Here is a 115,343-nt window from a genome sequence, read left to right as displayed (position 1 = left end):
CGTCGGCTGAGACGGGGAACGTCACGACGTCGACCCCGCCGACGGCCGTGCCCAGCGCGCCGTAGGTCGTGCCGACGACGAGCACCGCGTCGTCGGCGCCGAGCACGCCCGTCACGCCGCGGTCGTCGGTCGACGTCCCGACCTGCGTCGTCCACAGGACCTCTCCCGCGGTGTCGAGGGCGCGCACGACGACGTCGTTGTCCCCGAGGTTGCCGCCGTCACCGAGCGCCCCGCGCGTGTGCCCGACGGCGACGACCGACCCGTCCGAGCGCGCCACGAGGCCGTTGACCTGGTCGTTCTCGCTCGTCGCGACGGCGCGCAGCCACTCCTGCTCACCGTCCGCGCCGTAGCGCGCGACCCAGCCGTCGTTCGCGCCCGCGCGCTCGGCCCCGGGCATCCCGCCGCCCGACACCCCGCCCACGTACACCGCGCCGTCGGGCGAGGCCGCGACCGCGAGCGCCTTGTCCTCGCCGGGCCCGCCCACCTGCCGCAGCCACAGCAGCTCGCCCGCCGCGGAGACCCGGCCGACCAGCGCGTCCTTGTCCCCGGCGCTCGGCGCGTCGCCCACAGCACCGCTCGTGTACCCGGCGACGTAGGCGCCGCCCGCGCCGTCGGGCGCGACGGCGTAGAAGCGGTCGGCCGCGGCGGGGTCGCCGGTCTGCAGCGTCCAGGCGCGCTCGCCGTCGGCGGTGACGGCCGCGACGAACCCGTCGTCGCGCGTCGTGCCCGCGTGGGCGCCGTCGAGGTCGCCCTTGGTGTACCCGGCGACGAGCACGCCGCCGTCGGCGCCCGGCACGACGCCGTACGCGCGGTCGTCCGCGGCCGTCGCAACCGGGTGCCGCCAGACCTCGGCACCGTCGGCGTCGCGCCGCACGACGACCGTGTCGAGCGCGCCCGCGGGCTCGTACCCGTCCCACGCGCCGGCGAGGTTGAGCGCGACGGCGGTCCCGCCGTCGGGCAGGGCCGCGACCCCGCCCGCGCGGTCGTCGCCCGCGGAGCCGAGGAGCTCGGCGTCCCACGGCGCGGCGGGCGTGGTGCGCAGGCGCGCCGAGACGTCGACGACCCCCTCGCGGAACGCGGGCCGCCAGACGTCCCAGTCGTGGCCGCCGTCGAGCACGCGCAGCTCGGCCGTCACGCCCGGGACGCGGCGCGCCTGGTTGTAGAGGCGCGCGGACTCGAAGTCGATGTCGTGCGTGGCCTCGGCGGGGTCGGGGTTGGCCCACTCGTCGTCGCCGACGGCGACGAACAGGTGCACCGGGAGCGCCGGGTCGAGCGCCGCGAGCGCCGTCGGGTAGGACAGCTCCGTGTACCGGTCGGCGTCGAACGGCGCGGTCCCGACGCCGTAGCCGCCGTGGTCGCGGGCCGACGAGTCGGCCGGCGGCTGCGGCACGTAGACGGCGGGGCTCAGCACGATGCCCGCGGAGAACGTGTCCTGGTGGGCGAGCGTGAACCGCAGCGCGCCCGCGCCCCCCATGGAGTAGCCGCCGACGGCGCGCGCCTCGCGGTCCTCGACCGTGCGGTACGTCGCGTCGACGTGCTCGACGAGGTCACGCGTGAACGCCGTCTCGACGGCCGTGCCGGCGCCGGCGCCCGTCGCGTCCCCGGTGTACAGCGAGTCCGTGTACCAGGAGCCGCGGTCGTTCCACGGCGCGTCGGGCATGACGACGACCATCGGCTGGATCTCGCCCGCCCCGATGAGCTCGTCGAGGTCGCCCGTGACCTGCTGCCACGCGGCCTGCGTGTCGCCGCGGCCGTGCAGCAGGTAGAGCGTCGGGTACTCCTGCGCGGCGTCGTCGTAGCCGGGCGGCAGGTAGACCGTGTAGTCGATCGGTCCGGCCGCGGAGTCCGCGACCCGCCCCGTCTCGACCGTGCCCTGCTCCGCGGCGGTCGCGGGCAGCGCGAGCGCCGACCCGCCGATCGTCGCGCTCACCGCCAGCGCGGCGAGCGCCGCCATCCTCCCGGGCCGCCGGTGCGGCCGTCGTGCTGCGTCCATGGTCTCTCCTCGTCGAGATCCGGTGATGACTGCCCCCCTACCCCCCTACCCCCCACCCGCCGACCACGGGGTTGGCGACCGTCCTCGGGGGAATCCGGTCGCAGATCCCGTGCTCGGCGGTCGTCAGTGGCGTGGGCGGCGGTCCGCCAGCGCGAGGACCGTGCGCGCGCGCTCGACCATCGCGACGTCGAGGAACGTGCCGTCGGCGAGCGCCACGACGCCCGTGCCCGACGCTGCGGCGTCGCCGACGCGCTCGACGACCTCGCGCGCGCGGTCCACCTCGTCCGGGGTCGGGAGGAACGCGTCGCGGATGGTGTCGAGCTGCGCGGGGTGGATCGCGGTGCGGCCGCAGAAGCCGAGCGCCCGCCCGGCGCGGCACGACGCCGCGAGCCCGTCGAGGTCGCGCACGTGCGTGAACGCGGACATCGCGGGCGACGGCAGCCCCGCCGCCCGGGCCGCGACGACGACCCGGCTGCGCGCCCACGCGAGCCCGGCCTCGTCGTCGACCCGCAGGTCGGAGCGGAGGTCGGCCTCGCCGAGCCCGAGGGACGCGACCTGCGGCGACGCCGTCGCGAGCTCGAACGCGCGCTCGACGCCGAGGGCCGACTCGACCAGCAGGTGCAGCGCCCGCCCGGGGAGCGCCGCCGCGAGCGCGCGCACCTCGTCGGCGGACTCGACCTTCGGCGCGCGCGCCCCGACGGCGAGCGGCATGCCCGCGAGGGCCGCGACGTCGGCGGCGTGCCACGGCGTCGCGGGGTGGTTGACCCGCACCTGGACGCCGCGCGCGGCGGCCGTGTCGTCGAGCAGCGCGACGGCGTGCGCCCGCGCCTCGTCCTTGCGCGCCGGCGCGACGGCGTCCTCGAGGTCGACGAGCACGACGTCGGCCGCAGACCCCAGCGCCTTGGCCACCCGGTCGGGCCGGTCCGCGGGCACGTACAGCAGCGTCAGCGGCGGCGCGGCGCCCGGCCGGTCGCCCCGGCCCGTCACACCGCCCCCTCGGCCCGGAGCTCGGCGACGCGCTCGGGCGAGAAGCCCAGCTCGCCCAGCACGGCGTCGGTGTCGGCGCCGTGCGCGCGGCCGGTGAAGCGGATGACGCCGTCGTTCTCGGACATCCGGAACAGCGGGCCCTGCATGAGCATCGGCCCGAGCTCGGGGTCCTCGATCTCGTGGATCGTGCCGAGCGCGCGGAACTGCGGGTCGTCGACGATGTCCTGGGCGTCGTAGATCGGCGCGACGGCGGCCTGCGCCTCCTCGAACGCGGCGACGACCTCGTCGCGCGTGCGCTGCGCGATCCAGCCGCCGACGGCCTCGTCGAGCAGGTCGGCGTGCTGCGCGCGCTCGACGCCGCTCGCGAACCACGGCTCGTCGACGATCTCGGGGCGACCCACGAGGCGCATGACGCGCTCGGCGATGGACTGCGCCGACGTCGACACCGCGACCCACTGCCCGTCGCGCGTGCGATAGGTGTTGCGCGGCGCGTTGTTCGCGGACCGGTTGCCGGTGCGCGGCTGCACGGTGCGAAGCTGGTCCCAGCGCGTGATCTGCGGCCCGAGCATCGCGAGGATGGGCTCGATGATCGCCGTGTCGACGACCTGCCCGTGCCCGGTGCGCTCGCGCGTGGACAGCGCGACCATGACGGCGAACGCGGTCGCGAGCGACGCGACGCCGTCGGCGAGCCCGAACGGCGGGAGGGTCGGCGGGCCGTCGGGCTCGCCGGTCATCGCGGCGAACCCGCTCATCGCCTCGGCGAGCGTGCCGAACCCGGGGCGGGTGCGGTACGGCCCGACCTGCCCGAACCCGCTCACGCGCGCGAGCACGAGGCGCGGGTTGCGCGCGGACAGCTCGTCGTAGCCGAGGCCCCAGCGCTCGAGCGTGCCGGGCCGGAAGTTCTCGACGACGACGTCCGCCTCGGCGACGAGCGCGAGGAACACCTCGCGGCCGCCGTCGCTCCCCAGGTTCGCGGTGACGGTGCGCTTGTTGCGCCCGAGCGTCTTCCACCACAGGTTCACGCCGTCCTTCGCGGCGCCGTGCGTGCGCGACGGGTCGGGCTTCGTGGGGTGCTCGACCTTGACGACGTCGGCGCCCAGGTCGCCGAGGTGCATCGCCGCCATGGGCCCGGCGAACAGCGTCGACGCGTCGACGACGCGCAGGCCCGCGAGCGCGCCCGCGGCCGGGTCGCGCGAGACGCGCGGTGCGTCCGTCATGCCGTCACCCCCGTCGCGTCGTCGGCGAGGTCCCACGCGCAGCGGAACCCGACGGTCGCGCCGCGCGCGAGCCCCAGGCCGGGGACGAGGAGCTTGACCGCGTAGTCCGCCGCGTGGCGCCCGCCCTCGACGTACCAGTCGGAGCCCTCGGCGCGGTGGTCGCTGCCGCCCTTGAGCATGACGAACCGCGTGCGGCCGTCGGAGTGCTCCGAGCCCGTCCAGCTCCACACGGCGGGCTCGCCGCGCGTCCAGCCGGGCTGCTCGGCCGCGAGCTGCCACTCGTCCTCGGTGGGCAGGCGCCCGCCGCGCCACGCGCAGAACGCGCGCGCGTCGTCGAGGTCGACGAAGGTCACGGGCTCGTCCTCCGTGCCGGGCGCGGGACGGCCGTCGACCCAGTGCGCGAGGAAGCGGTGCGCGACGGCGGGCACGTAGCCCGTGGCCGCGAGGAACTCCGCGAACTCCGCGTTCGTCACGTCGCGGCCCACCGCCACCGGGGCGGCGAGCTCGCCGTCGCGCTGGAGGGTCCGCGCGTCGTGCAGGCGCGGCGGGAGCGGCTTCCACTCGTCCACGTACGGCGCGCCCTGGTACATCCCGGTCTCGCGCGCGCGGTACCGGACGGTCAGCACGTACGGTCCCGCGGGCACGACGACGGCGCCCGCCCCGGGCGCGCCCGTCGCCCGGGCGGCGTCCTGCCCGACGACGGCCACCGGCCCGGCCGGGTCCGTCCCCCCGGTCGGAGCGGACGTGGGGACAGAGGCGTCGAGGCGCCGCGCGAGCCGGTGCGGGAACCGCGCGTCGGGGTCGTGCGGCGCGGTCTCGTCGAGCGAGGCGACCACGTCGCGCAGGTGCGGCAGCCACGCGGGCTCGGCGGCGCCGTCGGCCACGTGCAGCACCGCGGCGATGCCGCGGCCGGGCACGCGCCCGGGCGTGCCGTCCGGGAGCAGCGGGCCGTCGTGGTCCGTCTCGCCGCGGTTGACGAGCGTCCACAGGGTCACGCCGTCGAGCTCCCAGCGCGACGCGTACACCCCGGCGGCCTCGGCCTCGGGCGCGAGCTCGGCCAGCGGCGTCCACTCGCCGTCGAGCAGCAGCGGACGCGCGGCGCGCTGGACCGTGACCAGGCGCGTCACGGTCGCGGCGTCGCGCCGCGACCAGCCGACCCACACGCCGAACACGACCTCCCACACCATGACGCCCACGCCGTTGAGCCACGCGGACTGGAGCTCCTCGGAGTGGTCGCGGTGCCAGCGGCGCACGTGGTGCTGCATGTGCCGGCGCTCGTACCAGTGCGCGCGCAGCACGCCGGGCACGGGCGAGTCTGCGAAGAACTGCGCCCACGAGGACGAGTGGTCCTCGATGCGCTCGACCGGGAGCTTGGACTCGCCCTCCAGGACGATGCCCGGGCGCGCGGCCTCGAGCCGCGCGACGAGCTCCGGCTCGGCCTTCTTCAGCGTGTCGAGGAAGACGCCGTCGGCGCCGAGGTCGCGCACGACGGCGGCGAGCTCGGTGAGGTCGTCGTCGCCGCGGCGCGTGCCGACGTCCCACGGGTTGTAGTCGACGAACACGTGCAGGCCCGCGTCGTGGAAGGTCCGCACGAGGTCGACGATCCCCGGGACGTCGCGGTAGAAGTCCCACTGGTTGCGGTCGTCGATCCCGATGACGGGGTACGCGTGCCACAGGACGACGGCGTCGAGGCCGCCGAACCGCTCGCGCGCGTCGGCGAGGAACCGCTCGGGCGTGAACCGGTGCTCCTCGAACGAGTACAGCAGCTCGTCCCAGAGCCACACCTGCGCGACCGTCGAGCACCCCGCGGCCCACGCCGCGGCCGGGCGGTCGTACGCCGCGCCCGTGTACCCGTGGCGGCGGCGCGCGTCGTCGCGCCACGCGGCGAGGCGCTCGCGCCAGGCCGGGCGGTCGGCGGGGTCGGCCGGGCCGACGAAGATCTTCGCCTCGTCGAGCGCGAGGGACTGCTCGGGCGTGAGCGGCCCGTCGAGCGCGACCTCGGTCGGCAGGTCGATCGGGCGCGGGACCAGCGGGTCGAACGTGTAGGTCATGGTGCCTTTCCCTCGGCGGGCCGGGCCCGCGCTCGGACGTGCTGCGGACGGGCTCAGGTCGGTCGGTCGGGGTTCGCGGCGCGCTCGGCGAGCGCGACGACGTCCGCCGCGTCGGGCACGGCGTCCTGCGCGCCGGGCCGGGTCACGGCGAGCGCGCCCGCGGCGGCGGCGAGCCGCGCGGCGTCGGGCAGGTCCGCGCCGCGCGCGAGCGCCGCGGCGAGGACGCCGCAGAACGTGTCGCCCGCGCCGGTGGTGTCGACCGCCTCGACGGCGATCGCGGGGACGGTCGTGAGCAGGGGCCCGGCCGGGCGGCGCTCCGCGACGAGGCTGCCCTCTCCGCCCAGCGTCACGACGACGGCCGGCACGCGCTCCAGCAGCAGCCCCGCGAGCGCGCTCGGGTCGGCGTCGCCGGAGGCGCCCGCCAGGTCCGCCGCCTCGTGCTCGTTGACGACGAGCACGTCGAGCGCGGCCCACACGTCGTCGGGCAGGTCGCGCGACGGCGCCGCGTTGAGGACCAGCAGCGCGCCCGGTCGGCGCGCCGCGGCGGCGGCACGGACGACGTCGAGCGGGATCTCGAGCTGCGCGAGCACGACGTCCGCGGCGGCGATCCGCTCGGCCTGCGCCGCGCCGACCGTCACGTGCGAGTTCGCGCCGGGCGCCACGACGATCGCGTTCTCGCCGTCGGGCGAGACGGTGATGAGCGCGGTGCCCGTCGCGGCGTCCACGCGCTCGACGAGGTCGGTCCGCACCCCGCCGCGGTCGAGCGACGCGAGCAGCAGGTCGGCCGCGTCGTCGTGCCCGAGCGCGCCGACGAACGTCGTGCCGGCACCGCCCGCTCGCGCCGCGCCGACCGCCTGGTTCGCGCCCTTGCCGCCGGGGTTGCGCCGCAGCTCGCCGCCGAGGATGGTCTCGCCGCCGCCGGGGTGCCGCGGCACGTCGACGACGAGGTCGACGTTCGCCGACCCGACCACCACGACCCGTCCCGACCCGCCCGGGACCGTGGCGCCCTGCTCCCCGTCCGCCGTCGTGCTCATGCCTGTGCCTCCTCCGTGGGACCCTGCACGGCTCCCCCGGCCACCACGACCGGGACCGTCGCGAGCGCGACCGTCCGCGCCGCGAGGTCCACGATCCTCTGCTCGCCGCCGGGCAGCGAGGTCGCGATGTGGCCGTCGAGCGGGCGCGTCCACCGCTGGCCGATGCCCTCGACGCCCTGCAGCGCACCCACCACGCCGCCGACCGTCGCCCCCGCGGAGTCGGTGTCCCAGCCCGCGGTGACCGCGATCGCGACGCTCGCGCCGAAGTCGCCGCGGCCGTCCGCGCCGCGCCCCGCGGTGAGCGCGTAGGCGATCACCGCGGCGTTGTTGAGCACGTGCACCCAGTGCAGGTCGCCGTACGCCGCGTGGATCGTGTCGAGCCCGGCGCGCACGCCCGCCTCGGACGCGTCGCCGTCGCGGCCCGCGTCCCGCCCGAGCCGGATCGCCGCGGCCAGGCGGCTGCCCGGCGGCACGACGGCGTCCGCCGCGTCGAGCACCTCGTCCACCGTCTCGCAGACCATCGCCGCCGACGCGAGCGCGGCCGCCCACATCGCGCCGTACACGCCGTTGCGCGTGTGGCTCAGGCGCGCGTCCGTCCACGCGAGGCGCGCGGCCTCGCGCACGTCGCCGGGCGAGACCCAGCCGAGCACGTCCGTGCGGATGAGCGCGCCGATCCACTCCCGGAACGGGTTGTGGTGCGTCGCCGTCTCCGGCACCGGCCGCGCGTCGAGGATGTTGCGGTACGCGGCGCGCTCGGCCGTGAACACCCGGCCCGCGGGCAGCGCGTCGAGCCAGAGCTGCGCGACGTCGTCCGTCGTGAAGCCGCGCCCGTGCCGCTCCAGCAGGGCGAGCGCGAGGATCGGGTAGTTGAGGTCGTCGTCCTCGGGCATCCCGTCGATGTTCTCCTCGAGCGACGTCGGGGCGCTGCGCCGGTTCCACGGCCAGCGCGCGGCGACGTCGTCGGGCAGCCCGACGGCGGTGAACCAGCGGTCCAGCGGCCACCGGCCCGTGGCGCGCAGGATCTCCTCGATCCCGGCGCGCGGGATCTTCTCCACGGGCTTGCCGAGCAGGCAGCCCGCCGCGCGCCCGGTCCACGCGCCGAGCACGCGGTCCGCGTACGCGGCGTCGGCGGCGCCGGTCCCCGTGCCGACGGAGGACCCGACGGCGCCCGGGCGGGTGGGCAGGCCGGGCGCCGCCGGGAGCGTGGTGAGGATCGCGTCCCAGTCGTCGGGCTCGTGCGGCGCGGGCGCCGCGGGCAGCGCGTCGAGCTCCACGAGCAGGTCGCGCGCGAGCGCGCGCAGCTCCGGGGTCGCGGGGACGGGACCGGCCCCGCTCACCGCGGGGACGGGGTCCCCGCCCGCGGCGGCCCAGCGCTCGCGCACGTCCGCGAGCGCCGCGGGGTCCTTGCCCTCCGCCGCGGCCTGGACGAGCTCGTGCGCGAGCAGGTCCTCGGGCTGGGCCCAGGTCAGTCTCACGCCGGGTCACCCGCCCGCGCGGCGAGGGCCGCGCCGTCGACGGGCGCGTTGCCGAGCTCGGCGAGCGCGCGCAGGCGGGCGGTCGCGCGCTCGCGGTCGGCCCGCAGGATGTCCTGCGCGGCGGACGCCATGAGCCGCCCGGTCTCCCGGACGTCCATGCGGCTCGCCTCCTCGATCGCGTCGAGCCACTCGTCCGGCACGACGGCGGTCCCGCCGAGGCCCGCGCACACCGCGCCGGCCATGACGGCGATCGAGTCGGCGTCGCGCCCGTAGTTCACGGCGCCGAGGACCGCGCCGCGGAAGTCGCCACGGTGCCCGAGCACGAAGCCGAGCGCCGCGGGCAGCTCCTCGATGGACTTGGTGCGCGACGGGCGCCGCGCGTCCATCGACATCTGCCGGTACGCGGGCCCGACGGAGTCGAACGGCGCGACCGTCTCGCGGACCAGCCGCGCGAGGGCGCGCTCCTCCTCGTCCGTGGTGGGCGCCGTCGTCCAGCCGTCGAACGCCTCGACGACGGCCTGGAGCGCGGCGGCCGTGCCGTCGTGCGCGACGTCGAGCGCGGCGTGCACGACGTCGTCGACCGTGGCCCCCGGCGCGACGGACGCGGCGACCATGGCCGCGAACACGCCCGCGGCCTCGCGGCCGTAGCTCGACTGGTGCGCGCCGGTGAGGTCGATCGCCTCGGCGTACGCGCCGCGCGGGTCGCCCGCGTTCGCGAGGCCGACGGGCGCGACGTACATGGCGGCGCCGCAGTTGACGACGTTCCCCACCCCGGCCTCGCGCGGGTCGACGTGCCCGTAGTGCAGGCGCGCGACGATCCACTTCTCCGCGAGGAACACGCGCTGGAGCAGCAGGGCCGTGGACTCGAGCTCGGGGATCCAGCGCGGCTCGCCGATCATGAGGGGCACGAGGTCCTCGGCCATCGCGTACGCGTCGAGGTGCTCGCGGCGCTTCGCGTACACCTCCACGAGCGCGCGCGTCATGAGGGTGTCGTCCGTGATGTGCCCGTCACCCTTGTGGTAGGGCGCGATCGGACGCGCGTCCTGCCAGTTCGGGTACCAGGGCTCCACGATCCCCGTCACGCGGCCGCCGTGGCGCTCCTCGATCTGCTCGGGCGTCCAGCCCTCCGTGGCGCCTCCCAGCGCGTCCCCCACCGCCGCTCCGGTGATCACTGCCACCGCTCGGTCGTCCAGCCAGGTCACGATCCACTCCCTGTCGATCCGTCTCGGCGCCTCGCGCCGGTGCGACCCGTGCGGGTCGCGGTTCCCGGCCGGGCGGTCGCGTGCGCGGCCGCCCGGCCGCTGCTGCTCGGTGCTCGCCGCGACCCGTGACGCGGTGCCGCGGCGAGCGACCGAGAGTGCTACTTGGTGATCTCTGCCCAGCCCGACTCGAGCTCGGTCGCGAGCTGGTCGGCGTCGATCTCCTGGGCGAGGAACTTCTGGTACGCGGGCGTCGCGACGGTGTCCTTCCACTGCGCGTACGCGTCGACGAACAGGTACGGCGCCGAGGTGAGGTACTGGCCGGAGGAGAGGATCGTCGACCAGCCGTTCTCGTCGCCGAGCGACTCCGCCATGGCCTCCTGGGCCGACGTCGTCGCGGGGATGAGCGCGTCCGCCTCGTTGAGCGCGGCGAGGTTCTCCGTCTGCGTGAAGAACTCGATGAACTCCGCGGACTCCTCGACGTGCTCGGAGTCGATGTTCACCGAGAGCGTCTGCGGGTTCGCGGCCTGCTCGGCGCCGTCGGGGCCCTCGAGCGGGGGCAGCACGACCCAGTCGAAGCCCTCGGGCGCGTCGTTCGCGATGTTCGCGGCCTGGAACGAGCCCTGGATCGTCATCGCGACCTGCCCCGCGTAGAACGACGCGAGCGTCTCCGACCCGGACTGCGTGAGGGTCACCGGCAGCACCGTGCCGTCGGTGTGCGCCATCGTGTCCACGAGCTCCGGCAGGGCCATCTCGCCCTCGCCGATGGTGATGCTCGCGTCCGCGCCGGTGCCCTCGAAGTACTCGCCGCCGAAGCCGGGGGCCATCGCCATGAACGCGGCCGTCGGGCTCGCGAGCCCCCACCCGAGCCCGTACGCGCCGTCCTTCGTCGTGGCCTGCGCGATCTGCCGCAGCTCGTCCCAGGTCATCGTCTCGCCCGTGGGGATCTCGACGCCGGCCGCGTCGAGCATCGTCTTGTTGGCGAAGACCATGTAGGACTGCAGCTCGGTCGGGTACGCGATGACCTGGTCGTCGACCGTCACGGCGTCGAGGATGCCCTCGGGGATGTCGTCCCGGCGCTCGTCGGACATGTACTCCGAGAGGTCCGCGAGGTACCCGTCGACCGCGAACGGCACGATGCTCGCGGCCTCGTAGTGGATGATGTCCGGCGCGGCGCCGCCGTTGAACTGGGTGATGAGCTTGTCGTAGATGCCGTCCCAGCCGGCGGGCACGATCTCGACCTGGACGTCGGGGTTCGCCTCGTTCCAGTCGGCGACGATCTTCTCGGTCGCCTCGATCGCGGCGGGCTGGTCGGACAGCGACTGGAACTTCAGCGTCACCGTGCCGCCGTCGGCGCCGTCGTCCCCGCTGCCGCCCCCGCTGGAGCAGGACGCGACGAGCAGGGTCGTGATCGTGAGGCATGCGGCGATGGACGCACCACGAGTCTTCATGGTTCTACCTTTCGGGTGGGGGTGGGGTCGGGAGAGCCTGGGGGCGGGACCGGGCGCGGAGGGGTCACGGTCAGCCCTTCACCGCGCCCGAGAGCAGGCCGCCGGTGAGCTTCTTCTGCATGATCGAGAAGAAGACGATGCTGGGGATGGCCGCGAGCACGGAGCCTGCGGCGAGGGGGCCGAGCGCCACCTTGCCCTCGCCGCCGATGAACATCTTCAGCGTGATGGGCAGCGTGTAGTTCTCGGGCGACTGGAGCAGCACGAGCGCGAAGAAGAACTCGTTCCACGAGGACACGAAGCTGAACATCGCGGTCGCGACGATCCCGGGCATGAGCAGCGGGAAGACGATGGTGCGCAGGACCGTGAGCCGGCTCGCGCCGTCCATGGAGCCCGCCTCCTCCAGGTCCACGGGGATCGCGCTGACGTAGCCCTGCATCATCCACAGCGCGAACGGCAGCGTGTACGTGGTGTGGACGAGCGTGAGGCCGACGAGCGAGTCCGTGAGCCCGATGGTCCGCAGGATGAGGAACAGCGGCAGGATGATGAGGATCACCGGGAACACCTGGCTCACGAGGATCCAGCCGACGCCCGCCGCGCGGATCTTGCCCCGCAGCCGGGCGAGCACGTACGACGCCGGCAGCGCGATGACGATGACGAGCAGCGTGGACACGACCGCGACGATCGCGCTGTTCCAGGCCGAGCGGACGAGGCCCTGCCGGGCCAGTGCCTGGGAGTAGTTCTCCCAGTGCCAGTCCTGCGGGATGAGGCTCACGGTGAGCGAGTTGAGCTCGCCCGAGGACTTGAGCGAGGCCGAGATCAGCCAGAGCAGCGGGAAGCCGAGGAACAGGATGTAGAACCCCAGGGCCGCGTACTGGGCGGGGCGGACGAGTGCGCGCACGGGTCAGCTCTCCTTCTCGGAGCGGAACTGCGACCGCAGGTAGATCGCGAGCAGGAGGACGACCACGACGACGAGCACGACGCCCATCGCGGCGGCGTAGCCGATGTTGCGGTTCTTGAACGCCTCGAGGTACGTGAAGAGCATCGGGAGCATGGTCCGGCCGCCCGGCCCGCCCTCGGTGAGCACGTAGACCAACGAGAACGAGTTGAAGTTCCAGATGAAGTTCAGCGAGGTGATCGAGGTGATGATCGGGCGCAGGCTCGGGAGCGTCACCGCGGTGAAGCGGCGCCACGCGCCCGCGCCGTCCATGGCCGCGGCCTCGTGGAGCTCGTCCGGGATCTGCTGGAGCCCGGCGAGCAGCGTCACGGTGGTCTGCGGCATGCCGACCCACACCCCGACGACGATCACCGCGGGCAGGGCGGTCGAGAAGTCCGCGAGCCAGTTGATGTCGTCCGGCAGGCCCAGGGCGCCGAGGAACGCGTTGAGCGGCCCCGCGTTGGGCGAGTAGATCATCTGCCACATGATCGCCACGACGACCGGCGGCATGGCCCACGGGATGAGTGCGAGCACGCGCGTCAGGCCCTGGAGCCGGAGGCCCGAGTTGAGCAGGAGCGCGAGGCCCATCGCCGCGACGAGCTGGAGCAGGGTCACCGAGACGGCCCAGATCATGCCGATGCGGAACGAGTCCCAGAAGAACGAGTTGTCCGCGAGGCGCACGAAGTTGTCGACGCCGACGAACTGGTAGTCCGGCTGGCGCACGAGCCGCGCGTCGGTGAACGCGAGCGCGACGCCCATGACGAGCGGCGCGACGCTGAGCACGAGGATCGGCAGGAGCGACGGCATGACGAGCGCGATCGCCTCGCGCCGCTTGGCGCGGGCCATGCCGCCGGTCCGGCGCACCGGGCCGCGGTCGGGGCGCAGGGCGGCGCGACGGGGGTCGCCCGCGAGGGTCGGTGCGCTCACCGGGAACCACCCCCGGGGGCGGTCGACTCGCGCACGACGAGCCGCGGCCCGACGGCGGTGTGCCGACCGGGCTCCGCGTCGCCGTCGACGAGGTCCACGACGAGCTGCGCGGCGACGCGTCCACGCTCCGTCGAGCCGAGCGAGACGCTCGTCAGGGAGGGCTGGAACACGCGGCCGATCTCCGTGTCGTCCATGCCGGTCACCGCGACGTCCTCGGGGACCGAGAGCCCCCGCTCGCGCACGGCCCGGATGGCGCCGATGGCGAGGAGGTCGTTGGCCGCGACGATCGCGTCCGGGCGGGCGTCGTCGTCCGTGGCGTCGAGCAGCGCGCGCGTCGTCGCGAGGCCCGCGGCGACGGTGAAGTCGAGGGCGGGCGCGACCTCGACCCGCTCGGCGTCGAAGTCGGCGGCGCGCGTCGCGGCGTCGAAGCCTCGCTGGCGCGCCTCACCGGGCGTCGTGTCGAGGGGACCGTTGAGGAACGCGATCCGGCGGCGGCCGAGGCCGAGCAGGTGCCGCACCGCCTCGCCGATCCCACCCGCCGAGTCCGTGGACACCGAGTCGATGCCGCGGTCCGCGAGCGTGCGGCCGATGACGACGACGGGCACCGGCGCCTCGCGGATCTCCTCGACGAGCTCGTCGTCGGTGCGCAGCGGGCTGAGGATCATGGCGTCGACGAAGCCGCTCGACAGGCTGCGCACGAGCTCGACGGTGGACCGCGTGGTGTCCCCCGTCGTCATGACGACGACGCGGTAGCCGTGCGGCGCGAGCACCTCGTGGATCGCCGTCATCATCTCGACGTAGACGGGGTTGCCGATGTCCGCGACGGCGAACGCCACCTGGAACGTCTTCTTGAGGCGCAGCGAGCGCCCGATGGCGTCCGGGCTGTACCCCAGCTCGGTGGCCGCGGCGCGCACGCGCTCGACCATCGCGGGGCTCGCGCCCGTCCCGTGCAGCGCACGGGAGGTCGAGGCCAGGGAGACCCCGGCCCGCTGTGCCACCTGGATCAGCGTGGCGCGTGATGACGTCACTGTCGTCCACCTCGTCGTCGAAGGACCGTCGTTCTGGAAACGTTTCCAGACTGACGACCTCGACAGCCCTGGAAACGTTTCCGGGTTGGCGGACACTCTTGCACCCGCCCCGCCCGGACGTCAACCCCGCCGCCCTCGGGACGCTCGTCCCCCACCGCGAGGTAGAGCTCTGGTCCCGCGAGGTAGAGCCCCGGTCCGCCGAGGTAGAGCCGTGGTCCCGACCTCGGCTCTACCTCGGCAGACCAGGGCTCTACCTCGGGCTCCCACGGGTACGGGGTTCCGCGTAGGGGGGTTGTCCACGACGCGGGGCCCCGGTCAGGCTCGAAGCGACCCGACCACCGACGAAAGGTGCACCGATGCACACGCGAGCCCCGGCGTCGTCCTCCCCCGCGGCGCCCACGACGGCCGCCGCCCGGCCGATCTCCCGCCCCCTCGCCCTGCTCCTCAGCCTCGTCCTCGCGCTCGCGGGAGCGCTCTCGTGGTCCGTCGCGGGCCCGGCGCAGCAGGCGCACGCCGCGACGTGCGCGGCCCCCTGGAGCGCGAGCGCCGTGTACACGGGCGGCGCCGTCGTCTCCCACGGCGGCCAGAACTGGAAGGCCGGCTGGTGGACCCAGGGCGACACGCCCGGCACCACCGGCGAGTGGGGCGTCTGGCGCAGCCAGGGCGCCTGCGGCGGCAGCACGAACCCCGGCAACCCGGGGAACCCTGGCAACCCGACCGGGTTCGTCGTCTCCGAGGCGCAGTTCAACCAGATGTTCCCCAACCGGAACCCGTTCTACACGTACCAGGGCCTCGTCGACGCGCTGTCCGCCTACCCGGGCTTCGCGACGACGGGCGGCACCGAGGTCGCCAAGCGCGAGGCCGCGGCGTTCCTCGCCAACGTCAACCACGAGACCGGCGGCCTCGTGTACGTCAAGGAGATCAACACCGCGAACTACCCGCACTACTGCGACGCCTCGAAGCCGTACGGCTGCCCGGCGGGCCAGTCCGCCTACTACGGCAAGGGCCCGATCCAGCTGAGCTGGAACTACAACTACAAGGCCGCGGGCGACGCGCTCGGCATCGACCTGCTCAACAACCCGTACCTCGTCGAGCAGAACTCCGCGGTCGCGTGGAAGACCGGCCTGTGGTTCTGGAACACGCAGTCGGGCGCGGGCTCGATGTCCGGGCACCAGGCGATCGTGTCGGGCGCCGGCTTCGGCGAGTCCATCCGCTCGATCAACGGCACGATGGAGTGCAACGGCGGGAACCCTGCGCAGGTGCAGTCGCGCATCGCCGCGTTCCAGCGGTTCGCCCAGATCCTCGGCACGACGACGGGCAACAACCTCTCCTGCTGACCCGACCCGTCCCGCACGCACGACGGCGGCCCGCCCCACCCCGGGGTGGGCCGCCGTCGTGCGTGGTGCCCCGTGCCGGGACGGACGGGTCAGAGCTGCGCGAGGAGGTCCCGCATGCGGTCGATCTCGCCGCCCTGGCCGGCCGCCGTCTCGGCGGCCATCTCGTTCGCGAAGAGGTCCTCCCCCTCGACGAGCACGACGTCGACCATCGCGAGCGCGCCCTCGTGGTGCTGGATCATTCCCTCGAGGAAGAGGCGGTCGAACTCCGGGCCGCTCGCGGCCTCGAGCGCCGCGAGCTGCTCGTCGGAGAGCATCCCGGCGGCCCCGGCGCCGTGGTCGTGCCCCGCGCCGTCGGGCGCGCGCGGGCCCGTCCCGCCCGCGTCCTGCGCGCCCTCGGGCACGGCGAGGTCGCGCGCCTGGAGCCACGACGCGAGCGCGTGCACCTCGGGCCCCTGCGCGGCGGTGACGCGCTCCGCGAACGACCGGACGGCGTCGGACCCGGCGCGGTCGGGCGCGAGCGCGGCGATCTCGAGGGCCTGGAGGTGGTGCTCGATCATGCCGGTGACGAACGCGGCGTCGGCCTGGTTCCACGAGCCCTCGTCGGGCGCGCCCGCGTAGTCGTCGGGGGCGACGGTCGTCGCACCCTCCCCCGGTCGCCCGGGCTGCACGACGACGCTCGACGGCGTCGACGTCGGCTGCGGGTCGGGCGTGCACGCGGCCAGGCCGAGCGCGGCACCGAGCGCCAGGCCGGTCGCGGTGACGCCGCAGGTCAGGGCACGCGCGGCGGTGCGCCGCGCTGTGTTACGGCTGGGAAAAATCTGCACCCGCGCTGTTCCCTCCGTGTAAAAGATCGTCGCGAACCGCCCGGTTTGAGTGGTTCAGATCACATTTGCCCGCCAGAATTTGCAGCACCCTACCAAGGAGGTGTTTCCCTCGTGCATCGAAGAACGCACCGGCAGACGCACCGGCACCGGAGCCGGGTCCTGCTCGCCTCGTCCCTGGCGGCGACCCTCGCCGTCTCGACCCTCGCGGTCGCCACGACCGCCGCCGCGGAGCCGTCCGACGGCTCCCCCGAGGCGGTGGCGGCGCTCACCGACCAGGCCGCCGCCTCGCTCGCAGACCTCCCCGCACAGCGCCTCGCCCCCCTCGCCCAGGCCACCGACGTCCTGGCGCCCGGGGAGACGGCGGGCAGCCCCAACCTCACGCACGTCGCCAACATCCCGAAGAACGGCGGCTTCGCGCCCGAGGGGCAGTACAGCACCGACCTCGCGTTCCAGGGCCGGTACGCGTTCGCCGGGAACTACGGCGGCTTCACCGTGTACGACGTCGCGAACCCGACCGCCCCGCAGCAGGTCGCCCAGGTCGTCTGCCCCGGGTCCCAGAACGACATCTCCGTCTACGGCGACCTGCTCGTCCTCAGCACCGACTCCTCGCGCAGCAACGACTCGTGCGAGAACGTCGCCCAGAGCGCCGCGATCAAGGACTCGTGGGAGGGCATCAAGGTCTTCGACATCTCCGAGCCGACGGCGCCCGAGTACGTGGCGTCCGTCGAGACGCAGTGCGGCTCCCACACGCACTCCCTCGCGCCGTCGCAGGACGGCGAGGAGCTGTTCGTCTACGTCTCGTCGTACAGCCCGAACGCGGCGTTCCCCGACTGCCAGCCGCCGCACGACCTCATCTCGGTCGTGCAGATCCCGCTCGACGACCCCGCCGCGGCGGAGCTCGTCTCGACGCCCGTCCTCTTCCCCGACGGCGGCAACCCGGGCGGCAACGGCTCGAGCACGACGTCGGGCTGCCACGACATCACGACCTACCCGTCGAAGGACCTCGCGGCGGGCGCGTGCATGGGCGACGGCATCCTCCTCGACATCTCCGACCGCGCGCACCCGGTGGTGACCGAGGTGGTCCGGGACACGACGAACTTCGCGTTCTGGCACTCGGCGACGTTCAACAACGCCGGCACCAAGGTCGTCTTCACGGACGAGCTGGGCGGCGGCGGGGCGCCGACGTGCAACCCGACCGTCGGGCCGGAGAAGGGCGCGGACGCCATCTACGACATCGTGGGCGGCGAGCTCGTGTTCAAGAGCTACTACAAGATCGAGCGCGAGCAGGCCGCGACGGAGAACTGCGTCGCGCACAACGGCTCGCTCATCCCCGTGCCGGGCCGCGACATCATGGTCCAGGCCTGGTACCAGGGCGGCATCTCGGTGTGGGACTTCACGGACTCGGCGAACCCCGTCGAGATCGCGTGGTTCGACCGCGGCCCGCTGTCCGCGGAGCGGCTGATCCTCGGCGGCTCGTGGTCGGCGTACTGGTACAACGGCGCGATCATCTCGAACGACATCCAGCAGGGCCTCGACGTCCTGCTGCTCGACGACCCGGTGACGAACGCCGCGAAGTCGGTCGTGACGGACGAGTTCAACCCGCAGGCCCAGCCGACGTACACCGAGCCGCCGGCCTGGTCGAAGGGCACCGCCTACGCGGGCGGCACCACGGTCACCTACGGGGGCGCCGTGTGGCGCGCGCAGTGGTGGACGAAGGGCCAGGTGCCCGGTGCCGACGCGTGGGGCCCGTGGGAGGAGATCGCGGGGGTCGACTCCGCCGGGGTCGGCGCGTGGAAGCCGAGCCGCGTCTACGTCAAGGGCGACAGCGTGACGTACGAGGGCACGACGTACACGGCGAAGTGGTGGACGCGGAACCAGGCGCCCGGCGACCGCTGGGGCCCCTGGGACCCGCAGGACTGACGCGCCCCGCCCGGTCGCCGCGCCCGAGCGTGGCGCCCGGGCGGCGCACCGCCCGACGACGCCCGTCCACCCCGGTGGGCGGGCGCCGTCGTGCGGGGGCCGTGCCCGCACGTGCCCACCCGTAGGATGCGGCCGCATGACCGGGAACCCGCTCGACGACGGCGCACGCTGCCCCTGCCTCTCCGGCGACACCTACGGGTCGTGCTGCGGCCGGTACCACGCGGGGCTGCGCCCAGGACCGGACGGCACCGCCCCGGGCCCGCACGCACCGACCGCCGAGGCGCTCATGCGCTCGCGCTACAGCGCGTTCGCCGTCGGCGACGCCGACTACCTGCTGGCGACCTGGCACCCCTCGACCCGGCCCGCCGACCTCGACCTCGACGACGACGTCGAGTGGCGCCGCCTCGACGTGGTGCGGACGGAGGCGGGCGGCCCGTTCGACACGACCGGGGTCGTGGAGTTCGTCGCGCACCACCGCTCGCGCACCGACCCGGCGGACCGCGGCCGGCTCCACGAGGTGAGCCGGTTCGTCCGGGAGGGCGACCGCTGGTCCTACGTCGACGGCGCGGTGCAGGGCTAGGACCCGCCGCGTCGGCCCACCGTCGCCCGGTGGGCTCGGGCGTCGCGTGACTCCGACGACGTAGTCGCTCAGGCGACGCGGTGGCGCAGCGTGCCGACGCCGCCGACCTCGACGGGCACGGCGGACCGGTGCGCGCCCGTGAGCACGACGTCGCCCGGGCCGAGCTCGAGGTGGCGCGCGAGGAACACGAGCTGGTCGACGACGTCGTACGAGAGCCCCGCGGTGGTCGACCGCGCCCGCTCCACCCCGTCCACCGCGACGACGAGCGCGGCGTCGTCGAGCGTGGCGGCGGTGTCGATCCACGGGCCGAGCGGCGTGAACCCGGTGCCGTTCTTCGCGCGCGTCATCATCGCGTCGAGCGGCACCTGGTCGTCGGCCGTGAGGTCGTCGGCGACGGTGCAGCCGAGGATCGCGCCGGGGACGTCGTCGGGCCGCAGGTCGCGGCACGGCCGCCCCACGACGACCGCCGCCTCCGCCTCCGCCACCAGGCGCCCCAGCGCGCGGTCGTGCCGGACGACGGCCCCCGGCCCGACGACCGTGCGCGCCGACTTGAGGAACGCCTGCGGGGGCAGCGCCCGACCCTCGGGCCCGCTGTTGTGGGCCATGCCGACCACCACGCGCGGACGGCACGGCGCGAGCAGGGCGCCGTCGAGGCCGGGGTCGTCGGCGCGGACCCGCACGCCGCTCGACGCGGGCAGGGCCGGGCGCCCGTCGCGACCCGTCGCGGGCTCGGGAAGGTCCGCGACGAGCACGTCCCAGGCGTCGCCGTCGAGCACGGCGGCCCGCGGGCCGTGCGCGGTGCGGATCCGCGCGATCCTCACGACGACCCGGTCCGGTCGGTCGCGCCGGTGACCGCGTCTGCGACCGGCCGGTCCACGAGCCGCAGCGGCACGCGCGCGAGGACGATGCCCCGGCGCTGCCAGGTGTAGGCGACGAGCAGCGTCACGCCGTCGGTCGTCGCCGACGGGTAGGAGTACTCGCCGCGTCCGTCCGTGACGATCCCCGTGTCGCCGGCGGCGAACCCGCTGGGCGGGCCGGCCTCCCGCAGCGCGGGCACGGGGACGCCCGGGAGCGTGGCGGGCGCCCGGGTCCCGTCCTCGAGGTCCAGCACCCGGTGCCAGGTCAGCCCGTCGTCGTCCGAGACCGAGACGCTCAGCGGGCACCGCGCGCCCCACTCCTCGCCGACCGGGTTGTGCACGAGGGCGACGCGCCCGCTCGGCAGGCGGACGGCCGTGAGACCCGAGTTGTTGTTGGGCAGCCGCGTGGGTGCGGCGGCCGTCCACGTGCGGCCGTCGTCGGCGGACGTCGTCCGGTAGACGAGGCCCTCGCTCGACCGGCAGACGGCGACGAGACCCGACCGCCCCGACCAGAGCGCCGGCTGGATGATCCCCGCCCCGCGCAGCCGCGAACGGTCGAGCGGGACGTCCGCGAGCGCCCAGCTCGCCCCGGCGTCCTCCGAGCGGTCGAAGCGCGCGCCCCAGACGGGGGCCGCTCCCCCGCTCTCGACCGAGGACGGGGCGAGCCACGCGCCGTGCGGCGTGACGACGGGCGGGTTCTTCACCGGGCCCCGACCGCCGCTCGCGTCCCCGGGCACGAGCTCGCGCGGCGCCGTCCAGGTGCGGCCGTGGTCCGTGGACGTGCGGTACCAGGTCACCCAGCGCGAGATCCGCTCGCCCCGGTGGGCGAAGAGCCAGAGCCGGCCGTCGGGCGCGACGGCGAGCACGGGGTTCCACCACGCGACGCCGTCGTCCTCGCCGAGCACGACCTGGGGCTCCCCCCAGAGGCCGTCCTCCTCGGCGACGAGCCAGATCGCGTTGTCCGGCGTGCCCTCCCGGGTGCCGGCGAACCATGCCACGAGCGTGCGCCCGCCCGTGCGGGCGACGGTGGACGCGTGGCACTGGGCCCACGCCTCGCCGTCGCCCGACACGAGCAGGCGCTCCACGGGCGTCGTCACCGGACGGTCTCGCCGACGACGTTGAGGTCGCGCCGGAAGGTCTCCGGCGTCTTCCACACGGTGAGCATCGTGATGAGCGCGCCGACCATGACGTACAGCGCGACGAGCTGCCAGCGCGACCCGTCCTCGCCCGCGAGAGCCGTCGCGATGAACGGCGTGAGGCCGCCCGCGACGATCGACGCGATCTCGCGCCCGGTGGCCGCGCCGGAGTAGCGGCGGTCCGCCGGGAAGAGCTCGGCGAAGAACGCCGGCTGGATCGAGTTGATGGCGTTGTGCCCGAGGTTCAGCATGAGCACGTACCCGAGCACGATGAGCACGAAGCTGCCCGTGTTGAGCAGCCCGAAGAACGGGAAGGCCATGACGAACACGACGAGGGCCCCGAAGAAGTAGACCGGCCGGCGACCGATCTTGTCGGAGATCCAGGAGAAGATCCCGTGGGCCGGGAACGCGAGGACCGCCATGATGAGGATCGCGGTGTTGAGGCTCTCCTTCTCGATGCCGAGGTGCTGCGGGCCGTAGCTGAGCACGAAGACCGTGAGCAGGAAGTACGGCAGGGCCTCGGCGAAGCGCAGCCCGACGATGCGCAGCAGGTTGCGCCAGTCCTCGAGGAAGACGCTCGCGAGCGGCCCGCGGGTGGGCGTCTGCGGAGCGGGCTCGGCGGCCGCGGCGACCTCGCGCTCCTGGCGCTCGCGGATGGCGGCCTGGCTGGCCTCGAGGTTCTCGACGGTGAGCGAGCGGTTGCGGCCCTCCTTCTCGAGGCCGGCGACGGCGTCGGTGAAGACCGGCGTCTCCTCGAGCGAGCGGCGCATCCACAGGCCGACGACGAGCACGACGGCGGAGAGCCAGAACGGCACGCGCCAGCCCCACGACTGGAGCTGCGCGTCGTCGAGCGTGTACACCCAGGCGAACACGAGGGTGATGAGGATCTGCGCGGAGAAGCCGCCGGTGTTCGGCCACGACGTGTAGAAGCCGCGGTGCCGCGGGTTCGTGGACTCGAGCACGATGATCATCGACCCGCCCCACTCGCCGCCGACGGCGAAGCCCTGGACGAGCCGGAGCACGACGAGCAGGGCCGGCGCGAGGATACCGATCGAGTCGTAGGACGGGAGGAAGCCGATGAGCAGGGTCCCGGTCCCCATGATCGCGAGCGTGAGGACGAGCGTGGACTTGCGCCCCTGCTTGTCGCCGCGGCGGCCGAAGAACATGCCGCCCAGCGGGCGGGCCAGGAACCCGACGGCGAACGTGCCGAGGGACGACAGCGTGGCGACGAACGAGCTCTCGGACGGGAAGAAGACGGCGGGGAAGACGATCGCGGCGGCGGTGCCGTAGACGAGGAAGTCGTAGTACTCGAGCGTGTTGCCGACGAAGCTCGAGAGCGTGACCTTCCAGGCGTACCGCCTGCTCGTGAGCGGGGCCGCGGGTGCGGTGACGGACATCGTTGTTCCTTCGGTGCGGGGTTCCGCTGATCTCAGTGTGGGGGCTCCGGGTCTCAGCGGCGAGGGCCCGGACCCCTCCCGCGGCACCCGTCCGGGGTGCCGCGGGTGGAGCGGTTCGGAGCGGGGGTCAGGCGGCCGCGAGGTCGTGCCCGGCGGCGGCGAGGGCCGCGCGGATCTCCGCCTTCACGGCGTCGGACGGCGGGTCGACCGGCATGCGCGTCGTCCCGCCGGGCAGCCCCTGGACGTCGAGGCCGTACTTGAGGCGGGCGATGCTGGGCCCGAGCGCGGCGACGAGCCGCTGGACGACCGCCTGCGCCCGCACGACGGCGGCCGCGTCGTCCGCGGCGAGCGCCGCCCGCAGGTCCGCGAACGCGCGCGGCGCGACCCCGGAGACGCCGGACACGGTCCCGCGCCCACCGGCCGCGACGACGTGCGGGAGGTCGGCGTCGTTCCCCGACCAGAGCGCGAGCCGCGGGGCCGCGGACCGGTACGCGTCGACCCGGGCCGAGGCGGAGCCCGACGTCTTGACGCCGTCGAGACCGAGCTCGGCGAGCACGGCGAGCAGCTCGGGCGAGACGTCGGAGCACGCGACGTCCGGGAAGACGTAGGCGTAGAGCTCGCCGTCCGTCGCGGCCCGCAGGCTGGCGTAGTAGCGCACGACGCCCTCGTCGCTCGCCGTGAGGTAGTAGGGCGTGATGGCGGCGAAGCGCCGGACGCCGGCGTCCTCGGCCGCGCGCAGGTGGTCGAGCGCCTCGTGCACGGAGGCGGCACCGACGTGCGCGATCGTCCGGTCCGGGCCGAACACGTCGGCCGCGGTCCGCACGAGCGCGGCGCGCTCGGCGGCGTCGAGGGCCGGGAACTCGCCCGTCGTGCCCACGGCGAACACCCCGTCGACCTCCGGCTCCACGTGGGCGAGCAGCACGCGCAGCGCCCCGAGGTCGAGCGCGCCCGACGCGTCGTAGGTGGTGACGGGCGGGGTGATGATCTCCGGTGCCGTGGTCATGGCACGTCTCCTTCGGTCTCTCGCGTCGCTGCGCGGGCGCTGCTTCGCGCCGCCGTCAGGATGGCACCGTTTACTGTTAACAGTCAACCGTCAACGGGAAGACGTTCCTGCGCCACGACGACGCCCCGGCCTGCCGAGGCAGACCGGGGCGTGCGGGAGGGGGCTCAGCGGCGCGGCTGCTGCAGCGCGTCCTTCATGCGACGCCGTGAGCCGGCGAGGTGCTCGTCGAGGTAGGCCAGCGCCTCGTCGAGGCGCGGCGTCCGGATCGCGTCGAGCAGCCGCTCGTGGTCCGCGCACGACGGGTGCAGGTCGACGTCCTGCTTGTTCGTCTCCTGGAGCATGACCGCGAACGTGGGCTCGATCTGCTCCCACAGCGTGCGCAGGCGGCGGTTCGGCACGGCGGCGTACAGCGTGGAGTGGAACGCGAGGTCGTGGGCGGCGTACGTGTACCAGTCGCCGGCGTCCGCCGCCTCCCGCATGCCGGCGAGAGCCGCCTCGCTCGCGGACCAGTCGACCTCGTCGGCGTGCTCCGCCGCCGCGCGCACGGCGACCGCCTCCAGGGCGCTGCGCACGTCGTACAGCTCGTCGACGTCGGCGGCGCCCACGCCGCGCACGACGTACCCGCGGCGCTCGGACTCGACGAGGTGCTCGGCCGCGAGGACCCGCAGCGCGTCGCGGACGGGCCCGCGCGACACGTCGTACTGCCGCGCCACGCCCTCCTCGACGAGCCGCTCCCCCGGCGCCAGCTCCCCGCGGACGATCGCGACCCTCAGGACGTGGGCGAGACGATCCCCCAGCGACCCCGCACGCACCGTGTCGACCGACACCCTCGCCCCTTCGTCCCCACGCCCGACGGGGCCGGCCACCGGCCCCATGACCGGACCATTGTGCCGCAGGCGCGCGGGTGGGACCCGGGCGCCCGGCTACGCTCGCGGGCATGACCCGCATCGTCGACGTCGCCCGGCACGCCGGCGTGTCCACGGCCACCGTCTCCCGGGTCCTCAACGGCAAGACCGTCCGGCCGGAGCTCGCAGCCGCCGTCCGCGCGGCGGTCGAGGACCTCGGCTACGCCCCGGACCGCACGGCACGGTCCCTGCGCCGCCGGTCGAGCGACGTCGTCGCGCTCGTCCTGCCCGACGTCGAGAACCCCTTCTTCACGGCGGTCGCGCGCGGCGTCGAGGACGTCGCGCAGCAGGCGGGGTACTCCGTCGTCCTGTGCAACACCGACGACGACCCTGCGAAGGAGGAGCGCTACCTCGCCGTCGCCGAGCGCGAGAACATGGCGGGGGTCGTCCTGGCCCCGGCCACCGACGCGCCCGAGACCGCCGCCCTGCGCGCCCGCCGTCGGGCCGTCGTCGTGATCGACCGCCGGGTGCGCCAGGACGTGGACCAGGTCGTGTTCGACAACGTCGCGCTCGGGCGCCGCGCCGCCGCGGAGCTCGTCGAGCGCGGGTTCCGCCGGGTCGCGTGCATCACCGGGCCGCGCGGCACGAGCACGGCGGTCGAGCGCGCGGACGGGTGGCGCGAGGCGCTCGCCGAGGCCGGGCTCTCCCCCGCCGGGCTGCTCGTGCACGCGAACTTCCGCGTCGACGGCGGCCACGGGGCGGCCGTCGACCTGCTCGCCCGGCCCGACCCGCCCGACGCGATCCTCGCCACCAACAACCTGGTCGGCGTCGGCGTGCTCCGGGCGCTCGCCGAGGCGCACGGCCGACCCGCGGCGTCGGCCGCGGACGCACGGGCCCGCGGCGCCGACGAGGGGCCGGCCGTCGGGGTCGGCATCGTGGGCGACCTGCCCTTCGCGACGTCGCGCACGTCCGACGTCGCGCTCGTCCCGCTCGACCCCCGGGCGCTCGGCACGACGGCCGCGCGGATCCTGCTCGACCGGCTGGCCGGCGCCGACGACCCGGCGCGCCGCGTCGTCCAGGGGACGCCGGCCGGGCCGTGAGCCGGCCTCAGCCCGCCGCCGGGGTGCCCGCGGCGGCGGGCAGCACGTCGGACGCGCGGCCGGCCTGGCCGAACAGCACCATGCGCTCCTCGACGAGCCGCTGCGCCCACTCCCGGCCGAGCGCGAGGTAGCCCGCGGGGTCCACGTCGCCGGGCGACGCGGCGAGCGCGACGCGGACGCCCGCCGTGAACGCCATGTAGTGGTCCATGCCCTGGTTGATCTTGCGCACGCCGAGGCTCGCCGCCCGGGCCTTCTCGGCGTCGGGGACGCCCCACGACTCCGGCAGGTCGCCGCCGTGCGCGTTGATCGTCGCCCGGAGGTCGGCCGGGAGCCCCGACGAGCCGTGCATGACGAGGTGCGTCCCCGGCACGCGCCGCGCGATGCGCTCGACGAGGTCCATGTGGAGCACGGAGCCGTCCGGCGGGCTCGTGAACTTGTAGGCGCCGTGCGAGGTCCCGATCGCCACGGCGAGCGCGTCCACCCCGGTGCGGCGCACGAACTCCTCGGCCTGCTCCGGGTCCGCGAGGACGATCTCCGCGTGGCTGCGCCCGTCCTTCGAGCCGCCGATCGTCCCCAGCTCGCCCTCCACGGACACGCCGTGCGCGTGCGCGTGCTCGACGACGCGCCGCGTCACCGCGACGTTGTCCTCGAACGCGGCGGGGCGGCCGTCGGGCCCGAGGGAGCCGTCGATCATGACGCTCGTGAACCCCGCCGCGACGGCGCGCGCGCACGTCGCCTCGTCGGGGCCGTGGTCGAGGTGCAGCGCGACCGGGACGTCGGGGTACGCCGCGATCGCCGTGCGCAGGACGGACCACCACAGCGCGTCCGAGGCGTACGGGTGGGACCCGGCCAGCGTCTCGACGATGACGGGGCTCTCCGTGGCGCGCGCGGCGTCGAGCACCGCCGTCGCCATCGCGAGGTCCGCGACGTTGAAGGCGCCGACGCCGTAGCCACCCCGGGCGGCGGCGTCGAGCAGGGTACGGTTCGTGACGAGGGTCATGGCTGACCTTCCTGTCGTGTCGTCGGGAGCGTGCCGCCCGGGCGGACGGCGGCGGGTGCGGGCGAGCGACGGGCGGAGGCGACGTGACGCAGGACGACGACCGGACCGCGGGTGCGGGTGGCCGGTCCGTGCGGCTCGCCGACATCGCGGCGCGCGCGGGGGTGTCCATCAAGACGGTGTCGCGCGTCGTCAACGACGAGCCGCACGTCGCGGCCGCGACACGGCGTCTCGTGGAGGACGCGATCGCCGAGCTCGGGCTGGAGGGCGAGTCGCGCCCGCGCGGCCGCAAGCGGCGCACGGGCGTGGTCGGGCTGGTCTTCCCGGACGTGCGCAACGACTACTTCGCGGCCGTCAGCCGCGCGCTCCAGGAGCGGCTCGCCAACGTGAGCCCCACGCTGCTGTCGGCGGACTCGGACGACGACCTGCACACCGAGGAGGCGATCCTCACCGCGTTCCGTCGGCTCGACGTCGACGGCATGGTCATCTTCCCGACCGGCGCCCCGGGCCTCGTGGAGTTCGCGCAGTCGGTGCCGACCGTCGTCGTCGACCGCACGGTGCCGTCCGTGCGCGGCCTCGTCGACCACGTGCTGCCGGACGCGCGGCACGCGGCCGAGCAGCTCACGCTGCACATGATCGAGCAGCACCGCGTGCAGCGCGTGTGCCTGGTCGCGGGCGACCTCGCGGTCTCGACGCTGCGCAACCGGCACACCGCGTTCCAGCGCGTCGTCAGCCGGACGGGGACGGAGAACCACGTCCTCGCCGGCCTCACGACGTCGGAGGAGGCGGCGACCGCGGCGTACTCGCTCTTCCGGACGCTCGAGCCGCCGTTCGGCGTGCTGGCGACCAACAGCCTCATGTTCTGGGGCGTGCTCACCGCGGCGCAGCGCCTCGGCCTCAAGGTGCCGTCCGACGTCGTGCTGACGACGTTCGACAACGTGCCCGGCGTCGGGACGACGGGCCTCGTGCCCACGAACGCCGTCGCGCCGGCCGCGACGCTCGCCGCCCGGACGGTCCAGCTCCTCACGGAGCGCATGAACAACCCGTCGCTGCCGCCGCGCCTGCTCGACATGGACTACGACATCGCCTACGGCACGACCTGCGGGTGCGTGCCGATCGACCCGGCGCGCAACGTCCTCGGCTAGGTGGTCCGGCCGGGCGGTGCGACCGACCGGACCGGGTCGCTGCGCGCCGGGCCCGGTCACAGCGTGTGCGTGATGCCCAGCGACGCGTAGTCGAGGACGATCGGGTCGTCCGTCACGGCGCGCGCCGCGGAGAGCACCTTCGCCGCACTCTCGACCGCGACGCTCGTCTTGAACGCGTCGCGCAGGTTCGGCCCGACCGTGAGCAGGCCGTGGTTGGCCCAGACGACGGCGTTGCGGTCCTCGAGGTACCGCGCCATGTCCCGGCCGAACTCGGTCGAGTTGCTCAGCGCGAACGGCATGACCGGCACGTCGCCCTTGGTGTAGATCACCATGTTGACGAGCGCGCCGCGGATCGGCTCGCCCAGCACGCCGAACACGTTCGCGTACGTGGGCTCGGTGTGGACGATCGCCTGGACGTCGGGGCGCGCGGCGTAGACGGCGAGGTGCACCGTCACCTCCGACGACGGCTGGAGCCGCCCCTCGACGACGTTCGCGTCCTCGTCCACGACCACGAGGTCGTCCGGCGTCATGCGGTCGTACTCGAGGTCGGTCGGGGTGATGAGGAACGTCGACGTGCCCGGGATGCGGAGGCTGATGTTGCCCTGCGTGTTGAAGTTGAGCCCGAGCTTCACGGACTCCAGGCAGTACGCGAGGACGTCCTCGCGCGCGGCCTGCAGGTCGAACGTGTCCAGCGTGGTCATGCGATCTCCTTGAGTGCGGTGCCGTCGACGGTCTCGACGGCGAGGGACGTGCTGACGGGGGTGAGGAGCTGGTGCAGCGAGTCGAACGTCGCGCGCTGCCGCGCGTACCACGCGGCGTGCCGCGGGTCGGGGCTCGCCTCGTGCACGACGGCGGGCGCGGGCAGGTCGAGGACGCTCGCGAAGGTGCCGGCACCGAGCGCGGCGAGGAGCGCGGCGCCGCGCCCCGCCGCCTCGCGCACGACGGCGCGCAGCGGGACCCCGGCCGCGTCGGACCGGGCCTGGAGGGCGCCGAGGTTGGCCGAGCCGCCGCCGACGGCGTGCACGTCCACCGGCTCCACCCCGCGCTCCGCGAGCGCCGCCCGGATCTTCGCGAGCTCGAACCCCGAGGCCTCGACGAACGCGCGCGCGATCTGCGCCGTCGTCGTCTCGAGCGTCAGGCCGAGGAGCGCGCCCCGCGCGGCGGGGTCGTTGTCGAGCGTGCCCGACCCGGCGAGGTAGGGCGCGACCAGGAGCGGGGGCGGGTCGACGGCGCCGACCTCGTAGAGCGACGCCCACGGGTCGATCCGGTCGTGGTGGACGATCGACGAGAACCAGTCGAGCGCGAAGCCGCCCGCCGCCGTGCCCGCGAGGGTGACCCACAGGTCCGCCCCCACGGGGTAGGTCGCGAGCCCGGTCCCGCCGAGCCGCTCCGGCCGGGCGCGCGTGCCCACGGTGAGGCAGTCGCTCGACCCGAACGAGAACACGGCGCGCAGGCCGGGGCGTCCGCCCCCGCCGAGGAAGGCCGCGGCCTGGTCGTGCACGCCCGCGACGACCGGCGTCCCGGCACGCAGACCCGTCCGGGCGGCGGCGTCCGCCGAGACCGCGCCGATCACGTCGCCCGCGGCGACCACCGGGGACAGGAGCGCGCCGGGCAGGTCGAGCGCGTCGAGCACCGCGTCGGACCAGGCGCGGGTCCGGACGTCGAACGCTCCCGTGCGGGACGCCATCGTCAGGTCCACGGCCGGCGCCGCGCCGAGCCGCGTCGCGACGAAGTCGTCCAGGGTCCGCACCGCGGCGGGCAGCGCGCCGTCGGGCAGGAGCCCGCGCACCTTGTGCACGGAGAACATCGGGTGCAGCGGCTGGCCCGTGATCTCCTGGACGGTCTCGCCGCCGAGCAGCTCGCGGAGCCGGTCCGCCGAGCCCGCGCCGCGCCCGTCCATGCTCAGGGGGGCGGGACCGAGCGCGCGGCCCGCGCGGTCGACGGGCACGACGGCCTCGCCGAGCGTCGAGAAGGACAGGGCCTCCACCGGGTCCGCGGCCACCGCGGGCTCGGCGACGACGTCGCGCACGAGCGCCTCGACGCCGTCGAGCACGGCCTCCGCGTCGACGTGCGCGCGCCCCGGCGCGGGGCGCACGACCGTCGTGCGGCGCGAGCGCGCCACGAGCTCGTTGCCCCCCTCGTCGTACACGCCGACGCGCGTCCCCGTGGTCCCGAGGTCGATGCCGAGGTAGCTCACTTGACCGACCCCGCGAGACCGTTCACCAGGTACCGCTGGATGAACAGGTAGACGACGACGATGGGCACGGAGATGAGCACGAGCACCGCGAACAGCGCGCCGGGCTGGCTCAGGTAGATCCCGCGGTACGCGAGGGGGACGAGCGTCAGGGGCTTGAGGTCGTTGTCGCTGATCGCGACGAGCGGCAGGAGGAAGTCGTTCCACGTCATCATGAGCTGCCAGATCACGACGACCGCCGCGGCCGCCTTGCCGAGCGGGAAGTAGATGCGCCAGAAGATCGTCCACGCGGACGCCCCGTCGACGAGCGCGGCCTCGTACGTCTCGTCGGGGATCGCGAGGTACGTGGTGCGGATCATGATCACGGCGAACGGCAGGCCGAGCGCCGTGTAGGCGAGGACGAGCCCCAGCAGCGAGTCGTAGAGGCCGATCGCCTGGAGGATCTTGAAGACCGCCACGACGATGCTCGCCATGGGCAGCACGAGCGCGAGCAGCAGCCCGACGAACACGACGCCCCGGAACGGCACGCGCAGGCGGGCGAGGGCGAACGCCGTCATGGAGCCGAGGAGGACGACGAGGAGGATCGACGGGACCGACACGAGCAGGCTGTTGAGCAGGTGCTGCAGGATCGGGTTGGTCTCGAAGATCGTCACGTAGTTGCGCAGCGTCGGCTCCTCGGGGAGCAGGCCGAGCGCCGTCGTCGAGGGGTTCGACGTGGGCAGCAGCGAGATGCCGACCACCATCACCACGGGCACCATCCACAGCGCCGCGAGCGGTCCGAGCACCCAGTGCGACCACCGCGGCGGGGCCTCGACGTCCTTGCTGCGGCCGTGGCCGCGTCGCCGGGGGACGGGGGCGGCGGGCGGTGTGGTGGTGCCGTCGGCCGCGCGCCGCGCGCGGTCGGTGCCGGAGCTGAGCGCCGTCATGACTTCTCCCCCGTGATGAACCCGGCCCCGAACGTGCGCAGCATCGCGACGGACGAGCCGATCGCGAGGACGAGCAGGACGACGGAGATCGTCGCGCCGTAGCCGAACGACTGGAGCTGGAAGGCTTCCTTGAACATGTACGTGGGCATGAGCTCCGACGCGTGGTTGGGCCCGCCCTCGGTGAGGACCCACACGAGCTCGAAGGTCTTGAGCGAGCCGATGATCCCGAGCAGGACGAGCGAGAGGTGGGTCGGCTTGAGGAGCGGCAGGACGATGCGCCGCACGAGCGCCCACCCGCTCGCCCCGTCGATGCGCGCCGCCTCGAGGACGGAGTGGTCGAGGAGCTGGAGGCCGGCGAGGTAGAACAGCATCGAGAAGCCCGACCACATCCACACGTTGACGACGATCACCGTGACGATCGCCGTCGACGGGTCGGACAGGTAGGGGCGCGTGAGGACCTCGAGACCGGTCGCCCGCCCGAGCTGCGCGAGCACGCCGTTGAACGGGTCGAGCAGGCGCTGCCAGACGATGCCCACGACGACGGGCGACAGGACGGCCGGCAGGAAGAAGATCGCGCGGTACACCGTGCGTCCCCGCAGCCGGGTGTTGAGCAGCCAGGCGAGCGTGAAGCCGATGACCGCCTGCGGGACGATCGTCAGGAGGATCCACAGCAGCGAGTTGCGCAGCGTGATGTGGAAGACCGGGTCCTGGGCGAGGTCCGCGTAGTTCTGGACGCCGACCGGCGTCCCGGCGTTGACGCCGTCCCAGTCGAGCGTGCTCGCCTGGACGTTGAACACGATCGGGTACACGACGAACACCGCGAAGAGCAGGAGCGCGGGCGCGATGAAGCCGAGCGCGACGAGCTGCTGGCGGCGACGCGTGCCGCGTCCCGTCGACGTCGTCGCGCGCGGCCCGGCGACCCGCGGCGTCGCCGCCGCGGGTCGCCCGGAGACGAGGGCTGCCATCGTCAGCCCAGCCCGTCCTGGACCGCCTGGACCTTCGCCGCGGCCTCCTCGGGGGTCGACTGCCCGGCGGCGACCGCGGACAGCGCGTCCGCGACGGCCGTGTCGATGTCCGGCGACTCGAAGTAGCGCGAGTACTGCACCTCGGGCATCCAGTCCTCGGTGAACGTCGTCCACATCTCGCGCTGCTTGTCGCTCGTGAACTCCTCGGGGTCGAGGCCCTGCACGGCGGGCAGGTCGTTGAACGTGTTGATGAGCACCTGGGCGCCGTCCCCGGCGATCCAGTCGGTGAGGACCTGGCACGCCAGCTCGGGGTTCTTCGCGTCCTTCGAGATGCCGAGCGCGACGTCGATGCCGCCGACGAGCTGCGGCTCGGGCGCGCCGCCCGGGATCGTCGGGAACAGGAACGGCTCGTAGCCCTCCATGCCCTGCGAGAGCGGCGGGATGTCGGCGCGCGAGGGGTCGGACTGCTGGATCCACCAGGCCCCGAGGGGGATCATCGCGGCGTTGCCCGCCTCGAACTGGTTGACGCCGTTCGGGTAGGCGTCCAGCGCGAGGGCGCCCTGCTGGGCGATCCCGTCGGTGAAGAGCTTCTGCCAGTACGTGAACGCCTCGACGATCCCGGGGTCGGTCCACGACGCCTCGCCCGACTCCGCCTGCTGGACGAGGCCCGGCTCGACGTTGTTGGCGATCTGGAGGAAGACGACGTTGCGCAGCCACGAGTCCTTCGCGGGCAGCAGGAACGGCGCGGCCGAGCCGCCGCCGAGCGCGTCGACGGCGCTCTCGAGCTCGGCCCACGTGGCCGGGGGCTCGACGCCCGCCTCGTCGAGGAGGTCGGAGTTGGCCCAGAGGTTCACGGTCTGCACGAGGAGCGGCAGCGCGTAGTAGCTGTCGTCCCCCTCGGGGTTGCCCATCCGCGCCTGCTCGAGGCCGATCGGGAAGAACTTCGACTCCCAGTCGTCACCCCACGTGTCGGCCGCGCACTCCTCGAGCGGCATGAGGTTCTCCCGGTACTGCTGGGTCAGCGCGCCGGGCTGCAGGCCGACGATGTCGGGCATGGTGCCCGAGCTCGCGCGGGTCTGCAGGTCCACGACGTACTCGGGGTAGTTGAAGATCGTCGAGTCGATCGTGACGTCGGGGTTCGCGGTGGTGAACGCGTCGATCATCTGGCGCGTGGTCTGCTCGATCGGGCTCCAGGAGCGGAACGTCACCGTCGTCCCGCCCTCGCCCCCCTGGCCCGACTGCTCGGGGTCGGCGCTGCCGGCGCACGCCGCGAGCGACGTGACGATCGTGAGCGCGACGCCGGCCTGGATGCCGCGCCGCGCAGTTCGGGGAAGCTTCATCGCGTCCGTCCTCTCTCCGTCGTTGGATGCGAGGGCCTCATCGAACGTCTCCCCGCGGGGGCCGTCAACGGGTCGCGCCGGGGTGCGGGGGCCCGCGGCGCGCCGTGTCGTCCGTGTCCTGTCCGGTCGCCGCGACCCGGTCCGGCGGACGCCGACAGCGCGCCACGGCGTCGAGCCGACAGCGGGATGTCCGTTGTCCGACACGGGTCCTGGGCCCGGCCCCGCGGTCCCGCGGCTGGGGGCCGCGCCGCGGACCGGTGGCCCCGCGCTGACAACGGGCCACGGGCCGGTTGTCCGGGACGCGGGCGCGCCGCCGAGCCGCTCCGCGCCGCCCGGCCAGGCCCGAGGTCACAGTTCCGTGACGCCCAGATTCGTCTCACCTGTTGAGACCTCCGAGGGCAACGTCGCAGGTCGTGACACCCGTTGTGTCTGTAATCGATTTCTGCCATGCTGGTCGGCATGCCCTCCCCCACGACCCCCGGCCTCGTCGGCGTCGACGTCGGGACGTCGAGCACCAAGGGCGTGCTCGTCGGTCCGGACGGCGCGATCCTGCGCTCGACCACGCGCGCGCACGTCGTCGACCGGCCGCAGCCCGGCCACGTCGAGATGGACGCCCAGGTCTGGTGGGACGAGCTCGTCGACGTCGTCACCGAGCTCACGGCCGACCTCGCCCCCGGTGCCGTCCGCGGCCCCGACGTCCCGGCCGACCTCGAGGTCGCCGCCGTCGGGCTCTCCGGCATGGGCCCGTGCGTGCTGCTGGCCGACGAGCAGGGGACCCCGGTCCGCCCGGCGATCCTCTACGGCGTCGACACCCGGGCGACGGAGCAGATCGCCGAGCTCGACGAGGCCCTCGGGCGCGCGACGGTCCTCGACCGGTGCGGCTCGGCGCTGTCGTCGCAGGCCGCCGGGCCCAAGATCGCCTGGGTGCGGAGGCACGAGCCCGGGGCCTGGGCGCGCGCCCGCCGCCTGTTCATGCCGGCGTCGTACCTCGCCTTCCGCCTCACCGGCGCGTACGTGCTCGACCACCACTCGGCGTCGCAGTCGACGCCCCTGTACGACCCGCGGGACCACGACTGGATCGGCGAGTGGGCCGCGCTCGTCGCGCCCGGCCTCGAGCTGCCCGCTCTGCGGTGGCCCGGCGAGGCGGCGGGGGTCACCCGCGAGCGCCTCGCCGGGGTGGCCGCCGGCACGCCCGTCGTCACCGGCACCATCGACGCCTGGTCGGAGGCCGTGAGCGTCGACGCGACGCACGTCGGCGACCTCATGCTCATGTACGGCACGACGATGTTCCTCGTCGCCACGGTCGCCGAGCCGCTGCGCAGCGAGACGATGTGGGGCACCGTCGGCGCCTACCCCGGGACCCACAGCCTCGCCGGCGGCATGGCGACGTCGGGCGCCGTCACGTCGTGGCTGAAGGACCTGACCGGCGCGGACTACCCCGAGCTGCTCGCCGAGGCCGCGGCCAGCGGGCCCGGCGCCCGCGGGCTCCTCCTGCTCCCCTACCTCGCGGGCGAGCGCACCCCCGTCCAGGACCCCGACGCACGCGGCGTCGTCGCCGGCCTCACGCTCTCGCACACGCGCGGCGACCTCTACCGCGCGGCGCTCGAGGCGACCGCGTTCGGCGTGCGGCACAACGTCGAGACCCTGCGCGCGGCGGGCGCCGACGTCTCCCGCGTGGTCGCCGTGGGCGGCGGCACCCAGGGCGACCTCTGGACGCAGGTCGTCTCCGACGTGACCGGGCTGCCCCAGGTCGTCCCCACGAGCACCATCGGCGCGAGCTACGGCGCCGCGATGCTCGCCGCCGGGCTCGTGCACGAGCAGGGGCGCCTCCTGGACGTCGCGGCGTGGAACCCGCCCGCGCGGGTCGTGCGACCGGACCCCGCGGTGCGCGGCGTCTACGACGAGCTCTACGGCCTGTACCGCGACCTCTACCCGGCGACGCGCGACGTCGTGCACGCGCTCGCCCGCCGGGCCGCGCCCCCCGCCCCCGACCGCACCGCCCTCGAAGGAGCACCCGCATGACCAGCAGCACCTACGCCGTCCCCACGCTCGCGCCGGAGCCCCAGGCCCCCGAGCGCACGGTCTACCTCGTCGCGTCGGGCGACCTGCGCGAGTCCGCGAACGTCGCGGGCTGGCCCACGCAGGTGGAGCTCGAGCGCGTCCTCACCGACGCGTTCGCCGCGAACGGCTGGAAGGTCGTGCGGGCCAACGACGTGGACCCCGAGACCGGGCACGGGTTCATCAGCTCCCAGCGCATGGGGCTCGAGGTGTTCGCGACGATCCCGCCCGACGCGCCGCTCGTCGTCGCGGAGGCGGTGTGGCAGTACAGCCACCACGTGCTGGCCGGGCTGCGCACGCACCGCGGCCCGGTGCTCACCGCCGCCAACTTCGCGGGCGACTGGCCGGGGCTCGTCGGGCTGCTCGGCCTCAACGCGGGCCTGACGAAGATGGGCCGCCCCTACTCGACCGTGTGGACGGTCGACGGGAGCGACGCCTGGTTCCAGGACGCGATCCGGTCGTGGGTCACGACCGGCACGATCGAGCACGACGACTCGCACGTCCACGCGCTCCCGGAGCTCCCGGACAGCGCCGAGAAGCAGCTCGGCGAGGCGCTCGCCGCCCAGCTCCTGCGCGAGAAGGCGATCATCGGCGTCTTCGACGAGGGCTGCATGGGCATGTACAACGCGATCTTCGACGACGAGCTGCTCAACGGCCTGGGCATCTACAAGGAGCGGCTGTCGCAGTCGGCGCTCTGGGCCGAGATGCAGCGGGTCGGCGACGACGAGGCGGACGCGGTCCAGCGCTGGCTCGAGGACGCGGGCATGACGTTCCGGCTCGGCACCGACGAGGCGACGGAGCTCACCCCCGCCCAGCTGCGCTGGCAGCACAAGATGTACATCGCCGCGCTGCGGATCGCCGACGACTTCGGGCTCGACGCCGTCGGCATCCAGTACCAGCAGGGACTCAAGGACATCTGCCCGGCGTCCGACCTCGCGGAGGGCCTGCTCAACAACGTCCAGCGGCCGCCGGTCCGCTCGCGCGACGGCCGTCGGGTGCTGTGGGACGGCCAGGCGTTCCCGCACTTCAACGAGGCGGACGAGGGCGTCGCCGTCGACGCGCTCGTGACGAACCGCGTGTGGACCGCGATGGGCCTCGACCCGGCGACGACCCTGCACGACGTGCGCTGGGGCGAGGAGCACGACGGCCGCTTCGTGTGGGTCTTCGAGATCTCGGGCTCCGTGCCCGCCTCGCACCTGGAGGGCGGGTACGCGGGTGCCGAGGGCTGGCGCCAGGACCCGGTGTTCTTCCCGGCCGGCGGGTCGACGATCAACGGCGTGTCCAAGGCGGGCGAGATCGTCTGGTCGCGCGTCTACATCGCCGACGGCGTGCTGCAGGTCGACCTCGGCAGGGCCTCGGCCGTCTCCCTGCCCGCGGAGGAGACCCGCCGCCGCAAGGAGGCGACGAATCCCGAGTGGCCGATCATGCACGCCGTGCTGCACGGCGTGAGCCGCGACCAGTTCATGGCCCGCCACAAGGCGAACCACCTCAACGTCGCGTACGCGCCCGACGCCGCGACGGCCGACCGCGCGCTCGAGGCGAAGGCGGCGTTCTTCGCCGCGCTCGGCATGCCCGTCCACCTGTGCGGGGACACGGCGCTCACGCGCTGACCCCCGCTCCCGCGACCCCGGGCGGGTCGCTCCGCCGCGCTCGTCCCCCGGCCGCGGCGGGGCGGCCCGCCCGGTCTCTTGCCCGGTCTCTTGCCCGGTCTCGTGCCCGGTCCCGTGCCGTCAGCGGGCCGGCCTCGGGGCACGGGCGGGCCGCCGGCGCGCGAGCCCGCCCACGACGAGGGCGACGAGCACGGCGCCCAGGAGCGCGCCGGCCGTGTTGAGGACGACGTCCTGGACCGTCGGGACGCGGCCGGGCAGGAGGTTCTGGGTGAGCTCGATCGCGACCGAGAGGGCGCAGCCCGCGAGCGTCACGAGCCCGACGGCGCGCCACGCCCCCGGGACGGCACGGCCCCGACGGGCCGCCGCGCCCCGCAGGAGGGGCACGCCGAGCACGCCGAACGGCCCGAACATCACGACGTTGGCGAGAGCCTCGAGCACCGGCAGCGTGATCGGGATCCCGAGGCCCTGGAGGAAGCCGAGCGTGGACGTCGCCCAGCCGGGCGCGTCGGTGGACTGCGGCGACGGCCAGAGCGTCACGACCAGGACGGCGGCGAGATAGACGGCGAACGTCCAGGTCAGCAGGCGCATCCCGTCAGCGTACGGGCGCGCGTCCCGGGCGCGCCGGGCCCCGCGGCGCGGCCACGGAGCCTCCACCGTTCCCCCTCCTCGCCGCGCGTGGGACGGCGAGGGTCGGTTCACTGGGCGCCATGGTCACCGTCGGCTTCCACGCCTCCCACGAGCAGATCCCGCCCGGCCCCCTCCTCGCTGCGGCCCGCCGCGCCGAGCAGGTCGGCTTCGACGCCGCCATGTGCTCCGACCACCTGGCCCCCTGGAGCGAGCGCCAGGGCGAGTCCGGGTTCGCGTGGTCGTGGCTCGGCGCCGCGCTCGCGACGACCGCGCTGCCGTTCGGCGTCGTCACCGCCCCCGGCCAGCGCTACCACCCGGCGATCGTCGCGCAGGCGATCGCGACGCTCGGCGCGATGTTCCCGGGCCGCTTCTGGGCCGCGCTCGGCTCGGGCGAGGCGATGAACGAGCACGTCACGGGCGACCGCTGGCCTACGAAGGCCGAGCGCGACGCCCGCCTGCGCGAGTGCGTCGACGTCATCCGGGCCCTCCTCGCGGGCGAGGAGGTCACGCACCACGGGCACGTCACGGTGGACCGGGCGCGCGTGTGGTCGCTGCCCGACGTCGCGCCGCGGCTCGTCGGGCCGGCCGTCACCCCCGCCACGGCGCGCCGCCACGCCGACTGGGCCGACGGCCTCGTCACCGTGAACCAGCCCGTCGAGTCGCTGCGCCAGGTCGTCGGCGAGTACCGCGACGCGGGGGGCCGCGGGCCGCTCGCGCTCCAGGTCCACGTCGCGTGGGGCACGGACGACGAGGCCGCGTTCGCCGTCGCGCACGACCAGTGGCGCTCGAACCTCCTGCCTCCGAGCGTCAACTGGCACCTCGAGACCCCGGAGCAGTACGACGCGGTGGCGGAGCTCGTGCGCCCGGAGGAGGTGCGCGGCACGGTGCTCGTCGAGCACGACCCCCGGCGCCTGGCGGACCGCGTCGCCGAGCTGGTCGCGTGCGGGTTCGACGAGGTGTACCTGCACCACGTGGGGCAGCAGCAGGACGCGTTCCTCGACGCGGCGGGCGAGGCCCTCCTGCCCCGGCTGCGCGAGGCGTGCGCCGCCTCCACCGACGGGGGTGCGGCGTGAGGATCCGTGACACCGGGGACCTGTGGTGGAAGAACGCGGTCGTCTACTGCCTCGACGTCGAGACCTTCATGGACTGGGACGACGACGGGATCGGCGACTTCCCCGGCCTGGTCCAGCGGATCGACCACCTGGCCGACCTCGGGGTGACGTGCCTGTGGCTCATGCCGTTCTACCCGACGGCCGACCGCGACGACGGCTACGACATCACCGACTTCCTCGGCGTCGACCCGCGCCTGGGCGACCTGGGCGACGTCGTCGAGCTCGTGCGGACCGCGCGCGACCGGGGCATCCGCGTGATCGTCGACCTCGTCGTCAACCACACGTCCGACCGCCACCCGTGGTTCCGCTCGGCGCGGCGGTCGACGTCGTCCCCGTTCCGGGACTACTACGTGTGGCGGTCCGACGAGCCGCCGTCGACCAAGGACCAGGTCGTGTTCCCCGACCAGGAGGAGGGCATCTGGACCCTCGACGAGGCGTCGGGCGAGTGGTACCGGCACCGGTTCTACCGGCACCAGCCCGACCTCAACACCGCGAACCCGCAGGTGCGGGACGCGATCGCGAAGACGATCGGCTTCTGGCTGGAGCTCGGCATCTCCGGCTTCCGGGTCGACGCCGTCCCCTACGCGCTGACCGACGCGGCCGCGAACCCGGGCGACGAGATCGACGACCCCCACGACCTGCTGCGCGTGCTGCGCGCGTTCGTCGGGCGGCGGTCGGGCGACGCGATCCTCATGGGCGAGGTCAACCTGCCGTACGAGGAGCAGGCGCGCTACTTCGGGGACGGCGACCCCACCGACGGCGACCCGGGCGGGGTGACGAGCAACGAGCTGACGCTCCAGTTCGACTTCAACGCGATGCAGGCGCTGTACCTGGCGCTCGCGAGGCACGACGCGACCCCGCTCGCCGGGTCGCTCGCCGCGCGTCCGCCCATCCCCCGCGACACCCAGTGGGCGACGTTCGTGCGCAACCACGACGAGCTCACGCTCGACAAGCTCACGGACGACGAGCGCGCCGAGGTCTTCGCCGCGTTCGGGCCCGAGGAGGACATGCAGCTCTACGGGCGAGGGCTGCGACGGCGGCTGCCCCCGATGCTGGGCGGCGACCCGCGCCGGCTGCGGATGGTGTACTCGCTGCTCTTCTCGCTGCCGGGCACGCCCGTGCTGTTCTACGGCGAGGAGATCGGCATGGGCGAGAACCTGGACGTGCCGGGGCGCCTCGCCGTGCGGACGCCCATGCAGTGGAAGTCGGGGCCGAACGGCGGGTTCTCCCGCGCCCCCGCGCGCCGGCTCGCGGCGCCGCTGCCGGGCGACGGGTACGCGCCCGAGCACGTCAACGTCGCCGACCAGCGCCGCGACCCGGAGTCGCTGCTCACGTTCGTGCGGATGCTCGCGCACCGCTACCGCGAGTGCCCCGAGCTGGGCTGGGGCGACGCGCAGGTGCTCGACTCGCCCGAGCCGTCCGTGCTGGCGCTGCGCACCACCTGGCAGGACGCCTCGATGGTGACGCTGCACAACCTGTCGCCGGACCCGGTCGTCGTGCGGGTGCCCCTGGGCGACCTGCCGGAGGACGCGCGGCTCGTCGACGTCCTCGACGCGGACGACGTCGAGCCCGTGCCCGACGGGACCGCCGAGGTGCGGCTCGACGGCTACGGGTTCCGCTGGCTGCGCGTCACACCGCCCGGGTCGCGCCGGCTCCTCTGAGCCGGCGCGGCCGGGGCGTGCGCGGGGTCGGTCGGCCGGGTCCCGACCGGTCAACTAGGGCGTGAGCCCGGGGCGTCAGCCGTGCGTCGGCTCGTCGGGGCCGACGGGCCGGCCCGGCGACGACGGCCGGTCGGGGACGTCGGGCGACGGGTCGGCCGGCCCGCCGGGGACCGGGTCGGCGTGGCTCGGGTCGTGCGGCGGCGTGGACGGGTCCGGGGGCGGCCCCGGGGACTTCGGCGGCTCCACCGTCGGCTCCGCCGGGGAGCCCGGGCCCGTACCGGGCTGGTCGGGGTTCGTGGTCATGGCTGCACCTCCGTGCTTCACGCGCTGCGCGCGGTCCACGGGACGCGCACCGCGTCCCTCCTCGACGCTAGGCGCGCCCCGGCCCGCTCGCGCGCGGCCGGGCCGCCCCGCCGACCTACGCTGGGCACGTGACCTCGTTCGCCTCGGACAACTACTCCCCCGCCCACCCCGACGTCCTCGCCGCGCTCGCCGCCGCGAGCGCCGGGCACGAGATCTCGTACGGCGAGGACCCGTGGACCGCGCGCCTCCAGGACGCCGTGCGCGCGCGGTTCGGGCCCGGCGCCACCGCGTACCCGGTGCTCACCGGCACGGGCGCGAACGTCGTCGCGCTCATGGCGACGCTCCCCCGCTGGGGCGCCGTCGTGGCGTCCGAGCACGCGCACCTCAACACGGACGAGAACGGCGCCCCCGAGCGGGTGGGCGGCGTCAAGGTGCTCACGGTCCCGGCGCCCGACGGGAAGCTCACGCCCGACGCCGTCGAGCGCTTCGCGGGCGACCTCGGCGACCCGCACCGCGCGCAGCCGCTCGTCGTGTCGCTCACGCAGTCCACCGAGCTCGGCACCCTCTACACGGCCGACGAGATCCGGGCGGTGGCCGACGCCGCGCACGCCCGCGGCATGCGGGTGCACCTCGACGGGTCGCGCCTCGCGAACGCCGCCGCGGCGCTCGGCGTCCCGCTGCGCGACCTGACGACCGACGCGGGCGTGGACGTGCTGTCGTTCGGCGGCACCAAGAACGGGCTCGCGCTCGGCGAGGCGGTCGTCGTGCTCGACCCGTCCGCGGTCGACGGCGTCGAGTTCGTGCGCAAGTCGACGATGCAGCTCGCGTCCAAGATGCGCTACGTGTCCGCGCAGCTCCTCGCGCTCTTCGAGCCGGTCGGCGACGTCGTCGCCGAGGTGGACGAGGGCGCCGACGCCGACGAGCTCTGGCTCCGCAACGCCCGCCACGCGAACGCGATGGCCGCGCGGCTGCGCGCGGGGCTCGCGGACGTCGTCGTGCCGGCCGCCGTCGGGCCCGACGACGCCGCCCCGTGCCCGGCAACGGGCCTCGCCTTCACCCAGCCCACGCTCGTCAACGCGGTCTTCGCGACGCTCCCGCGCACGGCGGTCGCGCGCCTGCGCGAGCGGCACCGGTTCTACGACTGGGGACCGGGCGAGACGCCCGACCGCGTCGAGGTGCGGTGGATGTGCGCGTGGGACACGACCCCGGGGGACGTGGACGGGTTCGTCGCGGACGTGCGGGCCGCCCTCGCGGTCGCGTCGTGAGCGGGCGAGGATGACGCCATGAGCGACCAGAGCCTGCCCCTGCCGACCGCCGACGACCTCGTGCACCTGCGCCGCTGCGTCGAGCTGGCGCGCGAGGCGCTCGACGACGGCGACGAGCCGTTCGGCTCCCTCCTCGTCGACCGCGACGGGGTCGTGCGGTTCGAGGACCGCAACCGCGTCAAGGACGGTGACGCGACCCGGCACCCCGAGCTCGAGATCGCCCGCTGGGCCGCCGCGCACCTGACGCCCGAGGAGCGGCGCGACGCGACCGTCTACACGTCCGGCGAGCACTGCGCGATGTGCAGCGCGGCGCACGCGTGGGTCGGCCTGGGCCCGGTCGTCTACGCCGCGAGCACGACGCAGCTCGTCGGGTGGCTGGAGGAGTGGGGCGTCGCGCCGGGACCGGTGCGCCCGCTCGCGATCGGCGACGTCGCGCCCGGCGTCGCCGTGCGTGGCCCCGCGTACGAGCTCGAGGTGGAGGTCCGCGCGCTGCACGCGCGTCTGCACGGCGTCTCCTGACCGGGGCCCGCTCGCCCGTCGTCGTGCACCCGGACCGCGCGCCCGCGGGACGACGTTCTCAGGCGTCGAGCGCGTCCGCGACGGTGCGCGCGACCTCCGGGACGGCGAGGTAGCCGGCGGGCCGGGCGCCGTCGAGCACGACGGCCGCCGCGTGGTGGCCCGGCGCGGCGTTCGCGACGACGAGCTCCTCGATCCCCGGCGACGCCGGGTCGAGCGGGAACGCCGCCGGCCCGAGGCCGTGCAGCGCGAGCGCGTCCCGGGGGTCGCGCGCCGCGACCCACCGCCGCACGGGGGCCGGCACGCGCAGCGGGGCGCGCGCGGCCAGGACGTCCCGGATCGCGCGGACGGCGAGCGGGGACCCGAGCGTGAGCAGGAGGGGCACGTCCCAGCGCGCGGCGTCGGGGTGCTCGCGCAGCACGGCGTAGGCGACGACCGACCCGAGCGAGTGCGCGACGACGACGACAGACCCGTCCGTGGGGATCGCGGCGGCGAGCGCGTCGTCGATCGTCGTGCGGACGGCGTCGTCGTGCAGGTACGCCCAGACGTCGCGCGCGAGCAGCGCGACGACGGCGCCGCTCAGGCCCGGCACGGACCGGTCGAGCGCGGACAGCAGCAGGTTGAGCCACGCGCCGACGTCTCCCTCCACGCCACCGGGCCCGGAACCCTCCGGGCGCACCGGCACCGTCGCGCCCGCGGCGCGCAGCACCTCCTCGGCGACGGCCGCCACGAAGGCGGCCTCCTCCGCCGCCTCGGCCGTGGACCACGCGGCGTCCCCGTCGCGCGCCGCGCCGACCGCGTGCACGGTGACCGGCGGCGGCGTCGTGGCGCCCCCGACGAGCGCGGCGAGCGTGTCGCCGTAGTAGACGAACGCCGTGTCCGCGTCGCGCACGACGACGCCGGAGCCGGCCGCAGCGAGACCCGCGTCCAGGACCTCAGTCCACGTGCGGTCGAGCTGCTCGGCGTCGAGCCCCTGGTTGTCGCGGCCGTGGACGAGCACGAGTCGGGTCACGCGCCGAACCTACCGGCTGCCGGTGCCGCCGGGAGGGTCTACCGTCGGGCCCAGGAGCCAGCCCCCACCCCCCGGAGTCCCCCGTGAACGACCGCACCCTGACCGAGCACAGCACGACCGTCGAGACCCATGTCGCCCGCCCCCCGCAGGTCGTCTGGGCCGAGCTCATGCACCCGAGCGCCCGCTGGATGCTGGGCATGAACATCGAGACCGACTTCCGCCCCGGGAGCCCCGTGACGTTCGAGGGCCACTACATGGGCCGCGAGTTCGCCGACTGGGGCACCGTCGTGGCCGTCGAGCGCCCGCGCCTGCTGCACTTCACGCACTTCTCGCCCACCATGGGCCTGCCCGACGTGCCGGAGAGCTACCACGACATCGCGATCACGCTCGAGCCCGACGACTCCGGGACGCTCGTGCGCGTCGTCGAGCGCAACATCGAGACGGCGGAGCGCGCCGAGCGCGCGCACGCCCTGTGGACGAAGGCGCTCGCGACGCTCGCGGGCCACGACTGACGCGTCCCGCCCCGCACGACGACGGGCCGGTCACCCCGCGAGGAGGTGACCGGCCCGTCGGCCGTCAGGCACCGGCCCGACGACGCCCCGCGCGTCAGGCGGTGCGGCGGCGGCGCGCGCGGACCACGAGGAGCGCGGCGCCCGTCCCGACGAGCAGCAGCGCGAGCGTCGTCACGACGACGGCGTCCGCACCCGTGATCGCGAGGCCGCCGGCCGACGACGCGGTGTTCGTCACCGTCACGACGACCGGCGCGCCCGCGCCGACCGTCACCCCGGTCACCCGCTCGTCACCGACGGTGAGCACCGGCGTGCCCCAGTCGACGCCGCGGACCGTCGGCAGGTCGGTCTCGGTGAGGCGCACGACGGTCCCCACGGGAAGGTCCTGCGGCCCGTCGACGACCTGCCCGTCGGCCCGCACCGTGAGCGTGCCGGTGACGGGCTCGCCGTCGCGGTCGAACGCGTAGCGGACGGTGAACTCGGTGCTCGCCGGCACGGAGCCCGCCGCGGCCCCCACGACCTCCTTCACGACGGAGAACCCGCCCACGGCCTGGTCGGCCGTGTTCGTCACCGTGACCAGCGCGTCCGTCCCGTCGCCGACGACGAGCGTCGGCGGGCTGAACACGGGCGTGCCCCACACGACGCCGTCGACCGCGGGCAGGTCCGTCTCGCCGAACGTCACGACCGTCCCGGCCGGGAGGTTCTGCGGCCCGGCGACGACCGTGCCGTCGGCCGGGACCTCGACGGAACCGCCCACGGGCGTGCCCTCGAGCTCGTATGCGTACGTGACCGTGAACGTCGTTCCCGCGGGGACGAGGTCCGCGCGGTCGCCCACGACCTCCTTCGCGACGGAGAACCCGCCGACCGCGGCCACGTCCTGGGTCGTGTTGGTCAGCGTGACGAGCGTGTCCTCGCCGTCACCGACCGTGACGGACGCGGGCGAGAACACCGGCGCGCCCCAGACGACGTCGCCCACCTCGGGCAGGTCGGTCTCCGTGAGCGTCACGACCGTCCCGACCGGGAGGTCCTGCGGGCCGTCGACGGCCGTGCCGTCGGCGCGCACCGTGAGCGTCCCGGCGACCGGGCCGTCGTGGGTGAACCCGGCGGGCAGCGCCGCGGACCACGCGACCGAGAACTCCGTGCCCGGGGGCACGCTCCCGGCGAGGTCGCCCGTGACGGTCTTCGCGACGGAGAAGCCCCCGACGAGCGCGTCGGCCTGGTTGGTCAGCGCGACGCCCGCGACGGCGTCGCCGTCGCCGATGGTCACCGTCGCGGGCGAGAACACCGGCTCGCCCCACGCGACCCCGGGGACCGTCGGCAGCGGCTGCCGCTCGGCGAAGCGCACGACGGTGCCCGCCGGGAGGTCCTGCGGCCCCGCGTCGACCGTGCCGTCGGCGCGGACGGTGAGCGTGCCCTGCGTGTCCCCCGCGTACTCGGCGCCCTCGGGGAGCTCCGCCGTCCAGTCGACGAGGAACTCCGTGCCGCCGGGGACGGCGCCGGCCGCGCCGCCCGCGACGGTCTTCTGGACGGCGAACCCGCCGACCTCCTGCACCGCCTCCGCGGCGTTCGTCAGCGTGACCTCGACGGCCGCACCCTCGGTCACCGTCACCGACGGCCCCGGGTCGAACGACGGGACGCCCCACACGACGCCCTCGATCGCGGGCAGCGGCTGCTGCTCCGCGAGCGTCACGACCGTGCCGACCGGCAGGTCCGCGGGGCCGCTCGCGAGCGTGCCGTCGGCGCGCACGGTGAGCGTGCCGGAGGTCGGGCCGTCGTAGGCGACGCCCGCGGGGACCGTCGCGCGCCAGTCGACGAGGAACGCGGTGCTCGCCGGGACGTCGCCCGCGGCGGAGCCCGCGACGGCCTTGCGGACCGTGAACCCGCCGACGACGGGGTCCGCGACGTTGGTGACCGTCACCGCGACGCCCGTCGCGCCCTCGACGACCGTCACCGGCCCGGCCGGGCTCACGACCGGGTCGCCCCACGCGACGCCGTCGACCACCGGGAGCGGCAGCCGCTCGGTGAACGTCACCGTCGTGCCGACCGGCAGGTCGGCGGGCCCGGCCACCACGGCGCCGTCCGCGAGCACGGTCAGGGTGCCGGTGAGCGCGCCGTCGTACGTCGCGCCCTGCGGCAGCGTGGCCGCCCAGTCGACGAGGAACGCGGTGTCCGCCGGGACGAGGCCGAGGGCGTCCCCGGCGAGGACCTTCGCGACCGTGAAGCCGCCCACGGCGGTGGTCCCGCCGCCGGCGTTCGCGGTGTTCACCACGGTGACCGTGACCGTGCGGCCCGCGGCGACGGTGAACTGCGCCGGGTCACCGAGCGGCTCGTCGTCCACGCGGACCACCGGCGCGCCCCACTCGACGCCCGCCACCGACGGCAGGTTCGTCTCGCGGACCGTGACGACCGTGCCCTCCGGCAGGGTCGGCCCGTTCACCAGGGCCCCGCTGATCGGGACCGTGAGCATGTCGCCGCCGGTGACGCCGTCGGGCTGCTCGTAGGTGTACTCGACCTGGAACGTCGTGCCCGCGGGCACGTCCGCCGCCGCCTCGCCCGTCACGGTCTTCTGCACGGCGAAGCTCGCGCCCCCGGTGCAGTCGAACGGACCGGGCCCGATCCAGGGGTAGCTGTGCATCTCGAGCCCGCCGGTGACGCTCGGGTCGCCGAACGTGAGGTTCCCTCCGACGAGGACGCGGCCGTTCGTGCTCGTCGTGATCGTCGCGTCCGCGACCGGCGCGACGATCGTGCCGAGGAACTGGTCGGCCCGGCCGAGCGCGAGGTCCGGCGTGGACGCGAAGTTCCACAGGATGCGCGCGGCCCAGCTGCCGAAGCCCGGGTTGGAGTTGAAGTCGTTGATGAACGGCGAGCCGTTCCCCTCCCAGTAGTTGGGGCTCATGCTCACCGGCGCGTCCCCGGTCACGTTGATCGCGATCGCGACGTCGTCCGGCACGTTCGCGAACACGACCTCGCGGACGCCCGCGAGCTGCGCGGAGTCGACGGTGAACACCTGCGGGTCGGCGGTGCCGGAGCCGGTGAAGGTGACCCGGGTCCCCGACACGACGCCCGCCGCGGTCGCGGGCCACCCGGCGATCGTCGCCGACGCGTCGGCGACGACGGCGCCGTACCCGGCCCACTCGCCGAGGGCCGCCGCCCCCATGCCCTGCGTGACCGGGGCGTCCGCGCCCGGCGTCGTCCCGGCGGTCGAGAGCGACCCGCCGCCCGTGACCGCGGCACCGACGTTCACGGCGCCGCCGGTCGGCAGCGTCGAGCCGACGGTGACGCTCGTCCCCGTCCCGATCTCCAGACCGCCCCCGACGGCGAGCATCACCGCGCCGTCGGGCGGCGTGATCTGCGAGCCCGCGCCGACCGCGCCGATGCTGAAGTTCCCGGGCCCGTCGATCGTCGTCCCCCCCGCGACGACGAGCAGTCCCTCCGACTCCGCGGCGCTCGCCGTGGCGTGGTAGTCGCCCCCGGTCCACACCGTGACGTTCGTGTCCGTGAACAGCGGGGGCGTCTGGCCGACGCTCGGCATGTCCCCCGGCGCGGGGCAGAAACCGACCGCGGCGGACGCCGGGCGCGCCTGCGGCCCCGAGACGAGGACGACGGCACCGGCCAGGGCGAGCACGGCGGCGACGAGCGCCGCGACCGCTCTGCGCAGGCGTCCGGGGGCGACGCGGAGGGAGGGTGGACGAGGGGTCATGCCGGGCTCCAGGTTCGGGGGGGAGGGCGCTGCGCGACCGCGAGGCCAGGACGCCATGTCACCCAGGAGACGCGCCGGGACGCGTCTCATGACGTGAGACCGGCGGTGACGTCGGTCATACCGCCGCCGGGCGGCGTCGGAGCGCCCGGGACGACGCCCCCTCCGCGGCCGTCGGGCTACCGTGGCGTCGGAGGTGTCGCCTGTGACCGCTCGAGCCCGGACCACCTGGATCGTCGTCGCCGTCGTGACCGCGCTCGCCGCCGTGGCCGCCGTCGCCTGGTACCTCACACGGCCCGCCCCCGCGCCGCAGACCGCGCCGTCGGGCACGCCGTCCGCCCCGGCCGACCCGACGCCGTCGGGCACGTCGCCGACGCCGTCCACCCCGCCCGCGGACCCTCTCGCCGGGTGGACGCTCGAGCAGAAGGTGGGGCAGCTCTTCATGGTCGGGGTCGACGTGCGGGACCCGCAGCAGGTGAGCTACGACGCCGTCTCGCGCCTTCACGTGGGCAACGTGTTCCTCGCGGGCCGCTCGCAGGCCGGGACCGGCCCGACGGCGGACCTCGTCGCGGGCTTCACGGCGCTCGTCTCCCCGGAGACGACGAACGGCACCCCGCTGTTCGTCGCGACCGACCAGGAGGGCGGGAAGGTCCAGGTGCTGCGCGGGCCCGGGTTCTCGCAGATCCCGACGGCGACCGACCAGGCCCGGCTCGACCCGGCGACGCTCCAGGCCGACGCGACCACGTGGGGCGCCGAGCTCGCCGCGGCGGGCGTGAACCTCAACCTCGCGCCCGTGATGGACCTCGTGCCCGAGGGGACGTCCGCGCAGAACCCGCCGATCGGGGCCTTCCAACGCAGCTACGGGTTCACCCCGGACTCGGTCACGTCGCACGCGAACGCGTTCAGCGCGGGCATGGAGGCGTCGGGCGTGGACGTGACGATCAAGCACTTCCCCGGGCTCGGCCGCGTCACCGAGAACACCGACACCGACACGGGCGTCACCGACGACGTGACGACGCGCGACGACCCGTCGGTCGCCGTCTTCGCGTCGGGCATCGAGGCCGGCGCGGCGTTCGTCATGACCTCCACGGCCGTCTACCCGCAGATCGACGGGACGCTCCCCGCGGCCTTCTCGCCCGTCGTCGTGGACGGGATGCTGCGGGGCGACCTGGGGTTCGACGGCGTCGTCCTCACCGACGACGTGTCCGCCGCGCAGCAGGTGCAGGCCTGGTCGCCCGCGGACCGTGCCGTCCTGACGATCGCCGCGGGCGGCGACATGGTGCTGGCGTCCGCGGACCCGAGCGTGGTCGAGCCCATGGTGGCGGCCGTCGTCGAGCGGGCGTCGAGCGACGACGCGTTCGCCGCGCAGGTCGACGCGGCCGTGCTGCGCGTGCTCGCGGCGAAGGAGCGGCTGCGCTGAGCGCGCGGCCCGGCGGTATAACTGACCGCATGGCTGCCCGTCGCCCCGCTCCCCGCCCGACGCTCGAGGCCGTCGCGGCCGTCGCGGGCGTCTCCCGCGCCACGGTGTCCCGCGTGATCAACGGCGTGCCGACGGTGGACCCGGCGATCGTGGCGGTCGTCGAGCAGGCGATCGACGAGACGGGCTACGTCCCCAACCTCGCCGCCCGGACGCTCGTCACCCGGCGCACGGGGTCGGTCGCGCTCGTCGTGTCCGAGCCGTCGGAGCAGCGCTCCCCGAGCCCGTTCCTCGAGCGGCTGTTCACCGACCCGTACATCGGGCGCGTGACGGCGGGCGCGCAGCAGGTGCTGCGCCCGCGCGACATCCACCTCGCGATCCTGCCCGCGGACCCGCCCGCGCACGACCAGGTCGTGCGCTACGTGCGGCAGGGGCACGTCGACGGCGTCCTGCTCGTCACGTCGAGCGCGAGCGACCCGCTGTCGGCGCGGATCGCGGCGCTCACGGTCCCGGTCGTGCTGTCGACGCACCTCGACGGGGTGGACGAGGCGGCCGGGGTGAGCTGGGTGGACCTCGACCAGGCCGCCGGCGGCCGGATCGCGGCCGAGCGTCTGGTCGCGGACGGCCGCACGCGGCTCGCGACCGTCGCCGGCCCGTCGGACGTGCCGTTCGCGCGGGGACGCCGCGACGGCTTCCTCGCGGCGGTGCGGGCCGCCGGGCTCGCGGAGCCCGTCGTCGTGGAGGGCGACTTCACGCGCGCGGGCGGGGAGGCCGCGGCGCGCGCGCTGCTCGCCGCGCGACCGGACGTCGACGGTGTGTTCGGCGCGAGCGACCTCATGGCCGACGGCGCGTCGCTCGTCCTGCAGGAGGCGGGCCGCCGCGTCCCGCAGGACGTGGCGGTCGTCGGGTTCGACGACTCGACGGTCGCGCGCCAGGCGCACCCGCCGCTCACGACGGTCCGGCAGCCGGTCGAGGAGATGGCGGCCGAGATGGCGCGCCTCCTGCTCGCCGCGATCGACGACCCGGACGCCGACGCGCGCTCGGTCCTGTTCGAGCCGCACCTCGTGGTCCGCGACTCCGCCTGACCCCCACCCGCTGAGTGCATGAAAAAGTCGCGGTCGGGACGTCCGACCGCGACTCTTTCCTGCACTCAGCGGGAGCGTGCCGTCCCGGGTCAGTGGCCCCCGCCCGCGACGAACGCGATGCCGGCCGCGATCGCGACGACCACGACGGCGAAGCACACGATCGCGCCGACCTGACGGGGGCGGGTCGCGCGCTCGACGCGCACGGTGCGGCCGTCGGACGTGAAGCGGCCGTCCGGGGTGCCGACCTCGACCGGCACGGCGCGCCCGGCGGCGAGCCGGACCCCCAGGGCGAAGAGGGCGGGCAGGCCCGCGCCGACCACGAGGCCTGCGACGACGACCTTGAGCAGCGAGTCGATCTCGACGAACACGGTTCTCTCCTCCGGGCTGCCGGTCAGACGCCCGCGCGCTGGCGCGAGGCGGGCGTGGTCGGGGTGGTCGGCGCCGGGGCGGGCGCGGCGTCGGTGAACGGGTCGGCGACGTCGAGGCGACGCTCGAGCGCGGCCTCGCGCGCCTCGACGACCTCGGACTCGAGCCCGGCGTCCACCGCGCCCTCCTCCCAGGCGTCGTTGACGTTCGTGTGGTCGACGGGCTTGCGGCGCGAGGCGATCCAGATGGCCAGCGAGGAGCCGACGAGGATCGCGAACACGACGACCGTCCCGGCGGCGCCCCCGATGCCGTGCTGGATGCCGTAGCAGGCCGCGCCGACGAGGCCGGCGGCCGGGAGCGTGAGGCCCCACGCGGCGAGCATGCGGCCCGCGACGCCCCAGCGGACCTTCGCGCCGGGCATCCCGACGCCCGAGCCGAGGATCGAGCCGGTCGCGACGTGCGTCGTCGAGAGCGAGTAGCCGAACAGGCCCGACATGAGGATGACCGCGGCGGACGACGTCTCGGCCGCCATGCCCTGGCGGGTGTCGATCTCGACGAGGCCCTTGCCGAGCGTGCGGATGATCCGCCAGCCGCCCAGGTAGGTGCCGAGGGCCATGAAGAACGCGCAGGACAGGATGACCCAGAACGGCACGCTCGAGTCGGCCGGGACGGCGCCCGCCGCGATGAGCGCGAGCAGGATGATGCCCATCGACTTCTGCGCGTCGTTGGTGCCGTGCGCGAGCGAGACGAGCGACGCGGAGCCGACCTGGCCCCAGCGGAACGCCCGCGTGGAGACGTCCTCGGGGACGTCGCGCGTGAGGCGGGCCACGGCCCACGTGCCGACGCTCGCGACGCCGACCGCGATGAGCGGGGCGAGCAGCGCGGGGATGAGCACCTTGGCGGCGACGCCGCTCCAGATGACGCCCTGCGTGCCGACGGCCGCGAGCACGGAGCCCACGACGCCGCCGATGAGGGCGTGCGACGAGCTCGACGGGATGCCGAGCAACCAGGTCAGGAGGTTCCAGGTGATGCCGCCCACGAGTCCCGCGAGGACGACCTCGAGGGTGATGACGTCGGCGTCGACCAGACCCTTCGCGATGGTCGCCGCGACGGCCAGGGAGAGGAACGCCCCGACCATGTTGAGGACGGCGGAGAGGGCGACGGCGGTCTTGGGCTTGAGGGCCTTGGTGGCGATGGACGTGGCCATCGCGTTGCCCGTGTCGTGGAAGCCGTTGGTGAAGTCGAAGGCCAGTGCGGTCACGACGACGAGCACCAGCAGGAGCGTCTCGGTCACGTCGTCCATGGTGCGGTCACGACCGCCGCGCGCTCGACCATCCTGTGGATTCTTCCGCCACTGTTCACCGACAGTTCATCCGGCGTTCGAAGCCCTCGTTCGAACGCCGGAGAGGCCCGTCGGCGTCCGGGGCGGACAGCCCGGGAGCGGGGGCGGACGGCCCCTGGCGCGGCCGCGTCGGACGTGCCCGGCGCGACCGTCCGCCCGCGTCAGGCCGGGGTGCGGGCGGCGAGCTCGGCGAGGGTGTCGTCGAGGTCGGCGACGACGGTCGCGACGGTCTCGCGCTGGGTCCGCGCGCGCTCCGCCGACGCGGCCACGGCGGTGCGCGCCTCGGCGAGGTCGGCCTCGAACCGGTCCGCGCGGGCCTGCGCGTCGGCGCGCTGGTCGCGTGCCCGCCGCTCCCCCGCGAACCACTGCCACGCGGCGAGGCCGGCCGCGACGACGGCCACCGTGAACCACGCCGGCGAGGCGGCGAGGCCGAGCACGACGCCGAGCAGCGCGACCGCGCCGGTCCCGCCGACGGCGCCCCACGACACGCCGTCCACCGGCTGCGCGAGGAGCTCCGCGCGGGCGGTCGCGGCCGGTGCGGCGCCGTCCTCGGTCGGCGTGACCGTCACGGTGCGGCGCCCGAGGCGCAGCTCGCGCGACGGCGCGGGCGCCCCCGCGAGCTCCGCCGCCCGCGCGTGGGTCGCGGCCCGCAGCTCCTCGGCGACGAGCGGGCCCGCGAGCGCCGCACGCCCGGGGTCGGTCCCGCGGGCGTCCTCGACGAGCAGGTCGACGAGCGTCCCCGCGGGGGCGTCCCACCCGGGCCCGTCCTCGCGGGGTGCTCGCCCGACGCGCTCGTCGAGCAGCGCCGCCCGGTCCAGGAGCCCGCGCTCCACGGGCGCCCCCTCGTCCACGAGCGACGCGACGACGCGGAGCAGCGCCGCGCCGGGCGCCTCGGGGGTCCCGGCCGGGTCGTCGGCGCCCCCGGCGGCCTGCGAGTCCGCCGCACCGGCGGCGGACGCACCGGCGGCGACGGCGGCGGGTGCGACGGCGGGCGTCGGCGCGCCGGTCGGGAGGGGTCCGGGGGCCGGCGCGAGCACCGCGACCTCCCCCGCCACGAGCGCGCGCGACCACGCCGTCCACGACCGCAGGAGCGGGAGCGCGTCGGGGGCGGCGGCCCGACGACGCGCCCCGGCCGCGTCCCCCGCGGCCTCGGGGCTGCCCCAGGCCGCGCCGTCGGCGGGCGCCGCGGGCAGCGACGGTGCTGCCTCCAGGAGCCGGGCCCGCCAGCGGGCGCGCGCGTCGTCGTCGAGCAGCGCGACCCGCTCCGCGAGCGCGCGGCGCACGACCTCCACCCCGTCGCCGCCGAGGTGACCGGCCGCGGCCGCGACCCACAGCGCGCGCTCGGCCCCGGTCACGCCCACCTCGTCCGGCCCCTCGCCCGCGCCCGGCGACGGCTCGGGGGCGCCGTCGGCGCTGCCCCAGCCCGCGGCGGGCAGGACCGGCGCGTCGAGCACCCCCGGCACCCACTCGCGCGCGAGGCCGGGCTGCCCGACGAGCGCGCACACCGCGACGAGGTACGTCGCGGCACGACGGCGGTCGCGCAGCAGGGCCTCCTCGGCCGCCTCCCGGTCGAGCCGCCCGGCGGGGAGCTCGGCGACCGCGAGCGCGGCGGGCACGAGCCAGTAGCCGGGCACGTCCACGAGGTCCGGGGAGCGCCGCAGGTGCGACACGTCGCCCTCCCCCGTGACGACGGCGCTCGTGAGGGCGCGCGCCGCGTCGCGGGCGCGGCGCGCGGGCGTGAAGAGCGCGAGCTCCTCCCGGACCTCGCCGAGCTCGATGAGCGCGTTGACGAGGCGGGTCAGCACCTCGACGCGGCTCGACAGGTCGCCCTCGAGCGACCGCAGGCGGCGGTGGAGCGACGCCTCGCGGGACCGCGCCATCGCGGCCTGGGCGGCGAGCTCGTCGGACAGGGCCCGCATGTTGCCCTGGTCGCTGCGCCAGGAGCTGTACGTCGACATGCGCGCGAGCGTACTCAGCCGGGCGGCGCTGTCGAGGGGGAGAACTCCCCCGGCGTGGGCCGTCGGCGCGGGACACCGATGCCGGGCCCGGCCGCGCGGTCAGCGGCGCGGGCGCATGAGGGGCGGGTCGAGCACCGCGGGCACGCTCGCCGGGGCGTCGTCGGGGTCGGGCGCGGCGGCGTCGGTCGTGGCGGTGTCGGCCGCGGCAGTGTCGGCCACGGCGGCGTCGGGACCGGGGCCCGGCTGCGGGCCCGGCGCCGGGCGCGCGGCCCGGTAGAGCGCCGCCGGCCGCCCGGTCCCGCCCGACGTCGTGCGGCCCGTGTCCTCGAGGAAGCCCGCGGTCGTCGTGGCCTTGCGGGAGAAGTTCCGCGGGTCCAGCCGCACGCCCCAGACGGCCTCGTAGACGCGCCGCAGGTCGGCGACGGTGAACTCGGGCGGGCAGAACGCCGTCGCGAGCGCGGAGTACTCGAGCTTGGCGCGGGCCCGCTCGACGCCGTCGGCGAGGATCCGCGCGTGGTCGAAGGCGAGGCCGGGCCCCGGGCCGTCCCCGAGCAGGGGCTCGACGGGGTGCCAGGCCGCTCCCCCGGCGTCGGACCCGGCGTGCACGACGCCGAACTCGGGCGCGAGCAGGAGGTACGCGACCGAGAGGACCGGGCCGCGCGGGTCGCGGTCGAGCGGGCCGTAGGTGCGGAGCTGCTCCAGGTGCCCGGGCGGACGGACGCCCGTCTCCTCGGCGAGCTCGCGGCGCGCCGCCTGGGCGAGCCGCTCGCCCGGCAGCACGAACCCGCCCGGGAGCGCGAGCGCGCCACGGTACGGCTCGACGCCGCGCTCGACGAGGAGCACGTGCAGCGCGTCGTCGCGCACGGTGAGCGCGACGACGTCGACCGTGACGGGCAGCAGGGCCGCGCCGTGCGGGACGTCGGGGGCCGGTGCGGCGGGTGCGGTCATGAGCTCATCGTCGCATATTCGCGTCAGGTTGACGAGAACTGGCGCACCGGCCTACGCTCTTTATCGTCAGGTTGACGAAAACAGATCGGAGACGACCATGGCCACCATCCGCACCTACCCGTGGACGCGGCACTTCCTCGGGAGCCCCACCGGGCACGTCGTGCACCTGCGCCGCGGGCGCGTCGCCCACGAGGGCGTCGGTCAGGCGTTCTGGTTCCGGCCCACGACGTCGGTCCTCTCCGAGGTCCCCGTCGACGACCAGGAGCTCCCCGTCTTCTTCCACGCCGTGACGGCCGACCACCAGGACGTCACCGTGCAGGCCGGCGTGACGTATCGGTTCGCCGACCCGGTGACCGTCTCGCAGCGCCTCGACTTCGCGGTCGACCCGGGCAGCGGCGAGACGAGCACCGCGGGGCGCGACCAGGTGACGAGCATCGTCGGGCGCCTCGCGCAGAGCCGGGCCACCGACGCGCTCGCCGCGATGCCCCTCGCCGACGCCCTGACGACCGGCGTGCCGCGCGTGCGCGACGTCCTCACCGAGGCGCTGACCACCGACCCGCGCCTCACCACGACGGGCATCGTCGTCATCGGCGTCCAGGTGCTCGCCGTCCGGCCGGAGAAGGACGTCGAGCGCGCGCTCCAGACGCCCGCGCGCGAGCACGTGCAGGCCGAGGCCGACCGCGCGACCTACGAGCGCCGGGCTCTCGCCGTCGAGCGCGAGCGGGCCATCGCGGAGAACGAGCTCGCGAGCCGGATCGAGCTCGCGACCCGGCGCGAGCGCCTCGTCGCCCAGGAGGGCGCGAACGCGCGGCGCGAGGCCGAGGAGAAGGCGGCCGCCGCCCTCGTCGACGCCCGCGCGACCGCCGAGCGCGCCCAGCTCGCGACCGACGCGAAGGCGGAGCAGGTGCGCGTCGTCGGCGCGGCCGAGGCCGCCGCCGAGCAGGCCCGCATGGACGTGTACGCGAGCGCCGGGCAGGGCACGCTCCTCGCGCTCGCGCTGCGCGAGGCCGCCGGGTCGCTGCCGGACGTGCAGAACCTCACCATCACGCCCGACCTGCTCACCGGGGTGCTGTCGACCCTGGCGCGCGGGCTCGGCCCCGACGGCGGGTCGCCCGCCACGGCGACCGGGAAGGCGGCCTGACGATGCTCCGGCGACGCGCCGTCGTCGTGCACCGGCGGACCGAGCTCGACGACCTGCTGGACCGGCACGGGACGCGCGGCCAGGCGGAGTTCTTCCTCCGGTCGCGGGGCCGGTCGCTGGCCGAGGTACAGGCGCGGCACGACGCCCTCGCGGCCGCGCGCGACGCCGTCGTGGCCGCCCTGCCCCCGGGCTGGGCGCGCGCCGACGTCGAGCGCGCGGACCTGTCGCGGTTCCTCGTCGCGCCCGAGGACGTGGTGGTGGTCGTAGGGCAGGACGGCCTCGTCGCGAACGTCGCGAAGTACCTGCACGGCCAGCCGGTCCTCGGCGTCGACCCGGAGCCCGGCGTGAACGCGGGCGTGCTCGTGCGGCACCCGGTCGCGGCGGCGACGGCCCTCCTGCGCGGGCTCGGGGCCGACGCCGAGGCGCCGGGCGGCGCGCCCGACCGGGTGGCGCTCCTGCCCGTCGACGCGCTCACCATGGTCCGCGCCGACCTCGACGACGGCCAGCACCTCACCGCGCTCAACGAGGTGTTCGTCGGTCACCCCAGCCACCAGAGCGCGCGCTACACGCTGCGCTGCGGCGCAGGTGAGGAGCGGCAGTCGTCGTCGGGCGTGCTCGTCGCGACGGGCACGGGCGCGACCGGCTGGTGGGCGTCGCTCGCGCACGACCGCGGCGGACGGCGGGCCCCGGGGCGCACCGAGCACCGGCTCGGCTGGTTCGTCCGCGAGGCGTGGCCCTCGCCCGCGACGGGCGTCTCGCTCACCGAGGGCGTCGTCGAGGAGGGGGCCGACGTCGCGCTCACCGTCGCCTCGGACCGGCTCGTCGTGTTCGGCGACGGCGTGGAGGACGACCGCCTCGTCGCCTCGTGGGGCCAGACGGTGACGGTCCGCACCGCCGACGCCCCGCTCCGCCTCGTCCGCCCCTGACCCCCGGCCGAGGCGCCCGCCGGTGGACCCGATTTCACCCGGGTGATCCGTCGGGACGGCGAGGGTCGGTGGGTAGCATCGCAGCGGTCACGGGATCCCCATGACTCCCCCCTCCCGCGGGCCTGGCCTGCGGGGACGCCGACCCCACGAGCCCACCGAGGTCCCGCCATGAGCACGCCCATCGCCTTCACCGACAACGTCCGCGACCTGTCGAACGCCGGGGGCTACCAGTTCGAGTTCCGGTGCGAGCGCTGCGGCAACGGCTACCGCTCCGCCTACCGGACGGACGTCGTCGCGAAGGGCAGCAGCCTCGTCCAGGCGGCGGGCCGGTTCTTCGGGGGCAAGGTCGCCGACCTCTCCTACGCGGCGGGGTCGTGGGCAGCGGACCGCCAGACCAACTCGTCGGCGAAGGACAAGGCGCTCGACGCCGCCGTCGGCGAGGTGCGCGACGCGTTCCGCCAGTGCCACGGGTGCGGCGACTGGATGTGCCACGAGGTCTGCTGGAACGAGGCCGTGGGGCAGTGCGTGCGTTGCTCGCCCAAGCAGGTGGAGGAGCTCGCCCAGCTCCAGGCCGAGGCCCGCCGGTACCAGGTCCAGGAGCAGCTCCGCACGACCGACCTCGTCGGCGGCGCGGACCTGCGGACGGCCGCCGTCACGCGGTGCCCGTCGTGCGGCGCGAAGGTCGACGGCGGCAAGTTCTGCCCCGAGTGCGGCGAGCGCCTGGCGCAGGTGGCCGCGTGCCGCGAGTGCGGCACGCAGAACGCCGCGGCCGCGCGCTACTGCGCGGAGTGCGGCAGCCCGCAGTCCGTCTGACCCCCCGCCGCCGAGCATGCGGTCACAGCCCGTCCCCGACGCCGGACGCGCAACAACCCCATGCTCGGCGGCCTCGCGGGGTCAGTCTCCTCGTGGGGCGTCGTTCTGGTGCTGCTCGCGCTCGCGGCGGGCGCGGAGCACCGCCTCGCGACGCTCGCCGATGGCGTCGCTCGTCAGGTTCGTGAGGCGGTCCTGCTCGGCGCGGGCCGCGGCGCGCTCCGCCTCCACGCGTGCGCGGTGCTCCTCCGACTGCGGGCGCGACCGGACGACGCGCGGGCCGTCGCGCATCACGTACCCGTCGGCGTGCCGCTCGAGCCACCGCTCGCGCCGCGCCGCGCGCACGCGCTCGCGGTGGAACCGCCAGTCCCACCGGCGCCGCAGGGCGACCACGGACCAGAGCGCGAAGGGGACCGCGGCCACGACGAGCACGACCCGCCAGCCGGGCGGCAGCGCCGTCGACGCCCCCGCGCTCGCGAGCACCCACGCGACGCCGGCCGGGACCGCGGCCCCGGCCTCGCGGCGGTCGGGGTGCCAGCCGCAGACGGCGAAGCGCACGAGGGTGTCCGTGAGCCGCGAACGCCGCTGCGGCTGGAGGGGCACGGGGAGCGGCCCGGGCACGGGCGGCCCGAGCGTCGTGCCCGGCGCGACCCGGCTCGTGAACGACAGCCGGTCGTCCCGGGACGACGGCCGCAGCGCCCGCCCGGCGTGCACGAACGCCAGCGCGGCGAGCGGCCAGACGGCGCACGACAGGTACCACGCGACCGGGCCGGCGAGCGCCACGGCGACCGGCGCGACGACCGCGAGCCGCCCGAGCTCGGCGCCGGGCGACGCGACGAGCTCGGCCCAGGGCTCCTGGTCCGCCGGCGGCGCGAGCAGCCCGTACGCCGCGGGCGCGAGGTACAGGCCCAGGAGGGCGAGCCCGACGGCCGTCCCCACCAGCCCGACGGCGAGGTACCCGACCGGGCGCAGCAGCAGCGCGGCCCTCCCGGGCGGCGTCGCGTCGCGCGCCGTCCGCGGGTCGGGCGTCACGGTCTCGTCGGTCATCGCTCCCCCTCCGTCTGCGGCCTCACGCCCGCGGGCACGTCACCGGTCGGCCAGCCCGAGCACGTCGAGCACCCACGCGTCCTCGTACGCGACCTCGCGCCAGCCCTCGTAGCGGCCCGAGACCCCGCCGTGCCCGGCGTGCATCTCGATCTTCAGCAGCGCGGGCGCCCCCGCGGCGCGCAGGCGCGCGACCCACTTCGCGGGCTCGACGTACAGCACCCGCGTGTCGTGGAACGACGTCACGGCGAGGATCCGCGGGTAGTGCGACGCGTCGTCGGGCACGTTCTCGTACGGGGTGTACGTGCGCATGTACCGGTAGACGTCGGGATCGTGCAGCGGGTCGCCCCACTCGTCCCACTCGACGACGGTGAGCGGGAGGGACGGGTCGAGGATCGAGGTGAGGGCGTCGACGAACGGCACCTGCGCGAGCACGCCCGCGAAGAGCTCGGGAGCGAGGTTCGTCACCGCGCCCATGAGCAGCCCGCCCGCCGAGCCGCCCTGCGCGACGAGCCGCTCCGGGCTCGTCCAGCCGGCGTCGACGAGGTGCCGCGCGACCGCGACGAAGTCCGTGAACGTGGTGCGCTTGGCGAGCGTCTTGCCCTCGTCGTACCAGCGGCGCCCCATCTCGCCCCCGCCGCGCACGTGCGCGACGGCGAACACGACCCCGCGGTCGAGCAGCGACAGGCGCGAGATCGAGAACCCCGGGTCGATGCTGATCTCGTACGACCCGTAGCCGTACAGCAGGAGCGGCGCCGGCTCGGCGCCCGTGCCCGTCGCGTCCAGCCCGACGGCGTCGCGCCGCCACACGAGCGACACCGGCACCTGCGTGCCGTCCTCGGCCGTGGCCCACTCGCGGCGCTGCACGTAGTCCGCGGCGTCGTAGCCGCCGAGCACGGGCTGCTGCTTGAGGAGCGTGAGCTCGTCGGTCTCGACCCGCAGGTCGTACACGGTCGACGGCGTGACGAAGCTCGTGTAGCTCAGCCGGACGTTCGGCTGGTCCCACTCGGGGTTCGCACCGAGCGCCGCGGTGTACAGCGGCTCGTCGAACGCGACCTCGTGCACGTGCCAGAGGTCGGTCGCAGGCGCCGGTGTGTCTCCTGTGCGGATCGGGGTCGGCAGGCCCGCGGGCCGCGGCGGCTGGGGGCTCGCGAGGTCGATCACGCCGACCCGCGAGAGCGCGTCGCGCCGGTAGGAGACGACGAGGTGCCCGGCGAACGCGTCCACGGCCTCGAGCCGGGTCGCGGGGTCGTGCGGCACGACGACGGTCGCGCCGCCCGGCCCGGCGGAGACTTCGGCGACACCGGTGACGACGAGCTCGAAGTTCTCCGCGCCGTCGTTGTGCAGGACGAGCAGCACGTCCCGCTGATCCACCGCCCCGCCGAGCACGGGGTCGGCGACCGGATTCTCGTCAGGACGGTCGCCGACCGCGTGCTCGGCGGTCGGGAACCACGTGCTCGGCAGGACGGCGTGCTCGACCGTGTACTCGACGCCCTCGCGGCGCGGCCACACCACGCGCGCCTCGCCCGTCGGGTCGTCGGCGTCGATCAGCCACGTCTCGGACGTGATCTTCGAGCCCACGTCGATCTGCACGAACCGCTGCGAGCGCGAGACGCCCACCCCGACCCAGAACCGCTCGTCGGGCTCCTCGAAGACGACGACGTCCTGCGTCGCGGGCGTGCCCACCTCGTGGCGCCACACGCGCCAGGGCCGCCACGCGTCGTCGACCGTCGGATAGAACACGTACCGCCCGTCCGGGGAGAAGACGGCGCCCGGGAACGTCCCCGGGACCTCGTCCACGAGGTCGGTGCCGGACTCCAGGTCGCGGACCCGCAGCGTGTAGCGCTCGTCGCCCACGACGTCGACCGCGTACGCGAGCCGCGTCCCGTCGGCCGAGACGTCGAACGACCCGAGCGAGAAGAACTCGTGGCCCTCGGCCTCGACGTTGTCGTCGAGGAGCACCTGCTCGCCCGGCACGGGCACGCCCGGCTCCAGCACGGGCGGCACCCAGGCCGACGGCGCGTCGCTGCCGAGGCTCGCGTCGATCGGGGCGCGGGCCCGGATCGGGTACTGCGACCCCTCGACCGTGCGCGCGTAGTACCAGTGCGCGCCCTGCCGCACCGGGACGGACAGGTCCGTCTCGAGCGTGCGGGCCTTGATCTCCTCGAAGATCCGCTCGCGCAGCGGCTCGAGGTGCGCGAGGCGCGCCTCGGTGTACGCGTTCTCGGCCTCGAGGTGCGCGACGACCTCGGGCGACTCCTTGTCCCGCAGCCACTCGTAGTCGTCGTCGACCGTCTCGCCGTGGTGCGTGCGCGGCGCGGGACGACGGAGGGCGACGGGCGCCTGCGGAGTCTCGGGCGCCTCGGCCACCTCGGGCTCGGGAGAAGACGGCGTGGCGGGCTGCGTGAGGTCGTCGGGCATCTCGCCAGGGTAGTGCCGGGACGCGGCCGTCAGGCGTCCGGGGCGTCGACCTGCTCCAGGTCGCCGGGCAGCCACGTGCGGTCGAACCACGGCTCGAGCGGCCCGTACAGGCGCAGCATGGGGAACCAGGACTTCCCCGGGACCGTCCCGACCCAGTTGTGCTCGCGCCCCGCGGGCGGCTCCGGCCCGAACCAGAGCACGGTGCTCCCGTCGTCCTCCGTCGCGACCGTGCCGCCGAGGCTCATGAGGCTGGGGTGCGGGTCCGCGGTGCGCAGGAGGGAGCGGGTCTGCGTGTCGTAGAGGTCGACGGACCAGAAGTTCTTCGCGGGCGGGTTCGGCGGCAGCACGAGCCGGTACGTGCGGCCGCCGTCGAGGACGTCGCCCCGCGCGTCGTGCGCCGTGTACGCGTAGGCCGACCCGGCGCCGACCTGGGCGTGCGCCATCGCGGGCGTGATGACCGTCGCGAAGAAGTGGAACTGCGTGCGCGCGTCGAGCAGGCGCGCGCCGTCAGCGAGGAACTCGTACGACCCGCCGATGAACGCGTCGAGCCAGCGCGACCCCGGGGCGATCCGCGCCGCCGGGTCGCGCGGCGAGTAGACGAGCGCCCGGCTGATCGCCGCGGCCGTCCGCGCGGCCGCGTCGAGCGTCGCCCGGCGCTCCGGGTCGGGGTCGAACGGCCGGCCGTGGACGATGCCGAGCGACCGGAGCGCGCCCGCCCGCTCGGGGTCCAGCGCGCCCGGCGGCTCCTCCGCCACCAGCTCGGCGACCTCGTCGAAGAACGAGACGTCGCTCGCGTGCACGGTGTTGATCCGAGCGCCTGCGATGTTGACGAACTCCGTCGGCGGCGGGTCCGCCGCCTCGGCGAGCGGGTAGATCCGGGTCTCCTTCATCGCGGGCACGCCGCCGAGCGCGCGCAGCACGACCCAGTTGGTGAACGTGGGCGTGCGGTGCACGAAGTAGCCGTCCGGCACCTCGCCGTCGTAGCCCGGCGGGAGGAACAGGTACCGGCCGCCCTCGCCCCGGTCCGGCCCGGCGATGCCCATGTCCGCGACGTAGCGGAACCAGAAGTCGTCCACGACGCACAGCGACTGCCGGGGCGGCTCGATCACGAGCGGCCCCGTCTCGCGCAGGTCGACGAAGAGCGACCCGTACGTCGTCTCGGTGTTCGCGGTGAGGAAGATGCCGTTCGAGTCCGCCCGCGGGTCGGTGTACCCCACCTGGTTCGAGCGGAGCAGGCCGAGGCTGCGGAACCCGCGCCGCATGGCGACGAGCGAGGCGCCCGGCATGGCGTCGAGGAACGCCGCGACCCCGCGGACGAAGTCCAGCGACCCGTAGAGCCGGTCGAGGGAGCCCGACGCGGGGACGCCGTCGACGAGCTCGACCGGACCGAACGGGGTGTCCAGAGGGGAGGGGGTGCTCACGGCCGCGACGGCGGTGGCCAGCGGGTCGGTGCTCGGCTCGGTCATCGCTCAGGCCCTTCGTCGCGGGTGCGGAGGCGGGACGCGCGCGCTCGACGTCGAGCGGCTGAGCCGACCGTAGGACGCACCGGGCGGTCGCGCGACCGCGAGCGTGCGGGGGCGTCAGCCGAGGAGGGCGACCGTCTGCCCGTCCCAGCGCAGGAGCCGGCCCTGCACCGGGAGGAGCCCGCCCCAGCCGCCGTCGAGGTCCTCCGACCAGACGATCGACCCCGACGACAGTTCGAGCGCCACGACGCGCGAGCTCGCCCCCGTCGCGGGGTCGACGAGCACGAGGAAGGCGCAGCGCCCGTCGGTGAACGCCTGCGTCACCACGGCGCCGTGGCCGCGCTCGCCCGCGAGGTCGTCGACGAACCGCGACCACGTCTGCTCGCCCGACAGCGCGTCCAGCCCCAGGACCGTGCTCGCCGTCCCGACGACGGCCGTGCCCTCCGCGACGACGTACACGGCCTCGGGCACGCGGGCGCCGTCGAACGTCCACAGGCGCGCGCCCTGCTCGTCGTAGGCACGCAGAGCGATGCCGTCGCGCACGAGGAGCACGCCCGGAGCGGGGTCGTCGGTCGCCTGCGGGTCCAGGACCTCGCCCGGCACGTCGAGGAGCGGCGTCCCGTCCGGGTCGAGCACGCGGTCGGCGCGCAGCGCGCCGTCCGACCCCTGCCGGTCGGCGTCGACGAGGAACCGCCCGCCCGCGAGCGGGACCGCGCCGTCGGTCGGGACGTCCGGGTCGTCGAGGCGCTCGCCGTCCGGCAGGAACGACGCCGCGACGCCGCACCCGCCCACGTCGACCAGGGTCTCCGTCGCGACGAGCAGCAGCCGCTCCGGGTCGACCTCCTCCCCGCCGGTCTCGGCGTGCCACGACGTGCACGACCACGGGACGTCCTGGAACGGCAGCTCGCGCCGCCAGCGCACCGCGCCCGTGGCGGCGTCCTCGAGCGTCACGACGACGTCCCGCCCCGCGACGCCGTCGACGGACTCGCCCGCGCCGGGGTCGACGGCGACGGGGGCACCGCTCGGCGCGCCCGGCTCGCCCACGCGCTCGGCCCGCACGAGGCCGCCGTCCGGGCCGGGGACGAGCAGCGCCCCCGCGGTCTCCGCCTGCCGCTGCCCGACGACCCGCCCGCGGGCGTCGAGCACCGTCACGGTCGCCGTGCCCTCCCCCGGCCGGGACGGCGGGCTGACGTCGTACCAGGACGGCGCGACCCCCGACCCGGCGACGCACACCACCGTGCGCGACGGCACGGCCGACCGCTCCCACGGGCTCCACGACCCGCACACGGCCTCGTCGCCGCCGGCCGGCACGCGCCACGCCTCGGCCCCCGTGTCGAGGTCGAGCGCCACCGCCTCGTCGCCGTCCACGGTGACGAGCAGGCCCGGGAGGAAGGCCGTCCCGCGGTCCGCCGCGGCGGGGGCGCGCCACTGCTCCGTCGGGGCGGTGTCGAGCGCGCGGACCGCGCCGCGCGCCGTCTCCAGCCGCTCCTGCGCGTCCCGGCTCGTCGCGGCGTCGACGACGAGCATCCCGCCGACGACGAGCACGGCCACCCCGGTCGCGACCGCGGCGGCCACGGCCCGACGGCGGCCGGGACCAGGCGGCGTCTTCGGCACCTCAGGGGGTGCCCCCGCCGACCGTGGTCCAGGACCGGGCGCACCAGGCGCTCCGGGCGCTCCGGGCGCTCCGGGAGGCAGTGGAAAGGTCGTGCCGCGCGGCACGGCGTGCGGTCCGCCGAGCAGCACCGGGTGCGGCGCGTCGAGGAGGTCGAGGTCGTCGTCGACCCCGGCCGTGTCGACGAGCTCGAACGTCCGGCGGCCGTCGCCGCCGTCTCCCCGTCGGAGCGGCACCCCCTCAGCGTAGGCCGGTCGTCAACCGAGCCGGGCGATCTCCGACTGCCCGATCCGCAGGAGCCGGCCCTGGAGGGGAACGGGCCAGGAGCCCTCCTCCGGCCCGACACCACCGGACCACGCGACGTGACCGTCGGCGAGGTCGATCGCGAGAAGGTCCGTCCGCCCGTCGTCCTGGTAGGCGAGCAGGATCGCGCGCCGCCCGTCCGTGTAGGCGGTGTCCATCCAGCTGACGCTCCCGCCGGCCGCGGCCTCGACCGTCTCGCGGTCGAGGGACCAGCGCACCGTCCCCGTGGTCGCGTCGAGCCCGGTCATCCAGCCCGTGCTGGAACCCCCGGACACGACGACCGTGTCGTGCGTGGCGACGAGCACCGCCTCGGGCGCCACCACCTCCGACGAGCGCCACAGCTCGCTGCCGTCACCGTCGAACGCGACGAGCTCCCCCTCGGACCGGGCGAGGAGCGGCGCGTCCGAGCCGTCGCTCGAGCGCGGCACGAGGATCGGGCCGGGCGGCTCCCAGCGCACGGCGCCGTCCGCCGCAAGGACGGCGCGCGCCGCGTCGCGCGGTGCGGTCGCCGCCGAGCCCCAGGTGGAGGCATACCCCGACGGGTCGCGGTAGTACGTGCCGTCCGCGAGCGCGACGACTCCGTCCAGCGGGTTCTCCTGGTCGTCGAGGCGCTCGCCGCCCGGCGTGAACCACGCCGTGACGCCGCAGCCCTCGACACGAACGAGGTGCGTCTCGGTCGCCGCCCACAGGTTCTCGAGCTCCGCCCGGATCGTCTCCGTCCCGTCCGCCTCGGTCCAGCCGACGCACTGTCCTGACCCTTCGACGAACGGCACGTCGGCCTCCCAGCGCGTGTCGCCCGTGAGCGCGTCCTCGACGCGGACGACGGCGGGGCGCCCCAGGGGGAGGTCGGCGACCTCCCCGGTGGCCACGTCCTGCTCGACGACGGCGCCGTCGCCCGCGGGGACCTCGCCGACGCGCTGGGCCCGGAGGAGCGTGCCGTCGGTCCCGGGGATCGGCGCGCCGCCGGCGGACGTCGTGTCGCGGCGCCCGAGCACCTCGCCGTCCGCGGCGAGCACCGTGACCGCCCAGTCCGACGCGAGGACGCGGCCGGTCTCGGGGTCGAGCTGCAGGTCGGTCACGCCCCCGAGTCCGACGGCGTCCGACGACGGCGCCACGCACACGAGCGTCGAGGCGGGCTCACCGAAGGGCAGCGACCACAGCAGCTGGCCGCCGCACGACGCGTGGGCGCCGACGTCGACGCGCCAGCGCTCCGCCCCGTCGTCGAGCGAGCGGGCGACGGCGGTCCCGTCCTCGACCGTCACGACCGCCCCGGGCAGGAGCGCGAGCCCGCCCGAGACCTCGACGTCAGCCGTCCAGCGCTCGACGGGCGCGTCGGGCAGCGGCTCCAGGCCGCCGGGCGCGGCCCGCAGCCGCTCCACGTCGGCCCGGCCCTGCCACGCGTCGACCGCGAGCATGCCGCCCAGCACGAGCGCGACCCCCGCCGCGACCCCCGCGACGACCGCCGCAGGCCGTCCCCGCCGGGGCGGCCCACCCTCGGCCGGGTCGCTCTCCGCCGGGTCGTCCTCGGCCGGGTCGTCCTCGGCCGGGTCGTCGTCGACCGACGCACGCCTGGGCGGGCCGTCGGGTCCCGCGGGACCGTCCGTCGCCCCGAGGGCGGCACGGACGCCCGCCGTCACGCCCGGCGTCCAGGTCGTGCCCCCCGTCGCGCCGGACGGCACGCCGCGCGGCCCGCCCGGCGAGACCGGGCCCGGACCGCCGAGGGCGTCGTCGTCCGCGTCGACGTCCTCGGACTCGACCAGCTCGAAGGTCAGTCGGTCCCGGGCGTCACGTCGTCGGAGCGGCACGCGGCCAGCCTAGGCCAGCGCGCCCGACGGCGGACCGCCCCCGGCCATGCCCGACCCGGCCGGACGCGCCCGGCGGCGCGTCCGGCCGAGGACGGCGTGCCCGTCACGCGACGCCGAGGTACGCCTCCTTGATGCTCGAGTCCGCGAGCAGCTCGCGCCCGCCGCCGCTGCGCACGACCTCGCCCGTCTCGAGCACATAGGCGCGGTGCGAGCGTGACAGCGCCTGCTGCGCGTTCTGCTCGACGAGCAGCACCGTCGTCCCCTGCGCGTTGATCTCCGACACGATGCGGAAGATCTGCTGGATGACCATGGGCGCGAGCCCCATCGACGGCTCGTCGAGGAGCAGCAGCCGCGGCCGGGCCATGAGCGCGCGCCCGATCGCGAGCATCTGCTGCTCGCCGCCCGACATGGTGCCGCCCACCTGCTCCTTGCGCTCCGCGAGCCGCGGGAACAGGTCGAAGACGCGCTCGACCGTCTCGTCGTGCTCGGCCTTCGACGCGAACGTGCGCGCGTAGGCGCCCATCTCCAGGTTCTCGACGACCGTCATGCCGGGGAAGATGCCGCGGCCCTCGGGCGCCTGCACGATGCCCTCGAGCACGCGCAGGTGCGCCTTCATCTTTGTGATGTCCTTGCCGTCGAACAGCACCTTGCCCCGCGCTACCGGGCGGATGCCCGAGATGGCGCGCATCGTCGTGGTCTTCCCGGCGCCGTTGGCCCCGATGAGGGTGACGAGCTCGCCCTCCTCGACGGTGATCGAGATGCCGCGCACGGCCTCGATGCGCCCGTAGGCGACCGTCATGTCCTGCAGCTCAAGCAGGGGCATGGCCGCTGCCTCCTTCGGTGGTGGGGGCCGCGGGCCCGACGCCGTCCGGGCCGTCCAGCTCCTCGTCGGGCACGCCGAGGTAGGCCGCGACGACCTTGGGGTCGTTCGTGACCTCGTCGGGCGTGCCGTCCGCGATGACGCGCCCGAACTCGAGCACGACGATCCGGTCGGTCACCCCGCGCACGAGGCGCATGTCGTGCTCGATGAGCAGCACGGTGTAGCCGTCGTCGCGGATGTGGCGGATGAGGTCCATGAGGGACTCCTTCTCCGCCGGGTTGAAGCCGGCCGCCGGCTCGTCGAGGCACAGCAGCTTCGGCTCGGTCGCCAGGGCCCGCGCGATCTCGAGCCGGCGCTGGTCGCCGTACGAGAGGTTGCGCGCCTTCTCCGTCGCCCGCCCGCCGACGCCCACGAACTCGAGCAGCGCGAGCGCCCGGTCGATCGCGTCCCGCTCCTCGCGCCGGTGCCGCGGCGTGCGCAGCAGCGCCCCGGGGACCGACGTGCGGTGCCGCGCGTCCGACCCGACGACGACGTTCTCCAGCGCCGTCATCTCGTTGAACAGGCGGATGTTCTGGAACGTGCGGGCGATGCCGCGCTGCGTGATCCGGTAGCGCTTGAGCTTGCCCACCGGGGAGCCGTCGAAGACGACCTGCCCCTGGGTGGGCCGGTAGACGCCCGTCATCGCGTTGAACGCGGTCGTCTTGCCCGCGCCGTTCGGGCCGATGAGCCCGAGGATCTCACCGCGCCGGATGTCGAACGTCACGTCGTCGAGCGCGACGAGGCCGCCGAACTGGACCGTGACGTTCTGCATCTGGAGCAGCGGCTCGCCGACGCGGGCGTGGACCGTGCGGTCCGGCGCGACCATCGCGTCGACGAGCTCGGGGTTCGCGAGCTCGGGGCGCACGTCCGCGACGTCGACGACCGCCGGCTCCTCGAGGACGGCTCCGGGCATGTACAGGTCGGCACGCGAGGAGTCGGCGCGGCCCGACGACGCGAGGTGCTCGTCGCCGTGCTCGCCGCCCGCGCCGATGCCGCCGGGGTCGTGGGTGCTCATCGGGTCTCCTCCCCGGTCGTGGTGCCGTCTGCGCCGGTCCCGGTCGTCGTGCCCGTCGCGCGCGTCGCGCGGGAGCCGCCCGACGCCGTGGCGACCGCCGGGGAGCCCGGGCGGGCGCCGTCGTCGGACCCGCTCCGCGTGGCGGCCTGCGCCGCGCGTCGCGCGGCGACGTAGAGCTCGCGCCCGTAGGCGAGGAGCTTCTGCCGGACGGGGAGGAGCCCTTGCGGACGGAAGATCATGAGCACGACCAGCGCGATCCCGAAGAACAGGTACCGGTAGCTCGCGATCTCGTTGCCGTTGATCGGGATGCCGAACAGCTCCGTGCGGCCGAGGAAGAAGTTCGGCAGGTACACGATGATGAACGCGCCGAGGATCACCCCGAGCTTGTTCCCCTGGCCGCCGAGCACGACGGCGCACAGGAAGAGCACGGAGTTGATGACGTTGAAGTTCGTCGGGATGACGAACTGGACCTGACCGGCGTAGAGCGCGCCCGCGACACCACCGATCGACGCCCCGATGACGAACGCCCACAGCTTGAAGCGGAACGTGGGGACGCCCATGATCTCGGCCGCGTCCTCGTCCTCGCGGATCGCGACCCAGGCGCGCCCGACGCGCGAGCGCTCCAGGTTCCCCACGAGCAGCAGTGAGATGACGATGAACACGAGGCTCAGCCAGTACCACCACACGCCCGAGTTGAGCGTGCCCGCGGCGTTCCCCGCGGAGAAGACGCCGTTGGGCAGCTCCTCCGTGACGCCCACCCGGGGGTAGGCGACGCCGCGCAGGCCCTGGCCGCCGCCCGTCAGCTCGTCGAGGTTGTCCGCGAGGAGGCGGACGATCTCACCGAAGCCGAGCGTGACGATGGCGAGGTAGTCGCCGCGCAGGCGCAGCGTCGGCGAGCCGAGGATCAGCCCGGACAACGACGTGATCGCGACCGCGATCGGGAGCGCCGCGAGCCACGCCCAGTCCTTCGACAGCCACTCGTCGGTCTGGTTCCACGGGCTGTCGGGGCTCGTGAGGATCGCGACCGTGTACGCACCGATGGCGTAGAAGCCGACGTAGCCGAGGTCGAGGAGGCCCGCCTGGCCCACCACGACGTTGAGGCCGATGGCGATGAGCGCGATCATGCCGAACTGCGCCATCACCCCGCCGAAGTTGGTGCCCACCGTGGTGAGCACCGGGATGTTGAGGATCGGCACGAGCGCCAGGAAGATCAGGAACGGCACGCCGATCGCCCACTGCGTGGGCCGGGCCTGGGCGTCCCACCACAGGCGCAGCCGGTCGCCGACTCCGCTGTGCGGCCGGTCCTTCGTCGCGACGCGGCCGGCGGGCGGCATCGCGGTGGGGCGACCGCCGTCGGGCGCGGGGGCGGGTGCAGGTGTCGAGGTGCTCATGCGCGGGCCCTCCCCAGCGACTCCCCGAGGATGCCCGTCGGGCGGAACATCAGGACGATGATGAGGAGCGCGAACGCGACCACGTCGCGCCACTCCGTGCCGAACACGACCTGGCCGTAGTTCTCCATGACGCCGAGCAGCAGGCCACCGAGCAGCGCGCCGCGCAGGTTGCCGATGCCGCCGAGCACCGCAGCGCAGAACGCCTTGATGCCGAGGATGAAGCCGCCGGAGTAGATGATCCCGTTCGGCACGCGCAGCGTGTAGAGCAGCGCGGCCGCACCGGCGAGGATGCCGCCGATGAGGAACGTCAGCATGATGACGCGCTCGCGCGAGACGCCCATGAGGGTCGCGGTCACCGGGTCCTGCGCGACGGCGCGGATGCCGCGGCCGAACTTCGTCCGGTTGATGAACATGTCCGTCGCGAGCGCGAGGACCAGCGCCGACAGGATGATGACGAGCGTGATGTTCGTGACCGGCGCGCCGCCGATCGTGAACTGCACCTCGGGCTGGACGAGCCGGATCGGCTGCTGCGCGTTGACGCCGCCGAGCGTGCCGCCCGTGAGCTTCGGCAGCACGAAGTGCACGAACTCCTGGATGATGAACGACATCCCGATCGCGGTGATGAGGAAGACGAGCGCCGGTGCGCCGCGCCGTCGCAGCGGCCGGTACGCCACGCGTTCCAGCCCGACGGCGGCACCGCCCGCGACGAGCATCCCGCCGAGCATCGCGATGCCGAGGTAGAGCACCGTCAGCGCGATGCCCTTGTCGTACGCGTTCCCGCTCGGGTAGAAGCCGAGCAGCATGAGCGTCGCGTACTGCCCGAACATGCCGAGCATGAAGACCTCGGAGTGGGCGAAGTTGATGAGCCGCAGCACGCCGTAGACGAGCGTGTAGCCGACGGCGACGAGCGCGTAGATCGCGCCGTAGGTGAGGCCTTCGATGGTGAGGCCCCAGAAGTTCCGGGCGAGGCCCGCGATGTTGAAGTCGATGAGGGACTGGTGGACGAGGGGGCCGGCGGTCGCGCTGTGCATCAGCGCGTCAGCAAGAGCGGGCATGACGCTCCCTGGTTCGTTCTCTGGGGTACGAGGTCGTGGTCCACGACGGGCGCCCCGCCGACCGGTCCCCGCGCGGGGCGGGGACGTCGGGGCGGGGCGCCCGTCGTCGTCGGACTACTGGACCTCGTAGATCCAGATGAGCGCGGAGGCGAGCTCGCCCGTGTCGTCCCACTCGTAGGCGCGGGCCAGGCCCTCGCCGGAGTAGTTCGCCACGTAGTCGATCAGGCCCGCACGGTCGGTCACGCCCGAGGCGATGCCCGTGAGCATGATCGTCGCGAGGTCGTAGCCCTCGACCGAGTACACGCCCGGCGCCTGGCCGTTCGTCTCCTCGTAGGTGGCCGCGAAGTCCTCCGGGGCCGGGCCGCACGGGCAGGAGAGGATCGCGCCCTTCGACGCTGCGCCCGCCTGCGAGACGAACTGCGGGTCGTTCGTGCCGTCCGCCGAGACGAACGGGATGTCGACGCCGCCGTCGCGCAGGCCCTGCACGAACGGCGCGGCCTCCGCGTAGTAGCCGGCGTAGAAGACGGCGTCCGCGTCGGCGCCGGAGATGATCTGGACGGCGGCCGAGAAGTCCTTGTCGCCGGTCTTCACCTCGGCGGCGCAGTCCTCGTTCGCGGCGTCGCCCAGGCCCTCGGTGATCTGCTGGGCGAGGCCGATGCCGTAGTCCGAGTTGTCGGAGACGACGCAGACGCTGCCGAAGTCCTTCGTGTTGACGAGGTACTTCGCGACCGACGGGCCCTGGACGGCGTCGTTCGCGAGACCGCGGAAGAAGTTCGTCCAGCCGTTCTTCGTGAGGTCGGGGTTGGTCGCCGACGCCGTGAGAGACAGCAGGCCCGCCTGGTTGAACACGTCGCCCGTGGCGGCCGTCTCGCCCGAGAACGCGGGGCCGAGCAGACCGAGCACGCTCGCGTCGCCGACGATCTGCGGCGCGACCTGGGTCGCCTTCTGCGGGTCGCCCTCGGTGTCGAACGGCTTGAGCGTGACCTGGCAGCCCGGGTTCGCCTCGTTGAACGCGTCCACCGCGACCTGGGCGCCGTACTGGATGTTGAGGCCGAGCGCGGCGTTCGGGCCCGTGAGAGCTCCGGCCACCGCGATCGAGGTGCCCTCGGCGCACTCGGCGCTGCCGTCACCGGCGGGGTCGACCGGGTTGCCGGCCGCGGTCGCCTCGACCTCGGCGCCGTCGATGTCGATCTGGACCGACGGGACGATGCTCAGGTCGGCCGAGCCGCCGCCGTCGTCGGTCTCGGTCGACGTCCCGGTCGTCTCGTCGTCGCCGCCGCCCTGGGACTGGGGACCGCAGGCGGTGAGGACGAGGGTGGCCGCGAGGAGCAGGGCGGCACCCCCGCTCGCCCGTCGTGCTGTGCGATGCATGCCAACCTCCGTGGTCCTGATCCCCGCGGAGGCAGCCAAGCCGCCTCTCTCCGCGGTCGATCGCTGAATTCAACACTGAATTGCGTGCTGAATAGTGACACAGGTCACCCGGGGACGAAACCTCCCCGCGGTCGCGCCGCCCGGAGCCCTCCGCGGCATCTCGGAGGGCTCCGGACCCACGAATCCGCGGGAGGGGGCGCCTCCGCGTTCCTGGGTGACGCGAACGTAGGCGGATCGGGTTTCGTGGGACGCAGGGAGTTGTTACCGACTCGTAACGCAAGGGTCTCGTTTCGTTCCGTGAACGGTACGAACGTCCCGTTCTGAGCCCCGACGCGCTCCACGGCGACGCTCTCCGGGCACCTCACGGGGAGTGCCCGGGGACCTCCCGGGCGCCTCCACGCGCGCTCCCTGCACCTGCCACCGCGGATGCCGCGGGGGTCGGCACAACAGCTCGCGGCAACCCATGGCCAAGAGGGGGCCTACCATGTACGGTTGTCTCCGAGATTGCAGTGCCTCGCTTGTCCTCGCGTCGACGTGACCGCCACCCGGCGGGTGCCCGGCGGACCTTGTTACCCAAGAGTTGACGACGAACACCGTGATGTACTCCCCTGCGCCCGCGGGGGGTGTTTCCACACTCTTGAAGGAGTAACAATGGCTACCGGAACCGTGAAGTGGTTCAACAGCGAGAAGGGCTACGGCTTCATCGCCCCCGAGGACGGCTCGGCCGACGTGTTCGCGCACTACTCCGCGATCCAGTCGCAGGGCTTCCGCACGCTGGAGGAGAACCAGCGCGTCGAGTTCGACGTGACGCAGGGCCCGAAGGGCCCGCAGGCGGAGAACATCCGCCCCGTCTGACCCGATCTCCTCGGTAGCGGCTCGCCGCACCGATCGATCGTTCCTCGAGTGCCCCCGACCCTCCGGTCGGGGGCACTCGTGCGTTCCGGGCGACGCGACGCGACGGGCCAGACGCTGAGTGCATGAAACAGTCGCGCCCGAACCGATTCGAGGGCGACTGTTTCATGCACTCAACGCGGGGCGAGGTCGGGCGACGCCGAGGGCGGGCAGCCTCAGAACTCGCCGAAGCCGCCGAAGTCGTCGAAGCCGCCGCCGTCGAAACCGCCGCCGAAGCCGCCGCCGTCGAAGCCGCCGTCGGCACCGCCCGCGGGGTCCCCGCCCGACGCCTCGACGGCGCCGCCGTCAGCGCCGCCCTCGGCGGCGCCCGGGTCCTCGCCGGCGCCCGGGTCCTCGGCGGCCGCGTCCTCGGCCACGGGTTGGCTCGGGTCGGCGAACGCGGGCCCGAACAGGGCGTTCGCGACCGCGGACCCGATGACGACGCCCGCGATCGTGCCCAGCAGGCTCGACCCGACCATCGCGCCGAACCCGGGGCCCGCCTGGCCCCGGCCCGCGAAGGTGCGCTCCAGCGTCCCGGGCTGCCGCATCTCGGCCCGCGTCGCCATGCGGGCGAGGTCCTGCGGGGCGTCCGACGTCGCCCGCTCGCCCGCCGGGACCTGCTCGCCGAGCTCGGCGAGCACCTGCCGGCGCTGCTCCGGCGTGAGCCGCGCGAAGGCCTCGGCGTGCGCCTGCTCGACGGCGTCCGGCGGGGCGGTGCGCAGCAGGTAGCGGTAGCGGTCGATCGCCACCTGGTCGGGCGTGCGCTGCCCGGCCGCGGGCCGGGCGTCCTGCGGGGCGCTGCCGTACGCGGGCTGCTGGGCTGGGTACTGCGTCGGGTAGGGGTTCGCGGGCTGCGTCGGGGGCTGGGCGCCGTAGGGGCCCGTGTGCTGCGGCGCGCCGCCGTGGTCTCGCGGCTCGCGGCCGAGGAGCCGGTCCAGGAATCCCATGGGTCGTCCTCCGGGGGTGGGGGCGCCGAGCGGTGCGCTCGCGCCGGGGTCGTGGCCGGGTACGGCTCACTCCCCGACCAACGACGCGCACCGGCGCGCGGTTCCGGCGGGTGCGTCCGGTCGGAGGTTCCGCCGAGCGGTTCAGGTGGCTCCCGCGGCCGGGCGTCGCCCGTCAGGCGGCCGGGCGTCGCCCATCAGGACGTGAGGGCGAGGAACGCGCCGAGCTCCTCCAGACCGCGGGCCGAGCGGGGCAGCGTGTCGGTGAGACCGGGCGAGCGCACGACGACCGCGCTCCACTGCGCGCGCGACACCGCGACGTTGAGGCGGTTCCGGGAGAGCAGGAACCCGAGCCCGCGCGACGCCTCGTGCCCGGACGACGCCGCGAGCGTGAGGATGACGACCGGAGCCTCCTTGCCCTGGAACCGGTCGACCGTCCCGACCTCGACGTCCGGGTAGCCCGCGTCGCGCAGGGCACCACGCACCGCCCACACCTGCGCGTTGTACGGGGCGACGACGAGCACGTCGCCCTGCCCGAGCGGGCGCTCGTGCGCGACGCCGTCGACCGTCGTCGTCCAGGACCGGCCGAGGACGTCCGCGACCTGGCGCACGACCTCGGCCGCCTCCTCCGTCGAGCGCACGGTGCTGCCCGCGTGCTCCACGAGCACCTGCCGCACGCCGGGCGCGACGCCGTCGAGGCGCCGGGCCGCGGCGAGCGGGTGCGCCCGCAGCCGGTCCTCGTAGGAGAGCGTCGAGACCGCCGCGGCGAGGTCCGGGTGCAGGCGCCACGTGGTGGCGAGGAAGTACCCGCGCTCGGGGGGCAGCACCCCGTGGCCGTCGGCGAGCCAGGCGAGCGCCGAGCGGTCGACGGGCTCCGGGTGACGGCCCTGGCTGACCTGCGGGAGCTGCTGCGGGTCGCCGAGCAGGAGCAGGCGGCGGGCCGCCCGTGCGACCGCGACCGTGCTCGCGAGCGAGAACTGCCCCGCCTCGTCGACGACGAGCAGGTCGAGCGTGCCCGCGGGCAGCCGTTCGGCGGCGAAGTCCCACGCGGTGCCGCCGACGACCCGCGGGCCTGGCTCGGTCGCGAACGCGGCGAGGTGGGCGCCGTCGAGCTCGGCGTACACGGCGCGCGGCGACGGCCCGTCCGCCGCGAGCTTCTTCGCGACGAGCTCGCGCGGCACGCCCGCGCCGAGCACGACCGCACGCAGCAGGTTCTCGACCACGGCGTGGGACTGCGCGACGACGCCGACGCGCCACCCCTGCGCGACGAGCCGCGCCACGACCCGCGCGCCGACGTACGTCTTGCCCGTCCCGGGAGGGCCCTGCACGGCGAGGTACGAGTCGTCGAGCCGCTCGACGGCCGCCGTGACCGCGTCGACGACATCGTCCGCGACGGGCGGCAGCACGCCGCCCGTCACGTTGCCCGCGCCGTCGGCCGCGGCGGCTCCGTCCGGAGCGACGTGCGGTGCGGCCGGACCGGCGGGCACGAGGCGCGGCGACCGGCGCAGCAGCAGGTCGGTCGCGGCGTCCCGCGGGAGCGAGCCCGTGGCCCGCCACGTGGCGAGAGCGCGGCGCGCGGCCTCCTCGGTGGCGGCCTCGAGCGGCTTCGTGCCCGGCCCCGGCGACGGGGTGAGCGCGACCGGGGTCGCGTCGAACGGCTCCGCGCTCGTCGGGAGCTGCTCGCGCACGACGAGCACGTCGCGCTCGCCCGCCGACGTCGCGCGGCGTCCGGCGTCGAGGATCACCCCGCCCGTGAGCCACCCCCGCACGCCGTCGACGGCCGTGCGGGCGCAGGGTGGCAGGGGCGGGTCGTAGAGCACGAACGGGGCGACGCCCACGCGCAGGTCGCTGCCCTCGGGCAGTCGTCCGACGAGCTCGAGGTGCCGGGACCACGTGCGCCGGCCCGGCTCGACCTCCCACCCCGAGACGACCTCGGCCTGCTCGACGAGGAACGCGTTCCGCCGCCCCAGCCACTCGTCGGGCGGGAGCGCGAGGCGGGAGTAGTGCTCGTGCCAGAACGGCTTGGCCTCGCGCCGGTGGTACCCGGCCGCCGCCCCGTACATCGCGAGCGCCTGCTCGTCCGCGGTGCGCCGTGCGCGGTCCTCGCCGACGGCCTGCCGGATCTCCTCCTCCAGCAGCACCGCGGAGGACCGCTCGCGCTCCCCGGCCCCGGTCTCGTCGACCCCACCGGTCGTGGCAGCCGCGACGGTGGTGGCGCCGACGCTCGTGGCGGCCGTGCCGGTGGCCGTAGCCGTGGCCGCGGTATCCCCGGTGACGTCACGGTCCGCGACCCCCGCGGCCGCCTCGCGCAGCCACGCGGCGAGGCGCAGCGTCGACACGCAGTCGTACCGGTTGTAGTCCGCGATCCCCTGCAGGAGCTCGGCCGCCTCCTCGCTGCGGCCCGCGTCGCGCAGGGCGGTGTACTCGGCGTACGCGACGACGGACGCGGCGCCCGTGGTCACGTCGCCGGTGCGCAGCTCGTCGCCCATGTAGAGCGGCTCGAGCTTCTTGATGGACCGCGAGCGGTCGGACACGTGCAGCGCCTGCCGCACGACGGCGTACAGGTCGACGAGGACGCCGTCGCGCAGGAGGTCGTCGACCTCCTCCTCGTAGACGCCGTGCCGCGCGGCGATCGCGAGCAGGTGCGCGCGCTCGTAGTCGGCGTAGTGGTAGACGTGCAGGTCGGGGTGGACACGGCGGCGCGCGTTGACGTGGTCGACGAACGCGACGAGCGCGTCCCGCTCCGCCGGGAGGTCGTGCGCCCACAGGGCGTGGAACGGCGGCCGGTCCTCGGGCGTCGCCGGACGCTCGACCCACCCGAACAGGTAGTCGATCCCCCAGCTCGTGCCGCTCGCGTCCGTCCACAGCGGGTCGCCCTCGAAGTCGAAGAAGAGGTCGCCCGGGCTGGGCTCCGGCAGGGCGAGCACGGGCGCCGGGTCGTCGATGCGCCACGACAGCTCGTGCGGCCCGGACGCGTCGGCCCACACGACCGCGCCGTCGGACGGGCCGGTGCCGAGCTGGAGCGCGGCCTGGCGCCGCACGCGCGCGAAGGTCGACCGGCTCATCCCGGCCGGGACCGGCGTCTCGTCGGTCGCGGCGGCGAGCTCGTCGATCGTCCGGATCCCCGCCGTGTGCAGGGCCGTGCGCTGCGACTCGTACACGCCACCGACGAGGAGCACGTCCCGGCGCGCCTCCACCTGGGCGCGGCAGTCGGCGCAGCGCCCGCACGCACGGACCGCCGGGTCGTCCCACGGGGCACGGCCCTCGCGCGCGACGTGCTCGGCCGTCAGGCGCACGAGCCGCTCGCGCCGGTCCCGGTAGACGGGCAGCAGGTCGGCCAGGCGGTGCGACGTGCGCTCACGCGTGCCGAGGACGAGCGAGACGTCCGGGTCCACGGGGACGCCCGCGGCGACGAGCTGGTCGCCGTAGGCCGCGAGCTGGAGCAGGGCGGGGACCTTGGCGCGGCGCGCGAGCTTGGCGTCCACGACGGCGTAGCGCGCCGCGCCCGCGTCGTCCGTGCCGGTGCGCACGAGGAAGTCGGCCCGGCCGTGGAACGCGCCGTCGAAGAAAGCGGCCTGGTGCACGACGTCCGCCCCCGCCTCGACCGCGGCGAGCGTGCGCGCCTGTGCGGCGACGAGCTCGTCCCACGAGGTGCCGCGCGGCGGCTCGACGTGCACGACGCCGCGGCCGGTCGCCGGGTCGAACGGGCCGTGCTCGGCCTCGTAGCCCGCGAGCACCGCGCGCTCGTGCCGGGCGCCGAGCTCGGCCGTGCGGGCCAGCATCGCGTCGTCGCCCTCGTCGCCCTCGTCGCGGCGGGGCGCCCGCCCGAGCTGCTCGTCGAGCCGGCACAGGAGCCGGTACTCGCAGTCCGCGGCGACGACGAGGTCGCTCGCCGACAGCACGAGCGCCTGCTCGCGGGGTGGCGCCGCGCCGGCACCGGCCCGGTCGGCCACGGTCGCGGCCCGCAGCACCGGCTCGTCGACGAGGAACACGCACACCTCCGGTTCGGGACGGCCGCCGACGGCCGTCGCCGCCGACCGTCCGTCGGTCTGCGTCCGTTCTACCAGCGGCCACCCACGCGTCGGCGCCACCCACCCGCACCGGCCCCTCCGCCCGCCGCGCCCACCGACCACCCGCTGAGCACCCAGGACCGCCCGCCGTCCTCCGCGTCCCCATCACGCATCCCCGGCCGATCCGTGCCCGGGATGCGGCGATTCGTGCCGACGGGCAGGGCTCCCCTACTGTTCCCGTCGGACGTCCCGCCCGGACGTCGTCGTCGGACGTCGCCGCGGCACGTCCGCGCCGGACCGGGAGCCCCGCGGCTCCCGGCGCCCCCGCCCTCGCCCGGCGGGCGCCACCGAAGGAGGACCCATGGCCGTGCGCTTCGTACCGCCGCCGGGGTGGCCCGTGCCCGCGGGCTTCACCCCGACGACCGAGTGGCACCCGGACCCGTCCTGGCCGCCGCCCCCGCCCGGGTGGGTGTTCTGGGCCGACGACGCCGCACCCGCGCCCGGCCCCGTGCCGCCCCCGGAGGCGCCCGTCCTGCACAGCACCGAGCCGCTGCCGGTCGGGTCCGGCGCGCCGACCCGACGGTCGTTGCGCGCCCGCTCGTCGGGCGCGACCCCGGCGGTCGGCCCCGAGGCCGACGCGACGCGCGTCGCGGCCGCCGTCCCGGCCGCCCCGCCGACCCGGGGCGCCGTGGAGGACCACCCCGTGGCGAGCTCGACGATGATCCTTCCCGCGCTCGGCGGGATGCTCGACGACCCGGCCGCGCGCCCGTCGCCCGTCCCCGTCCCGGCCGCCCGCCCGGCGACGCCTGTCCCCACCGCCCGCCCGACGCCGTCCGCCACCCCGGGTGCAGCCCCGGCGGTCCCGGCCCGGGCCGGGCGCTCCGGCGTCGTCCCGGTGGGGCCGCTCGCCCTGCCCGCGGCCGACGACGACGGCGACCACGCGCCGGAGCGGGGGCGGCGCTGGCTCGTCCCGACGGCGGTCGGCCTCGCGGGCGTCGCGGTCGGCCTGCTCGTCGGCATCGGCCTCACGCTCTCGGCGCAGGGCGAGGCGCAGCGCGAGCGGGCCGAGGCGCAGCGCGTGCAGAGCGAGGTCGCGGCGGAGCGCGAGCAGCTCGAGTCCGAGCGGGCCGACCTCGACGCCCAGCGTGCCGAGCTCGACGCCGCGACGGCCCAGCTCACGGAGCGCGAGGAGGCCGTCGCGCAGGCCGAGGAGGACGCGGCGAAGCGCTCGCAGGAGCTCGACGACCGCCAGAAGGAGCAGGACGACCGCGAGCAGGAGGAGCGTCCGGGGAACGGGCCCGGGAACGGCGGCGGGAACGGGAACGACGGCGGCGAGGGGGACGGCGGCGGGGGCGGCTGGGACTGGGGCGACTGGGGCTGGTGACCCGGCGGTCTCCACGAACGCCTCACGGACACGTCACCGCTTCCGGTCGCGGAACACACGTCCCTCACCGACAGTGGGAGGCGTGCTGACGCGATCTTCCTCTCCCACCCCCGACAGCGAGACCCCGATCTACGACGCCCTCGTGGTCGAGCACGAGAACATGCTGCCGCTCGTGCACCTCGGCAGGGCGCTCAGCGGGGAGATGGTCACGGTCGCCCGCCCCACGGGGCTCTCGCCTCGCCTCGCGCCCACGCACGGGGCGCCCGCGCTCCCGCGCCGCCGCCGCGCCGGCTGAGCGCGAGACCGACCCGCCTGCCCGCGGTCGACCCGTCGAGGGTCCGCCCAGGCGCCGGGCCGGTCTCGCGAGGCTTCCTCGCCGTGCCGAACGCCGTCTACAGCACGTGGGCGAGGAACGACCGCGTGCGCTCGTGCTGCGGGTCCTCGAGCACCTGCTCCGGGCTGCCCTGCTCGACGATGACGCCGTCGTCCATGAAGACCACGGTGTCGGCGACCTCGCGCGCGAACCCGATCTCGTGGGTCACGACCATCATCGTCATGCCGGACCGCGCGAGGTCGCGCATGACGGCCAGCACCTCGCCCACGAGCTCGGGGTCGAGGGCCGACGTCGGCTCGTCGAACAGCATGAGCTCGGGATCCATGGCGAGCGCCCGCGCGATGGCCACGCGCTGCTGCTGGCCGCCGGAGAGCTGCGCCGGGTAGTGGTCGGCGCGGTCCGCGAGGCCCACGCGGTCCAGGAGCTCGGACGCGCGCGCCCGCGCCTGCGCCTTGCTCAGCCCGCGCACCTGGACGGGCGCCTCCGCGACGTTCTCGAGCGCCGTCATGTGCGGGAACAGGTTGAAGCGCTGGAACACCATGCCGATGCGCGAGCGCTGCCGCGCCACAACCTTGGGGTGCAGGCGGTGGAGGCGAGTGCGGCCATCCTTGGTGACCTCGCGGTAGCCCATGAGCTCGCCGTCGACCCGGACGCGGCCGCCCGTGATCTCCTCGAGCTCGTTGACGCAGCGCAGCAGCGTCGACTTGCCCGAGCCCGACGGGCCGAGCACGACGCACACCGAGCCGCGCGCGACCTCGAGGTCCACGCCCTTGAGCACGTGCAGGTCGCCGAACATCTTGTGCAGGCCCTCGACCTGCACCATCGGGGTGGCGTCGGTGGAGCGGCCCGCCTCCGGGGAGGTCCGGGACGCCGCGGATGCCGTGTCGTGCGTCCCGCTCACGGGGTCACCTCCAGGAAGGGGTCGTCCTTCGTCGTGCCGGACGCGGCGATGAGGTCCTGCCGGTTCGGCTTGCGGCCGCGCCCGCCCGGGCCGCGCCCGCGGCGCCGCGTCGGCGCCTGCGTGCCGAACCCGCGGCCGTAGTACCGCTCCACGTAGTGCTGGCCGACCATGAGGACGCTCGTGATGAGCAGGTACCAGATGGCGGCGACCATGAGCAGCGGGATCGGCAGGAAGAGGCGGTTGCCGATCGCGTTCGTCGAGTACTGCAGGTCGAGCGTGAACGGCACCGCGAGGACGAGCGACGTCGTCTTGAGCATGGAGATGGTCTCGTTGCCCGTGGGCGGCACGATCACGCGCATGGCCTGGGGCAGCACGATGCGCGTGAGGATCTTGCCGTCCTTCATGCCGAGCGCCTTCGCGGCCTCGGTCTGGCCCGGGTCGACCGACCCGAGGCCCGCGCGCACGATCTCCGCGAGGTACGCCGCCTCGTTGAGCGAGAGCCCGATGAGCGCGCACACGAACGCGGTGAACAGGTCCGCCGTGCGGAACTCGAAGAACTCCGGCCCGAACGGGATGCCGAGGCTCAGGCGCGGGTACAGCACCGAGATGAGGCCCCAGAACACGAGCTGCGTGTAGATCGGGGTGCCGCGGAAGAACCAGATGTAGCCCCAGCTCACCGACCGCATGACGGGGTTGTCCGAGCGCCGCATGATCGCGAGGAGCACGGCGAGGACGATCGCGATGAGCATCGAGCCGAACGTCAGCACGAGCGTCCAGCCCACGCCGCGCACGACCGTCACGTCGCGGAAGTACAGCCAGACGACGTCCCACCGGAACTTCTCGTTCGTCAGCAGGGCGTTGGCCGCCATCGCGGCGAGCACGAGCAGCAGGGCGGCGGAGATCCACCGCCCGGGCCGCGGGACGGGGACGGCGTGGATGCGGTCGGGGACCGGGTCGTCGGCCGGTCCGGCGGCGGCGCCGCGGGGGGAGCTACCGGTCGTCATGGTGCACCTCGGGGGGTCGGGGCTCGGGGGACGAGCCGGGCCACGCGGTCGTCGTCGTCCGCGCGGTCGTCCCGGCCGCCGGCCGCGGGCGCCGGGTGGGCGCCCGCGGGACGGCGGGACGGACGGGGGCTGGCGAGGGGGTCGTCAGCCGACGGACGGGTTGAGCTCGGCCGTCTCCAGGGCGGCGTCGCCGCTGCCCCAGGCCCCGAGGATCTCCTCGAGCTGGCCGCTGTCCATGAGCGACTGCAGGGCTGCCTGGATCGCGGCGGCGAGCTCCGTGTCGTCCTTCGCGACGACGACGCCCTGCGGCGCGCTGTCGAACACGTCGCCGAGCTGCTCGAGCTGGCCGCCCGTCTGCTCGACGGCGTAGCCGATCACCGGCGAGTCGGCGTAGAGGACCTGCGCCTTGCCGCCCGCGACGTTCGTCGTGGCGTCGGACTGCGAGTCGTACTGGAGGATGTCGATCTTCTCCTCGCCGGCGTCGGTGCACGCCTGGCTCTGCACGGCGATGTCCTCGTCCTGGACCGTGCCCGTCTGCACGGCGACGGTCACGCCGCACAGGCTCTCGGGGTCGATGTCGTCCGGGTTGCCCGACGCGACCGCGTAGGCGGAGCCCGCGTTGAGGAAGGCGATCATGTTCGCCTCCTGCATGCGCTCCTCCGTGATGGTGAACGAGGAGATCCCGGCGTCGTACTTGGTGCCGAGCGCGGGGATGATCGCCGGGAAGTCGGCCGACTGGACCTCGACGTCGAGCCCGAGCGTCGCGCCGACGGCCTTGATGACGTCGATGTCGAACCCGATGGGCGTCTTGCCGTCCGCGTCGATGAACTCGGCGGGCGCGTACTCGGTGTTCGAGCCGACGACGAGCGTCCCCGCGGAGGCGACGTCCTCGGGCAGGAGCGCGGCGGCCGCGTCGTCGACCTCGATGGTCGACGGGTCGAACGACGGCGCCGCCGACGTCTCGTCACCGGAGCCCGACGTGCTGCCGTCCGTCCCGGTCTGGGACGCGTCGGTGCACGCGGCGAGCAGGAGGGTGCTCGTCGCGGCGAGCGCGACGAGACCGGTGAGGGGGAGCTTGCGCGGGGTCGTACGCATGGTGTCTCCGATCGGTGGGGGCCGGGCAGGGGCAGCGTAGACACCGATCGTCTCCGTCGTGTTACGTCAGCACCCGGCCCGTGAGGGCAGAGGAACGTACGGGGAACAGAGGACCCGGCGGTGCGCGGCACCTGCGCACGAGTGTGGGGCCGTTCGGCCCCGCTCACCAAACCGGCGGGGACATCGAGGCCTAACCGTGACGAACCGCACCCGCCCTCGGCGCGGACCGGCGCGGGCTACGTGTCGCGTGCGGCGGGCGCCTCGTCCTCGCGGTGGTCGTCCTCGTCCCCGGGCGGGTAGTCCGCCCGCTCGGGCTGGGCGCGCAGCCGCAGGATCGCGACGAGCAGCCCGCCCCACACGACGACGATGGCGAGCACGAGCAGGATCACGGCCGAGGTGGTCATCGGGTCTCCTCCCCGTCGGCACCGGTCGGGGCAGTCGTGCGGCCGGCCGTCCCGCGGCCCGACGGCGCACGGCCCGGCCCCGCAGAGGCGTCACCCGGCGGGTACGGAGGCCAGGGGACGAAGTCGTCGGGGCTGCGGCGCCAGCGCATCGCGGTGAGCACCAGGGCGGCGAGCACCATGAACGCGATCGCGCCCCAGCCGACGAGCGCGAGGTACCAGGCGGGGTACCCCTCGTAGCCGTCGACGACGAGCGTGACGATCCTGGACACGAGCATGTAGCCGAGCACGAGCGGGGCCAGCACGGCGACGAGCACCTGCCACCAGGGGCCGAGGCGGAACGTCGAGACGGCGTTCAGGTGGTAGCGCAGCTCCGGCCCGCGCCGCAGCACCCACAGCACGAGGACCGACATGAGCACGGCGGACCCCGCGATGCCGACGTTGTTGGCCCACTGGTCGGCGGTGTCGAGGGCGACGAGGCCGGTGGTGGTGGAGAACAGCAGGACGGAGATGACCGCACTCACGACGCCGAGGCGCACGGACGCCTGTCGCGGGGTCCAGCCGAACTTCTCCTGGAACCCCGCGGACACGACCTGGAGGATGGACAGCAGCGACGTGAACCCGGCCATGGCGAGGGACCCGAAGAACAGCGCACCGAAGATCGGGCCTCCCGGCATCTGCGACACGATCGCGGGGAACGTGACGAACGAGAGGATGGGCCCGCTGATGCCCTCGAGCTCCCCCACGCCGACCCCCTGCTCGTGCGCGAGGAAGCCCAGCGTCGCGAAGACGCCGATGCCGGCGAGGATCTCGAACGAGGAGTTGGAGAACGCGACGACGAGCCCCGGCGTCGTGAGGTTGGACCGGCGCCGGCGGTAGGACGCGTACGTGACCATGATCCCGAACGCGATCGACAGCGAGAAGAAGATCTGGCTGTAGGCGGCGATCCACACGTTGGCGTCGCCGAGCGCCGACCAGTCCGGCGTGAACAGCGCGTTCAGCCCGTCCGCCGCGCCTTCGAGGAACAGCGAGCGCACCACGAGCACCGCGAACGCCACGACGAGCAGCGGCAGGAACACGGTGTTCGCGCGCTGCACGCCCTTCGCCACGCCGAGCGCGAGGACGACGATCGTCACGACCCAGACCGCGACGAGCGGCACGAGCACCGCCGGCACGAACTCGAGGCTCACGCCCGGGTCGGCGAGCCGGAGGTAGTCGCCCGTGAAGAACGCGGCCGGGTCGTCGCCCCAGCGCAGGTCGAACGAGAAGACGAAGAAGCTCACGGCCCACGCGATGACCGCGGTGTAGTAGAGCGCGATGACGAAGCAGATCATCACCTGGAACCAGCCCAGGCCCTCGAGCCACCGCGCGATCCGCCGGAACGCCGTCGGGGCGGACCCGCGGAAGCGGTGCCCGATCGCGTAGTCGAGGAACAGGATGGGGATGCCCGCGGTGAGCAGCGCGACGAGGTACGGCACGAGGAACGCCCCGCCCCCGTTCTCGTACGCCACGCCGGGGAACCGCCAGATGTTCCCCAGCCCGACCGCCGAGCCGATCGCCGCGATGATGAAGCCGACCTGCCCGGTCCACTCCTCGCGCGGCTGCTGCGTCGCGGGCTCCCCGCCCGCCGTGCCGGTCGCTGCCACAGTTCTCCTCGGTACCTCTGTCGTGCCGTGCCCGCGCGGGCGCCGCGCGGGTCGGCGCGGCGGCGAGCCTCTCGGTGCTCGGACGACCGTAACGACCGGTCGGGCACCGTGCGAGCCGACGGCGGTGCTCAGCCCGCGAGCAGACGCTCGACGTACCCGCCGAGGAAGCGGCTCTGCGGGTCGTAGCGCTGCGCGAGCGCGCCGAAGTCGTCGACGCGCGGGTAGAGCGCCGCGACGGTGCCCGGGTCGTGGACGAGCGCGTGCGAGAGCTTGCCCCAGTGCGGGCGCGCGCCCAGCGGGAGCAGCGCGGCCTCGACGTCGGGCAGGACGCGCGCGACGTCGTCGGGCAGGGGCTTCCACGTGAGGTGCACGCCGACGGTCGGGCCGTCGAACGGGCTGAGCCACAGCGGCTCGGGGTCGGGTGCGACGGTGCGGATCTCCCCCACCTGGAGCAGCGGGGTGACGCGCGGGCCGAGGTCGCGCATCGCGGCGAACGCCTCCTGGGCCCGGGCGCGCGGCACGAGGTACTCCGACTGCAGCTCGGCGCCGTTGCTCGGCGTGAAGTCGAGCCGGAAGTGCGGCAGCCGCTCGTTCCACGGGCCGGGCGCGCCGAGCTGTGGCGTGCAGTGCACGGGGTCGATGCCGGGCAGGGGGTGCAGCATCGTCGTGGCGGGTGTCGCACCGAAGAGGTCCGCCCGCGCCGCGCTGGCCTCCCCCGGCGCGAGGCGGGACTTGCGCCAGACCTGCTGGACGCCGTCGGGCCCCCAGTCCGTGAAGAGACTCACCGAGTACGCCGACGCGGTGATCTCGTCGTAGTGCGCCGTCACCGCGTCCCACGGCAGCCCGACGTGCACGTCCTGGCGCACGTCGAACGTCGGGACCGTCTCCAGCTCGACGCGCGTCACGACGCCCAGCGCCCCGAGCGCCACGACCGCGCCGGGGAGGTCCGCGTCGCCGCGCCGCAGCGTCCGGCGCTCGCCGTCGCCGGTGACGAGCTCCATCCCGACGACGGCGCTCGCCAGCGAGCCGACCGCGTCGCCCGAGCCGTGGGTCGCCGTCGCGACCGACCCCGCGACCGAGATGTGCGGGAGCGACGCGAGGTTCGCGAGCGCCCGGCCCGCCGCCTGGACGTGCCGCGTCACGTCGCCGTACCGCAGGCCCGCCGCGACCGACACCACGCCCGAGGCCGGGTCGACCTCGACGGGGGCGCGGCCGTCGTCGTACCGGTCGAGGACGACGTGCGTGCCCGTCGTGTCCGCGACGTCCCCGAACGAGTGCCGCGACCCCAGCGCCTTGACCCGCGCCGACCGCCGCACGACGTCGGCGAGCTCCTCCGGGTTCGCGGGGTGTGCGACCCCGGAGGACCCGTAGGTGAGGTTCCCGGCCCAGTTCGCGAGACGCGGAGCGTCGACGTTCGTCACGCCCTCCACCCTGCCACTCCCCCCTCCCAGACCACCCATCCCCCGCCCCCGGTCTCACCACCCCGAGCACGGGGTCGGCGACCGTCTCGGGGCCGATCCGGTCGCGGATCCCGTGCTCGGCGGCTCGTCACGCGAGGAGCGTGCCCCAGTGGGTGCGGACCGCGTCCACCTGGGCGGCGAACGCCTCCTCCTCCGCGAGTGACGGCGCGCGGCGCCACTGCGGCTCGACGACGACGTCGCGCGTCCCGACGACCCAGCGCCACCGCCCGACGACGACGCCGTCGACCGCGACGGCATGGATGAAGGACCCGAGCCGGTCGCCGAGGTCGACGCCGTCGGCCACGACGACCCTGCGCGACTCGCCGAAGGACTGGAAGAGCTCGTCGTAGCTCTGCAGCAGGTCGACGACCGGCCGGGCGGGGTCGCCGTCGGGCGCGAGCGCACCGACGAACGGCGCGGGGTCGAGCACCCGGTCGCCGGGGTCCGCGAGCCGCCAGAGCGTCAGCCCGTCGAGCGCACCCGCCCCGGGCACCGCCACGACCTGGTCGTCGAGCAGGTCGAGCGCGCGCCGCACGTCCGTCAGCGTGAAACCCGACCACTGGGCGACGTCCTTGACCGTCGCGTACGCGCGGCTCGCGAGGTAGCGGCGCAGCAGCTCGACGAGCGCGGCGTCCCGGTCGAACCGCTCGCCGAGCGGCCCGTAGCCGGGCGGGACGCGGTCGTCGAACGGGGCGTACGTCTGCTGCCGGCCGTCGAGCGGCCCGCTGACCAGCAGCCGGTCGAGCTCGGCGCGCATGAGCACGTAGCCGAGCGCGATGCCCTCGAGCGGGCGGCCGTGCGCGGCGAGCAGTCCCGCGAGCTCGCGGCGCGTGCGGGGCCGCTCCTGCACGGCCTCGACGACGAGGTCGGTCTCCGCCCCGTGCCCGGCGGTCCCCACCTGCCGGTACAGCGTCCCGTTCGCCTGGTGGACGCGGGGCGCGCTGAGCTCGAGGAGCCAGCGCGCGTCGTCGGGCCGGACCAGGTGCCAGGTGGGCCGCAGCACGTGCGTGCGCAGCACCTCCCCGCGGTCGCACGCGGCGACCGCGCCCGCCGCACCCGGCCGCGCGTCCGGCCGCAGCCGCCGCGTGAGGCCCCACAGGCCGGGGTGGAACTCCTGCCCCTGCACCGCGACGAGGTGCCCGACGGCGGTCGGCACGTCGGGCAGGTCGGGCGAGCGGAGCCGCTGCGCGGCGAGGCGCGCCGCGAGGACGCGGCGCCCGTCGACCGCCTCGGTGCTCACGACCCCGCCCCGGTCACGACGGTCGCACCGCCCACGTCACGAGGCCACCAGGTCCGCGGCGACGACGTCGGTCCCCGTCACCGCGACGCGCACGCCGCCCTCGACCGCGGACACGGAGTCGAGCGCGACGCCGTCGGGCAGGTCGAGCGGGACGCGCAGGTCGGACAGCGCGCCCGAGAGCCCGGACGGCAGGTCGTCGACAGAGACCGTGCCGAGGCCGGTGCGGACGGCGACGACGTCGACGGCGAGCTCGGCCGGTCCGGACACGCGCGGCGTCACGTCGACGGTGATCGTGGTGCCCAGCAGCTCGAAGCCCAGGGACAGCACGCCGCCGGTCGCGGTGACGTCGACGTCGAGACCGCTCTGCTCGGCGACGACCTGCTGCAGCGACTCCGCCGCGATGACGCCCGACGCCGTGCCGGACGCGATCCGGTACGGCTCCGACGTGCTCACGCCGTCGGCCTCGACCTGGAGGTCGGAGATCGCGTAGCCGCCGAACGACGCGGAGTCCGCGGAGCCCGTGACGTGCGTCAGCGAGCCGCGCACGAGCTGCGTGAGGAACGGGAAGCCGGTGATGTCGATCTGGGCGCCGGACACGTCGTCGGCCTGCTGCTCGAACGCCGTGACCGCGCCGCGCTCGGTGGCGCGCACCGCCACCCGGTCGGCCACGACGGCGACCGCCACGAGCACCACGAGCGTCACGAGCAGGCCCACCAGTCGCTTCATGCGCCCACCCTAGGTCCGCCGGCCACGACCTTGCCGTCGTTCTGACGCTCGTGGCGCCGACGAGGTCGTGCTCGACGCGGGGTGTCGTCGTTCTCGGCCCGGACGTAGATTCCGAGCATGACCTCTCCTCGGCACCCCTTCCGCATCGGCGTCCAGCTCCAGCCGCAGCACGCCGACTACGCCCAGATCCGCGACGCCGTGCTGCGCGCGGAGGACCTGGGCGTCGACGTCATCTTCAACTGGGACCACTTCTTCCCGCTCACGGGCGACCCCGACGGCAAGCACTTCGAGTGCTGGACCATGCTCGGGGCGTGGGCCGAGCAGACCGAGCGCGTCCAGATCGGCGCACTCGTCACGTGCAACAGCTACCGCAACCCGGACCTCCTCGCCGACATGGCGCGGACGGTCGACCACATCAGCGGCGGTCGTCTGATCCTCGGGATCGGGGCGGGCTGGTTCGAGAAGGATTACGACCGGTTCGGGTACGAGTTCGGCACCGCAGGCGGCCGCATCGCCGACCTCGCCGCGGCGCTCCCGCGCATCAAGGCCCGCTGGGCGGCGTCGAACCCGACGCCGACGCGCGACATCCCGGTGCTCGTCGGCGGAGGTGGGGAGCGCAAGACGCTGCGCGTCGTCGCGGAGCACGCGGACGTCTGGCACTCGTTCGGCGACGCGGAGACGCTCGCGCGCAAGAGCGCGATCCTCGACGAGCACGGCGCGGCCGTGGGCCGCGACACCGCCGCGCTCGTCGAGCGCTCGGTCGCCGTGTCCCGGCCGCCGGCGGAGTCCGCGGACGCGCTCGTCGCCGCGGGCGCGACCCTGTTCACCGTCGGCACGAGCGGGCCCGACTACGACCTGTCCCTCGTGCGCGAGTGGGTCACCTGGCGCGACGCCCAGGGCTGACCCCGGCGCTGCCGGCGCCGCCCACGGTGCCGAGCACGAGGTTGCTGTCGCTCTGAGGCCCAGGACGACAGCAACCCCGTGCTCGGCGGGACGGTCTGGTCAGAACAGCGCCCGCGCCAGGTTCGACAGGGCCGCGTGGACCTCCGAGCGCAGGCCGTCGTCGGCCGCGACCACCGCCACGCCGACACCGACCACGACGAGCAGGAGCCCTGCGCGCCACCACCACGCCGATCGGTGCACCGTCCGCCCTCCCGTCCTGTCGCTCTCGTCCCGTCGCTCTCGTCCCCGCCGTCAGTACGACAGTGTGCGCCAGGGCGACGACTCGGTGTCGAGCAGCCGCCGGACCGCGCGCTTGAAGTCGGGCAGGTCCTGGTCGACCGGGGTGCGGTTGCCCGCGGACCAGAACGCCCGCCCCGCGAGGAACCCGTCGCCGAACTGCTCCCACGACGCGTAGGCGGGGCGCGACATCGCGACGGCCTCCTCGATCGCGGCCCACGCCCGCTCCGGGGTGACGAACCCGGCGTCGACCGCGAGCCGGCTCACGTGCACGACCCGCGCGGCGTCCCACGCCGCGATCGACGGCGGCAGCGGGTCGGCCAGCTCGCCGTGCCCGCCCATCTGGGCCGACGCGCTCCACCCCTGGTAGAACGCGACGGCGCGCTCGGGGTCGAGGCCCCGCGCCGTCGCCTCCTGCCTCGCCTGGGCGACGTGCTGGTCCGCCGCGCCCTTCGCGTCGCGACGGCTCAGGCGGCCCGAGTAGAGCTCCTCGACCTTCGGCATCGCGATCGCGTAGTAGCCCCGGTGACCCTGGGTGAGCAGGAACTCATAGGTGCGCTCGACGTCGTCGGCGCCCCGCACGTCCCAGCCCGCCGCGAGCGGCTTCGCCGCCGTGCGCGCGTCGGCCTCCACGGTGAGCGCATTGATCGGCAGCACGCCCTCGACGGCGTAGACCGCACCGAGCGCGAGCCCGCGCTGCTGCGCCGGCGTGAGCGCGGGGGCGTCCTCCTTCGCGTAGAGGTCCGCCGTCGTCGAGAACATCTCCTTGAGCTTGTCGAACAGCCCCACCGGTCGCTCCTTCGTCCCGCCGCGCCCCGCGCGGACCCGTCGTGCCGCGGTCGTCGCGGCCTGCGGAGAGCCTGACGACGCCGCGCGCCCGCGGCACGCATCCCGAACGATCCCGAACGGGCCGGGCGTGCGCGTCACCCGGACCAGGGTCACCGCCGACCCGCCCGCACCCCGCCGCCACGTCACCGGACGAGCACGCCGCGCAGCGGCGGGCGGCCGTCGCTAGCCTGACGCCGTGCCCCCCGACCCGCCGCCGTCCCCCGTGGGCGCAGGGTCGGTGGACGAGCTTGCCGCTCAGCTCCGCGCGCTGCGAGCGTGGGCAGGAGAGCCCTCGTACACCGAGATCGCGCGGCGCGTCGGCGCGCTCCGCACGGCCCGGGGCGTCCCCGCCGCGGAGGCGCGCCCCGGCCGCGTCACCGTCTACGACGTCTTCCGGGCGGGCCGCTCGCGGCTCGACGTCGACCTGCTCGCCGACGTCGCGCACGTCCTCGGCGACCGGCAGCCTGCGGCGTGGCGCGCCGCGTACCGGACGGCGACCGTCCCCGCGGCCGTTCCGGAGCTCGCTCTCCCGCCGACCGTCCGGCTGGGACCGTTCGCGCCCGACGGGCCGCTCGTCGGTCGGGCCGACGACGTCGCGCGGCTCGCGGCGGCGCTCACCGGCCCGCCTCCCGCACCCTCGCAGGAACAGCCGCGCGTCGTGACGGTCACGGGCCTGCCCGGGTCGGGCACGACGAGCGTCGCGCTCGCCGCGGCCCGCGAGGTCCCGGCGGACGTCGTCGCGCTGGTCGACCTGCACGGGGAGGCGGACGGCCCGCCCCCGGCCGCCGTCGTGCTCGACGCGCTGCTCCAGGCGCTCGGCGCACCCCCGCCCGACGCGCGGGCGCGCGACCTCCCCGCCCTCGCCGCCGCGCTCGCGACCGCGCTCGACGGGCGGCGCGCGACGATCGTCCTCGACGGCGTGACCGACGGCGCCCAGGCCGCCGACGCCGTCGCGCACCTGCCCGGCACCGCGCGCGTGGTCGTCGCGGCGCACCAGGTCGTCGGGCTCCCCGGCGAGACCGCCACGACCCTCGCACCGCTCGGCGAGGACGACGCCCGTGCGCTGCTCGCGGCGCGCGTCGGCCAGGACCGCACCGCCGCGGAGCCGGAGGCCGCCGCGCGGCTGGTGCGCGCGTCCGGAGGGCTCCCCGCGGCGCTGGCGCAGATCGCCGACGACGTCCGCGCGCGCCCCGGCTGGTCGCTCGCCGACCACGTCCGCCGGGTCGAGGACCTGCCCGGACCGGCCCTCCACCCCGCGCTCGCCGCCGTGCACCGCCGTCTGCCCGCCGACCACGCCCGCGCCCTGCGCCTGCTCGCCCTCGTCCCGGTGCCGCTCGACTCGATCGAGGTCCCCGTGCTCCTCGGCGTCTCGACGAGCGAGAGCCGCGACGCGCTCGCCGCCCTGGGCCGCGCGCACCTCGTCGCGGCCGGGCCGCGCGGGGAGGTCGTCGTGCCCGACGCCGTGCGCGCCCTCGCCGCCGACCTCACCCGCACGGACGACCCGTTCTCGGCGCGGGCCGCCGCCGTGGGGCGGCTCGCCGCGCGGCTGCTCGACGACGCCCGGCCCGCCGTTCGTGCGACGTCGCCCCACCACGACGCGGCCGCGCCGGGCGTCGGGGCGGGCGTCGGAGCGCGTGGCGCAGCGGGCGAGGCGCCTCCCGGTCGTACGGCCGACGCCGCGGTCGCGTGGCTCGACGCGCACCGCGACCTGCTCGTCGCGACGTCGGCGCTCGCCGCGGAGCACGAGCTGGCCGACGCCGTGACGGACCTCTCCGCGCTCCTCGCCCCGTACCTGGACTCGGCGGGGCACGGGGACGACGCGGTCGCGGTGCACACGGCCGCCGTCGAGCACGGGCGGCCGTCGGGCCGGTCCCAGGCGGGCCGGGACCTCGGCCGGGCGCTCGAACGGCTCGGCCGGTACGACGAGGCGCTCGCGCAGCTCGTCCGCTCGCTCGAGCGCGGCGACGACCCCCGCCCCGGCCAGACGCTCAACCGCGTCGGCAACGTGTACAAGCGCCTCGGCCGGTTCGACGAGGCCGAGGCCGCGTACCGCGACGCCGCCGCCGGGGCGCGGACCGCGGGCGACCCGGTGAGCGAGGGCCGCGCCGTCGGGAACCTCGCGGACGTGCACCGCATCCTCGGCCGGCACGACGACGCGCGCGCCGGCTACGACCGCGCGCTGGCGCTGTCGCGCCGGGTCGGTGACGCCCTCAACGTCGCCATCGTGTCGAGCAACGCCGCGATCCTGTCGGAGGCGGAGGGCGGGCTCGACCGCGCGCTCGCGCTCCACCGGGACGCGCTCGCGAGCGCGACGTCGCTCCGGGACGCAGGCCTCGCGACGCGCAGCCGGGTGCACGTGGGGCGGCTCCTCGCCCGCACGGGCGAGGCCGCCGCGGGCGTCGGGGAGCTGCGGGCCGCCGTCGCGGCGGCGGTCGACCTCGGCGACCCCGACGCCGAGGCCGAGGCCCGCAGCGCGCTCGGCACCGCGCTGCTCGCCGCGGGCGAGGTCGCGGCCGCGGTCGCCGCGGGCGAGGAGGCGCTCGCGCTGGCCCGGCGGGTCCGGGCCCGGCTCGTCGAGGCCGAGGCGCTCAACACGCTCGGGGAGGCGGTCCGCGCGGCCGGTGACGCCGAGCGCGCCGCACACCTGCACGACGCCGCGCTCACCCTCGCCGACGAGCTCGACGACCGGCTGGAGCACGCGCGGGCCCTGCGCGGGCTGGCCGCCGCCCGGGCCGACGTCGGCCGCGCCTGACCCGCCGCACGTCTCAGCATCCGATCACGTACGCCGTGCGGGAACACGTGGCGCACCACCGGTGGTTGCCGCTGTCATGGCCTCCACCCCACCCGCGACCCCGGCGCCGACCGCGCCCGTCGCCGCCCGCCCGGGCACCGCCCCCTCCCCGAGCCCCGCGGCCCGCAAGGGGCGCATCAGCGCCGGTCTCGTCCTGCTGCTGTCCGCGCTCACCGCCGTCGGGCCGCTGACGATCGACCTCTACCTCTCCGCGTTCCCGCGCATCGTGGACGAGCTCGGTACGACCGAGTCCCGCGTCCAGCTCACCCTCACCGCGACCCTCGCGGGCCTCGCCCTCGGCCAGCTCCTCATCGGGTCGGTCTCGGACGCGGTCGGCCGCCGCGCTCCCCTGCTGGTGTCCCTCGCGGTGTACGTGGCGGCGTCCGTCGGGATCGTCTTCGCCGGCTCGGTCGCCGCGCTCACGGGCCTGCGGTTCGTCCAGGGCCTCTCCGCGGCCGCCGGGATGGTGCTGTCCATGGCGATCGTGCGCGACTCGTTCGAGGGCTACCAGATCGGCAAGGTCATCGCGCGGCTCATGCTCGTCGTGGGCGTCGCGCCCATCCTCGCGCCGACCATCGGCGCGCAGTTCCTGCGCCTCGGGTCGTGGCGCGGCATGTTCGTCGCGCTCGCCGTCGTGGGGGCCGTGCTCTTCGTGCTCGTGCTCCTACGGCTGCGCGAGACGCTGCCCGTCGAACGCCGCCGGAGCGGCGGGACGGTCGCGGCCCTGCGCTCGTACGGCTCGCTCCTCGGGGACTGGTCGTTCATCGGTCTCGCGCTCATCGCCGGCTTCTACATGGCCGCGATGTTCACCTACATCTCCGCGTCGACGTTCGTGTTCCAGGACTTCTACGGGATGTCTGCCCAGCAGTACGCGATCGTCTTCGGCGTGGGCGCGGTATCCGTGACGGCGGGCAGCCAGATCAACGGCGCGCTCGTCGGGCGCGTCACGCCCGAGCGCATCCTCCAGGCCGCGGTCGCGGCCGGGTTCGTGCTGTCGGGCGGGCTCCTCGTCGCCGCGCTCGCGGGTGGCGGGCTCGCGTGGCTCGTCCCGCTCATCGTGCTCACGCTCGGCACCGCGGGCTTCGTCATGCCGTCCGTGCCGGCCATCGCGCTCGAGCGCAACGCGCACCGCGCCGGCAGCGCCGCGGCCCTCATCGGCGCGTTCCAGTTCGGCGTCGGGGCGGTCGTCGCGCCGGTGACCGGCCTGCTCGGCGGGTCACCGCCGGTGACCATGGCCGCGGTGATGTTCGGCGTCGTCGTGGTCGCGGGCGCCGTGCTGCTCGGCCTGCGGCACACGTTCGGCGCACCGCTCCCGGCCGACGCCGCGGACTCCCTCGGCGCGCCCGACCCCGCCGTCGGCGTCCCCGCCACGGCCACGGTCCTCCCGGACGCGGCCGTCGAGGCCACCCTCCCGTCCGCCGACGCGCCCTACGACGCTGCGGCGCTCGCCGGCGCGACGGCGCCGACGAACCGGCAGGCCTGACGGCCGACCACGGCCCTGCCGCCCGCTGAACACGGGATCGGCGACCGGATCTCGCCGATTGTGGTCGCCGACCCCGTGCTCGGCGGAGGGGGCGCGGGCGGGTGGGGGTCCGGGCAGGATGGGCGGGTGACGCCCGACGACCCCGACTACCCGCTCGCGGCCCGGACGGCGCCGACGCTCGCGGCGCTGGACGCCCACCTCGTCGAGTGCCGGGCGTGCCCGCGACTCGTGGCCTGGCGCGAGCACGTCGCCGACGTCAAGCGGGCATCGTTCCGCGACGACGACTACTGGGCGCGCCCCGTCCCCGGGTTCGGTGACGAGCAGGCGGGGATCGTCGTCGTCGGGCTCGCGCCCGCCGCGCACGGGGCCAACCGCACGGGCCGCATGTTCACGGGCGACCGCAGCGGCGACTTCCTCTTCGCCGCCATGCACCGCACGGGCCTGGCCAACCAGGCGACGTCGGTCTCCGCCGACGACGGCCTCCGCCTCACCGGGATCCGCGTCACCGCGCCGGTGCGGTGCGCGCCCCCGGACAACAAGCCGACTCCGGAGGAACGCCGCCGCTGCGGCCCGTACCTCGCGCGCGAGGTCGAGCTGCTGGGCGCGACGGTGCGCGTCGCCGTCGTCCTCGGCGGCTTCGGGTGGCAGGCGCTGCTCTCGACGCTCGCCGAGCAGGGCTGGGCCGTGCCGCGTCCGCGGCCCCGGTTCGCGCACGGTGCGGAGGTGACGCTGCGCCGGGCCACCCCTCGCCCCGCCCCGGGAGCGTCGCTCCCCGGCGTCGTGCCCGACGGCGGCCCCCCGCCCCCGGAGCAGACCCTCACCCTGCTGGGGTGCTTCCACGTGAGCCAGCAGAACACGTTCACCGGCCGGCTCACCCCGCAGATGCTCGACGACGTGCTGCTCCGGGCGCGCGAGCTCGCGGGCCTCGGCGCACCGGTCTGACATGCGCGCGCTCCCGACCGCGCACGGTGGTGAGCCGGCGGACGTTTCCGGGCTGCGGCCGCCCGACCCACGGTGAACGGTGGCGAGCCGCCGGACCGTACCGGGGCGCGGTGGCCGCGCCCACGGCTCACGGCTCACGGCTCACGGCTCACGGCTCACGGTGGCGAGCCGCCGGACGCTACGGGGGCGCGATTCCCGACCGACGTTAGCGGGCGGCGGTGGCCGGGGACTGGCGGCGCGGTGCGTCGGCCCAGCGGCGGCGCTCCGCCACGCGCGGCGCGACGCGGCCGACGAGACGGAGCTGCTCCCGGCGCGCGATGACCTCCATGCGCCGCAGCTCGCGCTCGAGCGGGGACGATGCTGCTGACATTGCTGCTCTCCTTCGACGGCTCCCGGACGACGCCGCCGGTCGCGGCCGTTCCCGGGAGAGCACGCGACGACCGGCGGGACGTCGCTCGGCTCCTCGAAGAGGGACGGACACGGGGCCGGTTCGTGACATCCCGCCCCGTCCGGCCGAGCCGTGAGCGGCAATCCCACGTCCCGCGCCTGGCGTCTTGCGCTCCCGCCCCGAATCGTCAGCCCGAGCCCCGAGCGACCCTCGGGGACGCGCGCGCCGGTTACGCCGTCGGGCGGGCAGACTCCTCATACTGCTCGACGAACTCCCCCGTCGGCGGGATGGGCGTGATGACGTCCACGAGCACCCCGTTCGGGTCGGCCGTGATGAAGTGCCGCTGCCCGAACGCCTCGTCGCGCAGCGAGCGCAGGATCGGCAGTCCCGCGGCGACGAGGCGCGCGTGCACAGCGTCGACGTCCTCGACCTCGAGGTTGAGCAGGAGCCCGCCCGCGCGACCCCGGCCGCTCGTCGGGATCGTCTCGTGGTCGCCGTCGAGCACGGCGAGGTTCACCGACGCGTCGTGCACGGACTGGAGGTGGACGTACCAGTCGCTCGTGAAGAGCGGCCGGAAGTCCAGGTGGTCGCGGTAGAACGCGACGGTCCCTGCGACGTCCCCGGTCATGAGCACGGGGTACCAGCTCGTGATGCGCACAGTCTTCTCCTCGTCGTCGGCGACCGGACGGTCGCAAAAACAAACAGGCTGTATGTATCGAGAATGGCCTACAGTCTGTCGGTATGCAAGAGCGCCGCCGGACCAACGCCGAACGCACCCGCGCGACCCGCGTGGCCCTCGTCGCAGCCGCGCGCGACCTCTTCGTCCGCGCCGGGTACTCCGCGACGTCGACGCCCCAGATCGCCGCCGCCGCGAACGTCACGCGCGGCGCGCTGTACCACCACTACGCCGACAAGCAGGACCTGTTCCGCGCCGTCGCCGAGGCCGAGGCCGAGGCGGTCGCCCGGGAGATCGAGGAGCGCACCGCCGGGGATCCCGGCACGGCAGCCGCGGAACGACCGGACGCCCCAGACAACCCAGACGGCCCGGACGCCCCGGACGCCCCGGACGCCCGCGCGATGCTCGTGGAGGGTGCGCGCGCCTACCTCGACGCGATGGGTGAACCCGGCCGCACGCGGCTGCTCCTCGTCGATGCACCCGCCGTGCTCGGCCCCGCAGAGGCCGACGCGCTCGACGCCCGCCACGCGCGCCGAACGCTCCGCGAGGGGCTCGGCGCGGCGCTCGGTATCCGGTCGAGCGGGGTCAGCACGAGCCGCGGCGCGGGCGACGACGACGTGCCCGGCCCAGGCGACGGGTCCGCCGTCCGCCCGGGCGAAGGGTCCGCCGTCCACCCGGGCGAGAGGTCCGCCGTCGACCAGGGAGAGCCCAGCGACGTCGCACGAGACCTCGCGGACGAGGAACGCCTCGACGCGCTGACGCTCCTGCTGTCCGCGGCGTTCGACCGTGCCGCCCTCGCGCTCGACGCGGGCGCGCCGCCGGGACCCGTGCGGGCGGCCGTGACCGAGCTCGTCGACCGCGTGTGCGCGCCGACACCGGGACCGCGTCCTCGGGCCTGACGGACGGCGCAGCCCCGGTCAGGCCCGCACGCTGAGCGTGCTGCCGCCGCCGGGGAGGCGGCGGACCTCGACGCGCTCCGCGACGGCCTGCTTGAGCGCCTCGACGTGGGAGACGACGCCCACGACGCGCCCGCCCGCGCGGAGCCGGCCGAGCGCCGCGAGGACGGCCTCCAGCGTCTCGGGGTCGAGGCTGCCGAAGCCCTCGTCGACGAACAGCGTCCCGAGCTCGATGCCGCCCGCCTCGGCCGTGACGACGTCCGCGAGCCCGAGGGCGAGGCACAGCGACACGTAGAACGTCTCCCCGCCGGACAGCGTGCGCGGGTCGCGCTCGCGCTCCGTCACGTGGTCGAGCACCTTCATCGCGAGGCCGCGCTTGTGCGCCCGCACGTCCTCGCGCGTCGCGCTGCGCACGAGCTCGTACCGCCCCGACGACATCTCGGCGAGGCGCTCGTTCGCCGCAGCGACCACGTCCTCGAACCGCTGCACGAGCACGAACGTCGCGAGCGAGAGGTCGTGCGCGTTGTCGCCCGTGCCCGACGCGAGCGCCGCCATGCGCACGACCGGTCCCGCCGCGTCCCGCGCCGCGGTCCAGCCGTCGACCGCCGCCCCGACGCCCTCGGCCGCCGTCCGGGCCTCCTCGGCACGGCGGGCGACGAGCTCGTGCTGCCGCGCCGCGGCCCCGGCCACGGCCTCTGCCTCGTCGACGGCGGCGCGCGCGCCCGCGACGTCGGCCCGTACGTCCTCGGGCAGGTCGGCGAGCGCCGGGTCCGCGAGGCCGGTCGCCGTCGCGGTCCGCGCCGCGTCGTGCTCCGCGACGCGCTGAGAGAGCGCGTGCCGCTCGGCGTCGTCGAGCACCGCGGCGAGCGCCTCGGCCGCGTCCACGAACCCCGACCGCGCGACGAGCGCGGCGACGTCGGCCGCACGCTCCTCGCACGCCCGCTGCGCGGCGGCGACGGCGCTGCCCGCGTCCGCGAGCGCGTCGATCGTGCGCACCCGTCCCTCCAGCGCGGCCGCGAGGACGGCGACGGGGTTGCGCGCGCCGCCCTCGTCGGCGAGCGGGTCGGGCAGGTCCACGAGCTCCACGAGCGGGCCCGCCGCGTCGAGCTCGGAGCGGATCTCGGCGCGGTCGCGCGCGAGGGCCGCCTCGATCTCCTGGAGCCGCGCGGTCGTGCCCGCGACCGCCTCGGCGAGCCCGGCCGCCCGGGCCTCCAGCGCACGCGTCTCCGCGTCCAGCTCCTCGAGCTCGCGCTCGGCCTCGGCGCGCTCACGCTCCGCGGTGCGCGCGGCGGCCACCAGCTCCTCCGCGTGCGCGACCCGCTGCCCGGCCTCCTGCGGGGTCAGGCCGTCGGCGTCCCGACGACGGGCGTCGCACCGCTCGGCGAGCACCTGAGCGCGGGCCGAGACGTCGTGCAGCAGGCGCTCGGCGTCCGCGCGCTCCCGCTCGGCGCGCTCGACGTCCTCGACCGCCGGGTGGTCCTCGGCGAGCGGCGCCGGGTGCGGGTGCTCGGCCCCGCCGCACACCGGGCACGGCTCGCCGACGGCGAGGCCCGCGGCCAGCTCTCCGGCCAGACCCGCGATGCGCGCAGCCCGCAGCCGGGCCTCGTGCTCCACCGCCTCGTGCGCCCGGACCGCGGCCCGTGCCCGCTCGGCGTGCGCCTCGGCCGCCTCGGTCGCGAGCGCCGCCGTCTGGCGCGCCGCCTCCTCGACCGCCCGGGCGCGATCCGCGCGCTCGCGGAGCACCCCGAGCGCGCCCGCGGCCTCCGCGAGGGACGCGACCCGCGTGCGCAGGGCGTCGCGGCGCGCCGGGCGTGCGTCGAGCTCGGCCAGCACGCGACCCCGCTCCTCCGTCGCCTGCGCCACCTCCTTGCGCCCGTCGGCGAGCTCGCGGTCGCGCCCGGGCAGCGACGCCCCCACCGGGACGAGCCTCGCCACCCGCACGGCCGCCGTCGCGACGTCGGCGCGCAGGGCCTCGAGCGTCGTCGGGTCGGCGTCGGCGAGGGCGGCGGGCGCCCCGGTGCGCGCGAGCGCGAGCCGGTCGAGCGCGGCGCGCAGGGTCTGCTCGGCGCGCGCGAGGCCCTGGGCGGCCGGGGCGACGACCGCGGCACGTGCCGCCGCGTCCGCCCGACGGCGACACTCGGCCACCGCCACCTCCTCCTCGTCGAGGCGCGCCGCGTCGGCCCGCAACCGGGCTCGCCGCTCCAGCGCGTCGTGCCGAGCGCGCTCGTGCTCGAACCGCTCACGCGCCGCGGCGAGCGTCGCGTCGGCCCCCGCCGCGCGCTCGGCCAGCGACGTGGCCTCGGCGTCGAGGCGCGCGACGTGCGCGACGGCGAGCGCGTGCACGCCCGGCGTCGACTCCGCAGCGGCCGGGGCGCCGCCATCGTCGGCCCGCCGCAGCCGGTCGTCGTCGTGCGCGGCCTCGCGCAGCCGCCGCGCGTCGTCGGGCTCGAGCCCGGCGGACCCCACGAACCGCTCCGCCGCGCCCACGACGCCCTGCCGCGCGGCGTCCGTGCGCGATCGCGCCGCGCGCGCGAGCTCCGCCAGGCGCGCGGCTGCGCGGTGGTAGAGCTCCGTGCCGAAGACCTTCTGGAGCAGCACGGCCCGGTCCTCGGGCTTCGCGCGCAGGAACGTCGCGAACTCGCCCTGCGGCAGCACGACCGTCTGCACGAGCTGGCGCCGGTCGAGGCCCACGAGCCGGCGGATCTCGTCGCCCGCCTCGTCGAGCCGTGCGGACAGCAGCTCGCCCGCGGCGTCCTCCACCGCGTCCGGCGCGTCGGTGGGTGGCACCTCGGCGAGCCGCCAGAGCCGCACCGAGGCCTGCTGGGTCGTGGTGCCGGTGCCGCGCTTCTTGGGGCGTCGGTACTCGGGCGTGCGCCGGACCCGGAAGACCCCCGCCGGGACCTCCAGCACGAGGTCGACGTACGACTCGACGTCCGGTCCCGCGAACGCCGAGCGGAGACGGTCGTCGCTCGCGGCGTCGGAGGCGACCTTGCCGTAGAGCGCGAACACGATCGCGTCGATGATCGTGGACTTGCCGGCGCCCGTCGGCCCCTCGAGGAGGTAGATCCCGGACGCGCCGAGCGCCGCGAGGTCGACGTGGTGGCGGCCCGCGAACGGGCCGATCGCCTGGAAGGTCAGGGAGTGCAGGTGCATCAGGCGCTGCGCTCCTCGGCGAGCGCGAGCTCGAACGCCTCCCGCAGCACGACGACCTCCGCCTCGCTGGGGGCGTGGCCGGAGACGTGCTCGACGAAGTCGCGCGCGACGTCCAGCGGGTCGCGCCCCGGCCCGACGGCGGTCACGACCTCCCGCTGGGCGACGCGCGGGGGGCGGTGCGTCACCTGGAGCGCGTGCGGGAACCGGGACCGGACGCGGGCGTACAGCTCGGCTGGCCGGACCGGGTCCGTCACGACGACGCGCAGCCAGTCGTCGACGTGCGGCTCGCCCGCCTCCCCGAGCAGCTCGTCGAGCGAGCCGGTCACCTCCGCGAGGCGGCGCGGCACGGGAGCGGGGACCAGCTCGACCGCCGCGTCCGCGTCCGTGCGGACCCGGTCGACGTCGACGAGCGCGGTGGACTTGCGCTGGTGCAGCTCCGAGAAGGAGAACGCGAGGGGCGAGCCCGAGTAGCGGGCGACGGTCGCCACGCCGCCGTCGGCCTCTCCGCCGCCGACCTCCGGGACGGTGACGCGCTGCGGCCCGTGCAGGTGGCCGAGCGCCACGTAGTCCACCCCGCGGCCCGCGAACGCAGCGGCCGGGACGGCGTCCACGCCGCCCACGCGGATGTCGCGCTCGGAGTCCGACGCCCGACCACCCACGACGAACGCGTGCCCGACGACGACCGCCCGCACCCCCGGGTCCGCGGCGCGGCGCCGCGCGAGGTCGGCGCCCACCCGGCGCAGGGCCGCCCCCATGACGGCCTCGTGGGACCGCGCGAGCGGCCGCTGCCTCACCGAGTCGCCGCCCACCCCCTCGGCGTCGGGAGCGTCGGCGTCCGGCGCGTCCGCGAGGACGTGCCGGGCCGTGTCCGGGTCGAGGTACGGGAGCGCGTAGACGAGCAGCGGCGAGGCGTCGCCGCTCGTCGCACCGGGGCGCGGGCCCAGGACGACGGGCGCACCGACGTCGGCCAGGCGTGCCCGCACGTGGACGCCCGGGCGCAGGAGGCGGTCGACGAACCCGAGCCGGACGGCGGAGTCGTGGTTGCCCGGCGTGACGACGACGTGCGCGTGCTCGGCGAGCCGCGTCACCGCGTCCGAGAGGAGGGAGACGGCGTCGACCGGCGGGATCGCGCGGTCGTAGACGTCGCCCGCGACGACGACCGCGTCGACCGCCTCGGAGCGGGTCAGCTCGACGAGGTGGTCGAGGTGCGCGGCCTGGTGCTCCAGAAGGTCGACCCCGTGCAAGGTGCGCCCGAGGTGCCAGTCGGAGGTGTGCAGGATGCGCATGCCCGCACCGTACCGGCCGGTTCCCACAGCCCCGGGGACCCGGGGCGGCGGCGGGCGCGTGGGTGTCAGACGGCGCCGACGACCTCGATCGGGCCCGTGGAGGCGCCGCTGCGCTCGACGGGGATCCGCCCGCCCATGCCGATCATGTCGAGCAGCTCGACGATGCTCGGCGACGGGTCCCGGAGCACGACCTCGCGGCCGTCCTCCTCGCCGAGCATGTAGAGCTGGATGATGAACGCGATGCCCGAGGAGTCGATGAAGGTGACGTCGGCGACGTCCACCACGACGCGCCCGCGGGTGTCCAGCACGTAGGACATCGCCTCGCTCGCGCGGTCGCGCAGCGCTGCGTCCACCTCTCCCCACATCGTCACGACCACGCCGCCGTCCGCCGGGGCGTAGACGATCCCGCTCGTCCGGTCGATCGCGCTGCCTGTGTCCACGGTTCCCGCTTCTCTCGAGTCGTCCTGCTGCTGTCGGCCGCCCCTCCGGACAACGTCCGGCGGTGGTGGCCTGTTCCCTGCGCCTGCCTCATGGCTCCGTCCGGACGCCGGCCGTGACCGTCGGGCGGCGGGTCGGACCAGGCGACCGTGACCGGAGCACCCCAGAGTCTGCACCCGGCGCGGGGCGCACACCAGCCCGCGCGGCGGTCGACCGCGACCTTCCTCCGAACCCTCACAACCCGGACCGCGTCGGTGCCTCCGCGCGCCGCCCGGAGCCCCGGGAGCGCCACGAGGAGGCGCAGCCCGGGCGGCGTCGCGGTCTCGTTCCCCTACCCGCTACAGGGGCTCGGTGACGTCGGCGACCTGGGCCCCGAGGGCGGCCACGAGGGCCTGCCCGTCGACCGTCGCGGCCACGCCGTGCTCGCCCGCGCCGATGGAGACGAGGTGGTCGCCGTCACCCGGGGCTTCCGGGGTCGCCGGGTCGCCCGCGACGTCCACCTCGTCCTCGCCGCGCACGGCGACCACGCGCACGTCCGCCACGACGGGCCACGCGTGCGTGGCGCCGAACGGCGTGATGGTGCCGCGCTCGTACCCCGTGACGTCGCGCGCGACCTCCTTGTCCGGCATGGACAGGCGCGACACCCCGAGCAGCGCGCGCAGCTTGGGCCACGAGATCTGCCGGTCGCCCGGGACGAGCACGAACAGGTAGTCGTCCTCCGCACGCCGCACGACGATCGTCTTGAGGACGCGCGCCGGGTCGACGCCGCGCGCGGCGGCCGCCTCCTCCAGCGACCCCACCCGGCCGTGCCGGGTGAGGGTGAAGTCGATGCCCGACGCCTCCAGCGCCGCCACGGCGCGCTCGCTGCTCATGAGAACCGACCCTAGCCCTCGCCCCCGACGCACGGGCTGCCGTAGCGGGGCCGCAGCCCGTCAGACGTCGTCGAACTCCGTCACGACGGTGCGCCAGTACTCGGCGCCGTCGCGCGTGCGGTGCACGAGGCCCGCGTCGACCATCGCGCGCCGCAGCGACACGGGGTCCGCGGCGCGCGCCGCGAGCCGCTTGGTCAGCGTGAGCTCGGTGACGGGCTCCTCCAGCGGGAGCACCTGCGCCGCGAGGTACCGCACGACGAGCTCGCGGTCGCGCCACCGCTTCGGCATGCGCAGCAGGCGTCCGTCCGTGAGGAAGCGGTCGGGGCCCGTGGGGCGCGGCGTGGGCGCGGACGCGAGCAGGGCCGCGAACCGCTCGGGCGCCGCCCGCAGGAAGCCCGTCTCCTCGCGCACCACGACGCCCGCGGCGAGGAGCGGCGCGAGCCGACGGCGCTCGTCGGCCGACAGCACCGCCTCCGCGGGCCCCTCGGTCACGACGCGCGCGAGCACCTCGAGCCGTCCCGCGTCGGCGAGCGACGCGACCACCTGCTTCCACGCGTTGTCGGGCACCGGGGCGCCCGTCCGGTCGTCGTCCACCGCCCGACCCTACGCACGCCGCGCCGCGGACGGCCACCGCGTTCCCGGACCCCGCACCCCGTGCCCCACCTCCCGGGCGCCCCACCCCGCGGCCGGACCGACGAGCGCGGCGGGGACGTCAGGCGAGGTGCACGGCGTCGCCCTGCCAACGGCGCCGCAGCCACCGGTCGTGCGACGCCACGACCACGGCGCCCGGCCACTCCTCCACGGCCTCCATGAGCTCGCCCGCGAGCGTGAGCGACACGTGGTTCGTCGGCTCGTCCAGGAGCAGCACGTCGGGCGCCTGCGTGACGAGCATCGCGAGCACCACGCGCCGGCGCTGCCCCACGGAGAGCTCCGCGAGCCGTCGCCCCAGGTCGCGCGGCGCGAGGAGGCCGTGCGCGTCCACGGCCGCGTCGCGCGCGTCCGCCGGGTCCACGCCCTGCGCGAGGGCGAGCAGCTCGCGCGGGGTGCGGTCGTCGTCGTGCAGGTGCACGTCCTGCTCGAGCAGCCCCACCCGGACCCCGCGCGCCCGGCCCACGGTGCCGACGTCGGGCGCGAGGTCGCCCGCGAGCACGTGCAGCAGCGTGGACTTTCCGGCACCGTTGGCCCCGGTGACGAGCAGCCGGCTCCCCCGCGCGACCTCGATCGACGGGACGCCCGACGCCGCCATGTCGAGCCGGTCCGGCCGCTCGCCCGGGGCCGCCCCGGGCCCTCCGCGCCCGGGCCGGTGCACGACGACGCCGCGCGCCCACGCGACCACGTCGCCACCGCCCGGCGCGAGGCGGGTCCCCCCGCTCGGCGGTGCGAAGCGCAGGGGCGGGGGCGGCTTGCGCACCTGGTCGCGCTCGAGCACGTCGAGCCGCTGCTGCGCGTTGCGCACGCGCCGCGCGATCTGGCCCTGCACGCGCTCGCCCTTGAAGTCGTAGAGGATCTTCGCCTGGTTGCCCCGCTCACGGTTCTTCGCGACGTCCCGGGCCGTCACCGCGACCCCGCGCCGCAGCTCCGCGAGCTCGGCCTGCTCCGCCTCGAAGCGCTGCTCCCAGCGCTCGCGCTCGACGCGCTTGGCCTCGAGGTAGTCGCCGTACGTGCCGCCGTAGAGGGTCCCCGCTCCCCCGCCGCGTGCCGCGTCCCCGCCGCCCGCGCCGCGGAGCGGCTCCGCGACCGGGTCGAGGTCGAGGATCTCGGTGCACACCTCGTCGAGGAACACGCGGTCGTGGCTCGCGAGCACCACGGCGCCCGGGAGCGCGCGCAGCGCCGCGGCGAGGAACTCCGCCGCGTCGTCGTCGAGGTGGTTCGTCGGCTCGTCGAGCAGCATCGCGCCGGGCTGGCGCACGAGCAGCGCGGCGAGGCCGAGCCGCGTGCGCTGGCCCCCGGACAGCGACCCGACCTCGCGGCCCGCGACCCCGTCGACGTCGAGCCCCAGACCCGCGAGCGTGCGCGCGGCCCGCGCGTCGGCGTCCCAGACGTCGGCGAGCTCGGCGCGCGCGAGGGCGCGCGCGTACGCCTCCTCGGCACCGGGGACGGGTTCGCCGCCCGGGTCGCCGGCGAGGGCGAGCGCCGCCTCCTCGAGCTCGCGCTCGATCCCGCGGACGCGCGCGAGCGCGTCGTCGACGACCGCGCGGACCGACGTCGTCGGCGGGTACGGGAACTCCTGGTGCAGGAACCCGAGGTCGGCGGGCCGGCTCACCGTGCCGTCGTCTGGGGCGAGCGTGCCCGCGAGCACCCGCAGGAGCGTGGACTTGCCGACACCGTTCTCGCCGACGAGACCCGTGCGATGGCCGGGGTCGACGGCGAGGTCGACGCCGCGCAGGACCGCGCGGCCCGCGAAGGACACGCGGACGTCGGACGCGCGCAGGACAGGGGTGGGACGTGCCATGGGTGATCACCTACCAGGTGCCCGGGTGGCGCGCGCACGCCGCGGAGGGCGGCGGGGGCCACGGCGACGGGCTCGACGGGACGGAGCGGCCGGGGCGGGTGAGGATCACATCGCGCCCGACGCTACGCCGTCGGCACGGGAGGCGCACGGCATTTTCCCGGCGGCGCCCTCGCGCCGGACGCGGCCACGGTTCCGCCCGGGCCCGACGACGCCCCTCGGCTCAGGGGGTGGTCGGCTCCGTCCCGGGGGCCGTCGGGGCCTGGGTCGGCGCGACCGTGGGCTCGGGTGCCGGGTCCGTCGGCTCGGGTGACGGCTCGGGCTCGGGCTCGGGCGGCGGCCCGGACGAGACGACGATCGCGACCGTGCTTCCCGGCGCGACCTGGGTGCCGGAGCCCGGCGTGACGGACAGCACGGTCCCGGGCGCGGCCTCGTCGACCTTCGTCGTGACGCTGACCTTCAGCCCGGCGCCCTGCAGCGCTGCCTCCACGGTGGCCTGCTGCCTGCCGACGAGGTTCGCCGGGACGGCGACGGTCGTGGGCGGCGGCGGGTCCGTGGGCTTCGTCGGCGGGGGTTCCGTGGGCGTGGGCGTGGGCGTCGGTGCCGGGGGCTGCGGCGCGGGCGGGGTCGTCGGCTTCGGCGCGGGGGCGCTCGGCGTCGCCGGCTTCTGCGGCGTGGACGGCGCGCTGCCCTCGGCAGGCGTGTACCGCGTCGGCATCTTCCCCGCCGCGAAGAACTCGAAGTGCCACGGCTCCGGCTTGGAGCCGTTGGGCCGCGCCCATGCGGGGTTGTCCCAGCCGTAGTCCGGGCCGTGCGTGCGGAGCCAGACGTACTCGAGCGACGTCCCCGACGGCACGTTCCCGCCGACGTCGATCGCGAGCCCCCATCCGTGCTGCGACGTGCCGGGCACGGCCGCGAGGTAGGGCTTGACCGCCTTGAGGCGCACCTGCTCGTCGTAGGGGCGGTACGCGTCGGTGATCTTCAGCGCGTACCCGAACTCCTTCTCGAACTCGGCGGCGAGGGCCTCGAGCTGCTCCGCGGCGTCGCAGCGCAGGGTCTTGCCCGGCGCGAAGTCGAGCGCGCACAGCGCCTCGGGCGGGATGCGGCCGTTCTGGTACTGCGCCGTCGAGCCCGCGTACCGCTCGACGACCTCGGCGAGCCGCTCCGCGAGGGTCGTGCCCGCGAGCGCCGTCGCCCCGGCGGCCGGGACGACCCCGACCGGTACGAGGTCGGTGCCGAGCAGCTCGGCGAGCGTCGTCGCGGAGGCGAGGACGTCCTCCAGCGTCACGTCGCCGTGCGCGTGGTCGTCGCCCTCGGCGTGGTCGCCGTCACCGCTGTCAGCCGAGCCGTCGGCCGGGTCCTGGGAACCGTCGAGCTCACCGGGGGCCACCCCGTCGGGCGCGGGCACCTCGTCCTCGGGCAGCGTCCGGTCGCCCGGCGACCCCGCGTCTCCCGCGGATCCCGTGCCGCCGGGGGCGGTCGGGTCCAGGGGCGTGCTCGTGCCGGGCGCCGGGCTCGGCGTGCCGCCGGGGCTCGGGGAGTCGCTCGGCGAGGGGTCGGTGGACGCGCCGGGGGACGGGCTGCTCGTCGGGCTCGGCGAGGGCGCGGTGGGCGTCGCCGCGGTGCGGACCGCGTCGGTCGCTACGTCGCCGGCGGCGTCGACCGTCGCGGGCTGCTGCGCCGGGCGGTCGGTCGCGGGGTCGTCGGTCTCGTCGTCCGTGCCCGTCGTGGTGTCGTCGGTGCCCGCGCCTGCGCCCGTGCCGGGGCCGAGCGGCTCCGGCAGCTCGGGGACCTGCGCGCCGTCGAGCGACTCGTCCAGGTCGAGGTCGCCGTCGGGCACGAGGGGCGCGGGGACGCGGCGGGCCGCGTCCTGCTGCGCGAGGTAGGTGGCCAGGAGCATGCCGAGCTCGGCGCGGGCCTGCTCGACGGGCGGGGAGACGTGGCCGTCGTCGAGCGCGTTGGCCGTCGCGAGGACCTCGATGGCGCCGTCGAGCTGCTGGCCCTCGTCGAGGCCGGCCCCGAGGGTGCTCGAGAGCGCCGCGACCTGGGTCGCCGTGGTCGCCTCCTGCGCGAAGAACGACGCGCCCGGGCGGGGCTGGGCGCTGCCGGCGAGTGCCGCGGCGAGCGTGATGGCGAGCGCCGAGGAGATGAGGACGTGCGACACGGCCCGCGCGCGTCGTCCGAACGACTCCGGACCCACCGCGGCGGCGGGCGCGGGCTCGGGCGTCACGGGCGCGTCGTCCGCGCCCTCGTGCTCCGCCGTGGTGCTCACCGCTCACTCCCGTGCTTCGTGCCCTGCCACGGACCTGCGGTCCCGCACGCCGGATGTGCGCGTCGTCGCGCCCGACGTCACGGCTGCGCGCGCACACGATCGGTGTGCTGCACGCCACAGTGCCCTCGTCCGCCTACCGTACACCGCCTCCACGAGGCTCTCACCCTCGTCTCATGTTCGCGGTGGACAATCGCTCCATGAGTTCACCGACACGTCACCGCAGGTCAACGTCCCGCGCGCTCGCGCTCGGTGCAGCCGTCGCCGCGACCGTCGCGCTGGGTGGGTGCGCCGAGGACGGCTCGGTGAGCGTGCCGGAATTCACCCTGACGGGCGACCAGGTCCAGCAGTTCCTCGACGACGCGGGCGCGCAGGTCGAGACGATCGGCGAGGACGTCCGGTCGCTCACGGACGACCTGGGCACCCTCCCGGACGACACGCGCGCCCGCGCGGAGGAGGCCGTCGCGTCCGCGCAGGAGGCCGCCGACGAGGCCCGCGCCGCGGCGGACGAGGCGGCGTCCGCCACGGACGAGACGCGCGCCCAGGCCGAGCAGCGCCTGGCCGACGCCGAGGCCGCGCTCGAGGACGCGTCCACCGAGCTGGGCGACGTCGCGGGCACCCTCTCCGGTGCCGACGCCGCGGTGCGCGACGCGATCGAGAGCCTGCGCACCCGGGTCGACGAGCTCCGCGCGGACCTCGAGGACGCGTCCGGCTCCTGACCGCACGGGCCGGGCGCGGGCGGCCCGCGCCCGGTATCGCCGGACCCTCGTCCGCACCGGGGACCTAGGTCCCCGGGCCCGGCGACTTTTGCCTGACGTCCACCCTTCCTTCACAGGGGTTTGCTTGGTCTCAGGAGCCCGACCGCACCGGACGGGTCGATGAGAGGGGACAGTGATGAAGGGGACGATCGAGCGGAACGCCAACGCGCCGCTCCCCACGGTCGAAGGCACCGAGCCGGAGACCCTCAGCCTCGCGGAGCGCGCCACGCGACCCACCCAGGTGGTGCTCGGCGTCCTGCGGATCACGATCGGGTTCTACTTCCTCTGGGCCTTCCTCGACAAGACGTTCGGGCTCGGGTTCGCCACCCCCGCCGAGCGGTCGTGGATCAACGGGAACAGCCCGACCACCGGCTTCCTGTCGAACCTCGAGGGCACGTTCTCGGGCTTCTTCAGCGGCCTCGCGGGGAACGCGTTCATCGACGTGCTCTTCATGGTCGGCCTGCTCGGCATCGGGCTCGCCCTGATCCTGGGCATCGGGATGCGCATCGCCGCGGTGAGCGGCACGCTCCTGCTCCTGCTCATGTACCTGGCCGAGCTCCCGCTCGTGACCAACCCGATCATCGACGACCACATCACGATGTCGCTGACGATCATCGCTCTCACCCTCCTCGGGGCGGGCAGCGTGCTCGGCCTCGGCAAGGCGTGGAAGAGGATCCCGTTCGTCCAGCGCAACGCCTGGCTGGTCTGACGGTTCGACCGCCCGCCGTGTGCGGCGGGCCACGGGGCGACCGATACCGCGCGACGATCTGAGGCCGTCGCTGCAGGGAGTCGCTCCCGGGGGAAGAGGGGCGTGCGGGCGGTGGGGAGACCACCCGCACGTCCCGCCCTCCGCGCCCGGCAGGGCGACCGACAGCTCGACGGAGCCGGTCGCCCGCCGGGCGCCTTTCTGCGTGCCCGGCCGGGGCAGCCCGGTCCGGTGCGCCCCCCGGCGTCAGCCGAAGCGGGCCAGCAGCTCCGCCGCCTGGGGATCGCCCTGGGCGGCCGCCTCGTGCCACAGGGCCATCGCCTCGGCGACGCGGCCCGCCCGGAGGCGGAGCACCCCGAGGCTCGTGCGCGCGGTCGGCTCGCCGGCGAGCGCCGCCCGCTCGAGCAGGTCCTCCGCGTCCGGCCCGCGGCCCGCGCGCACGTAGAGGTCCGCGAGGGCCGCCGCGACGCGCGCCTCGCCCGACCCCGCCCACCCCTCGAGCAGCGCGACGGCGTCGTCCGGGGTCAGCGCGCCGCTGCGCACGAGCTCGACCGCCGCCTCCCAGCTCTCGCCCGACGTCGCCGCGAGGACGTCCTCGGCGGCGTCGCGCTCCCCCAGCTCGGCGAGCACCTGCGCGAGCCGCACGGCCGCGCCCTCGACACCCTGCGCGAGCTCGTACCAGCGGCGGGCCGCGTGCAGGTCGCCGCGCTCCGCCGCGACCTGCGCGGCCATGAACGCCCCCAGCGCGTCGCCCGCCAGACCGGCGAGCTCGAAGCAGCGGAACGCCTCCACGGCGTCGCCCGCCTCGTGGTGCGCGACGCCCAGCCGGTACACGGCCCCCGGCACGCCCTGCTCGACGGCCGCCTCGTAGAACGGGACCGCGGCGGCCGGGCTGCCGAGCGCGCGCAGGTCGTCGGCGATCGCGACGAGCTCGGCCGGGTCGTCGGGGTGCAGGTGCCCGACGGCGGACCGCAGGTCCGCGAGGGCGCTCGCCGCGGCCTCGGCGGGCGCTCCGGAGCGCGGGGCGACGTCCGCGCCCTGGTCGGTGGTCGGCATGCGGCACCGCGTCCCTTCGGCCCCCTGCGTCGACGGCCCGGTGGTCCGGGACCTGCGCGACGGCGACGTGCGGCCGGCGGCAGGACGGCGTCGGACGTCCCGAGATGTGGACGCACGATAGCGCGGCGGTGTCGCCCACGTCACACCCCGGGCGAGACGGGTGCCGCCCGGCCGCCGGGGTCTGGGAGACTGCATCGGGTGAGCAGAACGACCGACCTGCCGGCCAGCGCCGGGCAACGCGTGCTGGACGCCGTCGTGGCGGTGACGAGCGACCTCGACCTGCCGCAGGTGCTGCGGCGCATCGTCGACGCGGCGATGGAGCTCACGGGCGCCCGGTACGGCGCGCTCGGGGTGCTCGACGCCTCGGGGCGCGAGCGCCTCGCGCAGTTCATCCCCCTGGGCCTCTCGGACGACGAGGTCGCCGAGATCGACCACTGGCCGCACGGCGAGGGTCTGCTGGGCGAGCTCATCGACCACCCGGCGCCCATCCGCGTGCCGGAGATCGCCGACGACGTGCGCTCGGCCGGCTTCCCCGAGGGCCACCCGCCCATGCACACGTTCCTCGGCGTGCCGGTGCGGGTGCGCGACACGGTGTTCGGCAACCTCTACCTCACCGACAAGCAGGTCCCCGGGGGCGGGTGCGAGGAGTTCACCGCGGAGGACGAGGCGGCCGTGGTCGCGCTCGCCGCCGCCGCGGGCGTCGCCATCGAGAACGCGCGGCTCTACGGCCGGGCGAAGCAGGTGGGTGTGCTGGAGGACCGCGACCGGATCGCGCGCGACCTGCACGACGTCGTCATCCAGCGCCTCTTCGCGTCGGCCATGACGCTCATGAGCGTGCAGCCGCTCGTCAGCGACCCGAACGCGCGCACGCGCATCGAGGAGACCGTCTCCGACCTCGACGAGACGATCCGACAGATCCGGTCCACGATCTTCGCGCTGCACACGGCCACGGACCCGGACGCGCCCTCGATCGAGGACCGGTTCCGCGCGCAGGCCGAGGCCGCGACGACCGTGCTCGGGTTCGCGCCCGAGGTCGACGTCGAGGTGGCGGCCGAGGGGTCGGGCGCGGGCGTGACCGACGGCGGCCCCAGCCTGCCGGCCGAGGTCGCGGACCAGCTCGTCGTCGTGCTCGGCGAGGCCCTGACCAACGTCGCCCGGCACGCGCAGGCGAGCCGCGTCGTCGTGCACCTGGCCGTGACCGCGCACGAGGCGCGCCTCACCGTCACGGACGACGGCGTGGGCATCCAGCCCGGCGGCCGGCGCTCCGGCCTGCGGAACATGCAGGCGCGCGCCGCCGCGCTCGGCGGGTCGAGCACCGCGACCGCCCGGCCCGACGGCGGCACCCGCCTCGAGTGGTGGGTGCCGCTCGGCTGACGCGCCGGGTGCTCAGAGCGTCCGGTGCATGACGTGCAGGCCGACGAGCCCGTGCACCGGGTGGTCGAACGCCTCGGGGACGGTCGCGAGGATCGTGAACCCCAGCGACTCCCAGAGCCGGACCGCGCGCTCGTTCGTCTCCACGACCGCGTTGAACTGCATCGCCCGGTAGCCGTCGGCGCGCGCACCGTCGAGCACGGCGCGCGCGAGCGCCCGGCCGACGCCACGCCCGGCGCCGTCGGGCCCGACGACGAAGCTCGCGTTCGCGACGTGCGCCCCGGCACCGGGGTGGTTGGGCAGGTACTTCGCCGTGCCGAGCACGGTGCCGCGGGCGCCGTCCTCCGCCGGGACCGCGACGAGGACGCGCGCGCCCGGGGCGTCGAGCCACGCGGCCCGGGCGTCGGCCTCGGTCATGTCGCGCGGGTACGTGTACGTCTCGCCCGCGCGGAAGACGGGCTCGAGCGCCCGCCAGATGCCGGGCCAGTCCGCGGGCGTCCCGGCACGTACCTCGATCGTCGCAGTCACCGGGCGAGCGTAGTGCGCGGGCCGCGGGTCAGCGCAGGATCCTCCGGCCGGTCACGATGCGCGGCACGACCTTGATGACGCGGTCGCGCACGCCGGGCACGAAGGTCACGAGCGGGAGCGCGAGCAGCCGCGCGCGCTCCACCGGCTCCGTGACCTCGAACGTGCGGCCGACGAGCACGACGGACCACCCGGAGCGGGCGTCGGCGTCGAACGAGTCGACCTCGAACGCCACGACGGCGCGGCTGGCGGCCACCGCGAGCTTCGAGCCCTCCGCGGTCCGGAACACGACGTCCGGGCCGTCGAGCACGAAGTTCACCGGCTGGATCGCCGGCAGCGCGTGGTCGGTGTAGACGATCCTGCCCACGGGGACGGTCGCGAGGAGCGCGTAGCTCTCCTCCGGCGTGAGCTCCGCGAGCCCTGCCGAGGCGCGCGGGCGCTCGGCGGTCGCGAGCCCCCCGCTCCCCACCGGTGCCCCTGTCCCGGTCCGCTCGACTGTGTCCATCTCCACATCGTCGCGCCGCGGTGTCAGATCCGGGAGTGCCGAAGGTCCCGACGCCGCGCGGTCGCCCGGTCCGTGGGCGTCGGCCCCCGGTCCGTGCGCGGGCGAGCCCTCGGGCCCCGTCCCGCCCTGCGGGTCGGGCCCGCCGTCAGGGACGCTGCGCCGGGCCACCGTGCTGCCGGTCCCCGGTGGGACCGCCCGCGCCCGGGGCGCCCTGGCGGGACGCCTCCTCCTGGCGCATCTCGGTCGCGAGGACCGCGACCTGGGTGCGGCGCTGCAGGCCGAGCGTCGCGAGGACGTGGGAGACGTAGTTCTTGACCGTCTTCTCCGCGAGGTAGAGGCGCTTGCCGATCTCGCGGTTCGTCAGGCCCTCGCCGATGAGCGCGACGATCTGGCGCTCCTGCTGGGACAGGCCCTCGAGGCGGTCCGGCGTCTCGTCCGCGGCGTGGCGCAGGCGCTCCAGCACGCGCGCGGTGCTCGCCGGGTCGAGCAGCGACCCGCCCGCCGCGACCGTGCGGACCGCGCCGACGAGGTCGGACCCGTGGATCTGCTTGAGCACGTACCCCGACGCCCCGGCGAGGACGGCCTGGAACAGCGCCTCGTCGTCGGCGAAGGACGTGAGCATGAGGCAGCCGACCTCGGGCAGCTCGGAGCGCACCTCGCGGCACACCTCGACGCCCGAGCCGTCGGGCAGGCGCACGTCGAGGATCGCGACGTCGGGGCGCGTCGCCTTGATGCGGGCGAGCGCGGAGGCGGCGGTGCCGGCCTCGCCGACGACGGTGATGTCACCGGCGGCCTCGAGCAGTGCGGCGACGCCGCGGCGGACCACCTCGTGGTCGTCGAGCAGGAACACGCGGATCGGGTGGGGAGAGCCCATGCCCTCAACGTAGCCGGTCGGAGGGGGATTCTCGCGCGCGCCCGCCCGTGGCGCCGCGGGTGCGGGACCTTCGTCCCGGTGGGTCGTGCCGAGCGTCCCGCGCGTCGGGGGCGGTCGCCGGGTGCGGCGGACCGCCCGCGCGCGGTATCCAGGAGGTGTGGCAGGTGGCGGGACGACCGCCACGAAGGGGACGACAGGACCGAGGTGGTCATGGTGAGCGGATCGACGCAGCAGGTCGTGCTGGTCGGTGTGGACGGCAGCACGACGAGCGGCAAGGCCCTGGACTGGGCGGTGCACGAGGCGGCGCGTCGGGGCGCGGAGCTGCGCGTGCTGCACGTCGCGTACGTGCCCGTCGTCGCGACGCCGTTCGTCGGCGGCGCGTACTACCCGAGCGTCGAGGAGCTCGGCGAGATCGCCGGCCCCATCCTCTCGGCCGCCGCCGAGCGCGCCGCGCGCGTGGACGCGTCGGTGCCTGTGCGGACGCTGCTGCGCTCCGGCCCGCCCTCGGAGGCGCTGCTCGACGAGGCCAAGGACGCCGACCTCGTCGTCGTGGGTTCCCGCGGGCTCGGGTCCGTCGGGTCGATGTTCTTCGGGTCCGTGGGGACCCGGCTGGCCGCCCGCGCGCCCGTGCCGGTCGTCGTCGTGCCGCCGTCCGTCGAGCGCGTGGAGCGCACCACCGACGTCGTGGTCGGCGTCGACGGGTCCGTGCACGGCGACGCCGCGCTCCGGTTCGCCCTCGACGAGGCCGCGCGCACCCGCTCCCGCGTCGTCGCGGTGTGCGCGTGGCGGATGCCCACCGGACCGCTGTGGGAGGAGAACCCCGCGTTCTACACCGCCGCCGAGCGCGACGCGCGCGCCGAGGCGTCGCGCACCGTCGAGGCCGCGCTCGGGCGCGTGCGCACCGCGGAGCACGACGACGTCCTCGTCGAGACGTTCGTCGTCGACCGCGAGCCGTCCGTCGCCCTCCGGGAGGCCGCGGCGGGGGCCGCGCTGACCGTCGTCGGCTCGCGCGGCCGCGGCGACCTGCGCGGCATGCTCCTCGGCTCGGTGAGCCAGGAGGTGCTGCACCACGCGACGCACCCCGTCGCCGTCGTGCACGCGGCGCGCGACTAGGGTGCCGTCCGCGCGGGGCGGGGACGCCGTCGGGCCGCTAGCGTCGAGACCGTGAGCGACGACGCGCAGGCCCTCCCGCACGACACCTCGTGGCCCCGGGCGGGCGACTGGCCTGGGCCGACGGGTGACGCCGTCGACGTCGCGCTGCTCGGCGTCCCGGCCTGGCGCACGTCGCTCTCGCCGACCGGCACCCACGCGACACCCGCCGCGGTGCGCGCCGCGCTGCGCCGGTACAGCCCCGCGCTCGTCCCCGACCGCCCGCTGCCCGACGGCGGCCCCTCCGCCCGCGTGCGACCCGTCGCCTCGGGCGGTCCCGCGGAGCGGACCGGCCCCGTCGACCTCGCCGAGCTCACGTTCGCCGACCTCGGCGACGTCGACGAGCCCGACGGCGCGGAGGGCGAGGCCCGGACGCGCGCGGCGGTCCAGGCCGCGCTGGAGCGCGCTCGGCTGCTCGTCGCGCTGGGCGGCGACAACTCCGTGACCGTCGCGACCGCGCTCGGCGCGTGGGACGACGACCTCGCCACCGCGGGCCTCGTCACGCTCGACGCCCACCACGACCTGCGCGACGGTGTGTCCAACGGGTCACCGGTGCGACGGCTCATCGAGGCGGGGCTCGACCCGCGGCGGGTCGTGCAGGTCGGCATCGCGGACTTCGCGAACTCCGCCGAGTACGCGCGCCGCGCCGTCGAGCTGGGGATCACCGTCGTGCACGTCGACGAGCTGCGCCGGCGCGGGCCCGAGGAGGTGATGCGCGCGGCCATGGAGGTCGCGGGCGCCGCGGGCGGGCCGGTGCACCTCGACGTGGACGTCGACGTGTGCGACCGCTCCGTCGCCCCGGGCTGCCCCGCGAGCGTCCCGGGCGGGATCGCGGCGTGGGAGCTGCGCGCCCTCGTCCGTGCCGCGGCGCTCGACGGCCGGCTCCGCTCCGCCGACGTCGTCGAGGTCGACGCGACGGCCGACGCCCCCGACGGCCGCACGGTCCGCCTCGCCGCCCTCTGCGTCCTGGAGCTCGCGGCCGGCCTCACCCTCCACCCGCCGACCTCGGAACCGGCACTGACGTAGCCCCCCCCCCCCGCCGAGCAGGCGGTTCCGGCCGGTCCACCAGGTGGTCCTGGCACGACACGCGACCCGGACGCACCAGGACCACCTGTTCGACGCCGGGTGGGTCAGGGGTGGGGGTGGGTC

At 75.6% G+C, this 115,343-nt stretch carries 96 protein-coding genes (1 of these 96 running past the window's edge); 30 read left to right on the top strand and 66 right to left on the bottom strand.

Annotated elements, in window-relative coordinates; translation table 11 throughout:
• The 11 genes from RDI86_RS12635 to RDI86_RS12585 form a co-directional block, all read right to left on the bottom strand.
• A protein-coding gene (locus tag RDI86_RS12635) for an alpha/beta hydrolase-fold protein (RefSeq protein ID WP_308821528.1) crosses the window boundary here: on the bottom strand, positions 1-1,993 show its 5' portion. 500 nt of this gene lie to the left of the window's left edge; 1,993 of the gene's 2,493 nt are visible here — the first part of the coding sequence; its start codon is at positions 1,991-1,993; the stop codon falls past the left edge of the window.
• Between the two features lie 123 nt (positions 1,994-2,116).
• Positions 2,117-2,980 carry a CoA ester lyase gene (locus RDI86_RS12630; RefSeq protein ID WP_308821526.1) on the bottom strand — a complete coding sequence of 288 codons (864 nt, stop codon included), beginning with the start codon at positions 2,978-2,980 and terminating at the stop codon, positions 2,117-2,119.
• Positions 2,977-4,197 carry a CaiB/BaiF CoA-transferase family protein gene (locus RDI86_RS12625; RefSeq protein ID WP_061267878.1) on the bottom strand — a complete coding sequence of 407 codons (1,221 nt, stop codon included), beginning with the start codon at positions 4,195-4,197 and terminating at the stop codon, positions 2,977-2,979. The genes RDI86_RS12630 and RDI86_RS12625 overlap by 4 nt, the downstream gene beginning before the upstream one ends.
• Positions 4,194-6,248, bottom strand: a complete 2,055-nt coding sequence (locus RDI86_RS12620; protein WP_308821525.1) for an SUMF1/EgtB/PvdO family nonheme iron enzyme — start codon at positions 6,246-6,248, stop codon at positions 4,194-4,196. Before RDI86_RS12620 ends, RDI86_RS12625 begins: the two co-directional genes overlap by 4 nt.
• A gap of 53 nt (positions 6,249-6,301) precedes the next feature.
• Entirely contained in the window at positions 6,302-7,282 is a 981-nt protein-coding gene (locus RDI86_RS12615) for a ribokinase (RefSeq protein ID WP_308821524.1), read from the bottom strand.
• A complete protein-coding gene (locus tag RDI86_RS12610; protein WP_308821523.1) occupies positions 7,279-8,757 on the bottom strand; it encodes an ADP-ribosylglycohydrolase family protein in 1,479 nt (492 codons plus the stop codon). Before RDI86_RS12610 ends, RDI86_RS12615 begins: the two co-directional genes overlap by 4 nt.
• The gene (locus tag RDI86_RS12605) at positions 8,754-9,959 is read right to left on the bottom strand and encodes an ADP-ribosylglycohydrolase family protein (RefSeq protein WP_076404343.1); all 1,206 of its coding nucleotides are present in this window, start codon (positions 9,957-9,959) and stop codon (positions 8,754-8,756) included. The genes RDI86_RS12610 and RDI86_RS12605 overlap by 4 nt, the downstream gene beginning before the upstream one ends.
• 158 nt (positions 9,960-10,117) lie before the next feature.
• Positions 10,118-11,407, bottom strand: coding sequence for an ABC transporter substrate-binding protein (locus RDI86_RS12600; protein WP_043656842.1), 1,290 nt, complete (start codon positions 11,405-11,407; stop codon positions 10,118-10,120).
• 70 nt (positions 11,408-11,477) lie between these two features.
• Positions 11,478-12,305 carry a carbohydrate ABC transporter permease gene (locus RDI86_RS12595; protein WP_021481799.1) on the bottom strand — a complete coding sequence of 276 codons (828 nt, stop codon included), beginning with the start codon at positions 12,303-12,305 and terminating at the stop codon, positions 11,478-11,480.
• 3 nt (positions 12,306-12,308) lie between these two features.
• Entirely contained in the window at positions 12,309-13,268 is a 960-nt protein-coding gene (locus tag RDI86_RS12590) for a carbohydrate ABC transporter permease (protein WP_206158315.1), read from the bottom strand.
• A complete protein-coding gene (locus RDI86_RS12585; protein WP_021481797.1) occupies positions 13,265-14,296 on the bottom strand; it encodes a LacI family DNA-binding transcriptional regulator in 1,032 nt (343 codons plus the stop codon). Before RDI86_RS12585 ends, RDI86_RS12590 begins: the two co-directional genes overlap by 4 nt.
• 356 nt (positions 14,297-14,652) lie before the next feature.
• On the opposite strand from RDI86_RS12585, the gene RDI86_RS12580 reads away from it, so the two are divergent.
• Positions 14,653-15,633, top strand: a complete 981-nt coding sequence (locus RDI86_RS12580; protein ID WP_083711558.1) for a glycoside hydrolase family 19 protein — start codon at positions 14,653-14,655, stop codon at positions 15,631-15,633.
• An 89-nt stretch (positions 15,634-15,722) separates the two neighbouring features.
• Here RDI86_RS12580 and RDI86_RS12575 read toward each other — a convergent pair whose 3' ends face one another.
• Complete coding sequence (locus tag RDI86_RS12575) at positions 15,723-16,457, bottom strand: DUF305 domain-containing protein (RefSeq protein ID WP_163184935.1); 735 nt, start codon at positions 16,455-16,457, stop codon at positions 15,723-15,725.
• Between the two features lie 111 nt (positions 16,458-16,568).
• Here RDI86_RS12575 and RDI86_RS12570 point away from each other — a divergent pair, with 111 nt between their 5' ends.
• Together RDI86_RS12570 and RDI86_RS12565 are read left to right on the top strand one after the other, a co-directional pair.
• The gene (locus RDI86_RS12570; protein WP_081600149.1) at positions 16,569-18,377 is read left to right on the top strand and encodes a carbohydrate-binding protein; all 1,809 of its coding nucleotides are present in this window, start codon (positions 16,569-16,571) and stop codon (positions 18,375-18,377) included.
• 136 nt (positions 18,378-18,513) lie between these two features.
• Positions 18,514-18,957 (top strand): YchJ family protein, encoded by a 444-nt coding sequence (locus RDI86_RS12565; protein WP_308821522.1) that lies wholly within the window; start codon positions 18,514-18,516, stop codon positions 18,955-18,957.
• Positions 18,958-19,025: 68 nt separating this feature from the next.
• On the opposite strand, the gene RDI86_RS12560 is transcribed toward RDI86_RS12565, so the two are convergent.
• From RDI86_RS12560 to RDI86_RS12540, 5 genes are all read right to left on the bottom strand, one after another.
• On the bottom strand, positions 19,026-19,778 hold the full coding sequence (locus RDI86_RS12560; protein WP_308821521.1) for a fumarylacetoacetate hydrolase family protein: 753 nt from the start codon (positions 19,776-19,778) through the stop codon (positions 19,026-19,028).
• Positions 19,775-20,911: a sialidase family protein gene (locus RDI86_RS12555; protein ID WP_308821520.1), complete on the bottom strand. Its 1,137-nt coding sequence runs from the start codon at positions 20,909-20,911 to the stop codon at positions 19,775-19,777. Before RDI86_RS12555 ends, RDI86_RS12560 begins: the two co-directional genes overlap by 4 nt.
• Positions 20,908-22,347, bottom strand: coding sequence for an MFS transporter (locus RDI86_RS12550; protein WP_076404338.1), 1,440 nt, complete (start codon positions 22,345-22,347; stop codon positions 20,908-20,910). Before RDI86_RS12550 ends, RDI86_RS12555 begins: the two co-directional genes overlap by 4 nt.
• Positions 22,348-22,474: 127 nt before the next feature.
• Entirely contained in the window at positions 22,475-23,350 is an 876-nt protein-coding gene (locus RDI86_RS12545) for a dihydrodipicolinate synthase family protein (protein WP_163184947.1), read from the bottom strand.
• A 164-nt stretch (positions 23,351-23,514) separates the two neighbouring features.
• On the bottom strand, positions 23,515-24,177 hold the full coding sequence (locus RDI86_RS12540) for a GntR family transcriptional regulator (protein WP_021483304.1): 663 nt from the start codon (positions 24,175-24,177) through the stop codon (positions 23,515-23,517).
• 110 nt (positions 24,178-24,287) lie between these two features.
• Between RDI86_RS12540 and RDI86_RS12535 the strand changes: the two genes are divergently transcribed.
• On the top strand, positions 24,288-25,295 hold the full coding sequence (locus RDI86_RS12535) for a LacI family DNA-binding transcriptional regulator (RefSeq protein ID WP_251176628.1): 1,008 nt from the start codon (positions 24,288-24,290) through the stop codon (positions 25,293-25,295).
• Positions 25,296-25,302: 7 nt separating this feature from the next.
• On the opposite strand, the gene RDI86_RS12530 is transcribed toward RDI86_RS12535, so the two are convergent.
• Positions 25,303-26,295 carry a ketose-bisphosphate aldolase gene (locus RDI86_RS12530; RefSeq protein ID WP_076404335.1) on the bottom strand — a complete coding sequence of 331 codons (993 nt, stop codon included), beginning with the start codon at positions 26,293-26,295 and terminating at the stop codon, positions 25,303-25,305.
• 83 nt (positions 26,296-26,378) lie between these two features.
• Here RDI86_RS12530 and RDI86_RS12525 point away from each other — a divergent pair, with 83 nt between their 5' ends.
• The gene (locus RDI86_RS12525; protein ID WP_076404334.1) at positions 26,379-27,437 is read left to right on the top strand and encodes a LacI family DNA-binding transcriptional regulator; all 1,059 of its coding nucleotides are present in this window, start codon (positions 26,379-26,381) and stop codon (positions 27,435-27,437) included.
• A 56-nt stretch (positions 27,438-27,493) separates the two neighbouring features.
• Here RDI86_RS12525 and RDI86_RS12520 read toward each other — a convergent pair whose 3' ends face one another.
• From RDI86_RS12520 to RDI86_RS12500, 5 genes are read right to left on the bottom strand one after another with little or no spacing between them, the layout of a single operon-like run.
• Entirely contained in the window at positions 27,494-28,138 is a 645-nt protein-coding gene (locus RDI86_RS12520) for a class II aldolase/adducin family protein (protein WP_021483183.1), read from the bottom strand.
• Positions 28,135-29,634: an FGGY-family carbohydrate kinase gene (locus RDI86_RS12515; protein ID WP_308821519.1), complete on the bottom strand. Its 1,500-nt coding sequence runs from the start codon at positions 29,632-29,634 to the stop codon at positions 28,135-28,137. The genes RDI86_RS12520 and RDI86_RS12515 overlap by 4 nt, the downstream gene beginning before the upstream one ends.
• Entirely contained in the window at positions 29,631-30,557 is a 927-nt protein-coding gene (locus RDI86_RS12510) for a carbohydrate ABC transporter permease (protein WP_076404332.1), read from the bottom strand. The genes RDI86_RS12515 and RDI86_RS12510 overlap by 4 nt, the downstream gene beginning before the upstream one ends.
• Complete coding sequence (locus tag RDI86_RS12505) at positions 30,554-31,522, bottom strand: carbohydrate ABC transporter permease (protein WP_083711552.1); 969 nt, start codon at positions 31,520-31,522, stop codon at positions 30,554-30,556. Before RDI86_RS12505 ends, RDI86_RS12510 begins: the two co-directional genes overlap by 4 nt.
• Positions 31,523-31,524: 2 nt before the next feature.
• A complete protein-coding gene (locus RDI86_RS12500; RefSeq protein ID WP_031316944.1) occupies positions 31,525-32,862 on the bottom strand; it encodes an ABC transporter substrate-binding protein in 1,338 nt (445 codons plus the stop codon).
• A gap of 459 nt (positions 32,863-33,321) precedes the next feature.
• Here RDI86_RS12500 and RDI86_RS12495 point away from each other — a divergent pair, with 459 nt between their 5' ends.
• Positions 33,322-34,884, top strand: a complete 1,563-nt coding sequence (locus RDI86_RS12495; protein ID WP_308821518.1) for an FGGY-family carbohydrate kinase — start codon at positions 33,322-33,324, stop codon at positions 34,882-34,884.
• On the top strand, positions 34,881-36,530 hold the full coding sequence (locus RDI86_RS12490) for a fucose isomerase (protein ID WP_076404331.1): 1,650 nt from the start codon (positions 34,881-34,883) through the stop codon (positions 36,528-36,530). Before RDI86_RS12495 ends, RDI86_RS12490 begins: the two co-directional genes overlap by 4 nt.
• Positions 36,531-36,650: 120 nt before the next feature.
• On the opposite strand, the gene RDI86_RS12485 is transcribed toward RDI86_RS12490, so the two are convergent.
• The gene (locus RDI86_RS12485) at positions 36,651-37,118 is read right to left on the bottom strand and encodes a VanZ family protein (RefSeq protein ID WP_076404618.1); all 468 of its coding nucleotides are present in this window, start codon (positions 37,116-37,118) and stop codon (positions 36,651-36,653) included.
• A gap of 119 nt (positions 37,119-37,237) precedes the next feature.
• Between RDI86_RS12485 and RDI86_RS12480 the strand changes: the two genes are divergently transcribed.
• Positions 37,238-38,230: a TIGR03885 family FMN-dependent LLM class oxidoreductase gene (locus tag RDI86_RS12480; protein WP_308821517.1), complete on the top strand. Its 993-nt coding sequence runs from the start codon at positions 37,238-37,240 to the stop codon at positions 38,228-38,230.
• Positions 38,227-39,930, top strand: coding sequence for an alpha-amylase family protein (locus RDI86_RS12475; protein ID WP_308821516.1), 1,704 nt, complete (start codon positions 38,227-38,229; stop codon positions 39,928-39,930). Before RDI86_RS12480 ends, RDI86_RS12475 begins: the two co-directional genes overlap by 4 nt.
• A gap of 75 nt (positions 39,931-40,005) precedes the next feature.
• On the opposite strand, the gene RDI86_RS12470 is transcribed toward RDI86_RS12475, so the two are convergent.
• Positions 40,006-40,233 (bottom strand): hypothetical protein, encoded by a 228-nt coding sequence (locus RDI86_RS12470; protein ID WP_051028580.1) that lies wholly within the window; start codon positions 40,231-40,233, stop codon positions 40,006-40,008.
• Positions 40,234-40,361: 128 nt separating this feature from the next.
• On the opposite strand from RDI86_RS12470, the gene RDI86_RS12465 reads away from it, so the two are divergent.
• Both RDI86_RS12465 and RDI86_RS12460 read left to right on the top strand, forming a co-directional pair.
• A complete protein-coding gene (locus tag RDI86_RS12465; protein ID WP_308821515.1) occupies positions 40,362-41,498 on the top strand; it encodes a beta-eliminating lyase-related protein in 1,137 nt (378 codons plus the stop codon).
• 18 nt (positions 41,499-41,516) lie between these two features.
• Positions 41,517-42,017, top strand: a complete 501-nt coding sequence (locus tag RDI86_RS12460; RefSeq protein WP_144679615.1) for a nucleoside deaminase — start codon at positions 41,517-41,519, stop codon at positions 42,015-42,017.
• A 58-nt stretch (positions 42,018-42,075) separates the two neighbouring features.
• Here RDI86_RS12460 and RDI86_RS12455 read toward each other — a convergent pair whose 3' ends face one another.
• On the bottom strand, positions 42,076-43,026 hold the full coding sequence (locus tag RDI86_RS12455; protein ID WP_143311066.1) for a hypothetical protein: 951 nt from the start codon (positions 43,024-43,026) through the stop codon (positions 42,076-42,078).
• Between the two features lie 83 nt (positions 43,027-43,109).
• Here RDI86_RS12455 and RDI86_RS12450 point away from each other — a divergent pair, with 83 nt between their 5' ends.
• The gene (locus tag RDI86_RS12450; RefSeq protein WP_228485119.1) at positions 43,110-43,538 is read left to right on the top strand and encodes an SRPBCC domain-containing protein; all 429 of its coding nucleotides are present in this window, start codon (positions 43,110-43,112) and stop codon (positions 43,536-43,538) included.
• A 94-nt stretch (positions 43,539-43,632) separates the two neighbouring features.
• Here the strand turns inward: RDI86_RS12450 and RDI86_RS12445 are convergent, their stop codons facing one another.
• Entirely contained in the window at positions 43,633-47,235 is a 3,603-nt protein-coding gene (locus RDI86_RS12445) for a DUF5979 domain-containing protein (protein ID WP_308821514.1), read from the bottom strand.
• A gap of 202 nt (positions 47,236-47,437) precedes the next feature.
• On the opposite strand from RDI86_RS12445, the gene RDI86_RS12440 reads away from it, so the two are divergent.
• Entirely contained in the window at positions 47,438-48,652 is a 1,215-nt protein-coding gene (locus RDI86_RS12440; RefSeq protein WP_308821513.1) for a glycoside hydrolase family 3 N-terminal domain-containing protein, read from the top strand.
• Positions 48,653-48,681: 29 nt separating this feature from the next.
• Positions 48,682-49,734 carry a LacI family DNA-binding transcriptional regulator gene (locus RDI86_RS12435; protein ID WP_308821512.1) on the top strand — a complete coding sequence of 351 codons (1,053 nt, stop codon included), beginning with the start codon at positions 48,682-48,684 and terminating at the stop codon, positions 49,732-49,734.
• A gap of 89 nt (positions 49,735-49,823) precedes the next feature.
• Here RDI86_RS12435 and RDI86_RS12430 read toward each other — a convergent pair whose 3' ends face one another.
• From RDI86_RS12430 to RDI86_RS12415, 4 genes are all read right to left on the bottom strand, one after another.
• A complete protein-coding gene (locus tag RDI86_RS12430) occupies positions 49,824-50,102 on the bottom strand; it encodes a hypothetical protein (protein ID WP_061267893.1) in 279 nt (92 codons plus the stop codon).
• 23 nt (positions 50,103-50,125) lie between these two features.
• A complete protein-coding gene (locus RDI86_RS12425; RefSeq protein ID WP_086149942.1) occupies positions 50,126-51,403 on the bottom strand; it encodes an inorganic phosphate transporter in 1,278 nt (425 codons plus the stop codon).
• Positions 51,404-51,603: 200 nt separating this feature from the next.
• Positions 51,604-53,400: a hypothetical protein gene (locus tag RDI86_RS12420; RefSeq protein ID WP_308821511.1), complete on the bottom strand. Its 1,797-nt coding sequence runs from the start codon at positions 53,398-53,400 to the stop codon at positions 51,604-51,606.
• Positions 53,401-53,499: 99 nt separating this feature from the next.
• Positions 53,500-54,348 (bottom strand): NUDIX domain-containing protein, encoded by an 849-nt coding sequence (locus RDI86_RS12415; protein ID WP_251176614.1) that lies wholly within the window; start codon positions 54,346-54,348, stop codon positions 53,500-53,502.
• A gap of 97 nt (positions 54,349-54,445) precedes the next feature.
• Between RDI86_RS12415 and RDI86_RS12410 the strand changes: the two genes are divergently transcribed.
• The 3 genes from RDI86_RS12410 (at position 54,446) to RDI86_RS12400 (ending at position 57,228) form a co-directional block, all read left to right on the top strand.
• Positions 54,446-55,489 (top strand): SPFH domain-containing protein, encoded by a 1,044-nt coding sequence (locus RDI86_RS12410; protein ID WP_043658139.1) that lies wholly within the window; start codon positions 54,446-54,448, stop codon positions 55,487-55,489.
• Between the two features lie 2 nt (positions 55,490-55,491).
• Entirely contained in the window at positions 55,492-56,415 is a 924-nt protein-coding gene (locus tag RDI86_RS12405; protein ID WP_061267896.1) for a hypothetical protein, read from the top strand.
• Positions 56,416-56,583: 168 nt separating this feature from the next.
• A complete protein-coding gene (locus tag RDI86_RS12400; RefSeq protein ID WP_205688591.1) occupies positions 56,584-57,228 on the top strand; it encodes a zinc ribbon domain-containing protein in 645 nt (214 codons plus the stop codon).
• Between the two features lie 81 nt (positions 57,229-57,309).
• Here the strand turns inward: RDI86_RS12400 and RDI86_RS12395 are convergent, their stop codons facing one another.
• The 10 genes from RDI86_RS12395 to RDI86_RS12350 form a co-directional block, all read right to left on the bottom strand.
• Positions 57,310-58,272: a hypothetical protein gene (locus tag RDI86_RS12395; protein ID WP_308821509.1), complete on the bottom strand. Its 963-nt coding sequence runs from the start codon at positions 58,270-58,272 to the stop codon at positions 57,310-57,312.
• Positions 58,273-58,311: 39 nt separating this feature from the next.
• Positions 58,312-60,690: a S9 family peptidase gene (locus RDI86_RS12390; protein ID WP_308821508.1), complete on the bottom strand. Its 2,379-nt coding sequence runs from the start codon at positions 60,688-60,690 to the stop codon at positions 58,312-58,314.
• Positions 60,691-60,719: 29 nt separating this feature from the next.
• Positions 60,720-62,156 (bottom strand): DUF1254 domain-containing protein, encoded by a 1,437-nt coding sequence (locus tag RDI86_RS12385; protein WP_308821507.1) that lies wholly within the window; start codon positions 62,154-62,156, stop codon positions 60,720-60,722.
• Positions 62,157-62,270: 114 nt separating this feature from the next.
• On the bottom strand, positions 62,271-64,001 hold the full coding sequence (locus RDI86_RS12380; RefSeq protein ID WP_308821506.1) for a PQQ-binding-like beta-propeller repeat protein: 1,731 nt from the start codon (positions 63,999-64,001) through the stop codon (positions 62,271-62,273).
• Between the two features lie 21 nt (positions 64,002-64,022).
• A complete protein-coding gene (locus RDI86_RS12375) occupies positions 64,023-65,873 on the bottom strand; it encodes a PQQ-binding-like beta-propeller repeat protein (RefSeq protein WP_308821505.1) in 1,851 nt (616 codons plus the stop codon).
• A gap of 103 nt (positions 65,874-65,976) precedes the next feature.
• Entirely contained in the window at positions 65,977-66,696 is a 720-nt protein-coding gene (locus tag RDI86_RS12370) for an ABC transporter ATP-binding protein (protein ID WP_021483127.1), read from the bottom strand.
• Positions 66,683-67,747, bottom strand: coding sequence for an ABC transporter ATP-binding protein (locus RDI86_RS12365; protein ID WP_083711550.1), 1,065 nt, complete (start codon positions 67,745-67,747; stop codon positions 66,683-66,685). Before RDI86_RS12365 ends, RDI86_RS12370 begins: the two co-directional genes overlap by 14 nt.
• Positions 67,744-69,138 (bottom strand): branched-chain amino acid ABC transporter permease, encoded by a 1,395-nt coding sequence (locus tag RDI86_RS12360; RefSeq protein ID WP_233139883.1) that lies wholly within the window; start codon positions 69,136-69,138, stop codon positions 67,744-67,746. Before RDI86_RS12360 ends, RDI86_RS12365 begins: the two co-directional genes overlap by 4 nt.
• Positions 69,135-70,193 carry a branched-chain amino acid ABC transporter permease gene (locus RDI86_RS12355; protein WP_043657230.1) on the bottom strand — a complete coding sequence of 353 codons (1,059 nt, stop codon included), beginning with the start codon at positions 70,191-70,193 and terminating at the stop codon, positions 69,135-69,137. Before RDI86_RS12355 ends, RDI86_RS12360 begins: the two co-directional genes overlap by 4 nt.
• Positions 70,194-70,307: 114 nt before the next feature.
• Positions 70,308-71,564, bottom strand: coding sequence for a branched-chain amino acid ABC transporter substrate-binding protein (locus RDI86_RS12350; RefSeq protein WP_031315662.1), 1,257 nt, complete (start codon positions 71,562-71,564; stop codon positions 70,308-70,310).
• Between the two features lie 651 nt (positions 71,565-72,215).
• Between RDI86_RS12350 and RDI86_RS12345 the strand changes: the two genes are divergently transcribed.
• Positions 72,216-72,419, top strand: coding sequence for a cold-shock protein (locus RDI86_RS12345; protein WP_009861351.1), 204 nt, complete (start codon positions 72,216-72,218; stop codon positions 72,417-72,419).
• A 212-nt stretch (positions 72,420-72,631) separates the two neighbouring features.
• On the opposite strand, the gene RDI86_RS12340 is transcribed toward RDI86_RS12345, so the two are convergent.
• Both RDI86_RS12340 and RDI86_RS12335 read right to left on the bottom strand, forming a co-directional pair.
• The gene (locus tag RDI86_RS12340; protein ID WP_251176607.1) at positions 72,632-73,402 is read right to left on the bottom strand and encodes a hypothetical protein; all 771 of its coding nucleotides are present in this window, start codon (positions 73,400-73,402) and stop codon (positions 72,632-72,634) included.
• A 194-nt stretch (positions 73,403-73,596) separates the two neighbouring features.
• On the bottom strand, positions 73,597-77,391 hold the full coding sequence (locus RDI86_RS12335) for a TM0106 family RecB-like putative nuclease (protein ID WP_308821504.1): 3,795 nt from the start codon (positions 77,389-77,391) through the stop codon (positions 73,597-73,599).
• Positions 77,392-77,770: 379 nt separating this feature from the next.
• Here RDI86_RS12335 and RDI86_RS12330 point away from each other — a divergent pair, with 379 nt between their 5' ends.
• Both RDI86_RS12330 and RDI86_RS12325 read left to right on the top strand, forming a co-directional pair.
• Positions 77,771-78,793, top strand: coding sequence for a hypothetical protein (locus RDI86_RS12330; protein ID WP_308821503.1), 1,023 nt, complete (start codon positions 77,771-77,773; stop codon positions 78,791-78,793).
• Between the two features lie 82 nt (positions 78,794-78,875).
• Positions 78,876-79,088 carry a hypothetical protein gene (locus RDI86_RS12325; protein WP_143311064.1) on the top strand — a complete coding sequence of 71 codons (213 nt, stop codon included), beginning with the start codon at positions 78,876-78,878 and terminating at the stop codon, positions 79,086-79,088.
• Between the two features lie 97 nt (positions 79,089-79,185).
• Here RDI86_RS12325 and RDI86_RS12320 read toward each other — a convergent pair whose 3' ends face one another.
• From RDI86_RS12320 to RDI86_RS12285, 8 genes are all read right to left on the bottom strand, one after another.
• Entirely contained in the window at positions 79,186-79,950 is a 765-nt protein-coding gene (locus RDI86_RS12320; protein WP_076404612.1) for an amino acid ABC transporter ATP-binding protein, read from the bottom strand.
• 74 nt (positions 79,951-80,024) lie between these two features.
• Positions 80,025-81,032, bottom strand: coding sequence for an amino acid ABC transporter permease (locus tag RDI86_RS12315; protein WP_061267902.1), 1,008 nt, complete (start codon positions 81,030-81,032; stop codon positions 80,025-80,027).
• A 144-nt stretch (positions 81,033-81,176) separates the two neighbouring features.
• Positions 81,177-82,127, bottom strand: a complete 951-nt coding sequence (locus RDI86_RS12310; RefSeq protein ID WP_061267903.1) for an ABC transporter substrate-binding protein — start codon at positions 82,125-82,127, stop codon at positions 81,177-81,179.
• 236 nt (positions 82,128-82,363) lie between these two features.
• A complete protein-coding gene (locus tag RDI86_RS12305) occupies positions 82,364-82,531 on the bottom strand; it encodes a methionine/alanine import family NSS transporter small subunit (protein WP_076404313.1) in 168 nt (55 codons plus the stop codon).
• Positions 82,528-84,174, bottom strand: a complete 1,647-nt coding sequence (locus tag RDI86_RS12300; RefSeq protein ID WP_308821502.1) for a sodium-dependent transporter — start codon at positions 84,172-84,174, stop codon at positions 82,528-82,530. Before RDI86_RS12300 ends, RDI86_RS12305 begins: the two co-directional genes overlap by 4 nt.
• A 128-nt stretch (positions 84,175-84,302) precedes the next feature.
• Positions 84,303-85,595, bottom strand: a complete 1,293-nt coding sequence (locus tag RDI86_RS12295; protein WP_308821501.1) for an FAD-binding protein — start codon at positions 85,593-85,595, stop codon at positions 84,303-84,305.
• A 127-nt stretch (positions 85,596-85,722) separates the two neighbouring features.
• Positions 85,723-86,874: a DNA glycosylase AlkZ-like family protein gene (locus RDI86_RS12290; protein WP_308821500.1), complete on the bottom strand. Its 1,152-nt coding sequence runs from the start codon at positions 86,872-86,874 to the stop codon at positions 85,723-85,725.
• A gap of 36 nt (positions 86,875-86,910) precedes the next feature.
• Complete coding sequence (locus RDI86_RS12285; RefSeq protein ID WP_076404310.1) at positions 86,911-87,600, bottom strand: DUF2993 domain-containing protein; 690 nt, start codon at positions 87,598-87,600, stop codon at positions 86,911-86,913.
• 117 nt (positions 87,601-87,717) lie between these two features.
• Between RDI86_RS12285 and RDI86_RS12280 the strand changes: the two genes are divergently transcribed.
• The gene (locus RDI86_RS12280) at positions 87,718-88,503 is read left to right on the top strand and encodes an LLM class F420-dependent oxidoreductase (protein ID WP_061267908.1); all 786 of its coding nucleotides are present in this window, start codon (positions 87,718-87,720) and stop codon (positions 88,501-88,503) included.
• A 99-nt stretch (positions 88,504-88,602) separates the two neighbouring features.
• On the opposite strand, the gene RDI86_RS12275 is transcribed toward RDI86_RS12280, so the two are convergent.
• Complete coding sequence (locus RDI86_RS12275; protein WP_157446567.1) at positions 88,603-88,743, bottom strand: hypothetical protein; 141 nt, start codon at positions 88,741-88,743, stop codon at positions 88,603-88,605.
• A 51-nt stretch (positions 88,744-88,794) separates the two neighbouring features.
• Complete coding sequence (locus RDI86_RS12270) at positions 88,795-89,568, bottom strand: DUF1266 domain-containing protein (RefSeq protein ID WP_076404308.1); 774 nt, start codon at positions 89,566-89,568, stop codon at positions 88,795-88,797.
• Between the two features lie 235 nt (positions 89,569-89,803).
• On the opposite strand from RDI86_RS12270, the gene RDI86_RS12265 reads away from it, so the two are divergent.
• The 3 genes from RDI86_RS12265 to RDI86_RS12255 all read left to right on the top strand — a co-directional run bounded on the left by RDI86_RS12265 (position 89,804) and on the right by RDI86_RS12255 (position 94,823).
• A complete protein-coding gene (locus RDI86_RS12265) occupies positions 89,804-92,359 on the top strand; it encodes a tetratricopeptide repeat protein (protein WP_308821499.1) in 2,556 nt (851 codons plus the stop codon).
• 76 nt (positions 92,360-92,435) lie between these two features.
• Positions 92,436-93,881 (top strand): multidrug effflux MFS transporter, encoded by a 1,446-nt coding sequence (locus RDI86_RS12260; RefSeq protein WP_308821498.1) that lies wholly within the window; start codon positions 92,436-92,438, stop codon positions 93,879-93,881.
• 126 nt (positions 93,882-94,007) lie between these two features.
• Complete coding sequence (locus RDI86_RS12255; protein ID WP_308821497.1) at positions 94,008-94,823, top strand: uracil-DNA glycosylase; 816 nt, start codon at positions 94,008-94,010, stop codon at positions 94,821-94,823.
• 205 nt (positions 94,824-95,028) lie between these two features.
• Here the strand turns inward: RDI86_RS12255 and RDI86_RS12250 are convergent, their stop codons facing one another.
• Both RDI86_RS12250 and RDI86_RS12245 read right to left on the bottom strand, forming a co-directional pair.
• Positions 95,029-95,193 carry a hypothetical protein gene (locus tag RDI86_RS12250; RefSeq protein ID WP_157446563.1) on the bottom strand — a complete coding sequence of 55 codons (165 nt, stop codon included), beginning with the start codon at positions 95,191-95,193 and terminating at the stop codon, positions 95,029-95,031.
• A gap of 247 nt (positions 95,194-95,440) precedes the next feature.
• A complete protein-coding gene (locus RDI86_RS12245) occupies positions 95,441-95,869 on the bottom strand; it encodes a VOC family protein (RefSeq protein ID WP_061267918.1) in 429 nt (142 codons plus the stop codon).
• A gap of 83 nt (positions 95,870-95,952) precedes the next feature.
• Here RDI86_RS12245 and RDI86_RS12240 point away from each other — a divergent pair, with 83 nt between their 5' ends.
• Positions 95,953-96,786, top strand: a complete 834-nt coding sequence (locus tag RDI86_RS12240; RefSeq protein WP_308821496.1) for a helix-turn-helix domain-containing protein — start codon at positions 95,953-95,955, stop codon at positions 96,784-96,786.
• Between the two features lie 18 nt (positions 96,787-96,804).
• Here the strand turns inward: RDI86_RS12240 and RDI86_RS12235 are convergent, their stop codons facing one another.
• The 7 genes from RDI86_RS12235 to RDI86_RS12205 form a co-directional block, all read right to left on the bottom strand.
• The gene (locus RDI86_RS12235) at positions 96,805-99,936 is read right to left on the bottom strand and encodes an AAA family ATPase (RefSeq protein WP_308821494.1); all 3,132 of its coding nucleotides are present in this window, start codon (positions 99,934-99,936) and stop codon (positions 96,805-96,807) included.
• The gene (locus RDI86_RS12230; protein WP_308821493.1) at positions 99,936-101,222 is read right to left on the bottom strand and encodes an exonuclease SbcCD subunit D C-terminal domain-containing protein; all 1,287 of its coding nucleotides are present in this window, start codon (positions 101,220-101,222) and stop codon (positions 99,936-99,938) included. The genes RDI86_RS12235 and RDI86_RS12230 overlap by 1 nt, the downstream gene beginning before the upstream one ends.
• Before the next feature lie 65 nt (positions 101,223-101,287).
• Positions 101,288-101,662, bottom strand: a complete 375-nt coding sequence (locus RDI86_RS12225; protein ID WP_021483854.1) for an STAS domain-containing protein — start codon at positions 101,660-101,662, stop codon at positions 101,288-101,290.
• Between the two features lie 336 nt (positions 101,663-101,998).
• Positions 101,999-102,532, bottom strand: a complete 534-nt coding sequence (locus RDI86_RS12220; protein WP_308821492.1) for a YbaK/EbsC family protein — start codon at positions 102,530-102,532, stop codon at positions 101,999-102,001.
• Positions 102,533-102,592: 60 nt separating this feature from the next.
• The gene (locus tag RDI86_RS12215) at positions 102,593-103,126 is read right to left on the bottom strand and encodes a DUF2087 domain-containing protein (protein ID WP_308821491.1); all 534 of its coding nucleotides are present in this window, start codon (positions 103,124-103,126) and stop codon (positions 102,593-102,595) included.
• A 118-nt stretch (positions 103,127-103,244) separates the two neighbouring features.
• Entirely contained in the window at positions 103,245-104,984 is a 1,740-nt protein-coding gene (locus RDI86_RS12210; RefSeq protein WP_308821490.1) for an ABC-F family ATP-binding cassette domain-containing protein, read from the bottom strand.
• A gap of 220 nt (positions 104,985-105,204) precedes the next feature.
• Positions 105,205-107,253, bottom strand: a complete 2,049-nt coding sequence (locus RDI86_RS12205) for a D-alanyl-D-alanine carboxypeptidase family protein (protein WP_308821489.1) — start codon at positions 107,251-107,253, stop codon at positions 105,205-105,207.
• 302 nt (positions 107,254-107,555) lie between these two features.
• Here RDI86_RS12205 and RDI86_RS12200 point away from each other — a divergent pair, with 302 nt between their 5' ends.
• Positions 107,556-107,969 carry a hypothetical protein gene (locus RDI86_RS12200; protein WP_308821488.1) on the top strand — a complete coding sequence of 138 codons (414 nt, stop codon included), beginning with the start codon at positions 107,556-107,558 and terminating at the stop codon, positions 107,967-107,969.
• 175 nt (positions 107,970-108,144) lie between these two features.
• Positions 108,145-108,717 (top strand): hypothetical protein, encoded by a 573-nt coding sequence (locus tag RDI86_RS12195; RefSeq protein WP_076404297.1) that lies wholly within the window; start codon positions 108,145-108,147, stop codon positions 108,715-108,717.
• Between the two features lie 243 nt (positions 108,718-108,960).
• Here the strand turns inward: RDI86_RS12195 and RDI86_RS12190 are convergent, their stop codons facing one another.
• Positions 108,961-109,770 (bottom strand): tetratricopeptide repeat protein, encoded by an 810-nt coding sequence (locus tag RDI86_RS12190; protein ID WP_308821487.1) that lies wholly within the window; start codon positions 109,768-109,770, stop codon positions 108,961-108,963.
• A 198-nt stretch (positions 109,771-109,968) separates the two neighbouring features.
• Between RDI86_RS12190 and RDI86_RS12185 the strand changes: the two genes are divergently transcribed.
• Positions 109,969-111,144, top strand: a complete 1,176-nt coding sequence (locus RDI86_RS12185; protein ID WP_308821486.1) for a GAF domain-containing sensor histidine kinase — start codon at positions 109,969-109,971, stop codon at positions 111,142-111,144.
• 12 nt (positions 111,145-111,156) lie between these two features.
• On the opposite strand, the gene RDI86_RS12180 is transcribed toward RDI86_RS12185, so the two are convergent.
• The 3 genes from RDI86_RS12180 to RDI86_RS12170 form a co-directional block, all read right to left on the bottom strand.
• Complete coding sequence (locus RDI86_RS12180; RefSeq protein ID WP_244985558.1) at positions 111,157-111,669, bottom strand: GNAT family N-acetyltransferase; 513 nt, start codon at positions 111,667-111,669, stop codon at positions 111,157-111,159.
• Positions 111,670-111,697: 28 nt separating this feature from the next.
• A complete protein-coding gene (locus tag RDI86_RS12175) occupies positions 111,698-112,171 on the bottom strand; it encodes a pyridoxamine 5'-phosphate oxidase family protein (protein WP_081599918.1) in 474 nt (157 codons plus the stop codon).
• Between the two features lie 145 nt (positions 112,172-112,316).
• Positions 112,317-113,045 carry a response regulator transcription factor gene (locus tag RDI86_RS12170; protein WP_081599919.1) on the bottom strand — a complete coding sequence of 243 codons (729 nt, stop codon included), beginning with the start codon at positions 113,043-113,045 and terminating at the stop codon, positions 112,317-112,319.
• 213 nt (positions 113,046-113,258) lie between these two features.
• Between RDI86_RS12170 and RDI86_RS12165 the strand changes: the two genes are divergently transcribed.
• Together RDI86_RS12165 and RDI86_RS12160 are read left to right on the top strand one after the other, a co-directional pair.
• On the top strand, positions 113,259-114,158 hold the full coding sequence (locus RDI86_RS12165; RefSeq protein ID WP_163185049.1) for a universal stress protein: 900 nt from the start codon (positions 113,259-113,261) through the stop codon (positions 114,156-114,158).
• Between the two features lie 51 nt (positions 114,159-114,209).
• Positions 114,210-115,220, top strand: coding sequence for an arginase family protein (locus RDI86_RS12160; RefSeq protein WP_308821484.1), 1,011 nt, complete (start codon positions 114,210-114,212; stop codon positions 115,218-115,220).
• The last annotated feature ends 123 nt before the right edge of the window (positions 115,221-115,343 follow it).

This window comes from Cellulosimicrobium sp. XJ-DQ-B-000 (assembly GCF_031119065.1).
In the GTDB taxonomy this organism is placed as follows: Bacteria; Actinomycetota; Actinomycetes; order Actinomycetales; family Cellulomonadaceae; genus Cellulosimicrobium; species Cellulosimicrobium funkei.
Note: the sequence above shows the minus strand (reverse complement) of the source record. Positions and strands in the feature narration are given on the sequence as shown.

Coding starts and splice junctions, on each gene's coding strand:
- RDI86_RS12445 (WP_308821514.1), bottom strand. CDS start 47,235: ATGACCCCTCGTCCACCCTCCCTCCGCGTCGCCCCCGGACGCCTGCGC.
- RDI86_RS12360 (WP_233139883.1), bottom strand. CDS start 69,138: ATGAGCACCTCGACACCTGCACCCGCCCCCGCGCCCGACGGCGGTCGC.
- RDI86_RS12490 (WP_076404331.1), top strand. CDS start 34,881: ATGACCAGCAGCACCTACGCCGTCCCCACGCTCGCGCCGGAGCCCCAG.
- RDI86_RS12355 (WP_043657230.1), bottom strand. CDS start 70,193: ATGCCCGCTCTTGCTGACGCGCTGATGCACAGCGCGACCGCCGGCCCC.
- RDI86_RS12170 (WP_081599919.1), bottom strand. CDS start 113,045: ATGGGCTCTCCCCACCCGATCCGCGTGTTCCTGCTCGACGACCACGAG.
- RDI86_RS12565 (WP_308821522.1), top strand. CDS start 18,514: ATGACCGGGAACCCGCTCGACGACGGCGCACGCTGCCCCTGCCTCTCC.
- RDI86_RS12385 (WP_308821507.1), bottom strand. CDS start 62,156: ATGACCGAGCCGAGCACCGACCCGCTGGCCACCGCCGTCGCGGCCGTG.
- RDI86_RS12620 (WP_308821525.1), bottom strand. CDS start 6,248: ATGACCTACACGTTCGACCCGCTGGTCCCGCGCCCGATCGACCTGCCG.
- RDI86_RS12415 (WP_251176614.1), bottom strand. CDS start 54,348: ATGACCGCACCCGCCGCACCGGCCCCCGACGTCCCGCACGGCGCGGCC.
- RDI86_RS12230 (WP_308821493.1), bottom strand. CDS start 101,222: ATGCGCATCCTGCACACCTCCGACTGGCACCTCGGGCGCACCTTGCAC.
- RDI86_RS12470 (WP_051028580.1), bottom strand. CDS start 40,233: ATGACCACGAACCCCGACCAGCCCGGTACGGGCCCGGGCTCCCCGGCG.
- RDI86_RS12345 (WP_009861351.1), top strand. CDS start 72,216: ATGGCTACCGGAACCGTGAAGTGGTTCAACAGCGAGAAGGGCTACGGC.
- RDI86_RS12395 (WP_308821509.1), bottom strand. CDS start 58,272: ATGACCGACGAGACCGTGACGCCCGACCCGCGGACGGCGCGCGACGCG.
- RDI86_RS12520 (WP_021483183.1), bottom strand. CDS start 28,138: ATGACCACGCTGGACACGTTCGACCTGCAGGCCGCGCGCGAGGACGTC.
- RDI86_RS12330 (WP_308821503.1), top strand. CDS start 77,771: ATGGCCGTGCGCTTCGTACCGCCGCCGGGGTGGCCCGTGCCCGCGGGC.
- RDI86_RS12370 (WP_021483127.1), bottom strand. CDS start 66,696: ATGCCCCTGCTTGAGCTGCAGGACATGACGGTCGCCTACGGGCGCATC.
- RDI86_RS12320 (WP_076404612.1), bottom strand. CDS start 79,950: ATGGTGCAGGTCGAGGGCCTGCACAAGATGTTCGGCGACCTGCACGTG.
- RDI86_RS12495 (WP_308821518.1), top strand. CDS start 33,322: ATGCCCTCCCCCACGACCCCCGGCCTCGTCGGCGTCGACGTCGGGACG.
- RDI86_RS12500 (WP_031316944.1), bottom strand. CDS start 32,862: ATGAAGCTTCCCCGAACTGCGCGGCGCGGCATCCAGGCCGGCGTCGCG.
- RDI86_RS12315 (WP_061267902.1), bottom strand. CDS start 81,032: ATGACGACCGGTAGCTCCCCCCGCGGCGCCGCCGCCGGACCGGCCGAC.
- RDI86_RS12210 (WP_308821490.1), bottom strand. CDS start 104,984: ATGGCACGTCCCACCCCTGTCCTGCGCGCGTCCGACGTCCGCGTGTCC.
- RDI86_RS12505 (WP_083711552.1), bottom strand. CDS start 31,522: ATGGCAGCCCTCGTCTCCGGGCGACCCGCGGCGGCGACGCCGCGGGTC.
- RDI86_RS12535 (WP_251176628.1), top strand. CDS start 24,288: ATGACCCGCATCGTCGACGTCGCCCGGCACGCCGGCGTGTCCACGGCC.
- RDI86_RS12420 (WP_308821511.1), bottom strand. CDS start 53,400: ATGTCGACGTACAGCTCCTGGCGCAGCGACCAGGGCAACATGCGGGCC.
- RDI86_RS12615 (WP_308821524.1), bottom strand. CDS start 7,282: ATGAGCACGACGGCGGACGGGGAGCAGGGCGCCACGGTCCCGGGCGGG.
- RDI86_RS12195 (WP_076404297.1), top strand. CDS start 108,145: ATGAAGGGGACGATCGAGCGGAACGCCAACGCGCCGCTCCCCACGGTC.
- RDI86_RS12235 (WP_308821494.1), bottom strand. CDS start 99,936: ATGCACCTGCACTCCCTGACCTTCCAGGCGATCGGCCCGTTCGCGGGC.
- RDI86_RS12250 (WP_157446563.1), bottom strand. CDS start 95,193: ATGTCAGCAGCATCGTCCCCGCTCGAGCGCGAGCTGCGGCGCATGGAG.
- RDI86_RS12240 (WP_308821496.1), top strand. CDS start 95,953: ATGCAAGAGCGCCGCCGGACCAACGCCGAACGCACCCGCGCGACCCGC.
- RDI86_RS12510 (WP_076404332.1), bottom strand. CDS start 30,557: ATGACGGCGCTCAGCTCCGGCACCGACCGCGCGCGGCGCGCGGCCGAC.
- RDI86_RS12460 (WP_144679615.1), top strand. CDS start 41,517: ATGAGCGACCAGAGCCTGCCCCTGCCGACCGCCGACGACCTCGTGCAC.
- RDI86_RS12625 (WP_061267878.1), bottom strand. CDS start 4,197: ATGACGGACGCACCGCGCGTCTCGCGCGACCCGGCCGCGGGCGCGCTC.
- RDI86_RS12310 (WP_061267903.1), bottom strand. CDS start 82,127: ATGCGTACGACCCCGCGCAAGCTCCCCCTCACCGGTCTCGTCGCGCTC.
- RDI86_RS12580 (WP_083711558.1), top strand. CDS start 14,653: ATGCACACGCGAGCCCCGGCGTCGTCCTCCCCCGCGGCGCCCACGACG.
- RDI86_RS12280 (WP_061267908.1), top strand. CDS start 87,718: ATGACCTCTCCTCGGCACCCCTTCCGCATCGGCGTCCAGCTCCAGCCG.
- RDI86_RS12365 (WP_083711550.1), bottom strand. CDS start 67,747: ATGAGCACCCACGACCCCGGCGGCATCGGCGCGGGCGGCGAGCACGGC.
- RDI86_RS12480 (WP_308821517.1), top strand. CDS start 37,238: ATGGTCACCGTCGGCTTCCACGCCTCCCACGAGCAGATCCCGCCCGGC.
- RDI86_RS12600 (WP_043656842.1), bottom strand. CDS start 11,407: ATGAAGACTCGTGGTGCGTCCATCGCCGCATGCCTCACGATCACGACC.
- RDI86_RS12550 (WP_076404338.1), bottom strand. CDS start 22,347: ATGTCCGTCACCGCACCCGCGGCCCCGCTCACGAGCAGGCGGTACGCC.
- RDI86_RS12175 (WP_081599918.1), bottom strand. CDS start 112,171: ATGGACACAGTCGAGCGGACCGGGACAGGGGCACCGGTGGGGAGCGGG.
- RDI86_RS12260 (WP_308821498.1), top strand. CDS start 92,436: ATGGCCTCCACCCCACCCGCGACCCCGGCGCCGACCGCGCCCGTCGCC.
- RDI86_RS12530 (WP_076404335.1), bottom strand. CDS start 26,295: ATGACCCTCGTCACGAACCGTACCCTGCTCGACGCCGCCGCCCGGGGT.
- RDI86_RS12350 (WP_031315662.1), bottom strand. CDS start 71,564: ATGCATCGCACAGCACGACGGGCGAGCGGGGGTGCCGCCCTGCTCCTC.
- RDI86_RS12190 (WP_308821487.1), bottom strand. CDS start 109,770: ATGCCGACCACCGACCAGGGCGCGGACGTCGCCCCGCGCTCCGGAGCG.
- RDI86_RS12285 (WP_076404310.1), bottom strand. CDS start 87,600: ATGAAGCGACTGGTGGGCCTGCTCGTGACGCTCGTGGTGCTCGTGGCG.
- RDI86_RS12410 (WP_043658139.1), top strand. CDS start 54,446: ATGGCCACCATCCGCACCTACCCGTGGACGCGGCACTTCCTCGGGAGC.
- RDI86_RS12405 (WP_061267896.1), top strand. CDS start 55,492: ATGCTCCGGCGACGCGCCGTCGTCGTGCACCGGCGGACCGAGCTCGAC.
- RDI86_RS12340 (WP_251176607.1), bottom strand. CDS start 73,402: ATGGGATTCCTGGACCGGCTCCTCGGCCGCGAGCCGCGAGACCACGGC.
- RDI86_RS12390 (WP_308821508.1), bottom strand. CDS start 60,690: ATGCCCGACGACCTCACGCAGCCCGCCACGCCGTCTTCTCCCGAGCCC.
- RDI86_RS12305 (WP_076404313.1), bottom strand. CDS start 82,531: ATGACCACCTCGGCCGTGATCCTGCTCGTGCTCGCCATCGTCGTCGTG.
- RDI86_RS12220 (WP_308821492.1), bottom strand. CDS start 102,532: ATGAGCAGCGAGCGCGCCGTGGCGGCGCTGGAGGCGTCGGGCATCGAC.
- RDI86_RS12485 (WP_076404618.1), bottom strand. CDS start 37,118: ATGCGCCTGCTGACCTGGACGTTCGCCGTCTATCTCGCCGCCGTCCTG.
- RDI86_RS12400 (WP_205688591.1), top strand. CDS start 56,584: ATGAGCACGCCCATCGCCTTCACCGACAACGTCCGCGACCTGTCGAAC.
- RDI86_RS12545 (WP_163184947.1), bottom strand. CDS start 23,350: ATGACCACGGCACCGGAGATCATCACCCCGCCCGTCACCACCTACGAC.
- RDI86_RS12425 (WP_086149942.1), bottom strand. CDS start 51,403: ATGGACGACGTGACCGAGACGCTCCTGCTGGTGCTCGTCGTCGTGACC.
- RDI86_RS12435 (WP_308821512.1), top strand. CDS start 48,682: ATGGCTGCCCGTCGCCCCGCTCCCCGCCCGACGCTCGAGGCCGTCGCG.